This is a genomic window from Streptomyces sp. NPDC029836 (assembly GCF_055574495.1).
The window spans coordinates 1-115343 of sequence record NZ_JBVHZI010000008.1; the positions used below are offsets into that span (position 1 = coordinate 1).

The 115343-nt window shown below is 72.3% G+C and carries 82 protein-coding genes, 1 tRNA gene, 1 rRNA gene and 3 pseudogenes (1 of these 87 running past the window's edge); 60 read left to right on the forward strand and 27 right to left on the reverse strand.

What is annotated here, in order from left to right; translation table 11 throughout:
• Both rrf and ACZ4XJ_RS22770 read left to right on the forward strand, forming a co-directional pair.
• Window positions 1-93 (forward strand): 5S ribosomal RNA (rrf, locus tag ACZ4XJ_RS22765); the annotation flags it as partial.
• Between the two features lie 5 nt (window positions 94-98).
• Window positions 99-171, forward strand: a tRNA-Thr gene (locus ACZ4XJ_RS22770).
• A gap of 142 nt (window positions 172-313) precedes the next feature.
• On the opposite strand, the gene ACZ4XJ_RS22775 is transcribed toward ACZ4XJ_RS22770, so the two are convergent.
• A complete protein-coding gene (locus tag ACZ4XJ_RS22775) occupies window positions 314-2836 on the reverse strand; it encodes a SpoIIE family protein phosphatase (protein ID WP_468497158.1) in 2523 nt (840 codons plus the stop codon).
• A 228-nt stretch (window positions 2837-3064) separates the two neighbouring features.
• Between ACZ4XJ_RS22775 and ACZ4XJ_RS22780 the strand changes: the two genes are divergently transcribed.
• The 8 genes from ACZ4XJ_RS22780 (at window position 3065) to ACZ4XJ_RS22815 (ending at window position 16943) form a co-directional block, all read left to right on the forward strand.
• Complete coding sequence (locus ACZ4XJ_RS22780; protein ID WP_468497159.1) at window positions 3065-8557, forward strand: HAMP domain-containing protein; 5493 nt, start codon at window positions 3065-3067, stop codon at window positions 8555-8557.
• A 243-nt stretch (window positions 8558-8800) separates the two neighbouring features.
• A complete protein-coding gene (locus ACZ4XJ_RS22785; protein WP_362879353.1) occupies window positions 8801-9484 on the forward strand; it encodes a response regulator in 684 nt (227 codons plus the stop codon).
• Between the two features lie 206 nt (window positions 9485-9690).
• On the forward strand, window positions 9691-12534 hold the full coding sequence (locus tag ACZ4XJ_RS22790) for a DNA translocase FtsK (RefSeq protein WP_468497160.1): 2844 nt from the start codon (window positions 9691-9693) through the stop codon (window positions 12532-12534).
• Window positions 12535-12739: 205 nt separating this feature from the next.
• A complete protein-coding gene (locus tag ACZ4XJ_RS22795; RefSeq protein ID WP_468497317.1) occupies window positions 12740-13627 on the forward strand; it encodes a helix-turn-helix domain-containing protein in 888 nt (295 codons plus the stop codon).
• A gap of 125 nt (window positions 13628-13752) precedes the next feature.
• Window positions 13753-15246, forward strand: a complete 1494-nt coding sequence (gene rimO, locus ACZ4XJ_RS22800) for a 30S ribosomal protein S12 methylthiotransferase RimO (RefSeq protein ID WP_384000590.1) — start codon at window positions 13753-13755, stop codon at window positions 15244-15246.
• Window positions 15243-15899, forward strand: coding sequence for a CDP-diacylglycerol--glycerol-3-phosphate 3-phosphatidyltransferase (pgsA, locus tag ACZ4XJ_RS22805; RefSeq protein WP_362879349.1), 657 nt, complete (start codon window positions 15243-15245; stop codon window positions 15897-15899). Before rimO ends, pgsA begins: the two co-directional genes overlap by 4 nt.
• Before the next feature lie 29 nt (window positions 15900-15928).
• Entirely contained in the window at window positions 15929-16456 is a 528-nt protein-coding gene (locus ACZ4XJ_RS22810) for a CinA family protein (RefSeq protein WP_468497161.1), read from the forward strand.
• Between the two features lie 109 nt (window positions 16457-16565).
• Window positions 16566-16943, forward strand: coding sequence for a helix-turn-helix domain-containing protein (locus ACZ4XJ_RS22815; protein WP_281208997.1), 378 nt, complete (start codon window positions 16566-16568; stop codon window positions 16941-16943).
• Window positions 16944-17331: 388 nt separating this feature from the next.
• Here ACZ4XJ_RS22815 and ACZ4XJ_RS22820 read toward each other — a convergent pair whose 3' ends face one another.
• The 4 genes from ACZ4XJ_RS22820 to ACZ4XJ_RS22835 all read right to left on the reverse strand — a co-directional run bounded on the left by ACZ4XJ_RS22820 (window position 17332) and on the right by ACZ4XJ_RS22835 (window position 24575).
• Window positions 17332-18102, reverse strand: coding sequence for an SDR family NAD(P)-dependent oxidoreductase (locus ACZ4XJ_RS22820; protein ID WP_468497162.1), 771 nt, complete (start codon window positions 18100-18102; stop codon window positions 17332-17334).
• A gap of 32 nt (window positions 18103-18134) precedes the next feature.
• A complete protein-coding gene (locus ACZ4XJ_RS22825) occupies window positions 18135-18959 on the reverse strand; it encodes a DNA-formamidopyrimidine glycosylase family protein (RefSeq protein WP_468497163.1) in 825 nt (274 codons plus the stop codon).
• A gap of 118 nt (window positions 18960-19077) precedes the next feature.
• Entirely contained in the window at window positions 19078-19779 is a 702-nt protein-coding gene (locus ACZ4XJ_RS22830; protein ID WP_362879342.1) for a hypothetical protein, read from the reverse strand.
• A 188-nt stretch (window positions 19780-19967) separates the two neighbouring features.
• A complete protein-coding gene (locus ACZ4XJ_RS22835; RefSeq protein ID WP_468497164.1) occupies window positions 19968-24575 on the reverse strand; it encodes an ATP-dependent helicase in 4608 nt (1535 codons plus the stop codon).
• Between the two features lie 80 nt (window positions 24576-24655).
• On the opposite strand from ACZ4XJ_RS22835, the gene ACZ4XJ_RS22840 reads away from it, so the two are divergent.
• The 3 genes from ACZ4XJ_RS22840 (at window position 24656) to ACZ4XJ_RS22850 (ending at window position 26614) form a co-directional block, all read left to right on the forward strand.
• Window positions 24656-25492 carry an AraC family transcriptional regulator gene (locus ACZ4XJ_RS22840; protein WP_362879338.1) on the forward strand — a complete coding sequence of 279 codons (837 nt, stop codon included), beginning with the start codon at window positions 24656-24658 and terminating at the stop codon, window positions 25490-25492.
• Window positions 25493-25607: 115 nt separating this feature from the next.
• A complete protein-coding gene (locus tag ACZ4XJ_RS22845; protein WP_362879367.1) occupies window positions 25608-26309 on the forward strand; it encodes an AzlC family ABC transporter permease in 702 nt (233 codons plus the stop codon).
• Window positions 26306-26614: an AzlD domain-containing protein gene (locus tag ACZ4XJ_RS22850; RefSeq protein ID WP_362879337.1), complete on the forward strand. Its 309-nt coding sequence runs from the start codon at window positions 26306-26308 to the stop codon at window positions 26612-26614. The genes ACZ4XJ_RS22845 and ACZ4XJ_RS22850 overlap by 4 nt, the downstream gene beginning before the upstream one ends.
• Here the strand turns inward: ACZ4XJ_RS22850 and ACZ4XJ_RS22855 are convergent.
• Window positions 26583-27617 carry a hypothetical protein gene (locus tag ACZ4XJ_RS22855; RefSeq protein ID WP_468497165.1) on the reverse strand — a complete coding sequence of 345 codons (1035 nt, stop codon included), beginning with the start codon at window positions 27615-27617 and terminating at the stop codon, window positions 26583-26585. The two genes, ACZ4XJ_RS22850 and ACZ4XJ_RS22855, sit on opposite strands and share 32 nt — an antisense overlap.
• Before the next feature lie 81 nt (window positions 27618-27698).
• On the opposite strand from ACZ4XJ_RS22855, the gene ACZ4XJ_RS22860 reads away from it, so the two are divergent.
• Window positions 27699-27893 carry a DUF3046 domain-containing protein gene (locus ACZ4XJ_RS22860; protein ID WP_362879333.1) on the forward strand — a complete coding sequence of 65 codons (195 nt, stop codon included), beginning with the start codon at window positions 27699-27701 and terminating at the stop codon, window positions 27891-27893.
• A gap of 220 nt (window positions 27894-28113) precedes the next feature.
• Complete coding sequence (locus tag ACZ4XJ_RS22865; protein WP_468497318.1) at window positions 28114-29208, forward strand: AI-2E family transporter; 1095 nt, start codon at window positions 28114-28116, stop codon at window positions 29206-29208.
• Here ACZ4XJ_RS22865 and ACZ4XJ_RS22870 read toward each other — a convergent pair.
• Both ACZ4XJ_RS22870 and ACZ4XJ_RS22875 read right to left on the reverse strand, forming a co-directional pair.
• Complete coding sequence (locus ACZ4XJ_RS22870; RefSeq protein WP_468497166.1) at window positions 29156-29917, reverse strand: Clp protease N-terminal domain-containing protein; 762 nt, start codon at window positions 29915-29917, stop codon at window positions 29156-29158. The genes ACZ4XJ_RS22865 and ACZ4XJ_RS22870 overlap by 53 nt on opposite strands.
• A gap of 81 nt (window positions 29918-29998) precedes the next feature.
• A pseudogene (locus ACZ4XJ_RS22875) lies at window positions 29999-30817 on the reverse strand (GlxA family transcriptional regulator); the annotation flags it as partial.
• 5 nt (window positions 30818-30822) lie between these two features.
• On the opposite strand from ACZ4XJ_RS22875, the pseudogene ACZ4XJ_RS22880 reads away from it, so the two are divergent.
• From ACZ4XJ_RS22880 to ACZ4XJ_RS22895, 4 genes and pseudogenes are all read left to right on the forward strand, one after another.
• Window positions 30823-31148: pseudogene (locus ACZ4XJ_RS22880) on the forward strand (MBL fold metallo-hydrolase); the annotation flags it as partial.
• 304 nt (window positions 31149-31452) lie between these two features.
• Entirely contained in the window at window positions 31453-32565 is a 1113-nt protein-coding gene (gene recA, locus ACZ4XJ_RS22885) for a recombinase RecA (protein WP_362879330.1), read from the forward strand.
• Window positions 32566-32568: 3 nt separating this feature from the next.
• Window positions 32569-33150 carry a recombination regulator RecX gene (gene recX, locus ACZ4XJ_RS22890; protein WP_468497167.1) on the forward strand — a complete coding sequence of 194 codons (582 nt, stop codon included), beginning with the start codon at window positions 32569-32571 and terminating at the stop codon, window positions 33148-33150.
• Between the two features lie 131 nt (window positions 33151-33281).
• A complete protein-coding gene (locus ACZ4XJ_RS22895; RefSeq protein WP_468497168.1) occupies window positions 33282-35855 on the forward strand; it encodes an ABC transporter permease in 2574 nt (857 codons plus the stop codon).
• A 126-nt stretch (window positions 35856-35981) separates the two neighbouring features.
• On the opposite strand, the gene ACZ4XJ_RS22900 is transcribed toward ACZ4XJ_RS22895, so the two are convergent.
• From ACZ4XJ_RS22900 to ACZ4XJ_RS22935, 8 genes are all read right to left on the reverse strand, one after another.
• Window positions 35982-36371, reverse strand: coding sequence for a rhodanese-like domain-containing protein (locus ACZ4XJ_RS22900; protein ID WP_468497169.1), 390 nt, complete (start codon window positions 36369-36371; stop codon window positions 35982-35984).
• Window positions 36368-36934 carry a cupin domain-containing protein gene (locus ACZ4XJ_RS22905; RefSeq protein WP_468497170.1) on the reverse strand — a complete coding sequence of 189 codons (567 nt, stop codon included), beginning with the start codon at window positions 36932-36934 and terminating at the stop codon, window positions 36368-36370. Before ACZ4XJ_RS22905 ends, ACZ4XJ_RS22900 begins: the two co-directional genes overlap by 4 nt.
• A 78-nt stretch (window positions 36935-37012) precedes the next feature.
• Window positions 37013-37099 (reverse strand): putative leader peptide, encoded by an 87-nt coding sequence (locus ACZ4XJ_RS22910; RefSeq protein ID WP_311318651.1) that lies wholly within the window; start codon window positions 37097-37099, stop codon window positions 37013-37015.
• A gap of 33 nt (window positions 37100-37132) precedes the next feature.
• Window positions 37133-38713 carry an FAD-dependent oxidoreductase gene (locus ACZ4XJ_RS22915; RefSeq protein WP_468497171.1) on the reverse strand — a complete coding sequence of 527 codons (1581 nt, stop codon included), beginning with the start codon at window positions 38711-38713 and terminating at the stop codon, window positions 37133-37135.
• Window positions 38714-38916: 203 nt separating this feature from the next.
• A complete protein-coding gene (locus tag ACZ4XJ_RS22920) occupies window positions 38917-39795 on the reverse strand; it encodes an amino acid ABC transporter permease (protein ID WP_468497172.1) in 879 nt (292 codons plus the stop codon).
• Window positions 39792-40466 carry an amino acid ABC transporter permease gene (locus tag ACZ4XJ_RS22925; protein ID WP_362879319.1) on the reverse strand — a complete coding sequence of 225 codons (675 nt, stop codon included), beginning with the start codon at window positions 40464-40466 and terminating at the stop codon, window positions 39792-39794. The genes ACZ4XJ_RS22920 and ACZ4XJ_RS22925 overlap by 4 nt, the downstream gene beginning before the upstream one ends.
• Window positions 40467-40549: 83 nt before the next feature.
• A complete protein-coding gene (locus tag ACZ4XJ_RS22930) occupies window positions 40550-41404 on the reverse strand; it encodes a glutamate ABC transporter substrate-binding protein (RefSeq protein ID WP_362879317.1) in 855 nt (284 codons plus the stop codon).
• An 84-nt stretch (window positions 41405-41488) separates the two neighbouring features.
• Window positions 41489-42274 carry an amino acid ABC transporter ATP-binding protein gene (locus ACZ4XJ_RS22935; RefSeq protein ID WP_362879315.1) on the reverse strand — a complete coding sequence of 262 codons (786 nt, stop codon included), beginning with the start codon at window positions 42272-42274 and terminating at the stop codon, window positions 41489-41491.
• Between the two features lie 282 nt (window positions 42275-42556).
• Between ACZ4XJ_RS22935 and ACZ4XJ_RS22940 the strand changes: the two genes are divergently transcribed.
• Window positions 42557-43273 carry a response regulator transcription factor gene (locus ACZ4XJ_RS22940; protein ID WP_362879314.1) on the forward strand — a complete coding sequence of 239 codons (717 nt, stop codon included), beginning with the start codon at window positions 42557-42559 and terminating at the stop codon, window positions 43271-43273.
• 12 nt (window positions 43274-43285) lie between these two features.
• Window positions 43286-44698 (forward strand): sensor histidine kinase, encoded by a 1413-nt coding sequence (locus tag ACZ4XJ_RS22945; protein WP_468497173.1) that lies wholly within the window; start codon window positions 43286-43288, stop codon window positions 44696-44698.
• Window positions 44699-44711: 13 nt separating this feature from the next.
• On the opposite strand, the gene ACZ4XJ_RS22950 is transcribed toward ACZ4XJ_RS22945, so the two are convergent.
• Complete coding sequence (locus tag ACZ4XJ_RS22950; RefSeq protein ID WP_468497174.1) at window positions 44712-46823, reverse strand: endo-beta-N-acetylglucosaminidase; 2112 nt, start codon at window positions 46821-46823, stop codon at window positions 44712-44714.
• 54 nt (window positions 46824-46877) lie between these two features.
• Window positions 46878-48128, reverse strand: coding sequence for a glycoside hydrolase 5 family protein (locus tag ACZ4XJ_RS22955; protein ID WP_468497175.1), 1251 nt, complete (start codon window positions 48126-48128; stop codon window positions 46878-46880).
• Between the two features lie 433 nt (window positions 48129-48561).
• Between ACZ4XJ_RS22955 and ACZ4XJ_RS22960 the strand changes: the two genes are divergently transcribed.
• Window positions 48562-49632: a LacI family DNA-binding transcriptional regulator gene (locus ACZ4XJ_RS22960; RefSeq protein WP_468497176.1), complete on the forward strand. Its 1071-nt coding sequence runs from the start codon at window positions 48562-48564 to the stop codon at window positions 49630-49632.
• A gap of 54 nt (window positions 49633-49686) precedes the next feature.
• Window positions 49687-50646 carry an ROK family protein gene (locus ACZ4XJ_RS22965; RefSeq protein ID WP_468497319.1) on the forward strand — a complete coding sequence of 320 codons (960 nt, stop codon included), beginning with the start codon at window positions 49687-49689 and terminating at the stop codon, window positions 50644-50646.
• An 84-nt stretch (window positions 50647-50730) separates the two neighbouring features.
• Here ACZ4XJ_RS22965 and ACZ4XJ_RS22970 read toward each other — a convergent pair whose 3' ends face one another.
• Window positions 50731-51726 (reverse strand): TAXI family TRAP transporter solute-binding subunit, encoded by a 996-nt coding sequence (locus ACZ4XJ_RS22970; protein WP_468497177.1) that lies wholly within the window; start codon window positions 51724-51726, stop codon window positions 50731-50733.
• 155 nt (window positions 51727-51881) lie between these two features.
• Here ACZ4XJ_RS22970 and miaB point away from each other — a divergent pair, with 155 nt between their 5' ends.
• Window positions 51882-53360 carry a tRNA (N6-isopentenyl adenosine(37)-C2)-methylthiotransferase MiaB gene (gene miaB, locus ACZ4XJ_RS22975; RefSeq protein ID WP_468497178.1) on the forward strand — a complete coding sequence of 493 codons (1479 nt, stop codon included), beginning with the start codon at window positions 51882-51884 and terminating at the stop codon, window positions 53358-53360.
• A 34-nt stretch (window positions 53361-53394) separates the two neighbouring features.
• Window positions 53395-54102, forward strand: a complete 708-nt coding sequence (locus tag ACZ4XJ_RS22980) for a class III extradiol ring-cleavage dioxygenase family protein (RefSeq protein ID WP_468497179.1) — start codon at window positions 53395-53397, stop codon at window positions 54100-54102.
• Between the two features lie 92 nt (window positions 54103-54194).
• Here the strand turns inward: ACZ4XJ_RS22980 and ACZ4XJ_RS22985 are convergent, their stop codons facing one another.
• Window positions 54195-54479 carry an antitoxin gene (locus tag ACZ4XJ_RS22985; RefSeq protein ID WP_468497180.1) on the reverse strand — a complete coding sequence of 95 codons (285 nt, stop codon included), beginning with the start codon at window positions 54477-54479 and terminating at the stop codon, window positions 54195-54197.
• Window positions 54480-54503: 24 nt separating this feature from the next.
• Window positions 54504-54734 carry a gliding motility protein gene (locus tag ACZ4XJ_RS22990; RefSeq protein WP_362879298.1) on the reverse strand — a complete coding sequence of 77 codons (231 nt, stop codon included), beginning with the start codon at window positions 54732-54734 and terminating at the stop codon, window positions 54504-54506.
• A gap of 185 nt (window positions 54735-54919) precedes the next feature.
• On the opposite strand from ACZ4XJ_RS22990, the gene miaA reads away from it, so the two are divergent.
• The 6 genes from miaA to hflX all read left to right on the forward strand — a co-directional run bounded on the left by miaA (window position 54920) and on the right by hflX (window position 63091).
• Window positions 54920-55858, forward strand: coding sequence for a tRNA (adenosine(37)-N6)-dimethylallyltransferase MiaA (miaA, locus tag ACZ4XJ_RS22995; RefSeq protein ID WP_383993499.1), 939 nt, complete (start codon window positions 54920-54922; stop codon window positions 55856-55858).
• A 111-nt stretch (window positions 55859-55969) separates the two neighbouring features.
• The gene (locus ACZ4XJ_RS23000) at window positions 55970-56524 is read left to right on the forward strand and encodes a hypothetical protein (protein ID WP_468497320.1); all 555 of its coding nucleotides are present in this window, start codon (window positions 55970-55972) and stop codon (window positions 56522-56524) included.
• 94 nt (window positions 56525-56618) lie between these two features.
• On the forward strand, window positions 56619-57494 hold the full coding sequence (gene dapF / locus ACZ4XJ_RS23005; RefSeq protein ID WP_468497181.1) for a diaminopimelate epimerase: 876 nt from the start codon (window positions 56619-56621) through the stop codon (window positions 57492-57494).
• Between the two features lie 140 nt (window positions 57495-57634).
• Window positions 57635-59716, forward strand: coding sequence for a RelA/SpoT family protein (locus tag ACZ4XJ_RS23010; RefSeq protein ID WP_362879292.1), 2082 nt, complete (start codon window positions 57635-57637; stop codon window positions 59714-59716).
• A 120-nt stretch (window positions 59717-59836) separates the two neighbouring features.
• A complete protein-coding gene (locus tag ACZ4XJ_RS23015; RefSeq protein WP_468497182.1) occupies window positions 59837-61363 on the forward strand; it encodes a M1 family metallopeptidase in 1527 nt (508 codons plus the stop codon).
• Between the two features lie 219 nt (window positions 61364-61582).
• Window positions 61583-63091, forward strand: a complete 1509-nt coding sequence (hflX, locus tag ACZ4XJ_RS23020; RefSeq protein WP_362879288.1) for a GTPase HflX — start codon at window positions 61583-61585, stop codon at window positions 63089-63091.
• Window positions 63092-63278: 187 nt separating this feature from the next.
• Here the strand turns inward: hflX and ACZ4XJ_RS23025 are convergent, their stop codons facing one another.
• Window positions 63279-64454 (reverse strand): trypsin-like serine peptidase, encoded by a 1176-nt coding sequence (locus tag ACZ4XJ_RS23025; protein ID WP_468497183.1) that lies wholly within the window; start codon window positions 64452-64454, stop codon window positions 63279-63281.
• Between the two features lie 364 nt (window positions 64455-64818).
• On the opposite strand from ACZ4XJ_RS23025, the gene ACZ4XJ_RS23030 reads away from it, so the two are divergent.
• From ACZ4XJ_RS23030 to ACZ4XJ_RS23050, 5 genes and pseudogenes are all read left to right on the forward strand, one after another.
• Window positions 64819-66174 carry a diaminobutyrate--2-oxoglutarate transaminase family protein gene (locus tag ACZ4XJ_RS23030; protein ID WP_362879284.1) on the forward strand — a complete coding sequence of 452 codons (1356 nt, stop codon included), beginning with the start codon at window positions 64819-64821 and terminating at the stop codon, window positions 66172-66174.
• 1994 nt (window positions 66175-68168) lie between these two features.
• Window positions 68169-69956 (forward strand): IucA/IucC family protein, encoded by a 1788-nt coding sequence (locus ACZ4XJ_RS23035; protein ID WP_468497184.1) that lies wholly within the window; start codon window positions 68169-68171, stop codon window positions 69954-69956.
• 30 nt (window positions 69957-69986) lie between these two features.
• Window positions 69987-70661, forward strand: a complete 675-nt coding sequence (locus ACZ4XJ_RS23040; protein WP_468497185.1) for a GNAT family N-acetyltransferase — start codon at window positions 69987-69989, stop codon at window positions 70659-70661.
• Window positions 70662-71118: 457 nt separating this feature from the next.
• Window positions 71119-71687 (forward strand): annotated as a pseudogene (locus ACZ4XJ_RS23045) (IucA/IucC family C-terminal-domain containing protein); the annotation flags it as partial.
• Complete coding sequence (locus tag ACZ4XJ_RS23050) at window positions 71684-73654, forward strand: ATP-dependent DNA helicase (protein ID WP_468497186.1); 1971 nt, start codon at window positions 71684-71686, stop codon at window positions 73652-73654. The pseudogene ACZ4XJ_RS23045 and the gene ACZ4XJ_RS23050, both read left to right, overlap by 4 nt.
• Before the next feature lie 160 nt (window positions 73655-73814).
• Here the strand turns inward: ACZ4XJ_RS23050 and lexA are convergent, their stop codons facing one another.
• Window positions 73815-74606 carry a transcriptional repressor LexA gene (lexA, locus tag ACZ4XJ_RS23055; RefSeq protein ID WP_468497187.1) on the reverse strand — a complete coding sequence of 264 codons (792 nt, stop codon included), beginning with the start codon at window positions 74604-74606 and terminating at the stop codon, window positions 73815-73817.
• A gap of 583 nt (window positions 74607-75189) precedes the next feature.
• Here lexA and nrdR point away from each other — a divergent pair.
• The 9 genes from nrdR to ACZ4XJ_RS23100 all read left to right on the forward strand — a co-directional run bounded on the left by nrdR (window position 75190) and on the right by ACZ4XJ_RS23100 (window position 85352).
• A complete protein-coding gene (gene nrdR / locus ACZ4XJ_RS23060) occupies window positions 75190-75702 on the forward strand; it encodes a transcriptional regulator NrdR (RefSeq protein WP_362879274.1) in 513 nt (170 codons plus the stop codon).
• Between the two features lie 138 nt (window positions 75703-75840).
• Window positions 75841-78732 (forward strand): vitamin B12-dependent ribonucleotide reductase, encoded by a 2892-nt coding sequence (locus ACZ4XJ_RS23065; RefSeq protein ID WP_468497188.1) that lies wholly within the window; start codon window positions 75841-75843, stop codon window positions 78730-78732.
• 214 nt (window positions 78733-78946) lie between these two features.
• Window positions 78947-80068, forward strand: a complete 1122-nt coding sequence (locus ACZ4XJ_RS23070; RefSeq protein WP_468497189.1) for a hypothetical protein — start codon at window positions 78947-78949, stop codon at window positions 80066-80068.
• A gap of 146 nt (window positions 80069-80214) precedes the next feature.
• On the forward strand, window positions 80215-81105 hold the full coding sequence (locus ACZ4XJ_RS23075) for an arylamine N-acetyltransferase family protein (RefSeq protein WP_468497190.1): 891 nt from the start codon (window positions 80215-80217) through the stop codon (window positions 81103-81105).
• Between the two features lie 32 nt (window positions 81106-81137).
• Window positions 81138-81743 (forward strand): YdbC family protein, encoded by a 606-nt coding sequence (locus ACZ4XJ_RS23080; RefSeq protein ID WP_362879266.1) that lies wholly within the window; start codon window positions 81138-81140, stop codon window positions 81741-81743.
• Between the two features lie 75 nt (window positions 81744-81818).
• Window positions 81819-82478, forward strand: a complete 660-nt coding sequence (locus tag ACZ4XJ_RS23085) for a histidine phosphatase family protein (protein ID WP_362879264.1) — start codon at window positions 81819-81821, stop codon at window positions 82476-82478.
• Between the two features lie 11 nt (window positions 82479-82489).
• Window positions 82490-83413 (forward strand): ADP-ribosylglycohydrolase family protein, encoded by a 924-nt coding sequence (locus ACZ4XJ_RS23090; RefSeq protein WP_362879263.1) that lies wholly within the window; start codon window positions 82490-82492, stop codon window positions 83411-83413.
• Window positions 83414-83949: 536 nt separating this feature from the next.
• A complete protein-coding gene (locus tag ACZ4XJ_RS23095; protein ID WP_383993541.1) occupies window positions 83950-84660 on the forward strand; it encodes a ribonuclease HII in 711 nt (236 codons plus the stop codon).
• A 59-nt stretch (window positions 84661-84719) separates the two neighbouring features.
• Complete coding sequence (locus tag ACZ4XJ_RS23100) at window positions 84720-85352, forward strand: hypothetical protein (RefSeq protein ID WP_362879360.1); 633 nt, start codon at window positions 84720-84722, stop codon at window positions 85350-85352.
• A gap of 60 nt (window positions 85353-85412) precedes the next feature.
• On the opposite strand, the gene ACZ4XJ_RS23105 is transcribed toward ACZ4XJ_RS23100, so the two are convergent.
• Complete coding sequence (locus ACZ4XJ_RS23105; protein ID WP_362879259.1) at window positions 85413-86045, reverse strand: hypothetical protein; 633 nt, start codon at window positions 86043-86045, stop codon at window positions 85413-85415.
• Between the two features lie 352 nt (window positions 86046-86397).
• Between ACZ4XJ_RS23105 and ACZ4XJ_RS23110 the strand changes: the two genes are divergently transcribed.
• The 8 genes from ACZ4XJ_RS23110 (at window position 86398) to ACZ4XJ_RS23145 (ending at window position 100288) form a co-directional block, all read left to right on the forward strand.
• Window positions 86398-88557, forward strand: coding sequence for a RecQ family ATP-dependent DNA helicase (locus tag ACZ4XJ_RS23110; RefSeq protein ID WP_468497191.1), 2160 nt, complete (start codon window positions 86398-86400; stop codon window positions 88555-88557).
• A gap of 486 nt (window positions 88558-89043) precedes the next feature.
• The gene (locus ACZ4XJ_RS23115) at window positions 89044-90333 is read left to right on the forward strand and encodes a DUF4192 domain-containing protein (RefSeq protein WP_362879255.1); all 1290 of its coding nucleotides are present in this window, start codon (window positions 89044-89046) and stop codon (window positions 90331-90333) included.
• A gap of 578 nt (window positions 90334-90911) precedes the next feature.
• Window positions 90912-92819, forward strand: coding sequence for an amylo-alpha-1,6-glucosidase (locus ACZ4XJ_RS23120; protein ID WP_468497321.1), 1908 nt, complete (start codon window positions 90912-90914; stop codon window positions 92817-92819).
• Between the two features lie 279 nt (window positions 92820-93098).
• The gene (locus ACZ4XJ_RS23125; RefSeq protein WP_468497192.1) at window positions 93099-93845 is read left to right on the forward strand and encodes an NUDIX hydrolase; all 747 of its coding nucleotides are present in this window, start codon (window positions 93099-93101) and stop codon (window positions 93843-93845) included.
• 122 nt (window positions 93846-93967) lie between these two features.
• Window positions 93968-96271, forward strand: a complete 2304-nt coding sequence (locus tag ACZ4XJ_RS23130; RefSeq protein ID WP_468497193.1) for an ATP-binding cassette domain-containing protein — start codon at window positions 93968-93970, stop codon at window positions 96269-96271.
• Between the two features lie 147 nt (window positions 96272-96418).
• Entirely contained in the window at window positions 96419-97360 is a 942-nt protein-coding gene (locus ACZ4XJ_RS23135) for a FadR/GntR family transcriptional regulator (RefSeq protein WP_362879250.1), read from the forward strand.
• A gap of 360 nt (window positions 97361-97720) precedes the next feature.
• Window positions 97721-99295 (forward strand): RNA polymerase sigma factor, encoded by a 1575-nt coding sequence (locus ACZ4XJ_RS23140; protein ID WP_468497194.1) that lies wholly within the window; start codon window positions 97721-97723, stop codon window positions 99293-99295.
• A 138-nt stretch (window positions 99296-99433) separates the two neighbouring features.
• On the forward strand, window positions 99434-100288 hold the full coding sequence (locus tag ACZ4XJ_RS23145; protein WP_362877968.1) for a S1 family peptidase: 855 nt from the start codon (window positions 99434-99436) through the stop codon (window positions 100286-100288).
• Window positions 100289-100488: 200 nt separating this feature from the next.
• Here ACZ4XJ_RS23145 and ACZ4XJ_RS23150 read toward each other — a convergent pair whose 3' ends face one another.
• Window positions 100489-100725 carry a DUF7455 domain-containing protein gene (locus tag ACZ4XJ_RS23150; RefSeq protein ID WP_362877969.1) on the reverse strand — a complete coding sequence of 79 codons (237 nt, stop codon included), beginning with the start codon at window positions 100723-100725 and terminating at the stop codon, window positions 100489-100491.
• Window positions 100726-101172: 447 nt separating this feature from the next.
• Between ACZ4XJ_RS23150 and ACZ4XJ_RS23155 the strand changes: the two genes are divergently transcribed.
• From ACZ4XJ_RS23155 to ACZ4XJ_RS23165, 3 genes are all read left to right on the forward strand, one after another.
• Window positions 101173-103293: a DNA gyrase/topoisomerase IV subunit B gene (locus ACZ4XJ_RS23155; RefSeq protein WP_362877970.1), complete on the forward strand. Its 2121-nt coding sequence runs from the start codon at window positions 101173-101175 to the stop codon at window positions 103291-103293.
• A 153-nt stretch (window positions 103294-103446) separates the two neighbouring features.
• Window positions 103447-103932 (forward strand): DUF485 domain-containing protein, encoded by a 486-nt coding sequence (locus ACZ4XJ_RS23160; protein WP_362877971.1) that lies wholly within the window; start codon window positions 103447-103449, stop codon window positions 103930-103932.
• The gene (locus ACZ4XJ_RS23165; RefSeq protein ID WP_468497195.1) at window positions 103929-105521 is read left to right on the forward strand and encodes a solute symporter family protein; all 1593 of its coding nucleotides are present in this window, start codon (window positions 103929-103931) and stop codon (window positions 105519-105521) included. The genes ACZ4XJ_RS23160 and ACZ4XJ_RS23165 overlap by 4 nt, the downstream gene beginning before the upstream one ends.
• 30 nt (window positions 105522-105551) lie before the next feature.
• On the opposite strand, the gene ACZ4XJ_RS23170 is transcribed toward ACZ4XJ_RS23165, so the two are convergent.
• Both ACZ4XJ_RS23170 and ACZ4XJ_RS23175 read right to left on the reverse strand, forming a co-directional pair.
• Window positions 105552-106235: a DUF7342 family protein gene (locus ACZ4XJ_RS23170; protein ID WP_468497322.1), complete on the reverse strand. Its 684-nt coding sequence runs from the start codon at window positions 106233-106235 to the stop codon at window positions 105552-105554.
• Between the two features lie 11 nt (window positions 106236-106246).
• Complete coding sequence (locus tag ACZ4XJ_RS23175; RefSeq protein WP_468497196.1) at window positions 106247-107863, reverse strand: sensor histidine kinase; 1617 nt, start codon at window positions 107861-107863, stop codon at window positions 106247-106249.
• Between the two features lie 213 nt (window positions 107864-108076).
• On the opposite strand from ACZ4XJ_RS23175, the gene ACZ4XJ_RS23180 reads away from it, so the two are divergent.
• The 4 genes from ACZ4XJ_RS23180 to ACZ4XJ_RS23195 all read left to right on the forward strand — a co-directional run.
• Window positions 108077-112363 (forward strand): galactose-binding domain-containing protein, encoded by a 4287-nt coding sequence (locus ACZ4XJ_RS23180; RefSeq protein ID WP_468497197.1) that lies wholly within the window; start codon window positions 108077-108079, stop codon window positions 112361-112363.
• 173 nt (window positions 112364-112536) lie between these two features.
• On the forward strand, window positions 112537-113547 hold the full coding sequence (locus ACZ4XJ_RS23185) for a LacI family DNA-binding transcriptional regulator (RefSeq protein ID WP_468497198.1): 1011 nt from the start codon (window positions 112537-112539) through the stop codon (window positions 113545-113547).
• Window positions 113548-113765: 218 nt separating this feature from the next.
• Window positions 113766-115166, forward strand: coding sequence for an ABC transporter substrate-binding protein (locus ACZ4XJ_RS23190; protein ID WP_468497199.1), 1401 nt, complete (start codon window positions 113766-113768; stop codon window positions 115164-115166).
• Between the two features lie 95 nt (window positions 115167-115261).
• Window positions 115262-115343, forward strand: partial view of a carbohydrate ABC transporter permease gene (locus ACZ4XJ_RS23195; protein WP_383993590.1) — the 5' end (the start) only. 827 nt of this gene lie beyond the right edge of the window; 82 of the gene's 909 nt are visible here — the first part of the coding sequence; its start codon is at window positions 115262-115264; the stop codon falls past the right edge of the window.

Genomic DNA, 115343 nt, shown 5'->3' on the forward strand with positions numbered 1-115343 from the left:
CGCCCGGTTTACATTCCGAACCCGGAAGCTAAGCCTTTCAGCGCCGATGGTACTGCAGGGGGGACCCTGTGGGAGAGTAGGACGCCGCCGAACAACCCGCCCTTTTAGCTCAGTCGGTAGAGCGTCTCCATGGTAAGGAGAAGGTCAACGGTTCGATTCCGTTAAAGGGCTCAGGTAAGACAAAAAAGGCTCCCGCCTCAGGCGGGGGCCTTTTTTGCGTTCCAGCGGCTTTTGAGGTCGAGGGTCCTGCCGATGCCCTGCTCGGAGCGGCCGCAACCAGCAAATTCCGAGCAGGGCATCAAGGGTGGCGGAGTCAGGCACCTTCGCGCTGGTGGGGGACGCGGAAGGCGAGGATGGCCATGTCGTCCGAGGCGGGCTCCGCCGCGAAACGTTCCACCGCGCGCAGGACGCGGGAGGCGACCGCGCCCGCGGTGAGGCCGGTACAGGTGGTCAGGACCTCGGCGAGGCCGTCGTCGCCCAGCATGCGGGTGCCCTCGCGGCGTTCCGTCACACCGTCCGTGACGCAGAGGAGGACGTCGCCCGGCTCCAGGGTGAGCGTCTGCTCGTACAGGTCCAGGTCGTCGATGACGCCCAGCAGGGGCTGCGGTTCCGCGGCCGGGGTGACCTCGCCGTCCGGGCGCAGGCGCAGCGGGAGCGGGTGGCCGGCGCAGACGACCTTCATCAGGGCGCTGCCGTCCGGCTGGGGGTGGAGCTCGCCGTACAGGAGGGTGAGGAACCGGCTGCGGGCGCCCTCGTCGAGGATGGCGGCGTTGAGGCGCTCCAGGACCGCCGGGCCGCCGAGGCCCTCGCGGGCCAGCAGCCGCAGGGCGTGCCGGGCCAGGCCGGTGACGGCCGCCGCTTCCGGGCCCGTACCGCAGACGTCGCCGATGGCGAAGCCGTACACGCCGTCGCGGATCGGGAAGACGTCGTAGAAGTCGCCGCCCACCTCGTTGCCCTCGCCCGCGGCGCGGTAGATGACCTCCACCTCCATCCCCGGGATGGCCGGGGAGCCGGGCGGCAGGAGGCTGCGTTGGAGGGAGCGGCTGATGGCGGTGCGCTCGGAGTACAGCCGTGCGTTGTCGAGGGCCAGGGCCGCTCGGCGGGAGAGGTCGTCGGCCAGTTCGAGGATCTCCTGGCGGAAGTGCTCCTCGCGGGGCTTGCCCAGGGTGAGCATGCCGATGACGCGGTTGCGCGCCAACAGGGGCAGCACGACGGAGTCACCTCCGACCGCGGTGGCCGCCGCCGCCCACGGGCGGGCGCCGGCCTCGCGGACCGGTTCGGGCGGGCTGACCCGGGACAGCAGGGCCTTCAGCCCGTCGATGTTGTCCTCGTCCTCGTGGAGGACGTAGGCGAGGTACGGGTCCGATGCCTGGTCGGCGATCGTGTAGACGGCGCACCAGGTGGCGAGGGTCGGAACGGTCATCTGGGCCATGAGGGCGAGCGTCTGGTCCCGGTCGAGGGTGCCGGCCAACAGGTCGGAGGCTTCGACGAGGAAGGACAGGGAGCCGCGGCGCAGCCGTTCCAGCTCGCCGAGGCGGGCGGACTCGACGGCCAGGGCGATGCGGTCGGCGGCGAACTGGAGGCGCAGGGCCTCCTCGTTGGTGTAGCGGCCGGGGCCCTCGGCGGCGATGCCGAGGGAGCCGGTGAGGCGGCCCTCGACCTTGAGGGGGACCGTGACGGCCGAGCGCATGCCCGTCGACTCCAGGAGCGGTACGGCTCCGGGGACGGCCGCGAGGTCGTCGTGGACGGCGGGCATGCGGGCCGAGCCGTACCGGTTGGTGCCCGCCTCGACGGGAACCCGGGCGAAGCGCTGGCGGGTCGAGGGCAGGCCGGTGGTCGCGCGGACCTCCAGCTCCGTCTCGTCGTCCGTGGCCAGCAGTAGGAAGGCGGCGTCGGCGTCGAGCATGTCGCGGGCGCGCTCCACGGTGCGCTGGAGCAGGCTCTCCAGGTCGTCCGGGGCGGGGGAGCCGATGAACACCTCGAACGGGTCGACCGGGCGGCTCTCGCCCGGGTGGCCCCCGTCGGCGGGGATGCGCACGGGGGTCTGGAGCAGGGCGCGCTCGTCGTCGTGGACGAGAAGGCAAACGATGGAGGGCTCACCGTGGGCGTCGCGGACCCGCAGGTGGGAGGCGTACACGGGGATGACCCGGCCGTCGGCGCCGCGGATGCCGTAGCTGCCCTCCCAGCGGGACAGGCGCAGGGCCTCGGCGATGCCGGTGCCGGTGCCCGGCGTCTGCGGCCAGGCGGCGAGTTCCGCGAGCGGGCGGCCCACGACCTTCTCGGCGGGGTGCCCGAAGATCTGCTCGGCGTCCTCGTTCCAGGCGGCGACGGAGTCCGAGGCGTCGACCTGGATCACGGCGACGCGGACCCGGCTCTCGGCGAGCGGCAGGAACTGGTCCGGTACGACGGGGCCCGCGGAGCGGGTACCGACCGGACGGTCCGGGGGGTCCAGGCGGAACCAGACGTGCTTGTGGGTGGCCGTGTACTCGACGCCCCAGCGGGTGGCGAGGGCGGCGCACAGCATCAGGCCGCGGCCGCTCTCGCGGTCGGGGTCGGCGTAGGGGCGCTCACCGGGGTGGGCGAGCGGGAGCTCGCGCTCCGGGTACCGGTCGGCGACCTCGACGCGTACGCCGTCCTCGGCGCGCAGGCACAGGACCTCGGCCCGGGTCCCCGCGTGCACGACGGCGTTCGTGACGAGCTCGCTCGTGAGGACCACGGCGTCGTCGACGATGTCCGCGAAACCCCAGCCCTGCAGGGTGTCGCGGACGAACGCGCGGGCAGCGGCGACCGAGCGCCCTTGGGGGTCGAAACTGGCAGCCGCCCGTGCCGTGATCACAAGTCTCCTTCGACGCGGTGGGACATCGGATGCCAGGTTACTTACCTTCGCGGTGGCAAGGAGGCCGTCGTGGGGGATTCCACCCGCAGGGTACGGCCGGTGTGCGATGGTGCCGGAGTGTTATGGCCGGGTTCGGCCGGGGTGAAACACTGGGCAGGCTTGGAGAGCCGGATTTTGGATAGTCGGATGTCCGGTGGAACAGTGGTCGACCCTTTCGGGAGGGACACGGTGGAGTCTGGAGCAGCGGTGCGGCGTGCGGGAACGCGCCCCAAGGGGGGCCGGTCCCGGCGCGGAGGTACGACGGAGGTCGATACCGCCGCTCTGAACCGGCTGCTCACGGCCCTGGTGTCGATGCGGGACGGGAACTTCCGCAAGCGGCTGACGGTTTCCGGCGACGGTGTGATGGCGGAGGTCGCCGCCGTCTACAACGAGGTTGCCGACCGCAACCTCCACCTGACCGGTGAACTGTCCCGGGTCCGGCGGATGGTGGGCCGTGAGGGCAAGCTGAGCGAACGGCTGGAAACGGGTGCCTGCGAGGGTTCCTGGGCGGCCGCGATCGACGCCTCGAACCAGTTGGTGGACGATCTCGCCCGGCCGGTGTCCGAAGTCGGTCGGGTGCTGTCGGCGGTGGCCGAGGGTGATCTGGACCAGCGGATGGACTTGCGCACGCAGGCCTCGGATGGGGCCGGGCACCCGCTGCGCGGGGAGTTCCTCAAGGTCGGTCGTACGGTCAACAACCTGGTCGACCAGCTGTCCGCGTTCACCGACGAGGTGACGCGGGTGGCGCTGGAGGTCGGGACCGAGGGCAAGCTCGGCGGGCAGGCGCAGGTGCGCGGAATGTCCGGTTCTTGGAAGGACCTGACCGACTCCGTCAACACGATGGCGTACCGGCTCACCGCTCAGGTGCGTGACATTGCTCTCGTGACGACGGCGGTGGCCAAGGGCGATCTGTCGCGCAAGGTCACGGTGCACGTGGCCGGCGAGATGCTCCAGCTGAAGAACACCGTGAACACGATGGTGGACCAGCTGTCGTCGTTCTCGTCCGAGGTGACCCGGGTGGCCCGCGAGGTGGGTACCGAGGGCGAACTCGGCGGTCAGGCGAAGGTGCCCGGCGTCGCGGGTGTGTGGAAGGACCTGACCGACTCGGTCAACACCATGGCCGGCAACCTGACGGCCCAGGTGCGCGGGATCGCGCAGGTCACGACGGCCGTCGCGAACGGTGACCTGTCGCAGAAGGTGCGGGTCAGCGCGCGCGGCGAGGTGGCGCAACTGGCCGAAACGATCAACCAGATGACCGAGACGCTGCGTACGTTCGCGGACGAGGTCACGCGGGTGGCGAGCGAGGTCGGCGCCAAGGGGTTGCTCGGTGGTCAGGCGCAGGTGCCGGGTGCGGCGGGGACGTGGAAGGACCTCACCGACTCGGTGAACACGGTCTTCCGCAACCTGACCACGCAGGTGCGTGACATCGCCCAGGTGACGACCGCGGTGGCGAACGGCGATCTGTCGCAGAAGGTCACGGTCAACGTGGCCGGCGAGATGCTGGAGCTGAAGAACACCGTCAACACGATGGTCGACCAGCTCCAGTCCTTCGGTGCCGAAGTGACGCGGGTGGCCCGTGAGGTCGGCGTCGAGGGCGAGCTGGGTGGTCAGGCGCAGGTGCCGGGTGCGGCGGGGACGTGGAAGGACCTCACCGACTCGGTGAACACCGCCTTCCGGAACCTGACCGGGCAGGTCCGCAACATCGCGCAGGTGACGACGGCGGTGGCGAACGGCGATCTGTCGCAGAAGGTCACCGTGGACGTCTCGGGCGAGATGCTCCAGCTGAAGAACACCGTGAACACGATGGTCGACCAGCTGTCGTCGTTCGCCGACCAGGTGACGCGGATGGCGCGGGACGTGGGTACGGAGGGTCGGCTCGGCGGTCAGGCGCGGGTCGAGGGGGTTTCCGGAACCTGGAAGGAACTCACCGACTCGGTCAACTTCATGGCCGGGAACCTGACCTCGCAGGTCCGCCAGATCGCGCAGGTGACGACGGCGGTGGCGCGGGGCGACCTGTCGCAGAAGATCGACGTGGACGCCCGGGGCGAGATCCTGGAGCTGAAGAACACCATCAACACGATGGTCGACCAGCTCTCGGCGTTCGCCGAGCAGGTGACGCGGGTGGCCCGTGAGGTGGGTACGGACGGCCGGCTCGGCGGTCAGGCGCAGGTGCCCGGGGTGGCCGGGGTCTGGCGGGACCTGACCGATTCGGTGAACGGCATGGCCGGGAACCTGACCTCGCAGGTGCGCAACATCGCCCAGGTCGCGACGGCGGTGGCCCGTGGTGACCTGTCGCAGAAGATCGACGTGGACGCCCGGGGCGAGATCCTGGAGCTGAAGAACACCCTCAACACGATGGTCGACCAGCTCTCGAACTTCGCCGAGCAGGTGACCCGCGTCGCCCGTGAGGTGGGCACCGAGGGCATCCTCGGCGGCCAGGCCGAGGTCAAGGGGGTCTCCGGGACCTGGAAGGACCTCACGCAGTCCGTCAACTTCATGGCCAACAACCTGACGTCGCAGGTGCGCAACATCGCCGAGGTGACCACGGCGGTGGCCATGGGCGACCTCTCGAAGAAGATCACGGTCGACGCCAAGGGCGAGATCCTCGAACTCGTCACGACCGTGAACACGATGGTGGACCAGTTGTCCTCCTTCGCGGAGCAGGTGACCCGGGTGGCCCGTGAGGTGGGTACCGAGGGCATCCTGGGCGGCCAGGCCCGGGTCCGCGGGGTGACCGGCATCTGGAAGGACCTCAGCGACAACGTCAACACCATGGCCGGGAACCTGACGGCGCAGGTGCGCGGGATCGCCCAGGTCTCGGCGGCGGTCGCCAACGGAGATCTGACGAAGAAGGTCACCGTCGAGGCGCGCGGCGAGGTCGCGCAGCTCGCCGACACCGTGAACACGATGGTGAACACCCTGTCCTCGTTCGCGGACGAGGTCACGCGGGTGGCCCGCGAGGTGGGTACGGAGGGCCGGCTCGGCGGGCAGGCGCACGTGCCCGGTGTCTCGGGGACGTGGAAGGACCTCACCGACTCGGTGAACTTCATGGCCTCCAACCTCACCGGGCAGGTGCGGCAGATCGCCATGGTCACGACCGCCATCGCCAAGGGCGACATGACCAAGAAGATCGACATCGACGCGCGCGGCGAGATCCTGGAGCTCAAGACCACCATCAACACGATGGTCGACCAACTGTCCTCCTTCGCCGATCAGGTGACCCGGGTGGCCCGCGAGGTGGGCACCGAGGGCATCCTGGGCGGCCAGGCCCGGGTGCGGGACGTGGACGGCACCTGGCGCGACCTGACCGAGTCGGTGAACGAGATGGCCGGGAACCTGACCCGGCAGGTGCGCGCCATCGCGGCCGTCGCCACCGCGGTGACCCGAGGCGATCTGAGCCTGAAGGTCGACGTGGACGCGGCGGGAGAGATCCAGGTCCTCCAGGACAACATCAACACGATGATCGTGAATCTCCGCGACACCACCTTGGCCAATAAGGAACAGGACTGGCTCAAGGGCAATCTGGCCAGGATTTCGGCCCTTATGCAGGGTCGCCGGGAACTCGACGACGTCGCCTCGCTGATCATGAGCGAGCTGACCCCGGTGGTGTCCGCGCAGCACGGGGCCTTCTTCCTGGCGCTGCCGACCGGCGGCACCACCGAGATCGGGACGGACGGCGGCGCGGAGGGCTCGTACGAGCTGCGGATGCGCGGGAGTTACGCCTACGCGGGCGGTCAGATGCCCATTTCCTTCCGGCCGGGGGAGGGGCTGATCGGGGCGGTCGCCGAGGAGAAGCGGACGATCCTCGTCGAGAACACTCCGCCCGGCTACCTCAAGATCTCCTCGGGGCTCGGCGAGGCGCCGCCGGCGCACGTGATCGTGCTGCCGGTGCTCTTCGAGGGGAAGGTGCTCGGCGTCATCGAGTTGGCGGCCTTCCAGCCGTTCACGCAGATCCAGAAGGACTTCCTCAGCCAGATCGCTGAGATGATCGGTACGAGCGTCAACACCATCTCCGTCAACTCCAAGACGGAGGTGCTGCTCAAGCAGTCGCAGGAGATGACCGAGCAACTGCGCGAGCGCTCCGACGAGCTGGAGAACCGGCAGAAGGCCCTTCAGGCCGCCAACGCGGAACTGGAGGAGAAGGCCGAGCTGTTGGCGCAGCAGAACCGGGACATCGAGGTGAAGAACACCGAGATCGAGGAGGCCCGGCAGGTCCTGGAGGAGCGCGCCGAGCAGCTCGCGGTCTCGATGCGGTACAAGAGCGAGTTCCTGGCGAACATGTCCCACGAGCTGCGGACCCCGCTCAACTCGCTGCTGATCCTGGCCAAGCTGCTCGCCGACAACGCGGACGAGAACCTCTCGCCGAAGCAGGTGGAGTTCGCGGAGACCATCCACGGGGCGGGTTCGGACCTGCTCCAGCTGATCAACGACATCCTCGACCTGTCGAAGGTCGAGGCGGGCAAGATGGACGTCTCGCCGACGCGGATCGCGCTGGTCCAGCTCGTGGACTACGTGGAGGCCACCTTCCGGCCGCTGACCGCGGAGAAGGGCCTGGACTTCTCGGTGCGGGTGTCCCCGGAGCTGCCGGCGACGCTGCACACCGACGAGCAGAGGCTCCTTCAGGTGCTGCGCAACCTGCTGTCGAACGCGGTGAAGTTCACCGACACCGGGGCGGTGGAGCTGGTCATCCGACCCGCCGGCGGGGACGTGCCGACCGCGATCCGCGAACAGTTGCTGGAAGCCGGATCGCTGCGCGAGGCGGACGCCGACCTCATCGCGTTCTCGGTGACCGACACCGGCATCGGGATCGCGGCGAGCAAGATGCTGGTGATCTTCGAGGCGTTCAAGCAGGCGGACGGGACGACGAGCCGCAAGTACGGGGGCACGGGCCTCGGGCTGTCCATCAGCCGGGAGATCGCCCGACTGTTGGGCGGGGAGATCCACGCGGCCAGCGAGCCCGGCCGGGGATCGACCTTCACCCTGTACCTGCCGCTCCACCCGAGCGAGCTGCCCCCGCAGGGGTACGCCCCGCCCACGCCGGGCGGCGCCCGCGGGGAGTACCGCAGGGCGGCCGAGGAGGCGCGGCCCGAGCCGGTGCCGTACGCGCCGGCCCCGCTGTCCGCCGCTCCGGTACGGGCCGCGCTGCCCGCGGCGGAGCCGACCGGTCAGGGGTCGTCGGCGCTGTTCCGGCGGCGCCGCAAGGCGCAACCGGAGGCGCCGGCGCGCGGTGAGGTCCCCGGGCAGGCGGACGGGGGCGAGTGGGACGTGCAGGAGCCGCTGCCGACGCCGCCGCGGACGTACGACTTCCACGGCGAGCGGGTGCTCATCGTCGATGACGACGTGCGCAACGTCTTCGCGCTGACCAGCGTGCTGGAGCAGCACGGGCTGGCGGTGCTCTACGCCGAGAACGGGCGGGAGGGGATCGAGGTCCTGGAACAGCACGACGACGTGGCGCTCGTACTGATGGACATCATGATGCCGGAGATGGACGGGTACGCGACGACCTCGGCGATCCGCAGGATGCCGCAGTTCGCCGGGCTGCCGATCATCGCGTTGACGGCGAAGGCGATGAAGGGCGACCGGGAGAAGGCCATCGACTCCGGGGCGTCCGACTACGTCACCAAGCCGGTCGAGCCCGACTACCTGTTGTCGGTGATGGAGCAGCACATGCGCGACGAGTGAGCACCGACCTTCGGGCGGGCACGTGATGGGCGGGGCGAAGGGGAACCTTCTCCCCTCCGTTCACGTTTCCGCTTCGTGCACAGTGACATCTTGGTGACAGGGTGTGGCGATCTCGGGACTGGGGCTACGATGACCGGCACAAGGACGGACGGCTCAGGGTTGCCGTTCTCTGGGGCGGGGCCCGGCACACAGGCCGGCGCCCGGAGCCGGGGAGGCCCCGTGCCGGGGCGAGGAGGACAGGGCATGGTGCAGAAGGCCAAGATCCTCCTGGTCGACGACCGGCCGGAGAATCTGCTGGCGCTGGAGGCCATCCTCTCCGCGCTCGATCAGACACTGGTCCGGGCGTCGTCGGGGGAGGAAGCGCTCAAGGCGCTGCTGACGGACGATTTCGCGGTCATCCTGTTGGATGTCCAGATGCCGGGCATGGACGGATTCGAAACCGCCGCGCACATCAAGCGGCGGGAGCGGACCCGGGACATCCCGATCATCTTCCTGACCGCGATCAACCACGGTCCCCACCACACGTTCCGCGGTTACGCGGCGGGTGCGGTCGACTACATCTCCAAGCCGTTCGACCCGTGGGTGCTGCGCGCCAAGGTCTCGGTGTTCGTGGAGCTGTACACGAAGAACTGCAAGCTGCGGGAGCAGGCGGCGCTGTTGCGGCTCCAACTGGAGGGCGGCGGCTCCAACGGCGTGGACGGCAGCAAGGAGACGGCCGGCCTGCTGGCCGAACTCTCCGCGCGGCTCGCGGCGGTCGAGGAGCAGGCGGAGGCGCTGACCAAGCAGCTCGGCGAGGATTCGGCGGACGGCGCGGTCGTGGCGACCGCCGCCCATCTGGAACGCAAGCTGACCGGACTGCGGCGCGCGCTCGACGCGCTGGAGCCGGGCACCGACGGCCCGACCGCGGTCCTCCCGGCCCAGGGCTGAGCGGGCGGAGCCGCCCCGGCGCGGGGCGGCCGTCCGCGGGCTGCGGCCCGAGCGGGAGCGGTCGCGCGGAACGACGGCCCGCGGAACCCGCGCTGGGCGGGCGTCAGGTCTGTCGGGGCGTCAAAGTGCGTACCGACCCGGCGACACGAACGGGTGAAGGGGTGGGCACGCGTGTCCACCGGCGCGCGCACCGGTAACCTCGGCGCATGGCCTCAAGTACGTCCGGCAAGGGTTCCCCGAGCAGTGCGGGCACCGCGAAGGGCCGCACCGGCCGTACGACGGCGCCGGCGAAGAAGTCCGCGCCCGCGCGCAAGCCCCCCGCGAAGAAGGCCGCTGCGGCCCGGCGCGGCCCGGTGAAGAAGGTCGCCGCGAAGCCGGCGCCGTCCCCGACCGGGGGCGTGCTGCGGCTGGTGCGCGCCTGCTGGCTCGGTCTCGCGCACGCGGTCGGCGCGGTCTTCCGCGGGATGGGTCGCGGCGCCAAGAACCTCGACCCGGCCCACCGCAAGGACGGACTCGCGCTGCTGCTGCTGGGCCTGGCGCTGATCGTGGCCGCGGGGACCTGGTCGAACCTGCGCGGACCCGTCGGGGACCTGGTCACCATGCTGGTCACCGGGGCCTTCGGACGTCTGGACCTGCTCGTGCCGATCCTGCTCGGCGTCATGGCGGTACGTTTCATCCGCCATCCGGAACAGACCGATGCCAACGGGCGCATCGGCGTCGGCCTGTCGGCGCTCGTCGTCGGCGTGCTGGGGCTGGTGCACATCGCCTGCGGGGCGCCCGGCCGCGACGAGGGCACGACCGCGATGCAGAACGCGGGCGGGCTCGTCGGCTGGGCCGCGTCCAAGCCGCTCATCTTCACCATGGGCGCGCCGCTGGCCGTCCCCATGCTGGTGCTGCTCACCATCTTCGGCCTGCTGGTGGTCACCGCGACCCCGGTCAACGCGATCCCGCAGCGGCTGCGCCGGCTCGGCATCCGGCTCGGCATCATCGCGCCGAACGAGTACGACGAGGGGTACGGGGACGTGGAGGGCGCGGTCCCGCGCGGCGGCCGCGACCGGCACGACGCCGAGCAGTGGCGGGCCCGCGCCGGGGACCCCGCGGGGCACGGCGACCCGGCGGACGCCGCCGAGGAGGCCGCGCTCGCCCGCCGGCGCCGGCCGCGACGCAGCGCCGGCCGGCCGGGCGAGCGGGGGATGGACGCCGTCGACGTGGCCGCGGCGGCCGCCGCCGCCCTGGACGGGGTCGTCTACGGGGGGCTGCCCCCGTCCCCGCTGGTCGCCGACCTCACCCACGGCATCTCCACCGGGCCGGAGGGCGCCGAGATCACCGCCCCGGTCCCGCCCGCCCGCGACGAGCGGACCGTCGTCGCACCGCCGGTGCCCCCCGAGGCGCCCGCCCCGGTCGCACCGACGGCGCCGACCGCGCCGGTGCCGCCGGGGGGGCCCGTCGCCGCCGATCCGCCGAGCGAGCGCACCGCCGCCGCTTCCGGGACGCTGTCCGTGCCGGACCTGACGAAGTCCGCGCCCGAGGCGCAGCCGCTGCCGTCGCGCGCCGAGCAGCTCCAGCTGCGCGGGGACATCACGTACGCGCTGCCCTCGCTGGACCTGCTGGAACGTGGCGGGCCGGGCAAGACGCGCAGCGCCGCGAACGACGCGGTCGTGGCCTCGCTGTCCAACGTGTTCACCGAGTTCAAGGTCGACGCGAAGGTCACCGGCTTCACCCGGGGCCCGACGGTCACCCGCTACGAGGTCACCCTCGGCGCCGCGGTGAAGGTGGAGCGGATCACTGCCCTGGCGAAGAACATCGCCTACGCCGTGGCCTCGCCGGACGTACGGATCATCAGCCCGATCCCCGGCAAGTCGGCGGTCGGCATCGAGATCCCGAACACCGACCGCGAGATGGTGAACCTGGGGGACGTGCTGCGCCTCGCGGACGCCGCCGAGGACGACCACCCGATGTTGGTCGCGCTCGGCAAGGACGTCGAGGGCGGTTACGTCATGGCCAACCTCGCGAAGATGCCGCACGTGCTGGTCGCCGGCGCCACGGGTTCCGGCAAGTCCTCCTGCATCAACTGCCTGATCACCTCGGTGATGGTGCGGGCCACCCCGGAGGACGTCCGGATGGTGCTCGTCGACCCCAAGCGCGTCGAGCTGACCGCGTACGAGGGCATCCCGCACCTGATCACGCCGATCATCACCAACCCGAAGCGGGCCGCCGAGGCCCTGCAGTGGGTGGTGCGCGAGATGGACCTGCGCTACGACGACCTCGCGGCCTTCGGCTACCGACACATCGACGACTTCAACCAGGCGATCCGCGACGGCAAGATCAAACTGCCGCCGGGCAGCGAGCGCGAGCTCAGCCCGTACCCGTACCTGCTGGTGATCGTCGACGAGCTCGCCGACCTGATGATGGTCGCCCCGCGCGACGTGGAGGACTCGATCGTCCGCATCACCCAGCTGGCCCGCGCGGCGGGCATCCACCTGGTGCTCGCCACGCAGCGGCCCTCCGTGGACGTGGTGACGGGTCTGATCAAGGCCAACGTGCCCTCCCGGCTCGCCTTCGCCACCTCCTCGCTCGCCGACAGCCGCGTCATCCTGGACCAGCCGGGCGCCGAGAAGCTGATCGGCAAGGGTGACGGGCTGTTCCTGCCGATGGGCGCGAACAAGCCGGTCCGCCTCCAGGGCGCGTTCGTCACCGAGGACGAGATCGCCGGGATCGTCCAGCACTGCAAGGACCAGATGGCGCCCGTCTTCCGGGACGACGTGACCGTCGGGCAGAAGCAGAAGAAGGAGATCGACGAGGAGATCGGCGACGACCTCGACCTGCTGTGCCAGGCCGCGGAACTCGTCGTCTCCACCCAGTTCGGCTCCACCTCGATGCTCCAGCGCAAGCTGCGCGTCGGCTTCGCCAAGGCGGGGCGGCTCATGGACCTGATGGAGTCGCGGGGGATCGTCGGCCCGAGTGAGGGGTCCAAGGCGCGCGACGTCCTGCTCAAACCGGACGAGCTGGACGGCGTGCTCGCCGTGATCCGGGGGCAGGACACGCCGTAGCACGGGGGTCCGTCCGGCTCACTCGACCGCATGGGATCGGCGGGCAACCGTTTCCCTTGGGCGTGCGTCAAGTTGAGGAGACGACGGGGGTCCTCCCGAAGCCATTCGGATGGCGTAGGAAGAGGACCCTCCGGTTGCCCCACCCTTTCGTCACCCCCCTAGACTGGTAAGCCAGCAGGTGGCTACACGCTCGAAAGGCGCCCTCGTGTCCATCGGCAACTCCAACTCCCCCGAAGAAGAGCGTCCTTCGACCGACGACCGGTCCGAGGACCGCATCGTCGAACGTTCCGTCGAGGAGCCGTCGATCGGGACGGCCCTCAAGAAGGCCCGGATCGCCGCCGGGCTCACCGTCGACGAGGTCAGTTCCACCACCCGCGTGCGCATCCCGATCGTGCACGCGATCGAGGAGGACGACTTCACGCGCTGCGGCGGCGACGTCTACGCCCGCGGCCACATCCGTACGCTCGCCCGCGCCGTCCACCTCGATCCGGCACCCCTGATCGACAGCTACGACGCGGCCCACGGCGGCCGGCCGGCACCCACCCCGGCCGCGCCCATGTTCGAGGCCGAGCGGATCCGTCCCGAACGGCAGCGGCCCAATTGGACCGCCGCCATGGTCGCCGCCATCGTCGCCGTGATCGGCTTCGTAGGCTTCACCGCCTTCAGCGGTGGCGACGCCCAGAGCAAGCGGCCGCAGGCGGACGGTTCCGCCTCCCCGCAGCCCGCACCCAAGCAGACGGCGGGCAAGCCCGCCGCCCAGACCCCGCCGGCGCCCAAGCCGTCGCCGTCGGACAGTGCGATCGCCGCCGCCCCCAAGGACCTCGTCACCGTGGTCCTGACGGCCAGCGAGGGCGAGAGCTGGATCTCCGCAAAGGACCACAGCGGGCGACTGCTGTTCGACGGAACCCTCGCGCAGGGCGAGTCGAAGACCTTCACGGACAAGGAGTCGATCGACCTCGTCCTCGGTGACGCCGGGGCCGTGAACCTGTTCGTGAACGGCAAGGAGATCAAGGACAGCTTCCAGCCCGGTCAGGTGGAACGTCTCACCTACACCAAGGAAGATCCGCGTCAGGGCCAGGCCCAGGCGGGCTGACCAGCACGGAACAAGAAATTCCGGATCCCCGGGACGTCGCGCGGCAGCCGCCGCCGGCCCCGGGGATCTCGTCGTGGCGGGACGTGGGGCGGGGGCCGGGGTCGGGACGAAGTAGTCTTGAGTCCATGCCCGAACGCCGTACCGTCGCCCTTGTCACTCTTGGCTGCGCCCGTAACGAGGTGGACTCGGAGGAGCTCGCAGGCCGCTTGGCGGCGGATGGCTGGGAGCTCGTCCAGGACGCCGCCGACGCGGACGTAGCCGTCGTCAACACCTGCGGCTTCGTCGAAGCCGCCAAGAAGGACTCCGTAGACGCCCTGCTCGAAGCGAACGATCTGAAGGACCACGGCAGGACCCAGGCCGTGGTCGCCGTCGGCTGTATGGCCGAGCGCTACGGCAAGGAACTCGCCGAAGCGCTCCCCGAGGCCGACGGAGTCCTCGGCTTCGACGACTACGCCGACATCTCCGACCGCCTCCAGACCATCCTCAACGGCGGCGTCCACGCCTCCCACACCCCGCGCGACCGGCGCAAGCTGCTGCCGATCAGCCCGGCGGAGCGCCAGGACGCCGCAGTGGCCCTGCCCGGACACGCGCAGGAGCCCGAGGCCGCCCCGGCCGACCTGCCCGACGGCCTCGCCCCCGCCTCCGGCCCGCGCGCGCCGCTGCGCCGCCGGCTCGACAAGAGCCCCGTGGCCTCGGTGAAGCTGGCCTCCGGCTGCGACCGCCGCTGCTCCTTCTGCGCCATCCCGTCCTTCCGCGGGTCCTTCATCTCCCGCCGCCCCAGCGACGTGCTGGGCGAGACGCGCTGGCTGGCCGAGCAGGGCGTCAAGGAGGTCATGCTGGTCTCCGAGAACAACACCTCGTACGGCAAGGACCTCGGCGACATCCGGCTGCTGGAGACCCTGCTGCCGGAGCTCGCCGCCGTCGACGGCATCGAGCGCGTCCGCGTCAGCTACCTCCAGCCCGCCGAGATGCGGCCCGGCCTGATCGACGTACTCACCTCGACCCCCAAGGTCGTCCCGTACTTCGACCTGTCCTTCCAGCACTCGGCCCCCGACGTGCTGCGCGCCATGCGCCGCTTCGGAGACACCGACCGCTTCCTGGAGCTGCTGGACACCATCCGCTCCAAGGCCCCGCAGGCCGGTGTGCGGTCCAACTTCATCGTCGGCTTCCCCGGCGAGAAGGAGTCGGACTTCGCCGAGCTGGAGCGTTTCCTCACCCACGCCCGCCTCGACGCCATCGGCGTCTTCGGCTACTCGGACGAGGACGGCACCGAGGCCGTCACCTACGACGGCAAGCTGGACGCGGAGACCATCGCCGAGCGCCTCGCCCACATGCAGCGCCTCGCCGAGGAGCTCACCTCGCAGCGCGCGGAGGAGCGGATCGGGGAGACCCTGGAGGTGCTCGTCGAGACGGTCGTGCCGCTCGACGAGGCCGAGGAGGGCGAGGGCGCCTACGGGCGCGCCGCCCACCAGGCACCCGAGACCGACGGCCAGGTCGTCTTCACCGACGGCACCGGACTGGTTCCCGGGCGTATCGTCACGGCAAAGGTGGTCGGCAGCCTCGGCGTCGACCTGGTGGCCGAGCCCCTGGGCATGGAATTTGAGGAGGCGGCCGGATGACCGGAGTCCCGGCATCGGCGGCGGGCGGGACCGGCCGCCGGCCCGCGCCCGGCACCAAGCTCGGGACTGCGGCCGTCAACCAGGCCAGCCTGTGGAACATCGCCAACATCCTGACGATGATCCGGCTCGTCCTCGTGCCGGGATTCGTCATGCTGCTGCTCGCCGACGGGGGCTACGACCCCGTCTGGCGGGCGTGGGCGTGGGCGGCCTTCGCCGTCGCCATGATCACGGACATCTTCGACGGGCACCTCGCGCGGACCTACAACCTGGTCACCGACTTCGGGAAGATCGCCGACCCCATCGCCGACAAGGCGATCATGGGTTCGGCGCTCATCTGTCTCTCCTGGCTGGGTGACCTGCCCTGGTGGGTGACCGGAGTGATCCTCGGGCGGGAGCTCGGGATCACGCTGATGCGCTTCTGGGTCATCCGCTACGGAGTGATCCCGGCCAGCCGGGGCGGCAAGCTGAAGACCCTCGCCCAGGGCACGGCCGTGGGGATGTACGTCCTCGCGCTCACCGGACCGCTCGCGACCCTGCGGTTCTGGATGATGGCGGTCGCCGTCGTGCTGACCGTCGTCACCGGTTTGGATTACATCCGACAGGCCGTGGTCATGCGTCGGGTCGGACTGGCCGCGGAGCGGGCCTCGAAGTGACGTACGGATCGGGGGACGCGGCGGAGGCCGTGCGGGGCGCCGAGCGCGCCGCGGGGCCCGCCGAGGACGTGCTGAGGCTGCTCGCGGAGAGTGACCAGACGGTCGCCGTGGCGGAATCCCTGACCGGAGGAATGGTCGCGGCCGAGTTGACGGCGGTGCCGGGGGCCTCCCGCTCCTTCCGCGGCTCGGTCACCGCCTACGCCACGGAGCTCAAGCACCGCGTGCTCGGGGTGGACGCGGGGCTACTGGCGGCGGAAGGCGCGGTGAACGCGCAGGTCGCGCAGGAGATGGCCGACGGGGTGCGGCGCGTGATGGGCGCTTCGTGGGGGATCTCGACCACCGGAGTGGCCGGTCCGGACCCGCAGGACGGGCAGCCGGTGGGCACCGTTTTCATCGCCGTGGCAGGTCCGACGGGCAGGAAAGCGACCCGGCTGTGGTTGAACGGCTCCCGTACGGAAATTCGTAAGGAGAGTGCACGGACTGTGCTCGAACTGTTGTCGAGCGAACTCCGCGAGAATCTGCGGGGGCAGGATACGGAACGGAACGGGGGGATTTGATGTTTGCAGCCCTGAGTGAACACGACATCGCTCCCCGCACGGCCGCGGCGCGAGGCGGTACGGTGGGGCGTGAAGGTTACGGCTACACGGTCAGAGGAGGGAGCCACCGATGATTCTGCTCCGTCGCCTGCTGGGTGACGTGCTGCGTCGGCAGCGCCAGCGCCAGGGCCGTACTCTGCGCGAAGTCTCCTCGTCCGCCCGAGTTTCGCTCGGCTATCTCTCCGAGGTGGAGCGGGGGCAGAAGGAGGCATCCTCCGAGTTGCTCTCCGCGATCTGCGACGCGCTGGACGTACGGATGTCCGAGCTGATGCGCGAAGTCAGCGACGAGCTGTCGCTGGCCGAGCTTGCGCAGTCGGCAGCTGCAAGCGAACCGGTGCCGGCACCGGTGCGCCCGATGCTCAATTCCGTCTCCGTGGCCTCGGTCACGGGACCGGAGCGGGTGACCATCAAGGCACCCGTGGAAGCGGTGAACGTCGTAGCCGCTTGAGTGCACGTGAACATGTGAGTGTGGCGGGAGCCCCGGGTGGTGCGTCGAGCACCGGCCCGGGGCTCCTTGCCGTGCGGGGGCCGTGGGGGCGTCGCAGTGGGCGTTCTGGGTGCGGGGGACGGGGTGGTGCGGGAGGATGGGCCCGTCCGGGATCCGGCCCGCTGGGAGGTGGCCGTGCGGCGGTTGCTCATACCCCTCGCCCTCGCGATGGGCGTGCTGTGGTGGTGGGCCGTGCTGCGGCTGACGCTGGCACCGGCCGAGGCCGGGCCCGTGGAGGGCGCGGTGGCGGTCGGAGGCTGGGGGCTGGGGCTGCTGCCGGTGCACTGCGCGCGGCGGGCGGACGCGGGGCGGCGGGGGCGGGCGGGCGATGTGGAGCCCGTCGTCGGGGTCACCAGGGCATCGACACTCCACCGTTCGGGCGAAGGATCTGGCCCGTCATGAAGGACGAGGCGTCGCAGGCGAGGTAGAGCACGGCCTGGGCGATGTCCTCGGGCTCGCCGACCCGGCCCAGCGGGGACATCCGCACCATCGTCGCCTCGGTGCGCTCCAGGACTTCGGCGCTGTGCCGGCCGGTCATCGGGGTGCGGATCCAGCCGGGGGCGACGGCGTTGACGCGGATGCCGTGCGGGCCGCTCTCGGTGGCGAGGGTCTTCGTCAGCTGGACCACGGCGGCCTTGGCGGCGCTGTAGCAGAGCAGTCCGGGCTGGGCGGCGTCCACGGCGCCGGAGGCCATGGTGATCACCGAACCGGGGCGGCCCGCGGCGATCATGGCCCGCACACCCTCCTGGCAGGTGCGCAGCACCCCTTTGAAGTTCACATCCAGGATCCGGTCGAGGTCCTCGTCGGTGGTCTCCAGGACGCTGCTGGTGTGCATGACCCCGGCGATCGCGGCGACGACGTCGAGCGGACCGGCCGCGGCGACGGCGGTCCGCAGGGCGGCCCGGTCGGTGACGTCGAGGGGGTGGGCCGTGGCGGCCCCGCCGGCGCCGGTGATCAGGGACGTCGTCCCGGCGAGGCCGATCTCGTCGCGGTCCGCGCAGTGCACCCTCGCGCCCGCGCGGGCCAGGAGCGCGGCGGTGGCGCGGCCGATGCCGCTGGCGGCCCCGGTGACGAAGGCGGTGCGGCCGGTGAGGTCGTACGCGATGGCGGGTGTGGGCATGCAGGGACGGTACGAGTGGATCTGACGACCCGTCAACCGGTGCGGTGGCGTCCGGTGGGTGCGGGGGCGGGCCCGGACTGGCAGCGCGGGCACCAGTACGTGGGGCGGTCGTCCTGCGCGGCGTGCAGGACGGAGGCGCCGCAGCGCAGGCAGGGGCGGTGGTCGCGGCCGTAGACGAACAGCTCCCTACCGGGCAGGCGGCTGCCGGTGGTGGAGCGGCGCCCGTGCGCGCCGATGTTCGCGGCCAGCAGGCGCTGGGCCGCTGCCGCGAGGCGGGGGAGGGTGACCTCCGGATCGGGGAGCGCGCCGACCGGGGTCCAAGGGGTGGCCTGCGCGAGGAAGCAGGTCTCGGACTTGTAGATGTTGCCGATGCCAGCCAGGTTGCGCTGGTCGAGCAGGGCTTCGCCGAGGGGGCGGTCCGGGTCGGAGAGCAGGTTGTCGGCGGCCCGTGCGGGGTCCCAGTCGGGGCCGAGCAGGTCGGGGCCGAGGTGGCCGACGACCCGTTCCTCCTCGGCGGTGCGGATCAGCTCCAGGACGGGCAGCCGGTAGCCGACGGCGGTGGTGTCGGCGGTGCCGAGCACGGCGCGGATCTCGTAATCGGGGCCGCCGCGCCACTTCTCGCCCGGGGCGAAGACGTGCCAGGCGCCGTCCATGCGCAGGTGGCTGTGGAGGGTGAGGCCGCCTTCGATGCGGGCGAGGAGGTGCTTGCCGCGCGGGGTGACGTCCAAGGTGGTGCGGCCGGTGAGGTCGGCGAGGGCGAAGCGCGGGACGCGCAGGTCGCTGAGGGTCAACGGCTTGCCGGCGAGGGCGGTGTGCAGCCGGCTCGCGGCGCGGTGGACGCTGTCTCCTTCGGGCATGGGGCCATTGTCGCGCCGGGCGGTCGCCGACGGGGTCCGCCGGGCCCGCGGCGGACGACGCGACCCCCGCCGACGGCGCCGGCGGGGGTTCGTGGTCGGGGGGCCCGGGGGCCGCCGGCTACTTCCAGACGAGTTCCTTGTTCTTGCTCAGGATGTTGTACGGGTCGCCCCAGTACTGGGCGCCGGTCACCTTCGTCTGGGCCGACGGGGCCAGGGCGAGGGCGCAGCCGGTCTGCGTCTTTCCGTTGGTGAAGCCCTTCGGCAGGGACTCGTTCGGGCACTTCTCGAACGTGCCGATGATCGACACGCCCTGGGCCTCGCTGCCGTCCGGGAGGAGGCCCTTGATGTGGCCCACGGAGGTGTGCGACAGGTCGACGGTGCCGGTGTTCTGAACGGAGTACCGGACGTAGTAGGGGATCATCCCCTTGACCTTGTCGCCGAGCTTGAGGGCGTCCAGGTCGGCCGGGTTGCCCTGCTCGATGGCGGTGACGGTGAGGGCGATCTGGCCGCCCTTGGTGCTGCCGTAGTCGAACGGTATCCGCGCGGCCTCGCCGATCCTGAAGACCTGGCCGGACTTCGCGGTGCCGTTGGAGCCGGGGGCGGGCGCCGTTCCGGCGTCGGCGCTCGCGCTCGACGAGGAGCTGGGGGCGGCCGGGGTGCTGGGCTGGGCCGAGGGTGAGGCCGGTCGGCTCTCCTGGGTGCTGGGCCGGTCCGCGGGGAGCTCCTCGTTGCCGTTCTTGCAGCCGGTGAGGGCCAGGCCGGCACAGACGGCCAGGCCGACCGCGCCGAAGGTGGTTCCGCGCATGTTGATGGTGCTCACTCTTGGTTCCCCCATGGTGGTGCACCGCCCGTGCGGTGCTGTGATCATCTTGATAGGGCATGGACGAGGGCCCGGGCGAGCTCAGGGGCGGCCGGGAACCGTTTCGTGACATGGCCAGAACAGGCGCGGCACAGTCGAGACCGGATCGAGTCCTCGGCCGCCCCCGCCCCCGGACGCGGGCACTCCGCTCAGCTGCGCAGCCGCAGGCCCCTCGGGGTCGCATGGAAACCGGCCGCCTCCAGGTCGGCGCCCAAGGGCGAGGTCAGGGCCGCGGCGGCGTTGACCCGCTCCACGGTGAGCGCCGGGAGGGTGCCCGTACGGGACGCCGTGACCAGGGCCGTCGTGGCCGCCAGGAGCCGCGGGTCCCCGGCCTCCGGCCAGGCCAGCAGGGTCTTGCCGCCGCGCTCCAGGTACAGGGTGAGCTCCCCGTCCACCAGGACCACCAGGGAGCCCGCCTTGCGGCCCGGCTTGTGCGTCGCGTCGCCCGGGGGATCGGGCCAGGGCAGGGCCGCCCCGTACGCGTTCGCCGGGTCGGCGGCGGCCAGGACGACCGCTGCCAGCGGGGGCGGGGTGCGCTCGGCCGCCCGGAGCCGGTCCACGGCGCCGTCCATCGCGAACTGGGCCGCGCCCAGCCCCTCCACCACGTACCCCCGGCGGGCCTGGCCGCTGTCCTCGAACGCGGACAGCACCCGGTAGACGGCGCTGAAGCCGCCCGCGACGCCCTCGGCCGCCACCGCTCCCCGGGTGACCACCCCGTGCCGGTCCAGCAGGGTGCGGGCCAGGGCGTGGGCCCGGTGCGTCGGGTCGGGGGCGGCGGCCGGCAGCAGCGACCAGCGGCCCGAGACCGTCGGCGGACCCGTACGGGAGACGGTCCCGCCGAGGGTGCCGTAGCGCCCGCGCGGGACGGTGCGCCGGGCCCGGTGCGCGGTGGCGCCCGCCGTCCGGCCGGAGCCCAGCAGGGAACGCAGCGGGGCCAGGGTGTCGTTCGTCAGCCGGCCGGACCAGGCCAGGTCCCACACCACCGAGGACAGCTCCAGGTCGGATACCTCCGGGTGCCTGGCGCGGACCGACTGGGTGAGCTGGCGGAAGAACAGGCCGAAGCCCCCCGACAGGGCGTCGAGGACGGCCTTGTGGAGTTCGCCGAGTTCCAGCGGGTGCGGCTCGGGGAGCAGCAGCGGCGCGGCGTCCGCCAGGTAGAGCGAGACCCAGCCGTCCTTGCCGGGCAGGGCTCCGGCGCCCGCCCACACCACCTCGCCCGTCGTGGTCAGCTCGTCCAGCATGGCGGGGGAGTACCCGGCCACCCGCGACGGCAGGACCAGCCGCTCCAGGGCCGAGGCGGGGACCGCCGCCCCCTGGAGCTGTTCGACGGCGCGGGCCAGGCCGTCGATGCCGCGCAGGCCGCCGCCCAGGTGCTGCCACTGGGGCAGGAAGGTGGCCAGCGAGGTCGGCGGGACCGGCTCCAGTTCCTGGCGCAGCGCCGCCAACGAGCGGCGGCGCAGCCGGCGCAGCACGGCCGCGTCGCACCACTCCTGACCGCTGCCCGCCGGATGGAACTCGCCCTGGACCAGCCGACCCGCCGCCGCGAGGCGGTGCAGGGCGCCCTCGGTGACCGCCGTGCCCAGACCCAGCCGGGCCGCGACGACGGGCGTCGTGAACGGGCCGTGGGTGCGGGCGTACCGGGCGAGGAGGTCGCCGAGGGGGTCCTTCACCGGTTCCGTGAACGCCTCGGGCACCCCGACCGGCAGGGCCGTGCCCAGGGCGTCCCGCAACCGGCCCGCGTCCTCGATCGCCGCCCAGTGCTCCACGCCCCCGATCCGGACGTCGACGACGCGGCGGGCGGCGCCGAGTTCGCGGACCCACGCCGGGTCCGCGCCGCGCTCGGTCAGCTCCGCGTCGGTGAGCGGGCCCAGCAGCCGCAGCAGGTCGGCCACCGATTCGGCGTCCTTGGCCCGCCGCTCCGGGGTCAGCCACTGGAGCTCCCGCTCCAGGTCCTCCAAGACCTGCGCGTCCAGCAGTTCGCGCAGTTCCGCCTGGCCGAGTAGCTCCGCGAGCAGCCGGGAGTCCAGCGACAGCGCCGCCGCCCTGCGCTCGGCGAGCGGCGAGTCGCCCTCGTACAGGAACTGGGCGACGTAACCGAACAGCAGGGAACGGGCGAACGGCGAGGGCTCGGGGGTGGTGACCTCGACCAGCCGGACCCGGCGCGCTTCGATGTCCCCCATCAGCTCGGTCAGGCCCGGGACGTCGAAGACGTCCTGGAGGCATTCGCGCACGGCCTCCAGCACGATCGGGAAGGAGCCGAACTCCGAGGCGACCTGGAGCAGTTGCGAGGCCCGCTGGCGCTGCTGCCACAACGGGGTGCGCTTGCCCGGGCTGCGCCGCGGCAGCAGCAGCGCGCGGGCGGCGCACTCGCGGAAGCGGGAGGCGAACAGGGCGGAGCCGCCGACCTGGTCGGTGACGATCCCGTTCACGTCGCCCCGGTCGAAGGTGACGTCGGCCGCGCCCAGCGGGGGCTGGTCGTCGTCGAACCCGTGGGTGGGGACGTGCGCGGGATCGTGGTCGAGGAGGTCCATGGACAGCAGGTCGGCGTCCGGCAGGCGCAGCACGATGCCGTCGTCGGCGTGCATGACCTGCGCGTCCATGCCGTACTTCTCGGCCAGCCGGGCGCCGAGGGCCAGCGCCCAGGGGGCGTGCACCTGGGCGCCGAACGGCGAGTGGACCACGACCCGCCAGTCGCCCAGTTCGTCACGGAACCGCTCGACGACGATGGTCCGGTCGTCCGGTACGTGGCCGCAGGCCTCGCGCTGCTCGGTGAGGTAGGCGAGGACGTTGTCGGCGGCCCAGGCGTCCAGGCCCGCCGCGAGCAGTCGCAGCCGGGCGTCCTCCTCGCTCAGGGCGCCCAGTTCGCGCAGGAACGCGCCGACCGCGCGGCCCAGTTCCAGGGGGCGGCCCAGCTGGTCGCCCTTCCAGAACGGCAGCCGGCCGGGTACCCCGGGCGCGGGGGTGACCAGGACCTGGTCGCGGGTGATGTCCTCGATGCGCCAGGAGGTGGTGCCCAAGGTGAACACGTCACCCACGCGGGACTCGTAGACCATCTCCTCGTCGAGCTCACCGACCCGGCCGCCGCCCCTGCCGCCCTTCTTCGTGTCGGACGCGGCGCTGCCCGCGAGGAAGACGCCGAACAGGCCGCGGTCGGGGATGGTGCCGCCGGAGGTGACGGCCAGCCGCTGGGCGCCCGGTCGGCCCGTGATCGTCCCCGCGACGCGGTCCCACACCACGCGGGGCCGCAGTTCGGCGAACGCGTCCGAGGGGTAGCGGCCCGCCAGCATGTCCAGCACCGCCGTGAACGCCGACTCCGGCAGGGCGGCGAAGGGCGCCGCGCGGCGCACCAGGGCCAGCAGCTCGTCCAGCTGCCAGGTGTCCATCGCGGTCATCGCGACCACCTGCTGGGCGAGGACGTCCAACGGGTTGGAGGGGATCCGCAGCGATTCGATCGAGCCGGTGCGCATCCGCTCGGTCACCACGGCGGCCTGGACCAGGTCGCCCCGGTACTTGGGGAACACCACGCCCGTGGAGACCGCGCCCACCTGGTGGCCGGCGCGGCCCACCCGCTGGAGCCCGGAGGCCACCGACGGCGGCGACTCGACCTGGATCACCAGGTCCACCGCGCCCATGTCGATGCCCAGTTCGAGGCTGGAGGTGGCGACCACGGCGGGCAGCCGGCCCGCCTTCAGGTCCTCCTCGACCAGGGCCCGCTGCTCCTTGGACACCGAGCCGTGGTGCGCGCGGGCCAGCAGCGGCGGGGCGCCGAGGGCCGCGCCCGACTGCGCCATGACCTCGGCCGGCGAAGCGCCCTCCGGCAGGGCGGCGCCGGTGGCCCGCTCGTGGGCGATCTCGTTGAGCCGGTTGCAGAGCCGTTCCGCTAGCCGGCGGGAGTTGGCGAACACGATCGTCGAGCGGTGGGCCTGCACCAGGTCCGCGATGCGCTCCTCCACGTGCGGCCAGATGGACGGCCTGTCGCCGCCCTCCTTGCCCTCGGTGGCGGGGGAGCCGCCCAGCTCGCCCATGTCCTGCACGGGAACGACCACCGACAGGTCGAACTCCTTGCCCGAGGGCGGCTGCACGATCTCGACGCGGCCGCGCGGCGCGAGGTAGCGGGCCACCTCGTCCACCGGACGGACCGTCGCCGACAGCCCGATCCTGCGCGCGGGGCGCGGCAGCAGCTCGTCCAGCCGCTCCAGCGACAGCGCCAGGTGGGCGCCTCGCTTGGTCCCGGCCACGGCGTGCACCTCGTCCAGGATCACCGTCTCGATGCCGGACAGCGCGTCGCGCGCGGCCGAGGTCAGCATCAGGAACAGTGACTCGGGCGTGGTGATCAGGATGTCCGGGGGCCGCGTGGCCAGGGCCCGCCGCTCGGCCGGCGGGGTGTCCCCCGACCGGATGCCCACCCGGATGTCCGGCTCGGGCAGGCCGAGGCGGGCCGATTCCTGCCGGATGCCGGTCAGCGGGCTGCGCAGGTTGCGCTCCACGTCGACGGCGAGGGCCTTCAGCGGGGACACGTACAGGACGCGGCAGCGCTTCTTGGCCTCGGCGGGCGGCGGGGTCGAGGCCAGTTGGTCGAGGGCGGCGAGGAAGGCCGCGAGGGTCTTGCCGGAGCCCGTCGGCGCCACCACCAGCACGTCCGAGCCCTCCCCGATGGCCCGCCAGGCACCCTCCTGCGCGGGGGTGGGCGTACGGAAGGCACCCGTGAACCAGGAGCGGGTCGCGGGCGAGAACGAGGAGAGCGCGGAGCCGGACATGCCCCCATCGTGCACCCCGGCACCGACATACGGCCCGACCTGCGAGAACGCCCCCACCCGGTCGGGCGCAGAATGGGGGGATGGGGACGGACGCGGAACGCGGGGAGTGGGCCCGGCACTGGCAGTACGCGGAACTGCCCGGTCTGGACCTGCTGCGCGCCCGCTACGTGCGCCACACCTTCCCGCGCCACGCCCACGACGGGTACGTGATCGCCGCCGTCACCGGGGGCGTCGAGGAGATCGGACTGCCCGGCGGCACCGTACGGGCCGGCCCCGGCAGCGTCGTGCTGATCAACCCCGAGGTCGCGCACACCGCGCGCGCCGGCGTTCCCGAGGGCTGGACGTACGCCACCCTCTACCCCTCCCGCGAGCTGATCACCGATGTCGCCGCCGAGATCGGCACCCCGCGCGGGACGCCCGGCTTCACCGCCGAGCCGGTCATCGACCTGCCGGGCTCCCGGGCGATCACCGAGGTCCACCGGGCCGCCGAGGAGGGCAACGCGCTGGCCGCCGACACCCTCCTGCGGAGCGTCGTGGCCCGGATGCTCACCCGGCACGCGGGCCCGCTGCCCGCCCTTACGCCGCACCGCGCGGGCGCCGCCGACGCCGAGCGGGCCCGGGCCGTGCTGGCGGAGCGGATGGCCCGGCCGCCCTCGCTGGAGCAGCTCGCGGCCGAACTGGGCACCGGCCCCTTCGCCCTGCTGCGGGCCTTCCGCGCCCGCTACGGCATGCCGCCGCACACCTGGTTGACCGACGCCCGGGTCCGGCGGGCCCGCCTGCTGCTGGACGGCGGGACCGCGCCGGCGGAGGCGGCCGTCGCCGTCGGCTTCACCGACCAGCCGCACCTGAACCGGCACTTCACCCGCATCGTCGGAGTTCCGCCGGGCGCCTACCGGCGGGAGCGGGCGGCCGGCTGACCGCGCGGGCCTGGGCGGCGAGTCCGCCGGGGTGAAGGACCGGGCCGGACGTGCAAGAACGTACAAGACGGGGCCGGCCCGGCCTGCGTACCTTCGGGGCGTGGGAGAACATCGGATGGTGATGCGGGAGACCCCCGAGAGGGTCGACGACGGGCGGCCCCGCGCCGCGGTCGTGCGGGACGCGCTCGGGGTGGGGGTGGCCGTCGGGCTGTCCGGGTTCGCGTTCGGCGTGACCGCCGCGGGCGCCGGGATCAGCGTGCTCCAGGCCTGCGTGCTGAGCCTGCTCGTCTTCACCGGAGCCTCGCAGTTCGCGCTGGTCGGAGCCCTGGCCTCGGGCGGCAACCCGTTCACCGCGGCCGCCGGCGCCTTCTTCCTCGGGACCCGCAACGCCTTCTACGGGCTGCGGCTGTCGCAGCTCCTCGCGCTGCCCCGGTTCCTGCGGCCGCTCGCCGCGCACTGGGTGATCGACGAGACCACCGCCGTGGCGCTCGCCCAACCCGACCGCAAGGCGGCCCGGCTCGGGTTCACCGTCACCGGCCTCAGCCTGTACCTCCTGTGGAACCTCACCACCCTCCTCGGGGCGTTGGGCGCCGAGGCCATCGGGGACACCGCCGCGTGGGGGCTGGACGCCGCCGGGCCCGCCGTGTTCCTGGCCCTGCTCGCGCCGATGCTCAGGACCGCCACCGAGCGGGCCGTCGCCGCGCTCGCCGTCGTCCTCGGACTGGGCTTCCTGCCCTTCCTGCCCGCGGGGGTGCCCGTACTGATCGCCGCGCTGGCCGCCCCGGCCGTCCTGTGGCTGAAGGGACGCCGCTCGTGAACGTCTGGATCGCCATCGGGATCACCGTCGTCGGGTGCTACGCCCTCAAGCTCGTCGGGCTGCTGGTGCCCGCCGGAGCACTGGAGCGGCCCCTGGTCCAACGGCTCGCCGCCCTGCTGCCCGTCGCGCTGCTCGCCGCGCTCACCGCGCAACAGACCTTCAGCACCGGCCACGAGCTCGTCCTCGACGCCCGGGCCGCCGGGCTCGCCGCCGCCGGGGCCGCGCTGCTGCTGCGGGCCCCCTTCCTCGTCGTGGTCGGCGCCGCGGTCGTGGTCACCGCGGCCGTGCGGGCCCTGGCAGGCTGACCCCGGTCAGGGGCCGCCCGTACGCCCGGAGCGTCAGCAGGGCCTCCAGGGTGGCGATCGGCCGCCGCTCCAGCGAACTGCCCGGCGCCCAGTCCGGGCGCCGCACCGGCCAGCCGCCGTCCGGCCGCTGCTCCGTGGCCAGGAAGTCCAGCGAGCGCCGCATCTCCTCGTCGGTGAACCAGCCCCGGGCCAGCGACTCGGGGCGCTGGGCGTAGTCGTACGGGAACAGCACCTCGCCCGGCGCGTACCCGGCCGACAGCGGGTACCGGTCGCGCCGGCCCGGGTCGAGCACCACCAGCCGCTGCTCGCGCACCAGCCGGCCGAGCCGGTCCGCGGCCGCCGCCGCGCGGGCCCGGTCGGGGACCCCGTCGAGGAAGGCCACCGCGCCGCGGGCCTCGTACGGGTGCGAGCGGCGCAGGTTCTCCACCCGCTCCCAGCAGAAGTCCGTCGCCCGGAACAGCCACGCGTGCCAGATCCGGTTGCGGTGCAGCAGCCCGACGACCGGCCCCGTGGTCACCAGCTCGCCCGGCGGGTCGTCGCACACGCGGTGGTAGGGGGCGGTCGGGTGGTGGCGCGGCGGCGGAAAGACCAGCGGGAGCGCCCCGTCCGGGGTGGAGACCGCGGTCAGGTGGCGGCAGAGCCGTTCGATGCGTTGCCCGGCGCAGCGGCCGAGGCCGTCCAGGACGCGCAGGGCGTGCGCGGTGTGCAGCGGCTGGCTCAGCGGGCCGCGCAGATCGGGGTCCAGGGCGTGCCCGTAGCCGCCGTCCGCGCCGAGGTAGGCGCCGAGGGCGGCGTCCACCGGGTCGGCCTCGCCGCCGAGGAAGTGGAACGCGAACCGGCGCTGCTCCAGGACGCGGGCCGTGAGCCAGATGAACTGCTCGGCGCGGACCAGCGGAGCCGATCGATCCGATCGATCCGCCGCCAGCGCCGCCTGTGGGGCTTGCGCGGCCTGTGGGGCGGGTGGGCCCGAGGGGGCCGGCGTGGAAGCTTCGTCTCCAGGCATGCGTGACACCGTAGGGCGCGGGGCCCGCCCCGCAGGGCCCGAACGCGACGGGTGCACTCTCCGGGGCGGGATACTGGAAGCATGCGGTTGACGACATTTTGGGAACGGATGGGCGAGCACTTCGGCGCCGGCTACGCCGACTCCTTCGCACGGGACCACGTCATGACGGAGCTGGGCGGGCGCACGGTCCACCAGGCGCTGGACGCGGGCTGGGAGGCCAAGGACGTGTGGCGCGCGGTGTGTTCGGCGATGGACGTACCGGCCACGCTGCGCTGAGGGCCGCGGGGGCCGGGCACTGCTTCGCGGTACGGCCGGTCGGTGGGCGAGACTGGGCCGCGTGGCAGTGACAGATGAGACGACCGACCCGCCCGCGGACGCCCCCGGCACGGCGCCCCCGACGGCCGCCGGTCCGCCCGGCGGCGGGCCGTGGCCGGCCGACCCGGGGCGGCCGGGCGGGCCGCCCACCGACGCCGCCCCGGCCGGGGCGGACGCGCGGATGCCGCGGTGGCTGCCGCGCGCGGTGATCCTCGTACTGGCGTTGGTCGCCTGCTTCCAACTCGGCAGCTGGGCCTTCCACCAGCTGATCGGCCTGCTGATCAACGTCCTGATCGCGTTCTTCCTCGCGCTCGCGATCGAGCCGGCCGTGGCCAGGATGGCGGCGCGCGGCGTGCGCCGCGGGCTCGCCACCTTCCTGGTCTTCCTCGGGGTGCTCGTCTTCGCGGTGGGCTTCCTCGCCCTGCTCGGCTCGATGCTCGCCGGGCAGATCGTCGACATGGTGGAGGGCTTCCCCCGCTACCTCGACTCGGTGATCAAGTCGATCAACGACACCTTCCACACCGAGCTGTCCCGGCTGGAGATCCAGGACAGCCTGCTGCACTCCGACTGGCTCCAGAAGTACGTGCAGAACAGCGCGACCGGCGTGCTGGACGTGTCCACGACCGTGCTCGGCGGACTCTTCCGACTGCTGACGGTCGGCCTGTTCTCCTTCTACTTCGCTGCCGACGGGCCGCGGCTGCGGCGCGCGCTGTGCTCCGTACTGCCGCCGGCCAAGCAGGCGGAGGTGTTGCGGGCCTGGGAGATCGCCGTCGCCAAGACGGGCGGCTACCTGTACTCGCGCGGGCTGATGGCGCTGATCTCCGGCGTCGCGCACTACGTGCTGTTCGCGTTCCTGGACGTGCCGTACGCGCCCGCGCTCGCGGTCTGGGTGGGGCTGGTCTCCCAGTTCATCCCCACCATCGGCACCTACCTGGCGGGCGCGCTGCCGATGCTGATCGCCTTCACCGTCAACCCCTGGTACGCGCTGTACGTGCTCGGGTTCGTGGTGGTCTACCAGCAGTTCGAGAACTACGTGCTGCAACCGAAGCTGACCTCGAAGACCGTCGACATCCACCCGGCGGTGGCGTTCGGTTCGGTCATCGCGGGCACCGCCCTGCTGGGCGCGGTCGGGGCGCTCATCGCGATCCCGGCCGTCGCCACGTCGCAGGCGTTCCTCGGCGCGTACGTGAAGCGGTACGCGCTGACGGAACACGCGGACGTCTCTACCGCCCGTTCTCGTCCGGGGCGGCGAGTACGGCTGCCATGGCGTCGTTGACCCAACCCTCGACGGCGTCCTTGGTGACGCCGAGGCCGCTCAGCGGACCCGTGCCGTGCTCCAGTTCCAGCAGCGCCAGCAGGACGTGCTCGGTGCCCACGTAGTTGTGGCCCAGGCGCAGGGCCTCGCGGAAGGTGAGCTCCAGGACCTTCTTCGCGGAGGCGTCGAAGGGGACGAGGTCGGGCACCGACTCCGCGGCGGCGGGCAGGCCGGCGACGGCCGCCGTGCGGACGGCGTCGGCCGTGACGCCCCGGGCGGTGAGGGCGTGCGCCGCGAGGCCGTCGGGCTCGGACAGCAGGCCGAGGAGCAGGTGCTCGGTGCGGATCTCGGTGTTGCCGGCGGCGCGGGCCTCGTTCTGCGCGGTCACGACGACGTTGCGGGCGCGGGGGGTGAAGCGGCCGAAGCCCTCGTTGGGGTCGATACCGGGCTCGCCCTCCTTGTCGGCCTTGGGGACGAAGCGCTTCTGGGCGGCCTGGCGCGTGACGCCCATGCTGCGGCCGATGTCGGTCCAGGAGGCGCCGGAGCGGCGGGCCTGGTCGACGAAGTGACCGATGAGGTGGTCGGCCACGTCACCGAGGGACTCGGCGGCGACGACGGCGCCGCTGAGCTGCTCCAGGGTGTCGGTGTGGACCTTCTTGATGGCCTCGATGAGATCGTCCAGGCGCACCGGATTGATCATGCGGACGGGTTCCACGGGAGGGGTCGTCATGAGTGCAACCCTAGGTTGACACCCCAGGGGTGTCAACCTTCGGTTGTCAGTCGGCCGGGCCTGCGGCGTGCGGGAGCGGACTCACGGCGTACGGGAGAACGAGCGCCGGTACGAGCGCGGCGGCACGCCCCGGCGGCGCACGAACTGCTCGCGCAGGACGGCCGCGCTCCCGTACCCGACCCGCCGGGCGATCTCCTCCACCGGCAGGTCCGTGGTCTCCAGCAGCTCCTCGGCACCGCTCAGCCGCAGGCTCCGTACCCAGGCGTACGGGGTGGTGCCCGTCGCGGCGGTGAACCGGCGGGCGAAGGAACGTTTGCTCATCATGGCGCGACGGGCCGGCTCCGCCACCGGCAGCGCCTCGTGCAGGTTCTCCCGCACCCAGGCCAGCACCTCGGCCGGCCGCTCGTCGCGCCCGTCCCGCGGGGCGGGCGCCGCCAGGTACTGGGCCTGCCCACCGTCGCGGTGCGAGGGCAGCACCACGTCCCGCGCCACGGCGTTCGGCGTCGCGGCGCCGTGCTCCCGCCGCAGCAGGTGCAGGCACAGGTCGAAGCCGGCCGCGGCGCCCGCGCCCGTGACGATCCGGCCCTCGTCGACGTACAGGGCGTCGGGTTCGACGGACGCCTCGGGGTGACGGTCGGCCGGCAGCGCGGCGAACCTCCAGGGCGTGGTGGCCCGCAGACCGTCGAGCAGACCGGCGGCGGCGAGTGCGAACGTACCGACGCAGTGGGCCGCGACCAGCGCGCCCCGCCCGTGCGCCGCCGACAGCGCGTCCGGCACGGCGGGGCCCGGCGGCGTACGGAAATCCGCCCCCGGCAGCGCGATCACCAGGTCGGCGACGGCCAACCGGTCCAGTCCGTGCGACACCGTCAGCGGCACGCCCGGATCGGCGGGGACCGGCCCCCGAAGCCCACGTCCACGACCACAAGGCCGTCTACGGCACGACCAGTGGACCGACCGGGACGCCGAGGGGCACGAACTCACCCCCTCCCTGCGCCTGATCCGTACCCCGGGCCACAGCCGCGAGGACATCACGCTGCCGGCGGGCACGGGCGAGGGCGTCATCGCCTTCGTGGGCGACCTGTGGTGGCGCCCCAACGGCCCCGTCGAGGACCCGGTCGCTCCGGACCACGAACTTCTGCGGGCCTCCCGGCTCCGCGTCCTGGGCGCCGCGGACGTGATCGTCCCGGGGCACGGCGGGGCCTTCCCGGCGGACGGTGCGGCTCCGCTGTAGGCCCGGCCGCGGTCCCGGATCGGTGTGTGCGGCTGCCGGACACGGGGGTGTCGGCAGCCGTGGCGCCGACGGCGGTGAGGGCGGCGGACGTAGTCGGCTGCTGGGGTCGCGGTCATGGGGAAGCGGGGCGGCGCGGCTTGGCGCCCGTGGCGGGTGGGGCGGGCGTGGCGCGCTTGACAGGAAAATCGAACATCCATTCTGATGAGTTATCCACAGCTGACCCTGGCGTGGGAGCGCATTGTCAGTGGCAGGCGTTAGCGTCAATGGCGTGAAGCGATCGACTCAAGCAAATCGGGTGGAACCCATGGCAGGCACCGACCGCGAGAAGGCTCTCGACGCCGCACTCGCACAGATTGAACGGCAATTCGGCAAGGGTGCGGTCATGCGCCTCGGCGACAAGCCGAACGACCCCATCGAGGTCATCCCCACCGGGTCGACCGCGCTGGACATCGCCCTCGGCGTGGGCGGGCTGCCCCGCGGCCGCGTGATCGAGGTGTACGGACCGGAATCCTCCGGTAAGACCACGCTGACCCTGCACGCCGTGGCCAACGCGCAGAAGGCCGGCGGCACCGTCGCCTTCGTGGACGCCGAGCACGCGCTCGACCCCGAGTACGCGAAGGCCCTGGGCGTCGACACCGACAACCTCATCCTCTCCCAGCCCGACACCGGCGAGCAGGCGCTGGAGATCGTGGACATGCTGGTCCGCTCCGGCGCCCTCGACCTCATCGTCATCGACTCCGTGGCGGCGCTCGTGCCCCGTGCGGAGATCGAGGGCGAGATGGGTGACTCGCACGTGGGTCTCCAGGCCCGTCTGATGAGCCAGGCCCTGCGAAAGATCACGGGTGCGCTCAACCAGTCCAAGACCACCGCCATCTTCATCAACCAGCTCCGCGAGAAGATCGGTGTGATGTTCGGCTCGCCGGAGACCACCACCGGTGGCCGCGCGCTGAAGTTCTACGCCTCCGTGCGTCTGGACATCCGCCGCATCGAGACCCTCAAGGACGGCACGGACGCGGTGGGCAACCGCACCCGCGTCAAGGTCGTCAAGAACAAGGTCGCGCCGCCCTTCAAGCAGGCCGAGTTCGACATCCTCTACGGCCACGGCATCAGCCGCGAGGGCGGCCTGATCGACATGGGTGTGGAGCACGGCTTCGTCCGCAAGGCCGGTGCCTGGTACACGTACGAGGGCGACCAGCTCGGCCAGGGCAAGGAGAACGCCCGCAACTTCCTGAAGGACAACCCCGACCTCGCCAACGAGATCGAGCGGAAGATCAAGGAGAAGCTGGGCGTGGGCGTCCGCAAGGTCGACCCCGCCGCCGAGGAGGCGGGCGCCGCACCGGCCGATGCCGCCGCGGCCGTACCCGCCCCGGCGTCGAAGGCCAAGACGACGGCCAAGGCCGCCGTCGCCAAGAGCTGACCCGTGCGGGAGCAGGAAAGGGGCGGCGGAGGCGGCCGTGAAGGCCGCGGTCAGGAGCTGCCGCCCCAGAGTCCCGAGGAGCAGGCGCGGGCGATCTGCCTGCGGCTGCTCACCGGGATGCCCCGCACCAGGCGGCAGCTCGCGGACGCCCTGGAGAAGCGGGGCATCCCCGAGGAGGTGTCGCAGGAGGTCCTCTCCCGGTACGAGGAGGTCGGCCTGATCGACGACGCGGCCTTCGCCGGGGCCTGGGTCGAGTCCCGCCACCGCGGCCGGGGCCTGGCCCGCCGCGCCCTCGCGCAGGAACTGCGGACCAAGGGGGTCCACACCACCCTCGTACAGGAGGCGCTGGAACAGCTGGACTCCGAGCAGGAGGAACGGACGGCCCGGGAACTCGTGGAGCGCAAGCTCCGCGCCACCCGCGGCCTGGACCGGGACAAGCGGATCCGGCGCCTCGCGGGCATGCTCGCCCGTAAGGGATATCCGGAGGGCATGGCCCTGCGGGTGGTCCGCCGCGCGCTGGAGGCGGAGGCCTACGAGGACGCCCACACCGACGACGTCGACGACCCGGGGTTCTCGACGGGCTGAGACGCGACGGAGCGACGGGCTGAGGCGCGACGGCTGAGGCGCGACGGCGGGCCGGGGTGGGGGTAGCCCCCGGGCGGGGACGCCGGAACGCTCCAATGTGAGGGAGCGGGCCCGGCGGCAGAGTTGCCCGCATGATGCTGCGTTACGCCCTCCAGACCGTCCGGGACCGCACAGCCGGCTTCCTCGGCGCCTTCGTCGCCCTCGTGTGCGCCGCGGCCCTGATCACCGCTTGCGGCACGCTGCTGGAAACCGGACTCCGCGGCCGGATCGCCACCGAGCGGTACGCGGCCGCGCCGGTGGTCGTCTCCGCCGACCAAAACGTCCACCGGACCACGGTCACGCAGAAGAAGGGCAAGACCAAGACGAAGCACAAGGCCAAGCCCGTCGCCGAGCGGGCCTGGCTGCCGGCCGGCGCCGTCGACACCGTCCGTGCCGTCCCCGGAGCCCTGCGCGTCGTACCCGAGCTGACCTTCCAGGCCGTGCCCGTCGGCTTGGCGGCGTCGGGCGGTCGGGCCGCGTCCGGCGGCGCGCCCTCGTACGGACACGCCTGGACCTCCGCAGTCCTCACCCCCTTCGCGCTCACCGACGGCCGCGCCCCGCAGAGCGGCGACGAGGTCGTCATCGACGGGGCACTGGCCGCCCGGGCCGGACTGGAGGCCGGAGCGCGACTCACCGTGCAGGCCACCGGGGAACCGAAGGCGTACACGGTCAGCGGGGTGGCGCGGCCGGCCGGCGGCGACCTCACCCGGCAGGAAGCCCTGTTCTTCAGCGACGCCGAGGCCGAGCGGCTCGCCGACCGGGCCGGCCGGGTCGCCGCCATCGCGGTGGTGCCGGCGCCCGGAGTGACCCCCGCGGAGCTCGCCGGCAGGGTCGCGCAGGCCCTGAAGGCCACCCCGCGGACCGCCACCGCACAGGTCGCCGTCGGGGACGCCCGGGGGCCGGTCGAGTTCCCGGACGCGGCCGGCGCCCGGATCAAACTGGTCTCCATGGGCGGGGCCATGGGCGGCACCTCCCTGCTCGTCGCCGTCCTGGTGGTCGTCGGCACCTTCGCCCTCTCCGTCCAGCAGCGCCACCGCGAACTCGCCCTGCTGCGTGCCATCGCCGCTACCCCGCGCCAACTGCGGAGCATGATCGGCCGCGAGGCGCTGATCGTCGGACTCGCCGCCGGGGTCGTCGGTGCGGTGGCCGGGCTGCCCCTCGCCGCCTGGCTGTACGGCCGCTTCGTCACCACCGGGGTCGTTCCGGCGACCCTGGAGCGCACCGCGGGGATCTTCCCGATGTGCGTCGCGGTCGGGGCGAGCCTGCTCGGCGCCTGGGCCGCCGCCCGGATCACCGGCCGGCGCATCGCCCGGATCCGTCCCGCCGAGGCGCTGGCCGAAGCCGCCGTCGAGCGCGGACGCCCCGCCTGGATCCGCACCCTCGCCGGGCTGCTGCTGCTCGCCGGCGGGGCCGCCCTGGTCGTCGTACTCGGATCGCTGCGCACGGAGCCGGCGTCGACGCCGGTGACCTTCCTGACCGTGGTGGTGCTGGCCGGAGCGGTCTCGCTGCTCGGACCCTGGCTGGTGCGGGCGACCGCGGCGCTGCTCGCCGGACCGCTGTCGCTGACCGGCGCCGGCGGTCACCTGGCCACCGCGAACCTGCGCGGCAACGCCACCCGCATGGCCGCCGCCGTCACCCCCCTCGCGCTGCTCGTCGGGATGACCTGCACCGTGCTCTTCGTCACCCCCACCCTCGGTGACGCGGCCCGCGCCCAGGCGCGGGAAGGAACGCGGGCCCCGTGGGTGCTCGCCGCGCGGGGCCCCGGCGTGACCCCGGCCGCCGCCGAACGGATCCGCCGCACGCCCGGGGTCACGGCGGCCACCGAGGTCGTACGTACGTCGGTGCGGGTCGGCCTGACCAAGTACGGGGCGCAGGGTGTGACCCCGGCCGGGCTGACCCGGACCTGGGACCCGGCCGTCACGAGCGGGAGCCTGGACGGCTTCGGCGAGGACGGCGCGGCAGTGAGCGAACTGGCCGCCGACGAGTTGGGGCTCAAGCCGGGCAGCCCGCTGGAACTGACCCTCGGGGACGGCACGCCCGCGACCCTCACGGTCCGCGCCGTCTACGCGCGGGGGCTCGGATTCGGGGACCTGACGCTCCCGCACACTCTGCTGGCCGCGCACGTGGACAACCCGCTGGCCTCCGCCGTACTGGTGGCGACGGAGCCGGGCACCGGGCGGGACCGGCTGACCGCCGCGCTGAAGGACCACCCCGAGGTGGCGGTGCTGTCCGCCGCGGCCGCCGACGCGGCGCGGGCCGACCAGCAGCGGGCCGGGGCCGAGATCAACCTCCTCGCCATGGGCCTCGTACTGGCCTTCACCGCCGTCTCGGTGGTCAACACCCTGGCGATGTCGACCGCCGAACGGTTCCGGGAGTTCGCGATGCTGCGGCTGGCCGGCGCCAAGCGCCGCCAGGTGCTGCGGATGATCCGTACGGAGACCCTGGCCGTGGTGCTGACCGGGGTGGTGCTCGGCTCCGGCATCGCGCTGTCCGTGCTCACCGCCTTCAGCCTGGGCATGACCGGTTCGGTCGCCCCGGCCGTCCTGGCGCCGGTGTACGCGCTGGTCGTCGGGGTGGCCGGGCTGCTGGCGCTGGTGGCCACCGCGGTGCCCGGGCGGTTCGCCCTGCGGGTGGCCCCGGTGGACGTGGCGACGTCCAAGGCATGACGAGTGTGACGCGTAGGACGCGCATGACGGATGAGGCTGTTGCGGCCGATATGACGGCCGGGTCGGTGCCCTGTCGCCCGGTCGGTGCCCCGAACGAACGGGGCACGGGCCGGCGCCACGCGCGCGTCAGGGGCCGGTGACGGGCAGACCGGCCGACTTCCAGGCCTGGAACCCGCCCGTCAGGTCCGTCGCCCGGTGCAGGCCCAGCGTGTGGAGGGAGGCCGCGGCGAGGGAGGAGGCGTAGCCCTCGTTGCAGATCACGATCACTTCGAGGTCGTGGTCCGTGGCCTGCGCGATGCGGTGCGAGCCCCGGGGATCGAGGCGCCACTCCAGCTCGTTGCGTTCGATGACCACCGCCCCCGGGATCAGCCCGTCCCGCTCGCGCAGCGCCTGGTAGCGGATGTCCACCAAGAGGGCCCCGGCCAGGGACGCCTCGTGGGCGGCCCGCGCCTCGACGCGGGTGTAGCCCTCGCGGACCCGCTCCAGGAACTCGTCGATGCCGACGGGGGCGCTCACTGCCAGTCCGCCGGACGCTCGACCTGCTCCAGGGTGAGGACCGGGCCGTTGCGGCTGTAGCGGCGGATCAGCGGCAGCGGCGGGTAGTACGCGTGGACGGAGACGGCGTGCTCGGTGCCCGATTCGTTGAGCACCTCGTGGACGTGGTGCTCGCCGAAGTCGCGTCCGGTCTCGGCGGTCAGCGCGCGGGTACGGTCCACCCCGTCGGCCAGTTCCAGGCTCTGCCAGCCCTCGGAGGGGAGGCGTACGGACAGGGAGTGCTCGGTGAGCCGGCCCCGGGCGGTGGCGAACGCTCCGCGCGACTCGGCGTGGTCGTGCCAACCGGTGCCGGTGCCCGGCGGCCAACCGATCAGCCAGGCCTCACTGCCGCCCGGACCGTCCAGACGGATCCAGGTGCGGCCCTCCGGGTCCAGGGGCAGCGAATCGACGACCGCGGGATCGGCGGCGGTGCGCAGGGCGAAGGCGAGCAGCTCGGCCGCCGTCGGACCGGAGCCGGGGGAGACGGGGAAGGCGGAGGGCGCGGGAACGTGCAGGGGGGCGGGCGCGTGCGTCGGCGCAGACATGGGGTGATGACCGTCCTGGGAGTTCGCGAAGGTGCGCGGGGGCCCGGAAGGGCACGGGGCGCGCGGAGGGAAGGCGAATCAGCAGGAAGGGCGACACACGCAGCCCGCGTAGCGGAGCAGGTCCATGTGAACCCTCCGCCACAGGCGTACGTCGTTGCCGGTCATGTCCGCGAGTGAACCACGAGGTGCCGAGAACGGTCAATCGATCACGGCTGTAGGCGTGGTGGAGGCGGTCGGCGCGGCCTCCGGCGCACCACCGCGCACGGCGTCCGCGGCCTCGTACAGTTCCGCCGGCCGGACCCCCTCGAACGTGGCCGCCAGGTGCCCGTCGGGCCGCACGAGGAGCACGGTGTGCGCCGGGGCCCCGGGGTACGAGTCCGCCACCAGCAGCTCGGCCCGTACCGGCAGCGCGGTCACCGCCGCCGCCAGTCGGGGCATCAGTCCGGCGCCCACCCAGTGCCGCCGGTCCCAGACGCCGGTGCCCGGGGCGACGAGCAGCACCAGCAGCCGACCGCGGCCGAGCAGGTCGCGCAGCGGGACGGTCGCCCCGTCGGGGGCGGTGACCGGGACGTTCGCCACCGGACCGCCGGGTTCCGTCGCCGTCGGCACCTCGTGCACGGCGACCGGCGGGGCGTACACGGGCTCCGCGCCCAGCGGGCCCCGGCCGAGGTGGCCGTCGGTCAGCAGGGAGTGCGCGGAACGCGTCGATCCGGGGAGCAGGGTGCGCAGGCCGCCCCCGCCGCGCAGGGCGGGCATGGCCTGGTCGGCGGCGCGCAGTCGGGCGGCGACGGCGGTGCGCCGTTCCTCCTCGTAGCTGTCGAGCAAGGTCTCCGAGGCCCCCTGGTGCCAGGCCTGGGCCAGCTTCCAGGCCAGGTTCTCGGCGTCGCGCAGCCCCTCCTCGACCCCCTGGGTGCCGAGCGCGCCCAGCAGGTGGGCGGCGTCCCCGGCGAGGAAGGCCCGCCCGTCGCGCCAGCGCAGGGCGAGGCGGTGGTGCAGGGTGTGCACCCCGGTGTCGATCAGCTCGTACGGCGGAGTCGTGCCCCCGCACCAGCCCGCCAGGGTGTCCCGGATCAGGGTGACGAGCGCGTCCGGGGTGACCAGGTCGCCTCGGGACGGGAGTAGCCAGTCGAGGCGCCAGACCCCGTCGGGCAGCGGCCGCGCGGTGACCTCCTCGGGGCCGGCGGGCGGGTTGCGGTGCAGCAACGCCTCCCCGGGCCAGGGCAGTTCGGCACGCAGCGCGGCCACGGCGTGCCGCTCGACAGCAGTCCGGCCGGGGAAGCGGATGCCGAGGAGCTTGCGCACGGTGGAGCGGGCGCCGTCGCAGCCGACGAGGTGGCTGCCGCGCCACCAGGTGGTCTCGGAGCCCCGGGTGTGCGCGGTGATGCCGCGCTCGTCCTGCTCCAGGGAGTCCAGCTTGCAGTCGGTGACCAGCTGGATCAGCGGGTGGGTGGTGGCCGAGTCGCGCAGGCCGCGGGCCAGGGCGTGCTGCGGCAGGTGCAGGGGGGCGGGACGGTCCTCGAAGGTGATCCGCGAGGATTCCTGACGGCGCCTCATGGTGCGCCAGGCCGCGAAGCGCGCGCCCTCGTCGCGCAACGTCGTACAGCCCAGCCGGTGCGCCATGGCCGCCGTGTCGGCGTGCAGGACGACGGAACGGGCGGGCCGGGGCTCGTCCTTGCCGGGTCCCTCGTCGAGCAGGACGGACGGCACGCCGTGGCCGGCCAGGGCGAGGGCGAGGGACAGCCCGACGGGTCCCGCGCCGACGACGATCACCGGGTCCATGGCGCGGCTCCCGATGTCCGGTATGTGATCACAGAACGTATGCAACCCACTGAAGGTGCCCGCGTCAAGTGACACCCGTCGCGACAACGCCGCGTGGTGCGGCGGAAGAGTTCCGCCGCACCACGCGGGCTACGCACTATGACTGACCCTATGTCAGGCCCTGGGGGCCGGAAGACCGGAGGCCGGCCTTCGGTGAAGTCGGGTCAGGTGGACCTGCCGATGGCGAAGTCGTTGGCCTCATTGGCGCCGACCACCGCTCCGGTGCTCTTCGTGGACTTGCGCTGCCGGCCTTCGAGCCAGGACGCGAAGCTCGTGAGGGCGAAGTTGACCGCGATGTAGATCAGCGCGATCACGACGAAGGTCGCGATGGTGTTGCTGTAGTTCGCGGAGATCTGCCGAGCCGTCGACAGGAGCTCGGTGAGGCCGAGCAGGGTGCCGCCGAGCGCGGTGTCCTTGAGGATCACCACGAGCTGGCTGACCAGGGCCGGCAGCATCGCGGTGACGGCCTGCGGGATCAGCACGTGGACCATGGTCTGGCCCTTGCGCATGCCGATCGCCTTGGCCGCGTCCGACTGGCCGCTGGGCAGGGACTGCACGCCCGCCCGGACGATCTCGGCGATGACCGAAGCGTTGTAGAGCACCAGGCCGGCGACCACCGCGTACAGGGGACGGATGTCGGAGGAGATCGGTGTGAACTCCACGAAGAAGGCCGAGCCGAAGATCATCAACATCAGCACCGGGATGGCGCGGAAGAACTCGACGAACGTGCCGACGGGGACCCGCACCCAGGCGTGGTCGGACAGCCGACCGATGCCGAGCAGCGCACCCAGGGGCAGCGCGATCACCATCGCGAGCGCGCCCGCCTTGAGGGTCTCCAGCAGGCCGGGGATCAGGAACGTCGTCCAGACCTGGCTGTCGGTGACGAAGGGGGACCACTTCTCGCCGTCGAGCTGGCCCTTCTCCGACATGAGGCCCAGCGCCCACCACAGGGCCAGGCCGAGCAGGATGACGAAGACGACGGTGTAGATCCAGTTCCGGGACTTCGCCTTCGGGCCCGGGGCGTCGTACAGCACGGAGTTCATCGCTTCACCGCCACTCGCTTGGCCACCCAGCCCAGCAGCAGGCCGGTGGGCAGGGTCAGCAGGACGAAACCGAGGGCGAAGACGCCGAAGACGGCGAAGAGTGCCTGGGCCTCGTTCTCGACCATTTCCTTCATCAGCAGGGCCGCTTCGGCCACGCCGATGGCCGCAGCCACCGTGGTGTTCTTGGTGAGTGCGATCAGTACGTTGGTGAGCGGCGCGATGACCGCACGGAAGGCCTGGGGGAGCACGATCAGCGTGAGCACCTGGAAGAAGCTCAGGCCCAGCGCGCGGGCGGCCTCCGCCTGCCCCACGGGCACGGTGTTGATGCCCGAGCGCAGTGCCTCGCAGACGAAGGTGCCGGTGTAGGCCGAGAGTCCGAGGACCGCGAGCCGGAAGCCGGTCTCCTTGAACGTCTCGCCGCCCAGTGAAATGCCCAGCGTCTCGCTGAGGCCCAGCGAGCAGGCGATGATCAGCAGGGTCAGCGGGGTGTTGCGGACCACGTTGACGTACGTGGTGCCGAAGCCGCGCATCAGCGGGACCGGGCTGACCCGCATCCCGGCCAGGACGGTTCCCCATATGAGGGACCCGGCCGCCGAATAGAGGGTGAGCTGAACCGTCACCCAGAAGGCTCCGAGCACGTCGTACTGCCCGGAATCAAGAAAGTCGAACACGTTGCCCTGCGCTCTCCCCAGAGTGGCCGGTGAGGGGCGCCGCCGCCCGCGGCAGGCGGGCGGCGGCGCCCCTCACCGGGGAATCAGCTGCCTTCGGTGATCTGCGGGGCAGGCTCGTTCTTGTAGTCGGCCGGACCGAAGTTCTTCTTCACGGCCGCTTCCCAGGAACCGTCCGAAACCATCTTCTTCAGCGCGGCGTTGATCTTGGTCTGGAGGTCCTTGTCGCCCTTCTTCAGACCGATGCCGTAGTTCTCGTTGCTCATGTTGAGCCCGACGAGCTTGAACTTGCCCTTGTTCTTCTCCTGCGCGGCGTAGCCGGCCAGGATCGAGTTGTCCGTCGTCAGCGCGTCGATCGACTTGCTCTCCAGGCCGGTGAGGCACTCGGAGTAGCCGGCGGATTCCTTCAGGTCGGCCTCGGGGGCCAGCTTGGTCTTGACGTTCTGCGCGGAGGTGGAGCCGGTGACCGAGCAGAGCTTCTTCTTGTTCAGGTCCTCGGGCTTGGTGATGCTGGTGTCGTCGGCGCGAACCAGCAGGTCCTGGTGGGCGAGGAGGTACGGGCCCGCGAAGTCCACCTTCTCCTTGCGCTTGTCGTTGATCGAGTAGCTGGCGACGATGAACTTGACGTCACCGTTCGAGATGAGGTTCTCGCGCTCGGCACTGATGGCCTGCTTGAACTCGATCTGGTTCGGCTCGTAACCGAGTTCCTTGGCCACGTAGGTGGCGACATCGACGTCGAAGCCCGTGTACTTGCCGTCGGGGGTCTTGAGGCCCACGCCGGGCTGGTCGAACTTGATGCCGATGACGACCTTGTCCTTGCCGCCGCCGCCGGACGCGCCGGCGTCACTTGCGGACTTGTCGCTGTTGCCGCCACAGGCGGTCGCCGTCAGGGCAAGGGCGACGGCGACGGCCGCGGCCGCACCGACCTTGGAGATCTTCATGATGAACTTCCCTCGGGTGAGACGTGGTTGAGCGACGAGCGAGATGTGTGCTCCGTCGAACGGATCACTACCGGACGAGAAACGTCAGTGGTGCAGGATCTTCGACAGGAAGTCCTTGGCGCGGTCGCTGCGCGGGTTGCTGAAGAACTGCTCGGGCGTGGCCTGTTCGACGATCTTTCCGTCGGCCATGAAGACGACCCGGTTGGCGGCCGAGCGGGCGAAGCCCATCTCGTGCGTGACGACGACCATGGTCATCCCCTCCCGGGCGAGCTGCTGCATGACCTCCAGCACCTCGTTGATCATTTCCGGGTCGAGGGCCGAGGTCGGCTCGTCGAAGAGCATGACCTTGGGTTCCATCGCCAGCGCCCGGGCGATCGCCACGCGCTGCTGCTGGCCGCCGGACAACTGCGCCGGGTACTTGTCGGCCTGCGAGCCGACGCCCACCCGGTCCAGCAGCGACTGCGCCTTGTCGCGGGCGGCCGCCTGGTCGGTCTTGCGGACCTTGATCTGACCCAGCATGACGTTCTGCAGCACCGTCTTGTGCGCGAACAGGTTGAACGACTGGAACACCATGCCCACGTCGGCACGCAGCCGGGCGAGTTCCTTGCCCTCGGCCGGCAGTGGCTTCCCGTCGAGCGTGATGGTGCCCGAGTCGATCGTCTCCAGCCGGTTGATGGTTCGGCACAGCGTCGACTTGCCCGATCCCGAGGGACCGATCACCACGACGACCTCACCGCGGGCAATGCTCAGATCGACGTCCTGAAGCACGTGCAGCGCGCCGAAGTGCTTGTTGACGTTGCTCAGTACGACCAGGCCGTCCGCGGCACCGGCCGCGTCCTGCACGTCCTTGGTCACTGATACTCCGCTCATCGGCTTCTTGCTCCGTCCTCCGTCGGTTGGGAGGACAGTAGTGACGAGGCGCGCACACCGTCACCACATCTGAGGGAGAATTGAGCATAACGATCCGGCCTCGCCCGGATACGCTCCGTGCGTGGCTCCGCCCGGGGTGCTCCGGACGCGTACCGGGTGCATAACGGAAGACTCGCCGGACCGGAACCCCCTTGACGTGGGAGTCTTCATGGGCGTGGATGCATGGTGGCCCGTGTTGGGCCATTCTTCGTCCGGATGCCGTGAACAGGAAAGGGGGATGTCATGAGGCTGCTGCTCGTAGAGGACGACGACCACGTCGCCGCCGCCCTGTCCGCGATCCTCGCCCGGCACGGTTTCCGGGTGACCCACGCCCGCAGCGGCGAGGAGGCCCTCCAGGCGCTGCTGCCCGCCGGGTCCCCGCCCGGCGCCTCTCCCTACGGGGTGATCCTGCTCGACCTCGGTCTGCCCGACCAGGACGGCTACGAGGTCTGCGGCAAGATCCGCAAGCGCACCAGCACGCCCGTGATCATGGTGACCGCGCGGGCCGACGTCCGCTCCCGCATCCACGGCCTGAACATGGGCGCCGACGACTACGTCACCAAGCCGTACGACACCGGCGAGCTCCTCGCCCGCATCCACGCCGTCGCCCGGCGCACCGGCGCCTCCGAGGAGACCGCCACCGGCGGCACGGGATCCTCCGCCGCGGTCCGGCTCGGCCCCGTCTCCATCGAGCTGCCCACCCGCCGGGTCAGCGTCAACGGCGCCGACGTACCGCTCACCCGCAAGGAGTTCGACCTGCTGGCCCTGCTCGCGCAGCGGCCCGGCGTCGTCTTCCGGCGCGAGCAGATCATCAGCGAAGTCTGGCGCACCAGCTGGGAGGGCACCGGGCGCACCCTCGAAGTGCACGTGGCCTCGCTGCGCTCCAAGCTGGGCCTGCCCGCCCTCATCGAGACCGTCCGCGGGGTGGGCTACCGGCTCGTCACCCCGGCCGCGCCCTGACGGGCCCCTGCCGTGCGCGCCCGACTGCTGCCGCTCCTCGTCGTTCTCATGGCGGGCGTCCTGATCGCCCTCGGGTTCCCGCTCGCCGTGAGCCTGGCGGCCCGACAACAACAGGACGTCGTCGTCGACCGGATCGACGACAGCGCCCGCTTCGCCGCGCTCGCCCAGTTCGTCATCGACGCCGAGGGCTCCGGCTCCACCGGGGCCGACGAGCGCCAGGAGACCCTCCAGCAGGAACTCGCCCGCTACCAGGAGCTGTACGGCATCCGCGTCGGCATCTTCTACCGCGACGGGAACGCCCTGGTCAGGGCGCCCGGCTGGTGGCAGCTCCCGGACGACGGCGAAGGCCGGTGGGCCTTCGGCGAGGCGCTCGCCGGGCGGCGCAGCCACGACCCGGGCCAGGTGTGGCCCTGGCAGACCCACGGCAAACTGCTCGTCGCCTCCCCGGTCGTCCTCGACGGGGACGTGGTCGCCGTCGTCGTCACCGAATCGCCCACCGACCAGATGCGCGCCCGGATCCTGCGGGGCTGGCTGTACACCACGGCCGGACTCGCCGCCGCCATGCTGCTGGCCTTCGGCGCCGCCCTGCGCCTCACCAGCTGGGTCCTCAAGCCCGTGCAGACGCTGGACGCCGCCGCCCACGGCATCGCGACCGGTCGCATGAACTCCCGCGTCGCGGCCTCCGGCGGCCCCCCCGAACTCCAACGCCTCGCCCGCTCGTTCAACGAGATGGCCGACAACGTGGAAGAGGTCCTGGAACAGCAGCGGGCGTTCGTCGCCGACGCCTCCCACCAACTGCGCAACCCCCTCGCCGCGCTGCTCCTGCGCATCGAGCTGCTCGCCCTCGAACTGCCCGAGGGCAACGAGGAGATCGCCTCCGTGCGGACCGAGGGCAAACGCCTCACCCAGGTCCTGGACGACCTCCTCGACCTCGCCCTGGCCGAACACGCCTCCGCCGAGATCAGCCTCACCGACATCGGGGCGCTGACCTCCGAGCGGGTCGCCTCCTGGCGGCCGTACGCGGAGGAGAAGGGCGTACGACTCACCGAGACGGGCCGCTCCGCCGTCACCGGCTGGGCCGACCCGATCGCCCTGTCCAGCGCGCTCGACGCCGTGATCGACAACGCCCTGAAGTTCACCCCCGAGGGAGAGCAGGTCGAGGTGTCCGTCTCCGCGGCCGGGCGCAGCGCGCTCATCGTCATCGCCGACCGGGGGCCCGGCCTCACCGAGGAGGAACTGCTGCGCGTCGGCGACCGGTTCTGGCGCAGCGGCCGGCACCAGAACGTCAAGGGCTCCGGCCTCGGCCTGTCGATCTCCCGGGCCCTGCTCGCCGGTGGCGGCGGCTCCCTCTCCTACGAGACGAACCCGCCGCACGGGCTGCGCGTGACGGTCGCCGTCCCGCGCACCGACCCCCACAACCCCTGACGCCCCGGGCCGGCTACCAGGACAGTTCGGTACGGGCCGGCGCGGAGGTCGCGTACGTCTCCCCGACCGACCGCAGCTCGAAGCGCGCCGCCCGCTCCCGGCCCGCCCGGGGGACGGAGGGGACGTACAGGGCGGCGGCGCAGGTGCCGCCGAGGAAGCGGCGGGTGCCGTCGGGGAGCAGGCGGTGGAGCTCGTAGTGCCGGACGGGCCCGGCTGCCCGGTGCCAGGTGAGGCGGAGCTCGACGGTGTCGCCCCGCCGGGCGGTGGCGGCCGGCTCCAGGTGGGTGGGCGGGGCCGGGTGCCGGGGAAGGGCGGTGTCGCGTACCGACAGGGCCCCGAGCCGCCAGGACACCGGCTCGTTCCCGCGTCCGGTGATCCGTACCGCGAGGGCGTACGCGGTCACCCCGGCCGGCGCCCCGAGGGGGACGCGGGTGGTGCGCCAACCCCGGCCGCCGCTCGGGGCCGCCGCGCGCAGCCAGGTGTAGGGGATCGGGTCGCCGGGTGCGGCCGGCTCGCGGGTGGCCACCCCGAACTCGACGACGACCGGGCCGGCCTCCGTACGGTGCACCAGCTCGGCGACCGTGGTGCGGGTCAGCGGGAGCCGGGTCGCGTGCAGGCCGACGGCGACGGGGGCGCCGGGCCGGCCCGCCACGAGGAGGCTCGAACCGCCGCGCCAGGCGTCCGCGAAGTCAAGGGTGACGGACGGCCGTTCACCGGCGGTGTCCACCACCCAGCGGCGGCCCGGCAGCCGGTCCTGGAGGGCGAGGTGGCTCCAGGGCGCGTCGCCGCGGACCTCGCCGTCCTCGTACCAGCGCAGTCCGTGACCGGTGTTGAACGAACAGGCGAAGGGCGGCCCGGTCACCGTGGAACGGTCGGCGACCACCGTGGCGGGCGCCCGCCAGTCCGATGCGGGTGCGGGCTTCGACGGGTCGAGGGACTCGCCGGTCCAGAACAGGTCGTCGGAGCGGTGGAACGCGCCGGGGGAGCGGTCGGTGAGGTGGTTGCGGGTCCACTCGGGACGGTAGAAGCCGTAGCTGACGACGTGGTCGCGATCGCGCGGCACGATCGCGTCCCAATGCACGCGTGAGTGGAACCCGTTGGACTCGACGTCCACGGCCGCCCACAGTTCGTGGCGGGAGCGGCCCAGCCGGTCGGCTAGCGCGCCGGAGGCGGCCAGCGTCGACGCGGTCCAGCGGAAGTCCACGAAGAGGGTGTCGGCGACCTTGCCGGCCCGGTCCTCGAAGAACTCCTGGTTGAGGGCGTTCAGCGCCCCCTGCCAGCCGACCCGGCCGGTGGTGTTCATGGCGTCGTACCAGGTGATGCGCAGGCCGTGCGGTTCGCCCGCGGCCCGCAGGGCGCGCAGGAACCCACGCATCCGGGACGCCAACGCGCCGTCCCCGCCGTCGGTCTCGGCGTTGACGAACCAGCCGTCGAAGCCGTGGGCCAGGGCGACCCGGACGAGTTGCTCCGCCGCGGGGAAGCGGCCGAGGGCGTCGCGCCGCACCAACTCGTGCGTCCACCGCAGGTCACCCCCGTAGGGGACGGGCGGCAGGAACACGTTGCCCAGGACCCGGACGCCGTTGCGGTGGGCGGCGTCCGTCACGGGGGCGTTCGGCGCGAGCACGACGCCCTCGCCGGCGGAACCGCCCCAGAAGACCAACTCGTCGATGTACGCCCAGTGCGTGAGCGCGTACGAGTCGGCCGTCGCCGAGCCCTGGGACGGGTTGCCGGCGGTCGGACCGAACGAGACGAGCGAGGCGATCCGGGCCTGCCCCGCGCGGGCGCCCGGGTGCGGGGGCACGGGGGTGAAGCGCGGGGCGAGCGGGACGGTCGCCGCGTTGTGAGCCAGGTCGGGGTCCGCCTCCGGGCTCCACGCCGACAACGAGCGCCACACGATCCCGGGCCCCGGCTCGCCCGGCGGGAGCGAGTGGGGGAACCAGTAGGAGGCGTACGGGGCGAGGACGGGCGCGGGGTCGGGAGTCGCCGCCCGCGCCGGGGCGACGGCCCCGACCGGCAGCGCGCCGGCGCCGGCGACCCCGGCGACCAGCACCGTACGCCGGGTCGGCCCCGGGGCGGCGCCGGCCGGGGACGTACGGGGGACTGCGCCCGGATCGGTCGCGGACATGCGGGTCTCCTCACGCGGGGCGGGGCGGTCGTGGCCGGTGCGGGGCCGTGCGGGTCAGGTCACGTCGTGCACCCGCAGCACCTCGGTGATGCCGCGCGCGGACAGGTGCGCCGGATTCCCGGCGTGCTCCGCCAGGACCACCGCCGGGCGCACCCCTTCGGCCGCCAACGAGGCCCAGGCTTCGAAGAACGCGCCGCCCGGGGCGCACGCCCGGGCCCGTGGCACCGGGCCCGCGGCCAGGGCGAGGGCGGTGGACCGGGGCGCGGGGTGGTGCGTACGGCCGCGCCACTGCCCGGCGATCCGGGCGACGGCGGCGCCGACGGGCTTGGTCCGGCGGTCGTTGGTGAGCAGGCCGAGGCCGTACTCCACCTCCGGGAAGTCCGCGAGATCCCGGGACACGTCGTGCGAGCACCACCAGGTCACCCCCCACAGGTCCGGGCAGTCCAGCGCGTTCGCCACGGTGGCCTCGGCGAACCGGGCGGCGTCGGCCGGCCCGATCAGCGGGGCGGGCGCCCCCACCTCCTGGAGCCACACCGGGCGGTGCGGGTCCGCCGCCCACGCCTTGGACAGCTCGATCAGGTAGGCGGCGTGGTGCTCGGTCGCCGTCCCGGTGGGCCCGTGGCGTTGCGCGGTGCCGTTGAACACCCAGGAGTGCACGGCGGTGGCCGCGCCCAACCGGGCCGCCTGCGCGGGGGTGAAGGGGTGCCGGTCCCGGTACCAGACGGCGTCGTACTCGGCGTGCAGGTGGAGGCGGCCCGGGGCGCCCTCCTCGCAGGCGGCCAGCATGCGCTCCAGCCAGCGCCGTGCCCGGTCGGGGGTGACGCGGTCGGGGTCGGGATGCGGATCGTCGGCGAACTGGTTGATCTCGTTGCCCACGGTCATGCCGAGGAAGTGGGGGCGGTCGGCGAGGGCGGCGGCCAAGGTGCGCAGGTATTCCGCCTGGCCGGCGATGACGTCCGGGTCGTCGAAGATGCCGCGCCGGTGCCAGGTCGCCGTCCAGGAGGGCAGGAAGTCGAAGCTCGACAGGTGCCCCTGCAACCCGTCCACGGCGACGTCGAGCCCGCGGGCGGCCGCCGCGTCGGCGAGCGCGACCAACTGCTCGACGGCGCGCGGCCGGATCAGGGTGCGGTTCGGCTGGAACAACGGCCACAGCGGGAAGACCCGGACGTGGTCCAGTCCGAGCGCGGCCACCGAGTCCAGATCGGCGTGGACCTCGTCGAGATCGAAGTCCAGCCAATGGTGGAACCACCCCCGGGTCGGGGCGTAATTCGCGCCGAAGCGCAGGGTGCGCGGGTCATGCGGCATGAAACGTCCCGGAGTTCGGGGAATTCACCGGACGCCTCAACCTGCCGCGCGTGGTCGGACAAAGTCAACAGGGCCTCGGGGCAGGGATTTCCAGGAGCCGGCGCATGGCCACTTATGCGCGTCGGTTCCTTGCCGGCCGGGCCGTGTGGGGTGGGGGAGGGTGGGACTAATGCGGTTTAGTCGGCGGTGCGAATACGGAAGGTTCGGAGGAAAAGGAGAGGGGACAACAAGCCGATTGGCGAGCCGATTCCGGTCCGCGCGGACGCGGAGGGCGGGGCCCGCGCAGGGCTGGATCGCGTACGGTCCGCCGCACACCGCCCCGGCGCGGTCCGGCGCGGTCCCGCGCGCTCCCACGCAGTCCCACGTAGTCCCACACAGTCCCATGTAGTCCTACGCAGCCCCACGCACCACGTCACCGAGGGATGAGGCAGGCATGGCCCGCAGACCCACCATCAAGGACATCGCCCGCCGCGCCGGGGTGTCCGAGAGCGCCGTCTCCTTCGCGCTCAACGACCGGCCCGGGGTGTCCGAGCGCACCCGCGCCCGGATCCGGCAGGTCGCGGAGGAACTCGGGTGGCAGCCCAACAGCGCGGCCCGCGCCCTCTCCGGCGAACGCTCCGGAGCCGTCGGGCTGGTCCTGGCCCGGCCCGCGCACACCCTCGGCGTCGAATCCTTCTTCCTCCAACTCGTCTCCGGCATCCAGGAAGTGCTCTCCGCGAGCCGCACCGCCCTGCTCTTCCAGGTCGTCGAGGACGTCGACGCCGAATGCGCCGTCCACCGCCGCTGGTGGGCCGAGCGCCGCGTGGACGGCGTCCTCGTCGTCGACCCGCGTACGCGCGACCCCCGCCCGGAACTGCTCGCCGCCCTCGGCCTGCCCGCCGTCCTGATCGGCGGGACCGCTACCGGGACGGCCGATCAGGACGGCGGCCCCGGCGAACCGGGAGCGAGCTGCCTCTCCTCCGTCCGGGCCGACGACGCCCGGGCCATGGCCGACGTACTGGGGCACCTGCACGCCCTCGGGCACCGCCGGATCGCCCACGTCGCGGGCCTGCCCGAACTCGCGCACACCGCCCGCCGCATCGCCTCGCTGCGCGCCGGGGCGCTGCGGCTCGGCCTCGCCGCGGACCGGGTGGAGTCGGTGACCACCGACTACTCCGACACCGAGGGCGCCGCCGCCACCCGCCGGCTCCTCGCGCGGCCACAACCGCCGACGGCGCTCGTGTACGACAACGACGTCATGGCGGTCGCGGGCAGCGCGGTCGCCGCCGCACTCGGCATCGCCGTACCCGGCGAACTCTCCATCGTGGCCTGGGACGACTCCGCCCTGTGCCGGGTCACCCACCCCCGACTGGCCGCGCTGGTCCGCGACACCGCGGCATTCGGCCGGCTCGCCGCCGAGGAGCTCCTCGCCGTCCTCGCGGGCGCGGCGCCCCGCACCCGCGAGAGCGAGCTGCCCCGGCTGGAACCCCGGGAGAGTACGGCCCCACCGGCAGCCGCATACTGAAATCCGACCCCTTCCAGGAGCGCCACCGTGACCACTCCCACCCCAGCCCTCCCCGTGCCCCGCGCGGCCGCCGCAGCCGTAGGTCCGACCGTGGCGATCGACATCGGCGGAACGAAGATCGCCGGTGCGCTGGTCCACCCCGACGGCACGATGACGGCGGCCACCCGCCGCCCCACCCCGCACGGGGCGGACGCCGACGCGGTGATGGCGGCGGTCGGCGAAGTCGTCGCCGACCTCTCCGAAGCGCCCCTGTGGCCACACGTGGTCCGCTGCGGCATCGGCAGCGCGGGCCCGGTGGACACCACGCGCGGCACCGTGAGCCCGGTCAACATCGGGGCCTGGCGGGACTTCCCCGTCCAGGCCCGGGTCGGCGCGGAACTCGCCGCCCGCGGCGCCCGGATCCCGACCGTCCTGGCGGGCGACGGCGTGGCCATGACCGCGGCGGAACACTGGCTGGGCGCCGCCCGGGGACACGCGAACGCCCTGTGCATGGTCGTCTCGACCGGCGTCGGCGGCGGCCTGATCCTCAACAACCAGCTCCACCCCGGCCCCACCGGCAACGCGGGCCACATCGGCCACATCAGCGTCGCCTTCGACGGGGAGCGGTGCGTCTGCGGCGGCCACGGCTGCGTCGAATCCCTGGCCTCGGGGACCGCCATCGCGCGCTGGGCCCTGGCCCAGGGCTGGACCGGACCCGACCCCACGGCGGCCGGAGTCGCCGCCTCCGCCGTGGCGGGCGACCCCGTCGCCCGGGCCGCCTTCGACCGGGCCGGCCGCGCGCTCGCCGCCGCCATCGCGGCCACCGCCACGCTCGTCGAGACCGACATCGCCGTCATCGGGGGCGGGGTCGCCGCCGCGGGCGACACCCTCTTCGAACCGGTCCGCCGACACCTGGCCTCGTACGCGACCCTCGGCTTCGTTCAGGACCTCGAAGTCGTTCCCGCCGGGCTGGGGACCGACGCGGGTCTGATCGGCGCGGCGGCCGCGGCGATGATGCTGCTCCCGGCCGCCTGACGCCCAGCGGGCGGGACGGGACGGGCCTGTCAGGGGCAGGAGGGCTACAGCTTCGTCGGCGGGAGCGGCCGCGCCGCCGCGGGGCTACGGCTTGACCGACCGGTAGTACCGGCGGGCCCCTTCGTGCAGGTCCAGCGGGTCCGTGTAGATCGCCGTGCGCAGGTCGACCAACTGGGCCGCGTGCACCTGGCCCCCGATCCGGTCCCGGCTGAGGATCACCGTCCGTGTGAACTGCTCCGTCAGCTCCGGACTGGTGTCCTCCCGGGTCACCAGCAGGTTCGGGACGGCCACCGTCGCCACCGCGGAGGTGTTGCGGGCGTACGCGTACGCGTCCTGCGGCATCACCGCCGCCCGGTAGTAGCGCGCCGGGCTGCCGCCCGCCTGGAGCTGCTCCACCAGGTCGCCGAGCTGCACCAGCCGGATCTCGAAGCGTTCCGACAGCTCCCGCACCGCGCTGGTCGGGAGTCCGCCCGACCAGAAGAAGGCGTCGATCCGTCCCGCCTCCAGCTCCGCCGGCATGGTGTCGATCCCTATGGCCACCGGAGTGATGTCCTGCTTCGGGTTCAGCTTGGCCGCGGTCAGCAGCCGCTCCGAGATCAGCCGCACACCGGAGCCGTCCTGGCCGATCGCGACCCGCTTGCCCCGCAGGTCACGCGCCGACTGCACCGACGAGGTGGCGGGCACCACCAGCTGCACGTAGTCGTCGTAGAGCCGCGCGCAGCCGCGCAGCGCGTCCGCGCCCGGCTTGCCGTCGAGGCGGTACTTGGACACCGCGTCGGCCGTCGCCACCGTGAAGTCGGCCTGGCCGTCGGCCACCCGCTGGAGGTTCTGCTGCGAACCCTCGCTCGTCTCCAGTTGGACCCGCACCCCGGGCATGTCCCGCGCGAGGGCCTGCTCCAGCAACTGCCCGTAGCGGTGGTAGACGCCGGTACGGACGCCCGAGCTGAAGGTGAGGTCCCCCTTCAGCTCCGGTTCGCCGAAGGGACGCAGCCACCACAGCAGCGCCCCGAGCACGGCCAGCACCGCCACCAGGCCCCGAAGGGCGCGGCGCCGGCCGGCGGTGGTCGGGAGGAGGGGCATGCCGGCGATCCTGCCACTCGTCCGCCGTCCTGTCACGGCGGGCCGCCTGCCACCGGGCCCCGCGCGGTGCGCGGGCCCGTCGACCGCTGCCGCGTCGGCGGCCCGGGACCAACCCGTACCCTTGTGGGGTGAGTGTCGAGGGCGAGGCTGCAGTTTTGAAAACGTACGAGGTGCGCACCTACGGGTGCCAGATGAACGTGCACGACTCCGAGCGGCTGTCCGGTCTGCTGGAGGGCGCGGGCTACACGCGCGCCCCCGAGGGCTGCGACGGCGACGCCGACGTGGTCGTGTTCAACACCTGCGCCGTCCGTGAGAACGCCGACAACAAGCTGTACGGCAACCTCGGCCGGCTCGCCCCGATGAAGACCAAGCGCCCCGGCATGCAGATCGCCGTCGGCGGCTGCCTCGCGCAGAAGGACCGCGACACGATCGTCAAGCGGGCCCCCTGGGTCGACGTCGTCTTCGGCACGCACAACATCGGCAAGCTGCCCGTCCTCCTGGAGCGCGCCCGCGTCCAGGAGGAGGCGCAGATCGAGATCGCCGAGTCGTTGGAGGCCTTCCCCTCCACGCTGCCGACCCGCCGCGAGTCCGCGTACGCCGCCTGGGTCTCGATCTCCGTCGGCTGCAACAACACCTGCACCTTCTGCATCGTCCCGGCGCTGCGCGGCAAGGAGGAGGACCGCCGTCCCGGCGACATCCTCGCCGAGGTCGAGGCCCTGGTCGCCGAGGGCGTCTCCGAGATCACCCTGCTCGGCCAGAACGTCAACGCCTACGGCTCCGACCTCGGCGACCGCGAGGCGTTCAGCAAGCTGCTGCGCGCCTGCGGGCAGATCGAGGGCCTGGAGCGGGTCCGTTTCACCTCCCCGCACCCGCGCGACTTCACCGACGACGTGATCGCGGCCATGGCCGAGACCCCGAACGTGATGCCGCAGCTGCACATGCCCCTGCAGTCCGGCTCCGACCCGATCCTCAAGGCGATGCGCCGTTCGTACCGGCAGGAGCGCTTCCTCGGCATCATCGAGAAGGTCCGCGCCGCCATCCCGCACGCCGCGATCTCCACCGACATCATCGTGGGCTTCCCCGGTGAGACGGAGGAGGACTTCCAGCAGACGATGCACACCGTCCGCGAGGCCCGGTTCGCGAACGCCTTCACCTTCCAGTACTCCAAGCGGCCCGGCACCCCCGCGGCCGACATGGACGGGCAGATCCCCAAGGAGGTCGTCCAGGACCGCTACATGCGCCTGGTCGCCCTCCAGGAGGAGATCTCCTGGGAGGAGAACAAGAAGCAGGTCGGGCGCACTTTGGAGGTCATGGTCGCCGAGGGCGAGGGCCGCAAGGACGGCGCCACGCAGCGGCTGTCCGGGCGCGCCCCCGACAACCGCCTCGTCCACTTCACCAAGCCGGCCGACGACGTCCGCCCGGGTGACGTGGTGACCGTCGACATCACCTACGCGGCCCCGCACCACCTGCTGGCCGAGGGCCCGACCGGCACCGTGCGCCGCACCCGCGCCGGCGACGCCTGGGAGAAGCGGAACGCGGCCCCGGCCCAGCCGGCGGGCGTGATGCTCGGGATCCCCACCCTGGGCGTCCCCGCCCCGCTGCCCGTCGCCACGTCGGGCTGCGCGATCGACTGACCACCGGACGCCGGGGGCGGCTAGGCTGCGGATCATGCTCGTAGCCGCCGCCGTCTGCCCCGCCCCGCCGCTCCTCGTGCCGGAGGTCGCCGCGGGGGCCGCCGCCGAACTGGACGCCGCCCGTACGGCCTGCTCGGACGCGTTGGCCGTGCTCGCCGCCTCCCGACCCGACCTGCTGGTCGTCGTCGGCGCCGCCGACCAGGACCACCTCGGGCCCTACCCGCAGGGATCCCGAGGCTCCTTCCGCGGCTTCGGCGTCCCGGCCGACGTGCAACTCGGCGAGGGCGACGAGGGGCCGCGGCTGCTGCCCCCCTCGCTGGCCGTGGGCGCCTGGCTGCTGGAACGGGCCCGCTGGGGCGCCGCTCCCGTCGAGGGCCTGGGGGTGGCCGGACGGCTGGAACCGGAACTGTGCCTGGCCGCCGGGCGGGCCCTCGCCGAACGGGACGAACGCGTGGCGCTGCTCGTCATGGGTGACGGGAGTGCCTGCCGGACGTTGAAGGCCCCCGGCTACCTCGACGACCGCGCCGCCGCCTTCGACGCGGCCGCCGCGCTGGCCCTCGGCGCGGCCGACACCCCCGCCCTGGCCGCCCTCGACGCGGAACTCGCCCACGAGCTCCAGGCCGCCGGGCGCGCTCCCTGGCAGGTCCTCGCGGGCGCCGCCGAAGCCGCCGACCTGGACGGCCGACTGCTGTACGAGGGCGCCCCGTACGGGGTCGGCTACTTCGTCGCCACCTGGTCCTGAGGCCGCCGCCGGCCACCCCGGCGCGCGCGACGCGGCGTACACGCCGAAGGGGCGCGGAACCGGTTCGGTTCCGCGCCCCTTCGCGCACCGCGTCAGGAGGCCGCCGGAGGCGTCGGAGGCGCCGGCGGGGTGGGCGGGGTGGGCGGCGTCGGCCCGCCGGGGGTGTCGTCCTGGTGCGCGATCCTGCCCAGTGCGTCCTTCGCCTTGCCCGTACCGCTCGTGATCTGGCCGCTGTACTTGCCCTTGGTCTTGGAGTCGACGGCCTTGGCCACCTTGTCCAGACCTTGGCCGATCTTGCCCTCGTGCTGCTGCGCGAGGTCGCCGACCTTGTCCTTCGCCGGAGCGAGCTTGGCCTTGAGGTTGTCGAGCAGGCCCATGGGTCACCTTCCAGTGGTGAACGGTTACGTGCGGGCGCCCTCGCCGGCCTCGCTGTCCGCGGCGGCCTCCGCCGACTGCTGCTTCGGGATCTCCACGGCTTCCGCCGCGGGGGTCCCGACCGCCGTCTCGGCCTCCTCGGCCGGTGCGGCCGGTCCGGTCTCAGCCACCGGCGTTCCCGCCGGGTCGGCCTCGGCCGCGACCGTCTCGGTCGCTACCTCGTCCTTGCGGCCAAAAAACCGGCTGAAAACGCCCATGTCTGCTCCTCTAACGTTACTCGTGGGAGTGAAGTTCCGCCCCGGCCGCAGCGGCCTCCACCCGGTGCACGCACGGCGTGCACCGGGCCGGAACCTCTTGGGGGCAACGACTCCGCCGCGAGCCCGTCACGTCGCTCGATCGGGTACACGATCGCGTCTTGACCGGGGGCTGCGAGACTGTGTCGGTGAGGAAAGCAGCCCCCGCCCCGCGGGTCATCGCCGTCGTCGGTCCCACCGCGGCCGGAAAGTCCGACCTGGGCGTAGCCCTGGCCCGTCATTTCGACGGCGAAGTCGTCAACGCCGACTCCATGCAGCTCTACCGGGGGATGGACATCGGCACCGCCAAACTGACGACCGGGGAACGCGGCGGCGTCCCGCACCACCTCCTCGACATCTGGGACGTCACCGAGACCGCCAGCGTCGCCGAGTACCAGCGCCTCGCCCGCGCCGAGATCGACAAGCTGCTCGCCGAGGGCCGCACCCCGGTCCTCGTCGGCGGCTCCGGGCTGTACGTGCGCGGTGCCCTCGACGCCATGGAGTTCCCGGGCACCGACCCCGAGGTCCGGGCCCGGCTGGAGGAGGAGGCCACCCTGCGCGGCCCCGGAGCCCTGCACGCCCGCCTCGCCGCGCTCGATCCCGCCGCCGCCCACGCCATCCTGCCCAGCAACGGCCGCCGGATCGTCCGGGCCCTGGAGGTCATCGAGATCACCGGCAAGCCGTTCACCGCGAACCTGCCCGGCCACGACTCGATCTACGACACCGTGCAGATCGGCGTGGACGTCGCCCGCCCGGAACTCGACGAGCGGATCGCCCTGCGCGTCGACCGCATGTGGGAGGCGGGCCTGGTGGACGAGGTCCGCGCCCTGGAGGCCCGCGGCCTGCGCGACGGAATCACCGCCTCCCGCGCGCTCGGCTACCAACAGGTGCTCGCCGCCCTCGCGGGGGAGTGCACCGAGGACGAGGCCCGCGCCGAGACCGTACGGGCCACCAAGCGCTTCGCCCGCCGGCAGGACTCCTGGTTCCGCCGGGACCCCCGCGTGCACTGGCTCAGCGGGGCCGTCGCGGATCGTGGAGAACTCCCCGGACTCGCGCAGTCGTTGGTCGAACGAGCGGTCACAGCCTGATCACGTGATGGCATCGGGACGCCCCGCACGCCCGTCCGGGCCCCGGGACCGTGCCATCATCAAACTTCTGAACAGCGACGTACGAAGTCCGAGTGGGGAGGGCGCGTGGCTATGGAGGCCGGCCCTCGTGACACCGGGCGGGACGACACCGGGCGGGAAGCCGACCCGATGCTGCTCGGCGGCCCCGCAGGGACCGTCGGCGGCGCCGGCCCCGACGCGCCGGGCGTGCCGGACGCCCCCGACGGGCTCGGTCTGCCCGCCGACCCCGCGCGGCTGACCCCCGACGGCCCCGACACCCCCGAGGCCGGTGCGGAGGACGTCTCCGGCCCCGAGTTCGAGGTCGAGCTCCGCCCGCAGCGCCGCCTGCGGCTCTGGCAGATCGCCCCCATCGTGATCCTGGCCGCCACCGGGTCCCTGATGTTCGCGTTCCCCCTCGCCTTCGAGTTCGGCGACGGCGGAGCCGTGGTCGCCATGCTCGGCTTCCTCATCTGCTGCTGCGCCGGCGGCTGGGGCATGATGGCGGCCCGCCGCGTCGGCTACTCCTGGCCCGGGCTCCCACCCCGCGGCAGCGGCCGCCGCCCCGATTGGCGGATGGCCGCGCTGTACGCGCTGCTCGCGCTGGCCGTCGTGGCGCTCGCCGTGTACCGGGTGGCCCGGCTCCGCTGAGCCCTCTCCTTCGGCGACCCGGCCGGGGGCCGGGTCCCTGACGACGCGCTGATCCCGCCCGTCGCCGCGGACCCCGCCTCGGTACGATGGCCGGGTGACGCACACCGCCCTCTCCTTCCTCAAGGGTCACGGCACCGAGAACGATTTCGTGATCGTCCCGGACCCGGACAACGCCATCGACCTGCCGCCGTCCGCCGTCGTCGCCCTGTGCGACCGCCGCGCCGGCATCGGCGCGGACGGCGTGCTGCACGTGGTGCGCTCCGCGGTTCACCCCGAGGCCGCCCACCTGGCCGAAGAGGCCGAGTGGTTCATGGACTACCGCAACAGCGACGGCTCCGTCGCCGAGATGTGCGGCAACGGCGTGCGGGTCTTCGCCCGCTACCTCCACCACGCCGGCCACATCGAACCCGGCGACTTCGCCGTGGCCACCCGCGGCGGCGTCAAGCGGGTCCACCTCGCCAAGACCGGCGACGTCACCGTCTCCATGGGCCGCGCCGCGCTCCCCGAGGGCGACGTCACCGTCTCCGTGGGCGAGCGCTCCTGGCCCGCCCGGAACGTGAACATGGGCAACCCGCACGCCGTGGCCTTCGTCGACAGCCTCGACGACGCCGGGAACCTCCTCGACGCCCCGCCGTTCAGCCCGGCGAGCGCCTACCCCACCGGGGTCAACGTCGAGTTCGTCGTCGACCGCGGCCCCCGTCACGTCGCGATGCGCGTCCACGAGCGCGGCTCCGGCGAGACCCGCTCCTGCGGCACCGGCGCCTGCGCCGTCGCCGTCGCCGTGATCCGGCGCGACGGCGTCGACCCCGCCGTCACCGGCGACCCGGCGAGCTACACCGTCGACCTGCCCGGCGGCACGCTGGTCATCACCGAGCACCCCGACGGGCGCATCGACATGACCGGACCGGCCGTCATCGTCGCCTCCGGGGAGTTCGAACCCACCTGGCTCACCGAAACGGCCTTCGCCTGAAGATTCCCTCTCATGGGTGATCCGTTTCACGCTGAGCGAGAGGTGGACTGCGCCACGTGGTGGGGTCGGTAACATCAGGCACCGGCCCTGAGGGCTCACCCCATGCCCGCCACCGCCGGTCGAAGCCGCCGGAGGTGCCCATGAGTGCAGAGGCCACGAACCCCGAAGCGCATGCCGAAGTGCGTCCTGAGCTGCGCAGACGGGGCCGGACGCGGCTCGATCTGCGGCGGCTCGGTCGGGCGGCCCTGCTCGGGCCCACGTCCCGCGACCGGCTCCCGGACGCGATCGGACACGTAGCAGAAGCCCACCGTGCCCACCATCCGGACGCCGATCTCTCCCTGCTGCGGCGCGCCTACCTGCTCGCGGAGACCTCCCACCGCGGCCAGATGCGCAAGAGCGGTGAGCCGTACATCACACATCCGCTCGCCGTGACCCTCATCCTCGCCGAGCTGGGCGCCGAGACGACGACCCTGACCGCCTCCCTCCTCCACGACACGGTCGAGGACACCGACGTGACCCTCGATCAGGTCCGCGAGGAGTTCGGCGCCGAGGTCTGCTTCATCGTCGACGGCGTCACCAAGGTCGAGAAGATCGACTACGGCGCCGCCGCCGAACCCGAGACCTTCCGCAAGATGCTCGTCGCCACCGGCAACGACGTCCGCGTCATGTCCATCAAACTCGCCGACCGACTGCACAACATGCGCACCCTCGGCGTGATGCGCCCCGAGAAGCAGGAACGCATCGCCAAGGTCACCCGCGACGTCCTGATCCCGCTCGCCGAACGGCTCGGCGTCCAGGCCCTGAAGACCGAACTGGAAGACCTGGTCTTCGCGATCCTGCACCCCGAGGAGTACGAGCACACGCGCGCGCTCATCGCCGCCCACGCGGGGGAGGCCGACCCGCTCCCCGCCATCGCCGACTCCGTACGCGCCGTTCTACGGGAAGCCGGCGTCACCGCCGAAGTGGTCGTCCGCCCCCGGCACTTCGTCTCCGTCCACCGGATCTCCCGCACCCGCGGCGATCTGCGCGGCTCCGACTTCGGCCGCATCCTCGTCCTCGTCGCCGAGAACGCCGACTGCTACGCCGTGTTGGGAGAGCTCCACACCTGTTTCACCCCGGTCGTCTCGGAGTTCAAGGACTTCATCGCGGTCCCGAAGTTCAACCTCTACCAGTCGCTGCACACCGCCGTCGCCGTCCCCGAGGGCTACGTCGCCGAGGTCATCGTGCGCACCCGGCAGATGCACCGCGTCGCCGAGGCCGGGGTAGTCGCCCTCGGCAATCCGTACGCCACCGGCGAGCCCGCCGACTGCGACGAGGAACGCGTCGACCCCACCCGGCCCGGCTGGCTGTCCCGCCTCCTCGACTGGCAGCAGTCCGCGCCCGACCCCGACACCTTCTGGACGGTCCTGCGCGCCGAACTCGCCCAGGACCGCGAGATCACCGTCTACCGCGAGGACGGTAGCGCCTCCGGGACGATGAGCCTGCCCGCCGGGGCCTCCTGCATCGACGCCGCCTACGCGCAGCACGGGGAAGCGGCCCACGGCTGTATCGGCGCCCGGGTCAACGGGCGCCTCACCTCGCTGTCCTCCCCGCTCTCAGACGGGGACACCGTCCAACTGCTGCTCGCCCAGGACGCCTCCTCCGGGCCGGCCGCCGACTGGCTGGACCACGCCAGGACCCCCGCCGCCCGGATCGCCATCAGCAGCTGGCTCCAGTCCCACCCGGACGGGGCCGGACCCGCCGCCGCGGCCCCCCGCGCACCGCTGTCCGTCGTCGGGGCGCGCGGTGGCGGGGGCAACGCCGTCGCCGATCTGCCGGACGCCACCGTGCGCCTCGCGGGCTGCTGCACGCCCGTACCGCCGGACGCCGTCGCCGGGTTCCTCGTACGGGGCGGGACCGTCACCGTGCACCGCGTCCACTGTCCGGCCGTCGCCCAGATGCGGTCCGTGGGCCGGACGGCCGTCGCCGTGCACTGGCGGGCCACCGCGGACTGCCGGGTCACGCTCCTCGCCGAATCGTTCGGCCGCCCGCACCTGCTGGCCGACCTGACCGAGGCCATCGCCCGCGAAGGGGTCGAGGTGGTCTCCGCGACCGTGGAACCGCCCGTCGAACAACGGGTCCGCCACTCGTACACGCTCCAACTGCCCGACGCGACGGGGCTGCCCGCCCTGATGCGCGCCATGCGCGACGTCCCGGGCGTCTACGACGTCCGCCGCACGTAGCGGCCGACAGGGCGCGCAGGGGGGCTTGCGTAGGCCGGTCCCTGGGGGGAACGCCTCGTTCGGGTGGTCGCGTCGCGCGTCGCACGCGGGGGCGGCGCCGCCGCTGGTAAGCGGTGGTGGATGCAGCTCACCTCCCCGCGCCTGCGCGCCGCCCTGCTGGCCGCGGCCTCCCTCACCCTCGTCGCCGCCGTGCTGCCCCCGCCGACGCCGTTGGGCATCGGCGACCGGCTGTTCCCGGAGCTCGGCAACCCCGGGTACGACGTCCTCTCGTACGACCTGTCCTTCACGTACAAGGACAATCGCAGCCCCCTGGACGCGGTCACCGTCATCGAAGCCCGCAGCCTGGAGCCGCTGGAGCGGATCAACCTCGACTTCACCCACGGCACGGTGGCGTCGGCCGAGGTCAACGGGGAGCCGGCGCGGTTCGAGAGCGTCGGGGAGGACCTCGTACTGACCCCCGCGCGGGCGGTGCCGGCGAGCGTTCCGCTGCGGATCACCGTCCGGCACACCAGCGACCCGCGCGGACGCGGCGACGGCGGCTGGGTCCCCACCGAGGACGGGCTGGCCATGGCCAACCAGGCCGATGCCGCGCACCGCGTCTTCCCCTGCAACGACCACCCCGCCGACAAGGCCTGGTTCACCTTCCGGATCACCGCCCCCACCGGGCTCACCGCCGTTGCCAACGGCGTGCCGGTCGCCCTGCCCGCGGCCCGGGCAGGCGGCGCCACGCAGTGGACGTACCGGACCCTGCACCCGATGGCCACCGAACTGGCCCAGGTCTCCGTCGGCCGCTCAGCCGTCGTCCACCGCACCGGCCCGCACGGACTGCCGCTGCGCGACGTGGTGCCCGCCGCGGACCGGGAGAAGCTGGAGCCCTGGCTGAAGAAGACCCCCGGGCACGTGGCCTGGATGGAGGAGCGGGTCGGCCGGTACCCCTTCGAGAACTACGGGGTGCTGATCGCCAAGGCCACCACCGGGTTCGAGCTGGAGACGCAGACCCTCTCCCTGTTCGAGCACGGGCTCTTCACGGGCGCCGGTTACCCCGAGTGGTACGTGGAGGCGGTCATGGTCCACGAGCTGGCCCACCAGTGGTTCGGCGACAGCGTCAGCCCGCGCACCTGGTCGGACCTGTGGCTGAACGAGGGCCACGCGACCTGGTACGAGGCCCTCTACGCGGACGGCCTCGGCAAGTACTCCCTGGAGCGGCGCATGCGCGAGGCGTACCAGCGCTCCGACCAGTGGCGGGCGGCGGGCGGCCCGCCGGCGGCCCCGAAGGCCTCGGGCCCCGGCGAGAAGATCGGGCTGTTCCGCCCCGTGGTCTACGACGGCTCCGCGCTGATCCTCTACGCCCTGCGCCAGGAGATCGGGACGGCCGCCTTCGACCGCGTCCAGCGCCGCTGGGTCGCCGAGCACCGGGACGGGGTGGCCGGCACGGCCGACTTCGTACGGCTGGCCTCACAGGAGGCCGGCCGGGACCTCGCCCCCTTCCTGCACCCGTGGCTGTACGGGGCGAAGACCCCGCCGATGCCGGGACACCCGGAGTGGAGCGGCTCGGCGGCGGCCGGCGGCAAGGGCGCGGCCACGGGAGCGGCGACGGGAGCGGCGACCGGGGGCGGCGCGGCATCGGACGGCGGGAAAACGGTATGACGGGCGGGGAACGGGCATGTCACCATCGACGAGGCCGTCAGGGGAACCGGGGGAGCGCCTCCCCGGGGAATCACCGGACGGGGTGACGCGTTGCACGTGACAGTGTGATGTCACGCGCGGCGGTACCTTTGGCCATAACTGGCCGGGCCTCGCCGGACAGGCACGGCAGCGGCTCGCACCGAAGCCGGCGCGACGCATTCGAATCGACGTAAGGATCCAATGACCTCCTCTTCTTCCCCTTCCCAGGACCCGCGGGACGACGCGCAGGACGCGCGCGACCCGCAGAGCTTCACCGAGAGCCTTCGGGCCGATGCCCTGATGGAAGAGGACGTCGCCTGGAGCCACGAGATCGACGGAGAGCGGGACGGCGACCAGCTCGACCGCTCCGAGCGCGCGGCCCTGCGCCGCGTCGCCGGTCTCTCCACCGAGCTCGAGGACGTCACCGAGGTCGAGTACCGCCAGCTCCGCCTGGAGCGCGTGGTCCTCGTCGGTGTCTGGACCTCCGGAACGGTGCAGGACGCGGAGAACTCCCTCGCGGAGCTCGCCGCCCTCGCCGAGACCGCGGGCGCCCTCGTTCTCGACGGCGTGATGCAGCGCCGCGACAAGCCCGACCCGGCCACCTTCATCGGTTCCGGCAAGGCCCGCGAGCTGCGCGACATCGTCATGGAGAGCGGGGCGGACACCGTCGTCTGCGACGGCGAGCTCAGCCCCGGCCAGCTCATCGCCCTCGAAGACGTCGTCAAGGTCAAGGTCGTCGACCGGACCGCCCTGATCCTCGACATCTTCGCCCAGCACGCCAAGTCCCGCGAGGGCAAGGCACAGGTCGCCCTCGCGCAGATGCAGTACATGCTGCCGCGACTGCGCGGCTGGGGTCAGTCGCTGTCCCGGCAGATGGGTGGCGGCGGCGGTGGCGGCATGGCCACCCGAGGACCCGGTGAAACCAAGATCGAGACCGACCGGCGCCGCATCCGCGAGAAGATGGCGAAGATGCGCCGGGAGCTCGCCGAGATGAAGACCGGCCGCGACATCCAGCGGCAGGAACGACGCCGCAACAAGGTGCCCTCGGTGGCCATCGCCGGATACACCAACGCAGGCAAGTCCTCGCTGCTCAACCGCCTCACCGGCGCGGGCGTCCTGGTGGAGAACTCCCTGTTCGCCACCCTGGACCCGACCGTGCGCCGCGCCGAAACGCCGTCCGGCCGGGTCTACACCCTGGCCGACACGGTCGGCTTCGTCCGGCACCTGCCGCACCACCTCGTCGAGGCGTTCCGCTCCACGATGGAGGAGGTCGGCGACTCCGACCTCATCCTGCACATCGTGGACGGCTCGCACCCGGCGCCGGAGGAGCAGCTGGCGGCGGTCCGCGAGGTGATCCGCGAGGTCGGCGCCGTCAACGTGCCCGAGATCGTCGTGATCAACAAGGCGGACGCGGCCGACCCGCTCGTCCTGCAGCGCCTGCTGCGCATCGAGCGGCACTCCATCGCCGTCTCGGCGCGCACCGGGATGGGCATCGAGGAACTCCTCGCGCTCATCGACGCCGAACTGCCCCGGCCCGAGGTCGAGGTGGAGGCCCTGGTGCCGTACACCCGCGGCTCGCTGATCGCCAAGGCACACGCCGAGGGCGAGGTCATCTCCGAGGAGCACACCCCGGAGGGAACCCTGCTCAAGGCCCGCGTCCACCCGGAACTCGCGGCCGAGCTGGCGCCGTTCATTCCCGCGAAGCAGTAACGGCGACGCGGTAACGGGCCACGCGGTAACGGCGACGCGATACGCGCCGTACGCATGACGCAGGGCCCCCACTTCGGTGGGGGCCCTGCGTCATGTCGGGCGTCGGCCGGCGGAGCGGCCTACGGAGAGCCGAGGGGCCGTCCTACGGAGAGGCGGCGGACCGTGCCACAGGGCGCCGAGGGCCGTCCTACTTGAACTTGCCGCTCACCGCGTCGAAGATCCCCTTGGCCTCCGGACCCAACCGCGGTCCGGCCAGCCAGCCGGCCTTCGCCGGACCGATCGAGGTGTTCGACACCAGCGCCGGCTTGCCGTCGGCGCCCGCGGCGACCCAGCCGCCCCCCGAGGAGCCGCCCGTCATCGTGCAGCCGATCCGGTACATCACCGGTTCCGCCGCCTTCAGCGTCAGCCGTCCCGGCTTGTCCGCGCACTGGTACGCCTTCTGCCCGTCGAACGGAGCCGCCGCCGGGTAACCCGTCGCCGTGATGCCCGCGACCTTCCCGACGGCCGGAGCCGCGAAGTCCACCGGAAGCGCCGTACCGACGGTCTCCTCCAGCGACTTGCCGCTGCCCTTCTCCGGCGTCACGTGCAACACCGCGAAGTCGTACGGGGCACCCGCGCCGCCCGTCGGACCGCCCGTGGCGATCCACTGGTCGGACGTCTGCGCCCAGTCGCTCCACCACACGCCGTACGGAGCCACCTGCTCGCGCGGCGCGCCCTTCAGCGCGGCCGCCGGCTTGCCCGTGTTGTTGTACGAGGGCACGAAGGCGATGTTGCGGTACCAGCCGCCGGCCTTGCCCGCGTGCACGCAGTGGCCCGCCGTCCAGACCATGTTGGACTTGCCCGGGTGGGCGGGGTCCTTCACCACGGTCGCCGAGCAGACCATCGAACCCTCGGGGCCGTCGAAGAAGACCTTGCCCGACGCGGGGACGCTGGAGTGGTACGGAGCGGCGGCGGGCTTCGCCGTCACCGCGGCCGGGGTCGGGTCGGTGACGCCCTGGTCCTTGCCGGCGTCCGGATCCACGGCCGGCCGCTGCGGCTGTTCCGCGTCACGCATCCGGTCCGGGTCCCACAGCCCCTCGATGATGGGGTTGATGTAGTCGCCCGCCTCGCGGAGCCAGTCGTCCTTCTGCCAGTTCTTCCACTCGCCCCCCTTCCACTTCTCCAGGTCGAAGCCGTGCTGCTTGAGCTTGTCCTTGAGCTCGTCCGGGATCTTGATCCCGGACGGGGCGCCGGAAGGCAGGTTCACAGCCACGGTCGGCTTGGCGTCGCCGCCGGCCTCCCCGTCGCCGGGTCCGCAGGCCGTGGCGGTCAGCGCGAGCGCGGCCACGCACAGGATCGCGGTGACCGGTCGGTTCGGTCGCATGTCGTCAGTCCCCCTGGTGTTTCGAGGTGTTCGAGCGGAATGGATCGGGGTGGCGTGCAGCCCCCCACTATGCCGCCGCCCCTGAGGACGGCGGCGCCCGGGTCCGCGGTTCCTGCGGTCCGGCCCGTCGTGGGCGTCCTCGTCGTCCCGTCGGCCGTGCTCGGCCGTGCGGATCCGGGGCCGGCGGGTCGGCCGTTCGTCCCGAGCACCCGGCACGCGGTCTTGTCCGATCGCGGCCAAGGATCTTCGGGCCACCCGTGATCCGTCGCCTCCCCCGTCGTTGGTACGTACGGGGGATGGTGCACCAGCGTTCATGTTCGAGACGCAATCCGGAAGGGAATTCCGTGCGGGAGGACCGACAGACGTGGCCTTGACCGAGCCGGCCGCAGCAGCGGCCTCCGTGCCGCCCCAGGGAGCGCGGGGCCCCGTCGTGGCGGAGGGCATCCTCCGCAGACAGGCGCTGCGGGAGTCCGCCGCCCGGACGTACGCCCGTTCCCTGCCCATCGTTCCCGTCCGCGCCCGCGGGCTGACCATCGAGGGAGCCGACGGGCGGCGCTACCTCGACTGCCTCTCCGGCGCGGGCACCCTCGCCCTCGGGCACAACCACCCCGTCGTCCTGGAAGCCATCAGGGGAGTCCTCGACTCGGGGGCCCCGCTGCACGTCCTCGACCTGGCCACTCCCGTCAAGGACGCCTTCACCACCGAGCTCTTCGCGAACCTGCCACCCGAACTGGCCGCCGACGCCCGCATCCAATTCTGCGGCCCCGCCGGTACGGACGCCGTCGAAGCGGCGCTGAAACTGGTGCGCGCCGCGACCGGTCGCTCCGGACTGCTCACCTTCACCGGCGCCTACCACGGCATGACCGCCGGAGCCCTGGACGCCTCCGGGCACGCAACCGACGTACGGGTGACCCGACTGCCCTACCCGCAGGACCACCGCTGCCCCTTCGGCATCGGCGGAGCCGAGGGCGCACGGGTCGCCGCGCACTGGACGGAGAACCTGCTGGACGACCCCAAGGGCGGGGTACCCGCCCCCGCCGGCATGATCGTCGAGCCGGTGCAGGGGGAGGGCGGCGTCCACCCGGCCCCCGACGACTGGCTGCGCCGCATGCGGGAGATCACCGCCGCCCGGGGCATTCCACTGATCGCGGACGAGGTGCAGACCGGCGTCGGCCGCACCGGTGCCTTCTGGGGCGTCGACCACGCCGGGGTCGTGCCCGACGTGATGGTCCTGTCCAAGGCCATCGGCGGGAGCCTGCCGCTCGCCGTCATCGTCTACCGGGCCGAACTCGACGTCTGGGCACCGGGCGCGCACGCCGGCACCTTCCGGGGCAACCAGCTCGCCATGGCAGCGGGCACCGCGACCCTGGCCCACGTACGCCGCAACGGCCTCGCCGAACGCGCTGCCGTCCTGGGCGCACGCATGCTGACCGCGCTGCGCGGGCTCGCCGCCGACGAGCCGTGCGTCGGGGACGTCCGGGGGCGCGGCCTGATGATCGGCATCGAGCTCGTCGACCCCGGGACGGGCGCCGCCGCACCCGACCTCGCCGCCGCCGTCCGCCAGGCGTGCCTGGACCGGGGCCTGATCGTCGAACTCGGCGGCCGCCACTCCAGCGTCGTCCGGCTGCTGCCCCCGCTGACCCTGACCGACGAGCAGGCGACGGCCGTCCTGGACCGCCTCGCCGACGCCGTCCCCGCCGCGGCCCGCCGCCCCCACTGACCCGCACGCGAAGGACCCCGATGCCCGACCCGACCCCCACCCCACCCCCCGCCGGCCCCACCCCGAGCCTCGCGCCCCGCTCGGCCACCCGCCCCCTCCCGCCGGACCCCGCCGGCTCGGCGGCGGACCGCCCGCCCGCCACACCGGCGGCGCCCGCGGAACCTGCCGGCCCGGTGGTCGGGGAGGCCCCGGCCGCGCCGGGGGAGCCTGCGGGTTCCGGTGCCGGGGGTGTGGGCGCCGCGCGGGCGGTCCCTACGGTGGTCCCGCCGGGTCGTGTCGGTCCGGCTGTGGGGCGGGTGGTCGCTGGGCCGGCGGCGGCTTCGGCCCGGTCGCCTGAGCGCGCGGGCCCGGTGGTCGGGGAGGTCCCGGCCGTGCCGGGGGAGGCTGCGGGTTCCGGTGCCGGGGGTGTGGGCGCCGTGCCGGCGGGGCCTGAGGTGGTCCCGCCGGGTTGTGTCGGTCCGGCTGTGGGGCGGGTGGGCGAGGCGCCGGCGGCGGCTTTCCTGTTCCTCTCGGAGCCTGCCGGGTCCTGCCCGGAGACGGCAGTTGTCGCACCGGCAGCGGCTTCCGGCACGCCCTCAGCATTCGTCGGATCTGTCGCCGGGCGAGTGGCAGCCACGCCGGTGGCGGCGTCTGTTCCGCTGGCGGAGCCTGCTGGATCCCGCGCCGGAGCATCCGCCGTGGTGCCGTCCCCCGGGGCGCTGTCCTCGTGGGCCGGTGAGCCGCCCGTATATCCGGAGTCATCGACACGGGTTCAGGCGACCGCAGCCCCGGAGAGTGAGGTTCGGCCCTCCGTCGTCGCGCCGCCGTCCGGAGCCTTGTCGTTCTGGGCGGGGGAGTCTTCCGATTTCTCTGTGTTGCCTGCTGTCGCTCACGAGCAGCCCGTGCCGCCAGGGCTCCGAGTCGGGTCGTCCCTCGACGCATCGACTCCCGGAACGCTGTCGTCCCCGGCACCGGAAGCTGTCCCCTCACTGGAGTTGTTCGCCACTGCCCAGGCACCCATGACCGCCGGGGCTCACGTCCCGCTGACCACGGTCGCATCAACGTCCGTCGACTTCTCGGGCCTCTTCGAGGAGGAACACGCAACACTGCGCGCCGTGGAGCCCTCCGGCCCGTCCCCACAGGCCGGGTGTGCGCCCGTCACGCCGTCGAGCCTGTCCACCCCACTCGTCCTCGCCGAGGAGCCCGCTCCCTTGCCAGCGACCACCTTCGACGCGGAGCCCGCTCCCTCAGTAGCGGAGCTCGCCATGCCGCACCCGCAGACCGCGACGCACCCAGCCCCGTCCTCAGACGCAGCCTCCGGCTCCGGGCGCGTCAGCGCGGCGGCCCCCGCCCCCGCGACGCCCCCAGCCCCTTCCCCGGAGCCGGCACCGGCCATCGGGCCCGCCGTCGCGGCAGTCCCCACTCCGGCGACGCCCCCGGCCCCTTCCCCGGAGTCGGCACCGGCCATGGGGCCCGCCGGCGCGGCAGGTTCCACCCCCGCGACGCACCGAGCTCCTTCCCCGGAGGCAACCCTCGCCGCCGAGCCCGCCGGCGAGGCTGTCCCCGCCCCCGCGACGGCCCCCGCTGCCGCGACGCGCCCATCCCCCTACCCGGAGCCAGCGCCGACCGCCGAGCCCGCCGGCGCGGCTGTCCCTGCCCCCGCGACGCGCCCAGCCCCTTGCCTGGAGGTAGCCTCGGCCGAGCCCGCCGGCGCGGCTGCCCCCGCCTCCGGGACGCACCCTGCCCACTTCCGGGAGCCGGCCTCCGGCGAAGCGCCCGTCGGCGCGACGAGCCTCACCCCCGCGACGGCTCCCACGCCCGAGGCGCCACCCGCTCCAGCCCCCCCGGCGCACCCAGCGCCCGCCGACGCGACGAGCCCCAGCCCGGCGACGGCCCCCACGCCCGGAACGCCGCCCGCCTCCGCCTCCGGCGCGGCCCCCACCCCCGCCTCCGGCGCGGGCTTCGGCGTGGCGGAGGTTCGGGCGGGGGTGGGGGTGCCGCGGCAGAAGGACGGGGTGCCTCGGGAGCGGGCGGGCGGGGTCGGGCCGGACGGGCCCGAAGCGGCGGCGCTGCCCGACCTGCTGGACCACGCCGACCCGGCCGTCGCCGCCGACGCCGCCACGGTGGAGAACCTGCTGCGGTGCTGGGTCCGGGAGAGCGGCATCCACCGTCCCGACGGGCCCGCCGGCCCCCTGCTCCGCATCCCCCTCCCCGCATCCGGCGTCACCCTGCTCGTCCCCGTCCGGTACTGGTCCCCGGCGGGCTGGCACCGGTTCGCGCCCGTCCGGATCGAGGGCGCCCCCGTCACGGCCTCCGCCCTGGACGCCGTCACCGTCGCCGCCCTGCTGGCCCGCGAGGGCACCGGCCGCGCCGGCGTCGACCTCGTGGGCCGGGTCGCCGACTCGGTACGCCGCACCGCCGAGTTCATCGCCGACCGGCGCCACCGCCCCACCGCCCCCGCCCCCATCGACACGGACCGCTTCCTCACCGCCGAACAGTCGCTCCTCCTCGGCCACCCCCTCCAGCCGGACCCCAAGAGCCGCGAGGGGCTCTCCGAAGCCGACGTACGCCGCTACTCACCCGAACTGCACGGCTCGTTCCCCCTTCACTGGTTCGCCGTCGCACCCGCCGCCCTCGCCACCGATTCCGCCTGGACCGAACGCGGCCGTCCGGTCTCCGCCCCCCAACTGCTCGCCCGCCTCGCCCCGGGGCTCCCGCTGCCCGTCGGCACCACCGCCCTTCCCCTGCACCCCTGGCAGGCCCACGACCTCCTCCAGCGCCCCGCCGTCGCCGCCCTCCGCGACGCCGGACTCCTCACCGACCTCGGCCCGCACGGCGCCCCCTGGTACCCCACCTCCTCCGTCCGCACCGTCCACCGCCCCGGCAGCCCCGCGATGCTCAAACTCTCCCTGGGCCTGCGCATCACCAACTCCCGCCGCGAGAACCTCCGCAAGGAACTCCACCGCGGTGTCGAAGTCCACCGGCTGCTGCGCACCGGCCTCGCCGAGCAGTGGCAGGCCACCCACCCCGGCTTCGACATCGTCCGCGACCCGGCCTGGGTCGCCGTCAATGCCCTGGACGGCACTCCCGTCCCAGGACTCGACGCCCTCCTGCGCCACAACCCCTTCCGTCCCCACGACGACGCCGTCTGCGTCGCCGCACTCACCTCCCTGCGCCCCTGGCCGGGCCGGGCCGGCATGCGGTCCCGGCTCGTCGACTCCGTCCTCCGCCTCGCTTCCGCCACCGGACGCTCCACCTCGGCCGTGTCCACGGAGTGGTTCCTGCGCTACCTCGACCACGTCGTCCTGCCGATCCTCGCCTTCGACGCGCTCGCCGGCATCGCCCTCGAAGCCCACCAGCAGAACACCCTGGTGATCCTCGACCCGGCCGGCTGGCCCGTGGGCGGCCGCTTCCGCGACAACCAGGGGTACTACTTCCGCGACTCCCGTCGAACGGAACTGGAACGTCGACTTCCCGGAATCGGCAGTACCAGCGACACCTTCGTTCCCGACGCCGTCACCGACGAACGCTTCGCCTACTACCTCGGCATCAACAACGTGCTCGGCCTCATCGGCGCCTTCGGCGCACAGAGGCTGGCCGACGAACGGGTGCTCCTCGCCGCGTTCCGGCGCTTCCTCGGCAAGGCCGCGCACCTGGGCCCGCTGCCCACGCAACTGCTCGACTCACCGACCCTCCGATGCAAGGCGAACCTGCTCACCCGCCTCGGCGGCCTCGACGAGCTCGTGGGCCCCGTGGAGACCCAGTCCGTCTACGTCACGATCACCAACCCCCTCCACACCTGACGCGCGCCTCACCGACCCGGAGAAGAGCCGATGCCCTCCACCGAAACCCCCACCGGTTCCCTCGCCGCACCGGTCTCCAACCCGGACTCCGGGCGACGGCTCGCCGCCGGCCTGCTCCCCCTGCTCGCCGAGGCCGATCTCCTCGATTCCCCGGCCGGTTGGGGCGCGGTGGCCACTCCGATCGGTGCCTTCCGCCTCGAAACCGTCCGCCCGGACCGTGACCTGGAACTCCTCGCCGGCTGGATGAACGACCCCGAGGTCGCCGCCTACTGGGACCTCGCCGGACCCGCCACCGTGACCGCCGCGCACCTGCGCGCCCAACTCGACGGAGATGGCCACAGCACCCCGTGCATCGGCCTGCTCGACGGCACGCCCATGAGCTACTGGGAGATCTACCGGGCCGACCTCGACCCCTTGGCCCAGTACTACGCGGCGCAGCCCCACGACGCCGGTCTCCACCTGCTCATCGGAGAAGGCACGAACCGCGGCCGCGGTCTCGGCGCCACCCTGCTGCGCGCCGTCGCCGACCTCGTCCTCGACAACCGACCCCGGTGCACGCGCGTCATCGCCGAACCCGACATCACCAACACCCCCTCCGTATCGGCCTTCCTCACCGCCGGCTTCCGCTACGCCGCGGAAACCGACCTCCCCGAAAAGCGCGCCGCCCTGATGTTCCGGGAGCGAGCGCTGCGCAACCTTCTCTGATCGCCGCACCACACTCCGCGAACGGGTCATCCGCTCCGATCGAGAGAGCCGATCCGACCGATGCGACCGGTCCGACCATCTTCGCGGCATCCGTCCAGTAACACCTCTCCCTTCGAAAACTCTGCGCGACGCAGCAAAGTTCCCGATCCTCGAGGAGTCCCGTGCCGAATTTCCCCGCCACCCCCGACTCCCCGGAGCCCGCCCTGCTTCCGTCGCCCGAGCGCCCCGGCACGCCCCCCGAACTCAACCGCCCCACCTGGGACTTCGCCGCCCGACGACTGCTGGCGAAGATGCTCGGAGAGTTCGCGTACGAGGAGATCATCAGCCCCGTTCCGGCCCCGGCCGCCGCCGGAGACGCCTGGACCCTGACCCTGGACGACGGCAGCAGCCCCGGGTTCCGCGCCCACCGCCGCGCCTACGGCAATGGCAGGTCGCCCCCGACACCCTCAGCCTCACGCTGCTCCACTTCCTCCACCGCTACGGGACCGTCTTCTCCCCGCACGGCGAGAAGACGATCGCGATCTTCGACGAACAGGACGTACCGGTCCGCATCGCGGTCAAGGACCTCGTGGACGACATCGACATCAGCCGCACCCCCTCCCCGAGCACGCCTCCATGCCGGACGACGTCCGGGCGGCACTGCTCACCGAGCCGCCGGCCTTCCTCACCCAGTGCATCCACTCCAGGCTGTTCATCGGCGTCTTCCGCTACCCCTCGGCGATCTGCGAGGACCGGCTCGCGGTCCCCGAGTGCGACTTCTGGTCCCTCGTACGGGCGGAAATCCCCCGCCTCCAGGCACACCTTCCCGAGCTGAAGAACCGCCGCGAGCAGTTCGACCTGCTCACCGAGCGGATCGAGCGGCTCTGCCTGAACCGGAACCGGCTGCACGAGGACGGCTACCGCGACCGCCCACAGCGCCCGCACGCGGTCAGGCACCGCACGGTGCCCAACCCCCTGCACCCGATCGTGACCGCTGATCGATGCCACCACTGTCGGTGGCGCCCCGTAGGGTTGGCAGTGCTATGACGAAGCCCTCCCTCCCCGACCTGCTGCACGCCGCCGTCTCCGCCGTCGGCGGCACGGAGCGCCCCGGCCAGGTGGCCATGGCGGAAGCCGTCGCCGAAGCGATCGACGACAACTCCCACCGGCTGATCCAGGCCGGTACCGGCACCGGCAAGTCCCTCGGCTACCTGGTGCCGGCCCTCGCGCACGGCGAACGCGTGGTCGTGGCGACGGCGACGCTGGCCCTCCAGCGCCAGCTCGTCGAGCGCGACCTCCCGCGCACGGTGGAGGCGCTGCACCCGCAGCTGCGCCGCCGCCCGCAGTTCGCCATGCTCAAGGGCCGGTCCAACTACCTCTGCCTGCACCGCCTCCACGAGGGCGCCCCGCAGGACGAGGAGGAGGGACTCTTCGACCAGTTCGAGGCGGCCGCCCCCACCAGCAAGCTCGGCCAGGACCTGATCCGGCTGCGCGACTGGGCGGACGAGACCGAGACCGGCGACCGCGACGACCTCACCCCCGGCGTCTCCGACAAGGCCTGGAGCCAGATCTCGGTCTCCTCGCGGGAATGCCTGGGCGCGACGAAGTGCGCGTACGGGGCCGAATGCTTCGCGGAGTCCGCCCGTGAGCGGGCCAAGCTCGCGGACGTGGTCGTCACCAACCACGCGCTGCTCGCCATCGACGCCATCGAAGGGGCGCCGGTGCTTCCGCAGCACGAGGTACTGATCGTCGACGAGGCTCACGAGCTCGTCTCCCGCGTGACGGGCGTCGCCACCGGCGAGCTCACGCCGGGCCAGGTGAACCGGGCCGTGAAGCGGGCGGCCAAACTCGTCGACGAGAAGACGGCCGATTCCCTCCAGACCGCGTCCGAGTCCTTCGAACGGGTCATGGAGCTGGCGCTCCCGGGCCGCCTGGAGGAGGTCCCCGAGGACCTCGGCTACGCCCTGATGTCCCTGAGGGACGCGGCGCGCAACGTGATCTCCGCGATCGGCGCCACCCGCGACAAGTCCGTCCAGGACGAGGACGCCGTCCGCAAGCAGGCTCTGGCAGCGGTGGAGTCCGTCCACTCCGTGGCGGAGCGCATCGTGGCCGGATCCGAGTACGACGTCGTCTGGTACGAGCGCCACGACCGGTTCGGCGCCACCCTGCGCGTCGCCCCGCTCTCCGTGTCCGGGCTGCTGCGCGAGAAGCTCTTCGAGGACCGCTCGGTGGTCCTCACCTCCGCCACCCTCAAGCTGGGCGGCGACTTCAACGGGATCGCCGCCTCGCTCGGCCTGTCTCCGGAAGGGGTCGAAGGGGAGGACGTCCCGGTCTGGCGGGGCCTGGACGTCGGGTCCCCGTTCGACTATCCGAAGCAGGGCATCCTCTACGTCGCCAAGCACCTGGCCACGCCGGGTCGGGAGGGCACCCGCGGCGACATGATGGACGAGCTCGCCGAACTGATCGAGGCGGCGGGCGGCCGCACGCTCGGCCTCTTCTCCTCGATGAGGGGGGCCAAGGCCGCTGCCGAGGAGCTGCGCGGCCGCCTCGACAACCCGATCCTGCTCCAGGGCGAGGAGACGCTCGGCGAGCTGATCAAGACGTTCGCGGCGGATCCGAAGACCTGCCTGTTCGGGACGCTGTCCCTCTGGCAGGGCGTGGACGTGCCGGGTGCGAGCTGCCAGCTCGTGGTCATGGACCGGATCCCGTTCCCGCGCCCCGACGACCCGTTGATGAGCGCGCGGCAGAAGTCGGTCGAGGAGCACGGGGGCAACGGGTTCATGGCCGTCGCCGCCACGCACGCGGCCCTGCTCATGGCGCAGGGCGCGGGCCGACTCGTCCGTGCCTCGGGCGACCGCGGTGTCGTCGCCGTGCTGGATCCGCGGCTGGCCACGGCCCGCTACGGGAGCTTCCTGCGCGCCACGCTGCCGGACTTCTGGTACACCACGGACCGCAACCAGGCCCGCCGTTCCCTGGCCGCGATCGACGCCACGGCGCAGGCGGACGGCAAGTAGGACCGACCGACAGGGACGCGAACGCGCTTCCCGGCACGAGCTGGCTCCGGAGCACCGGCTCCGGAGCGCCCCCGATTCCGCCGGATCGCGTCGAATCCGGGCATGCGACAGCTCCGGGACCGGCGCAGTGGGTCCCGGAGCCGACTGAGGGGCGGCGGAGTCAGACCCGGCGCAGTACGGCGACGACCTTGCCGAGGATGGTGGCCTCGTCACCAGGAATGGGCTGGTAGGTGGCGTTGTGGGGGAGTAGCCACACGTGACCGTCCTCCCGCTTGAAGCGCTTGACGGTGGCCTCGCCGTCCAGCATCGCGGCCACGATGTCACCGTTTTCCGCGACGGGCTGGCGGCGGACGGTCACCCAGTCGCCGTCACAGATCGCGGCCTCGATCATGGAGTCGCCCACGACCTTGAGGACGAAGAGCTCCCCGTCACCCACCAGCTGGCGGGGCAGCGGGAACACGTCCTCCACGGACTCCTCGGCGAGGATGGGGCCGCCGGCCGCGATCCGGCCGACCAGGGGAACGTAGGACGCGGCGGGCTTGCCGGTGGTGTCCGTCGGCTGCGAGCTGGGCTGGTCGGAGCCGCGCACCTCGTAGGCGCGGGGACGGTGCGGGTCGCGGCGTAGGAAGCCCTTGCGCTCCAAGGCCATCAGCTGGTGCGCCACCGATGAGGTGCTGGAGAGGCCGACCGCCTGGCCGATCTCGCGCATCGACGGCGGGTAGCCGCGGCGCTGTACGGAGTCGCGGATGACCTCGATGACCCTCCGCTGCCGATCCGTGAGCCCGGAACTGTCGGCGCGGATGCCTGGAGGTCGCCCTGGCAGCGACCGTGCGGGGCGTACGGGCTCCGCCTCGGGGTTCGGACTTGCGTCGTTCATGGCATGCACCGGCTCAAGTCGGCTCTGGGAGCGGTTCTGGGCAGTGATGGTGGCACTGTCTGCGGTGGTGGTCACGTCGGCCCCTCTCGAAATGTTCTCCCTAGCTGGACAACGGTAGTTGCTTTCGAAAGGTTGCGCCAAACACACGTTCGAGTGAAAAATCGAGGATCGTTCGCCTGGCGTAGAGGGCTGGGTGTATGGCTGGGCTGAACGGGCGATAGACCGACCGGGTCGCCGATATCGACCCGCTGAATCCGTTCGATCGTCACGTTCCGTGACCATCGGCGAGCGTCGCGCGACCGCCCCGAGGCGCCGGGTGGCCGTCGTGTCGAACGCGGGTTCGGCTCCGCGCTCCGTCCTTACGGTACCTTTTCCATTGCGGCCACCGCCGTGGGGGTCGATGTCCAGTTTGGCACCGGCGGGCCCCGTCACCGCCCGTCGGGCGCCGCGACACGCGGAGTGGTGGAAATCCATTCCAACCCAAGATCTAGTGGTTGGATGAGCGCCGCCGCCCACAAGTTGTGGTCCCCGGGTCGGTCACGGTCTCCGGGATCGCATATGCTGGGAGCTGCTTCATGAGCCCCCGGCAGGGACTCGTCCTTGCCGTTCAGGGGCCCATGGGGTGATTCGGTCGTGCCACAAGAAGGGTGAAGGAACCATGCACTGCCCCTTCTGCAGGCACCCCGACAGCCGGGTCGTCGACAGCCGCACCACCGATGACGGAACGTCGATCCGTAGGCGCCGTCAGTGTCCCGACTGCTCCCGTCGCTTCACGACGGTGGAGACGGCCTCACTGATGGTGATCAAGCGCAGTGGGGTCACCGAACCTTTCAGTCGTAGCAAGGTCATCTCTGGTGTCCGCAAGGCGTGCCAGGGACGGCCGGTCACCGAGGACGCCCTCGCCAAGCTCGGCCAGCGGGTCGAGGAGGCGGTGCGCGCCACCGGCAGCGCCGAGCTGACCACCCATGACGTGGGTCTGGCCATACTCGGCCCCTTGCAGGAGCTCGACCTCGTCGCGTACCTGCGGTTCGCATCCGTTTATCGAGCGTTCGACACCCTTGAAGACTTCGAGGCCGCCATCGCGGAGCTCCGCGAGCCCCGGCCTCCCCACGAGTGCGAGCCCGGAGGGACCCCTCGGGTCGTCCCCGTGCCCGCCTCCGCCGCCGACTGACCCGACGGGCCGCACCTCGGCGCGGCCCGGCCCGTCGCTCGGCAGGGCGAGATTCGTAGATACAAGACACACAGCACCGTGCCGCGGAATAGCGATGGCACTTTAGGGCGTTTTTGCCCGCATATGGGAGGAAGCGGCATGACAGAGACGGCGAGCGGCTCGGCGCGAGGTTCCCGCACCAAGGGGACCAAGGCTGCCAAGAGCGGCCTGCGTATCGAGCGCATCCACACCACCCCGGGCGTGCACCCGTACGACGAGGTGAGCTGGGAGCGCCGTGACGTCGTCATGACCAACTGGCGCGACGGCTCGGTGAACTTCGAGCAGCGCGGCGTCGAGTTCCCCGACTTCTGGTCGGTGAACGCGGTCAACATCGTCACCAGCAAGTACTTCCGTGGTGCGGTAGGCACCGCGCAGCGCGAGACCGGTCTGAAGCAGCTGATCGACCGGATCGTGAAGACCTACACGAAGGCCGGCGAGGACTTCGACTACTTCGCCTCCCCGGCGGACGTCGAGATCTTCGAGCACGAGCTGACCTACGCGCTCCTGCACCAGATCTTCAGCTTCAACTCCCCGGTGTGGTTCAACGTCGGCACCCCTCAGCCGCAGCAGGTCTCCGCCTGCTTCATCCTCGCCGTCGACGACTCCATGGAGTCGATCCTCGACTGGTACAAGGAAGAGGGAATGATCTTCAAGGGCGGCTCCGGCGCCGGCCTGAATCTCTCCCGCATCCGCTCCTCCAAGGAGCTCCTCTCCTCCGGCGGCAACGCCTCCGGTCCCGTCTCCTTCATGCGCGGCGCCGACGCGTCCGCAGGAACGATCAAGTCGGGCGGCGCCACCCGCCGCGCGGCCAAGATGGTCGTCCTGGACGTGGACCACCCTGACGTCGAGGACTTCATCGCCACCAAGGTGAAGGAGGAGGAGAAGATCCGCGCCCTGCGCGACGCGGGCTTCGACATGGACCTGGGCGGCGACGACATCACGTCCGTCCAGTACCAGAACGCCAACAACTCGGTCCGCGTGAACGACGAGTTCATGACGGCCGTCGAGAACGGCACCGAGTTCGGCCTGCGGGCCCGCATGACCGGCGAGGTCATCGAGAAGGTCGACGCCAAGGCGCTCTTCCGCAAGCTCGCCGAGGCCGCGTGGGCCTGCGCCGACCCGGGCATCCAGTACGACGGCGTGATCAACAACTGGCACACCTGCCCCGAGTCCGGCCGAATCACCGCGTCGAACCCGTGCAGCGAGTACATGCACCTGGACAACACGTCCTGCAACCTCGCCTCGTTGAACCTGATGAAGTTCCTCGACGACGACGGCAAGGGCAACCAGTCCTTCGACGCCGAGCGCTTCGCCAAGGTCGTCGAGCTGGTCATCACCGCGATGGACATCTCCATCTGCTTCGCGGACTTCCCGACCCAGAAGATCGGCGAGAACACCCGCGCCTTCCGCCAGCTCGGCATCGGCTACGCCAACCTCGGCGCCCTGCTGATGGCGACCGGCCACGCGTACGACTCGGACGGTGGCCGTACCCTCGCCGCGTCGATCACCTCGCTGATGACCGGCACCGCGTACAAGCGTTCCGCCGAGCTGGCCGCCATCGTCGGCCCGTACGACGGCTACGCCCGCAACGCCGACTCGCACAAGCGCGTCATGAAGCAGCACGCCGACGCCAACGCCGTCGCGCCGCGCACCGACGACCTGGACAACATCATCTGGGCCGCGGCCACCGAGGCCTGGCAGGACGTCCTGCGCCTCGGCGAGAAGAACGGCTTCCGCAACTCCCAGGCCTCCGTCCTCGCGCCGACCGGCACCATCGGTCTCGCGATGTCCTGCGACACCACCGGCGTCGAGCCGGACCTGGCCCTGGTCAAGTTCAAGAAGCTCGTCGGCGGCGGCTCGATGCAGATCGTCAACGGCACCGTCCCGCAGGCCCTGCGCCGCCTGGGTTACCAGGAGGAGCAGATCGAGGCGATCGTCACGCACATCGCCGAGCACGGCGTGGTCGTCGACGCCCCGAGCCTGAAGCCCGAGCACTACTCGGTGTTCGACTGCGCCATGGGCGAGCGTTCCATCTCCGCGATGGGCCACGTGCGCATGATGGCCGCGATCCAGCCCTGGATCTCCGGCGCGATCTCGAAGACGGTCAACATGCCGGAGACGGCGACCGTCGAGGAGATCGAGGAGATCTACTTCGAGGCGTGGAAGCTGGGCGTCAAGGCGCTCGCGATCTACCGCGACAACTGCAAGGTCGGTCAGCCCCTCTCCGCGAAGAAGAAGGAAGCGGAGAAGACCGAGGTCACCGAGAAGGCCGAGGAGACCATCCGCGCGGCGGTCGAGAAGGTCATCGAGTACCGCCCGGTCCGCAAGCGCCTGCCGAAGGGCCGCCCGGGGATCACCACCTCCTTCACGGTCGGTGGCGCCGAGGGCTACATGACGGCGAACTCCTACCCGGACGACGGTCTGGGCGAGGTCTTCCTGAAGATGTCCAAGCAGGGCTCGACCCTCGCGGGCATGATGGACGCCTTCTCCATCGCCGTGTCCGTGGGCCTGCAGTACGGCGTCCCGCTGGAGACGTACGTCGCGAAGTTCACGAACATGCGCTTCGAGCCGGCCGGTATGACGGACGACCCGGACGTGCGGATGGCGCAGTCGATCGTCGACTACATCTTCCGTCGCGTGGCGCTCGACTTCCTGCCCTTCGAGACGCGCTCGGCCCTCGGCATCCACTCCGCCGAGGAGCGTCAGCGTCACCTGGACACCGGCTCCTACGAGCCGATGGACGGCGAGCAGCTGGACACCGAGACCCTCGCCCAGTCGGCTCCGGTCGCCGCCGTTCCGGCCGCCCCGAAGCCGGTCGCGATCGTTCCGGTCCCGGCTCCGAAGACGGCGCACAGCAACGCCGAACTGGTCGAGATGCAGCTCGGCGTCTCCGCCGACGCCCCGCTGTGCTTCTCGTGCGGTACGAAGATGCAGCGCGCCGGCTCCTGCTACATCTGCGAGGGCTGCGGCTCGACCAGCGGTTGCAGCTGATCCGCGCCAGACCGTACGGGACGCGACATGTGACGTAGCCCGCGCGGACAGCTGATCGACAGCTCACGAAGGGGACCGACCTACGGGCGGTCCCCTTCGTCGTATCCGCGACCGGAGCGGTGCAACGGCTGCCCGCGGGTGGGGCCTTGTCGGCGGCGCCGGGCCGTGGCATGCTCCCCGACATGATCAACAGAATCGAGTCGTCAATCCGCCGATGAGCGGGACGACCGGGACGACAACTCCCGGATCACCCACCACCCTGTTCCAGCACGCGCTGTGGCTGCACCGGCGGTTCCCGGACGAGCCGCTGCCGCGAAACGGCGAACCGTATCCCGACGAGGCGACGTACCGGCGCCGGCCCCTGACCGAACCCGCCGACCGCGACAGGGCCGAGCGGGACGCGGCGGCCCACGTCGACGCGCACTTCGCGCGCCGCGCCGCCCCTCCCGTCGAGCTGGCCGAGGTCGTTCACGGCCTCGGAATCTCACACCTCCCCGAAGATCACATCGTCGCGGCGGCCGCACGGGCGGCGGACCGCGAGCAGGCCCGTGTGACCGGCCGGTGGCTGGTGCGGCACGGCACCGACCGGGCCGTGGTCATGATCGGGCTCGCCCTGCTGACCGCCTCCGGTACGGACGACGACATCCCGCTGATCCGGACCATCGGGCTGCTCTCGCGGGGCTTCGGGCCGTGGGCGGCGCGCGCTCTGGAAGGCCTGCCGGGTGGGGTCGGGGCCCTGTTCTGGCTCGCCGAGCGGGTCACCGGCTGGGGGCGCGTCCACGTCGTGCACGCCCTGTGCGGGCTCGACGACCCGGCCATCCACCCGTGGCTGCTGCGCAGGGCCTTCGACGGTGACTTCCTCAACGCGTACTTCGTGGACAGGTTCATCGAGGTCGCCCGACCCCACGAGGTGCTCGACGAGCTCGACGACGACATCGGGATGGTCGACCACACCGGTCGGCTGCTGTACCGGATGACAGTGTGCTCCGGAATGGGGATGACCCTCGGCCACTACCCGCACGCGGCAGCGGTACTGGACGCGCATTCCCGGCGGGTGGGCTCGCTGGGACCGGACCTCGAGCGCTACTACATGTGCGCGCTGCTCGCCCAGCACCTGACGGTCGTGTCGCCCGAGGACGTCGGGTGCTCCACGCAGCAGCGGGAGGAGTTTCGGTCGAGGTACCTCGCGGTCCTCGACCGGGACGACTGGGCCGGGGTCGCACGTGCGGGTATCGCCGCGGAGGACTACGGAATGCGCTGGCTGGCGAACCACCGCGATCCGCGGCTGAGGCTGCGCGCGTTCCCCGACCGCGTCCCACCGGAGCCCGAGGCGTAGCGCCCGGCGGGGGCCGGCCGGCTCCGCGACGCGGTCAGGTCCTCCGGAGGGCGGGCTGGTCGTGCGGGCCGGCCGCGGCGATCATGGTGCGGGGTGTGCGCCACGGGGTGCGCCCCCGGAACGTCACGCGGGGGAGTGGGGGAGCCATGTGGAGCGGTGACGAGCTGGACCTGGACGCGTACCTGGTGCGGATCGGCCTGGGCAACGGGGACGGAACCGGGCCGGTGGACGGAAGCGGCGGCGGGCGGGGCCGCGGAACCGGTACCGGGGCGCGGGAACTCCGTCCGGACCTGGAGACGTTGTACGCAGTGCACCGGGCCCACACCGCCTCCATCGCCTTCGAGAGCCTGGACGTCCTGTTCGGCCGCCCCGTCGAACTGGACGTCAAGGCCCTGGAGGACAAAATCGTGCACGGCCGTCGCGGCGGCTACTGCTACGAGCAGAACTCGTTGCTGGCCGCTGCCCTGGAGCGGATCGGCTTCGAGGTGTCCGGGCGCGGAGCCCGCAACCGTACTCGGGGCGATGAGCTGCTCGCGGTGACGCACGCCGTCCTCGTCGTCGCCATCGACGGTCAACCGTGGCTCTGCGACGCGGGCTTCGGCTACCAGGGCCCGTGCGAGCCCGTACCGCTCGCACGGCCCGGCCGCGAGGTCCGCCAAGGGCAGTGGACGTTCCGGGTCCGCGCGGAGGAGGACGGGATCCTCGTCCTGTGCGCCCTGCGCGCCGGGGCCTGGCGCGACCTGTACGCCTTCTCCCCGCAGCGCTACCACCCCGTCGACTACGTCGTGCTGAACCACTACAGCTCCTCCCACCCCCGCTCCTCCTTCGTCGGCCGGACCCTCGTTCAGCTCCCCGGTGACGCCGTCCGCCAGACCCTGGTGGGCAGCGAACTCACCCGCCTCCACCCCGACGGGCGCACCGAGCGGGAGGCCGTCGCGGCCGAGGACCTGATCGGGCTCCTCGACCGGGAGTTCGGGCTCCGGCTGTCCGATCGGGACGCGGCGGAACTGGTCCGGATCCACCGCTCAAGGGACTGACCCGGGCCGGGCCCGGCCCGTACGATGGCGCGGTGCTGGTCAAGTGGATTCGCTGCACGGTGACGGACCGACGCGGGTTCGAGCGCGGGCAACGCAAATGGGCGGGGCTGCCCGGGGAGCCGGGATTCCGCGGGCAGGGCGGCGGCTGGAGCCGGGGCCGGCAGGGCGTCGCGCACGTCTTCACGTTCTGGGAGAGCCGCGCCTTCTACGACTCCTTCATGGCCCGCTCCCACGACCGGCTCGCGGCCTCCCAGAACGGCACCTACACCCACGCGCGCGTCACGCTGTTCGACCACCGCTTCGACGTGAAGACCGGCTTCCTGCCCCGGTTCAGCGACGCCGACGTGGTCCGCGTCGCGCACACCCGGGTGCGGGAGGGCCGCGAGGAGCACTTCACCCTGATGCAGGAGAAGGTGTGGAACCCCGCCATGGCGGGCTCGCCCGGCATGGTCCGCGGGCTCTTCGGTGAGGCGCCCGGCCGCGAGTTCCTCGTGCTGTCCATGTGGCGGGCGGCGGCGGAGCACGGCAAATACCGGCAGGAACGGGTCGAACGGCTCTCCCTGCGCGCCCAGACCGAGGCAGACGTCGAAGCGCTCACCGGCGACGTCGTGGACCTTGAACCCGGCTGGACCGTGTGACCGTACGAAGGCCCCGCCGCCCGGCCCGGCGCGCCCCGGTCCGCGCGGCCGCCGGTCGGCGAATAGGGTCGTGGGATGGTACGACCACGGCGCATCGTCCTTGTCCGGCACGGGGAATCGGAGGGGAACGCCGACGACACGGTGTACGAGCGTGAGCCCGACCACGCCCTGCGCCTGACCCCCAAGGGCCGCGAACAGGCCGCCGAGGCCGGCGTCCCGCTGCGCGCCCTCTTCGGCGACGAGTACATCAGCGCCTACGTCTCGCCCTACCGCCGGACCCTGCAGACCTTCCGGGAACTGCGCCTCGATCCGACGCGGGTCCGGATGCGCGAGGAGCCGCGACTGCGCGAGCAGGACTGGGGCAACTGGCAGGACCGGGACGACGTACGCCTTCAGAAGGCCTACCGGGACGCATACGGGCACTTCTTCTACCGTTTCGCCCAAGGGGAGTCGGGCGCCGACGTGTACGACCGCGTCGGTTCCTTCCTGGAGAGCCTCTACCGCAGCTTCGAGGCCCCCGACCACCCCGAGAACGTGCTCCTGGTGACGCACGGACTGACGATGCGGCTGTTCTGCATGCGCTGGTTCCACTGGTCGGTGGCCGAGTTCGAGGCCCTGTCCAATCCGGGGAACGGCGAATACCGGGTGCTGCTCCTCGGCCCGGACGGCCGGTACCGGATGGACCGCCCGTTTGAGCGCTGGACCACACCCGAGCCTTATGACCTGGACGGCTAGAGTGACGCGCGATGACCGCTGAAACCACTCCCGAATGGCGCTATGCACGCGCCCTGTCCAGCCTCCGAGGGCTGGCCCTGGGGGACGCCCTGGGCTCCCAGTACTTCGTCCCCGTGAACTACCCGCTGCTCAAACGGCGTGAGCTGCCCGTCGGCAGCGGCGCCTGGCAGTGGACCGACGACACCGAGATGGCCTGCTCGGTGGTCGCCGTGCTCGCCACGCACGGTCGGGTCGACCAGGACGCGCTGGCGAGTTCCTTCGCCACCCACCACGACTTCGACCGCGGTTACGGCCCCGCCGTGAACCGCATGCTCCGGCTGGTCAGGGAGGGCGCGGACTGGCGCACGCTGGCCGCCGAGCTCTTCAACGGGCAGGGCTCCTGGGGCAACGGCGCGGCGATGCGGATCGCCCCGCTCGGCGCCTGGTACGCGGACGACCCCGAGCAGGCCACGCACCAGGCGGAGATCTCCGCCTACACCACCCACCAGCACCGCGAGGCGGTGTGCGGGGCGATGGCCGTGGCCGCCGCGGCCGCGCTGGCGGCCTCCCCGCAGGGCCCGCCGACGGCCGCCGACCTGCTGGACGGGGTCATCGCGCTGGTTCCGCGCAGTGCCGTGGGTGCGGGGGTGCGCCGGGCGCGGGACATGCTGGACTACGGCGACGCGACGACGGTCGCGGCGGTCCTGGGCTGCGGCCGGCGCACCAGCGCCCACGACACGGTGCCGTTCGCCCTGTGGTCGGCGGCCCGGGCTCTGGACGACTACGAGAGGGCGTTCTGGACCACCGCGCAGGTCGGCGGGGACGTGGACACCACCTGCGCCATCGTCGGCGGGGTGCTGGGCGCTCGCGGCGACGAGGTGCTGCCGCCTGCCTGGCTGGCCCGTACCGAAGCCCTGCCGGCCTGGCTTCCGGAGCAACCGGTCCGGGCGGGTTAGTCGGGTCGGTCGGTCCGAGCCGGGGGTCGGTTCGGCGGGTCGGTTCGGTGGAGCCCGCGAAACTTGCCGACGCCGTACGAGGGCCCGGGGCGCCGCCCCGCGCCCGGGCCCCCGTACGTCTGGCTGCGTCAAGGGCTTCGCGATTGCGAGCGCATGGCGTGGGTCGGGTCGTCGGGGTTTCCGGGACGGCGTGGGCGGATCCGCCCAGCGGTTGACCCATGCCCTGCTCCTGCGAGGGACTGCGGGAGCGTACTTGCCCGGAATCGGATGGTCCGGTTGCGGCCGGGGTAACTCCGGTGACGACGACGTGTCGCAGCATGGTGTGCGGTCGCGAATCAACGGGTGAGGTCGAGGGGCCTGGATCGGCCGGTAACCTCGTCGCAGCTCCTGCCACGCGCCTCCTGAGCGGCCGCTCACCCGGGCGGCCGGAGGAGCCGCCCAGGAGGGCCCGTAGGCATGCCCGGGGCGGACCGGGAGCGGCTGGACGTGGGCCGGGGTGTGCAGGCGGCCCGGGGCGGCGTAACCTTGCTGGCGCCATGCCGTACGAAGCACCCACCCACACCGTCGAGCGCTCCCTCCGCGCAACCACCGGGGCCAAGGTCATCGCCGGGGTCGACGAGGTCGGACGAGGGGCCTGGGCCGGTCCCGTCACCGTCTGCGCGGCGATCACCGGCCTGCGCCGCCCGCCCGAGGGACTCACCGACTCCAAACTCCTCACTCCGCGAAGACGCGACGCCCTGCTCGACGTCCTGGAGGACTGGGTCACCGCCCACGCCCTCGGGCACGCCTCCCCCGAGGAGATCGACGAGCTCGGGATGACCGCCGCGCTGCGACTCGCTGCGGTGCGCGCCCTGGAGGCCCTCCCGGTGCGGCCCGACGCGGTGATCCTCGACGGCAAGCACGACTACCTCGGCGCACCCTGGCGGGTCCGCACGGTGATCAAGGGCGACCAGTCCTGCGTCGCCGTCGCCGCGGCTTCGGTGATCGCCAAGGTCCGGCGCGACCGGATGATGGCCGAACTCGGTGAACAGGGCGACGGAATAGCGGACTTCGCTTTCGCCGCGAACGCCGGCTATCCCTCGCCCGTGCACCGGGCCGTGCTCGAAGAGCGCGGCCCGACCGCCCACCACCGTCTCTCGTGGTCGTACCTCGACGCACTGCCGCAATGGCGCCACCTCAAGAAGGTGCGCCGCAGCGAAGAGGCGGCGGCACTGGAAGACGGAGGCCAACTCGGCTTCGATTTCTGATCGCACCGACGTGCCACCCCCCGGTACGTTTCGTACCGGTGTTTGATAAACATCAACTCCTGCCTCTCACCCCCGCCATCGAGGAGCCTCAGATTCACGAGAGTGCCCAGGGTCCCCGCGTCACGCCGGCCGCCGGCCGCACCGCGCAGACCCCCCGCCCCGTACCTGGTCCGCGTTCCGCCGCCGTACCCCGGCCCGGACGCCCCGGTCCCGCCCGGCCCGCCCCGCCCGCGCAGCGCGCGGCGCAGGCCGCCCCCGGACCTGTCTCCGCAGCCCCCACCACCCCGTCCGTCTCCGCGGCGGTGCCGCAGGTCCAGCTGATCCCGGCGTCCGCCGAGGGTGCGCTGGACGCGGCCGACGAGGCCGTCGACCTGCTGCTCGACACCGGGCGCGCGCCCGGCGACATCCTGGTGCTCACCACCGGCGACCCGCACCCGTGGGCCGCCCATGAGCTGTCCTTCGGCGAGGCGTCGTACTGGGCCCAGCACGAGGCCGGGGACGACGTCTTCTACGCGGACGCGGCGCAGGCACAGCGCGCCGCCGGCCGTCCCGTCGTGGTCTTCGCGGCCAACGGCGGAGCGGTCGAAGCCATCACCGCCGCGCTGCCGGTCGCGCTCACGCGTGCCGGGACGCTGCTGATCGTGTGCGGCGACGCGCAGCAGATCAACTCCGTGCTGGGTGCGGGCGTCTGACGCCTCGTACCGCGCACGGTCCGGGGGCGGGGCGGCCCGGGCGTCGGCCCCGCCCGGGCTTCAGCGGGCCGCGGTCCGTCGCAGGGCCTCGGCCGCGCCGCCGCCGGTCCGCAGCGTCAACGGCGTCAGCGATGTGACCTCGCCCGTCACGCCGCCGAGGCGCTCCGGCCGGGAATCCGAGCCGGGGTGCCGCCCGCCGCGCCCCTCCCCGAGCACCTGCCAGCCGCCGCGGGTCAGCGTGATGTACGCCCCGCAGCGCAGTCCGTGCAGGGTGCAGGCGTCCCGCAGCCCCCACATCCAGGCGCCGTCCTCCTCGGTCCAGCGCTCGTCGCCGTCACGGCAGTAGAGCAACACCGCCGTCCGGATCGGGGTCCGTCGCCGCAGGTCGTGCGGGAGGATCCGGCGCAATCGGGACAGCAGCGCGTTGCGGTACTCCCAGCCGTCGGCCGAGACCGACCCCTGGACGAAGGAGGCGCTCGCGACGAGACGCTCCTCCGGGTCAAGGACGGCGATCACCGCGGTGGAGGGCGCGGGGACGTGCCGGGAGTGCAGGCCGCTCACGACCTCGCGCGGATTGCGCAGCAGGGGGATGCCCGCCGCCGTCCATTCCTCTGGTTCGAGCAGTCTGCCGTGCCGACTGGCTCCGCCGGTGACCGTTGCCAGGGACGTGGGCGAGGAGAATCCGAAGGTCACGGTCCTCCCTTCGGGTACACGCCCGTGAAAGGGCACGGCTGGGGTGCGGGCGCGCCGCGGCTCGGCCCTGGAGAGTGCCGAGGAGCCGAACGGGAGCACTCCGATTCTCGCGCGGCCCGCGAGGGTGGGGCAATGAGCATTTGAGGCGGCGGACCGGAATTCGCCGGTATGCCGTTCATATCCTTGCCCCATCCCATCGGGAATGACGCATTTGCTGCGCCCTGAGCTCGTGCACCAGCCCGAACACCCTGCGCGGGCCCGGTCCGGCGGCCCGGCCGACGGACCGGCGTGGGCGGCGCGTCACGCTTAGTGACTTGGCCGATTGTCCCCGCCATCGGGTTGCATGGGGGGCATGACCACCCTGGAGCTCCGCACTGAAGCCGATACCATCCTCGCCGAGCTCGTGGGCGCCCCGGGCGGGTCGGCGCGACTGCGGGAGGACCAGTGGCAGGCGGTCGCGGCCCTGGTGGAGGAGCGACGGCGGGCCCTGGTGGTGCAGCGCACCGGCTGGGGAAAGTCGGCGGTGTACTTCGTCGCCACCGCCCTGCTGCGGCGGCGCGGCGCCGGTCCCACGGTGATCATCTCGCCGCTGCTGGCCCTGATGCGCAACCAGGTCGAAGCGGCCGCGCGGGCAGGCATCCAGGCCCGCACGATCAACTCCGCCAACCCGGAGGAGTGGAACACCATCTACGACGAGGTCGAGCGCGGCGAGACCGACGTCCTCCTCGTCAGCCCGGAACGACTCAACTCCGTCGACTTCCGCGAGCAGGTGCTGCCCAAGCTCGCCGCCACGACCGGTCTCCTCGTCGTCGACGAGGCGCACTGCATCTCCGACTGGGGCCACGACTTCCGCCCCGACTACCGCCGGCTGCGCGCGATGCTCGCCGAGCTCGCCCCCGGCGTACCCGTGCTGGCCACCACCGCGACCGCCAACGCCCGGGTCACCGCGGACGTGGCCGAGCAATTGGGCACCGGGGCCGGCGAGGCGCTGGTGCTGCGCGGCCCGCTGGAGCGGGAGAGCCTGCGGCTGGGCGTCGTCCAACTGCCGGACGCCGCGCACCGGCTGGGTTGGCTCGCCGAGCACCTCGACGAACTGCAGGGTTCCGGGATCATCTACACCCTTACCGTCGCCGCCGCCGAGGAGGCCACCGCCTACCTGCGACAGCGCGGCTTCGACGTCGCCTCGTACACGGGGCGCACGGAGAACGCCGACCGGCTCCAAGCGGAAACCGATCTCCAGGAGAACCGCGTCAAGGCGCTCGTCGCGACCTCGGCGCTGGGCATGGGCTTCGACAAGCCCGACCTGGGCTTCGTGATCCACCTCGGCTCGCCGTCCTCGCCGATCGCCTATTACCAGCAGGTCGGCCGCGCGGGCCGCGGCGTCGAGCACGCGGACGTGCTGCTCCTGCCGGGCAAGGAGGACGAGGCCATCTGGCGCTATTTCGCCGACACCGCCTTCCCGCCCGAGGCGCAGGTCAGGCAGACTTTGACGGCTCTCGCCGACGCGGGACGGCCGCTGTCCGTACCGGCCTTGGAGGCCGCCGTCGATCTCCGCCGCACCCGGCTGGAGACCATGCTCAAGGTCCTGGACGTGGACGGGGCCGTCAAGCGGGTCAAGGGCGGCTGGGCCTCGACCGGTCAGCCGTGGACGTACGACTCCGAGAGGTACGACTGGGTCGCCCGCCAGCGGGCCACCGAGCAGCAGGCCATGCGGGACTACGTGAGCGCGACCGGGTGTCGGATGGAGTTCCTGCGCCGGCAGCTGGACGACGAGGGCGCCGTCCCGTGCGGCCGCTGCGACAACTGCGCGGGCACCTGGGCCGATTCCTCGGTGTCGGCGGAGACCCTGACGGGCGCGGCGAGGGAACTGGACCGTCCGGGTGTGGAGGTCGAGCCGCGCCGGATGTGGCCGACGGGCATGCCGGCGCTTGGCGTCAACCTCAAGGGCCGGATCCCGGCCAAGGAGCAGTGCTCCACCGGGCGGGCCCTGGGGCGGCTGTCCGACATCGGCTGGGGCAACCGGCTGCGTCCGCTGCTCGCCGACACTGCTCCCGACGTTCCGGTCCCCGATGACGTCCTGCACGCCGCGGTGGCCGTACTCGCCGACTGGGCTCGCTCCGCGGGCGGCTGGGCGCCGAACGTCCAGGACGCCACGGCACGGCCCGTGGGGGTCGTCGCCGTACCGTCGATGACGCGTCCGCAGTTGGTCGGCTCCCTCGCCCAGGGTGTGGCGACCGTCGGCCGTCTGCCGTTCTTGGGAAGCCTGACGTACACAGGGCCGGACGGCGCGCGCGCCGCGCGCCGCAGCAACTCCGCCCAGCGCCTGCGGGCCCTGTCCGGAGCCTTCGCCGTTCCCGACGAGTTGGCGGCCTCCCTCGCGGCGACTCCCGGGCCCGTCCTGCTCATCGACGACTCCACCGAATCCGGTTGGACCCTCGCCGTCGCCGCCCGGCTGCTGCGGCAGGCGGGCGCCGAGCAGGTCCTGCCGCTGGTCCTCGCGACATCGGGCTGAGGCGCGGGACGGGCGGTTGCCCGCATCGCGTTCAACAGAGCTGCCGCTCCGGGCGCATTGCTGGGAGGGTCGGTGGCGGACGGTGCCGGGGTGAACGCCGTGGTGTGGTGGGGTGGCGGCCTCGCGGTGGGCGTCCTCGTGGCGACGATGTTCGGCAAGTGGCCGGCACCCGCACGGCTCTGAGGCTGGGGCCGGTGCCCGGCCTCGGGGTCGGGCCGGCGGTGGTGCCGGCCCCTCGCCCGCGGAGGTGTACACGCGGTGGTGGCCGATCGGGTTGCGGCGACCCTCAACGCGGGCGCGGTTGCGGCGTGGGCGGATGTCGACGAGTGCGGAGACGGCCGAGGGCGTGCGATGTGTGTTCATGGGTCCATGGAACCCGATGCCGCCGACATCGTGCCCGGGCCGCCCTCAGCCTGTGGAAGTTGAAACTTGGATGAGTTATCCACAGGGGTTTCGTGATCGCGCCGGACACGGGACCTTCGACGCATGACGAAGAACCACGAATCACCCAGCCAGTCCGGCCGTCCCTCTCCGAGCGCGTCCGGATCCCCGACTCCGTCCCCGATCACCTTGCGCAGTCCGGCCGAACTGGCCGACGCATTGCCCTACATGCTCGGCTTCCACCCGACGGACTCCCTCGTCATGGTCGCCGTGCACGGCGCGGGAGGACGCTTCGGCGGCCGGCTCCGCGTCGGCATCCCCCTGTCGCCCGGCGAATGGGAGGAGACCGCCCGTCAGGTTGCCGAATGCCTGGTCCGCGGCAGCGAACGGCGTGACTCCAAGCCGGACGGCATCGTGGTGTTCCTGTACCAGGACCCGCGTGAGGGGGAGAGCGGCCGCGAGGTCATGACCCGGCTCCGGCCGCTCGCGCAGCGACTGCGCATCGCCTGCGGGGAACTGGACGTGCCCGTACTGGAAGCCCTGTGCCTCTCCGGTGGCCGCTACTGGTCGTACACCTGTCACGAAGCCGCCTGCTGCCCTGCCGAGGGCAAGCCCCTGGACCCGCCCGGCACTTCGGTGATGGCTGCGGCGGCGACCTACGCCGGGCTTCAGGTGCGGGGCTCCCTGCAGGAGATCGAGGACCGATTCGCGCCCCTGCGGGGTGCGCCCGTCGCGGACCAGGAGGCCGCACTGGATCGCGCAGCCGTCGCTCTGGTGCCGAAGATCCTCGACGGCGCGACCCGCGAGGAGGTCGGCGCCGAAACGCTGTCCGTGGCCAAAACCCTGATGCGGCGCCTGGCGCTCGCCCCGCCCGCCGAAGCGGGAACCCGCGCCGATGACCGCGATGACGCCCTGCTGGGCCACGACGAGGCCGCGGCCGTGATCCTCGGCCTCCAGGACCGGGAGATCCGCGATATCGCAGCCGAGTGGATGGAGGACGACGAGGCCGCACCCGCCCTCAGGCTGTGGCGGGCCCTGGCACGACGCTGCGTCGGAGCGTACGGAGAACACGCGGCGGCCCCGCTCACCCTGGCGGGCTGGGTTTCCTGGTCCAGCGGTGACGAGCCGACCGCACGGATCGCGCTCGGGCTGGCGCTACGGGCCGACTCCGAATACCGCTTCGCGCAACTGCTCCACCACGCCTGCAACGAGGGCATCGACCCGGAGGGGTTGAGGCAGTGCCTGAGGGAGGAACGCAGCCGTCGCGAACCGCGTCGGAAGCGGTCCGCCGCCACCACTCGACCGCCCGGTCGGCGAACCGGACGCCGCGCGGAGTCCCGGCGTCCCGGATCCCGCCGTACCGAGTCCCGTCGGACTGAAGGGAGCGGGCAGTGAGCGCCCGGCGCGGCCCGTGCGACAACAGCGGCATCCGGCGGTTCCGGCGAGCGGTGGGTTCGGCCCTCCGCCCAGGTCGCCCCGCGCTACGGGGCCAGTCGCCACCGGGGGCCGTGACCCGAGCGGGGGCCGGGACGTTCCCCTGGAGGGCGGTGGGGGCCCGGCCGCGCTGCCGCCCAGCCGAACCGGCCGGAGCGCAGACAAGGCAACACATGGCTCCCCCCGCACCCCGGACCGACCCCACCGGGCCCCCCACCTTCCCGCAGGCCCACCCCCCGACCCGGCGGCCCCCCGAAACCGCACCCCGGTCCGGGCCGGACACCGTCGTGGGACCGCCGCCCGGCGACCCCGCGCCACCCATCCGCCCCCGGGAACGTGCGGCGACTCCACCAGAGTCCCGCCGGCAGCCCGGGGGAGGGGGCGAACCGGGCGCCGGGACCGGGGACGGGCCCGGCGGCACCGACGGACACCTCGGGGCGGCGGCGGAACCGGGGGCAGGGCCCGGCCGGCCGGGCACGCCGGGGACCGGAACCTCGGCCGCACGCCGGGCCGACCTACCCCCCGTACACGAAGCCGTCATCTGCGTCTCCGCACCCTGCCTGGCCATCTCCCCGGAGCACGGCCAGCTCACCGGGCGGGGCATCGAGGGCATCTACCGCGCCGGGCGACGGCTGCTGTCCCGCTGCGTGCTCCGCGTCGCCGGTCGGGACCCGGTCGCCGTCCAGGGGCGCAGCCTCGGCGCGGACCGCGCCGCCTTCACCGCCACCGTCCGCACCGGCTTCGAGCCCGGACCCGACCCCGACGTCGGGGTGGAGCGCGTCCGACATGCCGACGGCACCGAGCGGATCACCCTGCGCAGCTTCGCGGCCCGCCCGATGCGACTCACCGTGGAGCTCTTCCTGGGCAGCGACCTGGCCGATCTGGCCACGGTGGCGGCGGGTGGACCCGGGCCAGAACTGCCCGCGGCCGTCCATGCCGCCGGACTGCGCTGGAGCGCCGGTGAGGCGATGGCCGTCACCACCGCGGACCCGGCCCCCGACGATGCCCTCGCCTCCGCCGGACTCCTGCGCTGGCAACTGGAACTGACACCGGGACAGTCCCGTGTCATCGGATTGCGGACCACGCACGACCGCAGCGGAAGAGCGCCGGTGGGACAGGTCGCGAATCCGCTCTCCGCGGCCCGAGCCGAAGGCGATGACCCGAGGGCCGACGCCTGGTTCCGGACCAGCCTCGACGACCTGGGCGCGCTGCTCCTCAGGGACCCCGAGTCACCCGGCGACGCCTTCGCGGCGGCAGGAGTCCCGTGGCGGCTCGGCCTGGCCCCGGCGGAGTCGCTGTGGGCCGCGCGGATGGCGTTGCCGCTCGGCACCGGACTGGCCGCCGCCACCCTGCGGACGCTCGCCCGGAGCCAGACCGGCGGCAACGGCTCCGATACGGGCAAGATTCCGGGACCGCTGCGCGCCGCCGGACCGCAACTACCACCGGGCTGCACCGGTACGGAAGCCACGCTCGGCTTCCCGACCCTCCTGGCCGAGGCACGACGATGGGGACTCCCCGAGGAGGAAGTGGCCCGCCTGCTCCCCGCCGCCGAACGCTGCCTGAACTGGCTGCGCGGAGCCTTCGGGAAGGACGGCTTCCTGGCCGACCCCGACCCCGGACCCCGGCGCCTCGAAACCCAGGCCCACGCACATCGGGCCGCGCTGCTCGGCGCCGACCTGCTCGACGCGTGCGGTCGGCCCGGAGCCGCGGAATGGCGGGATCGGGCCGCCGAACTGAGAGCGAAGTTCCGGGCCGGCTTCTGGATCGACGGACCGGACGGGGGCCGCCCCGCCGCGGCCCTGCACCCCGACGGGCGGCCCCTGCCCCGGCTCACCGGCGCCGCAGCGCACCTGCTGGACACCGGGCTGTTGGGCGGCGGCCGGCTCGCCCCCGGCCTGCTGGACCCGGTACGCACCGAACATCTGGCACGCCTGCTCGGAGCTCCCGCCATGGATTCCGGTTGGGGACTGCGGAGCATGGCGACCCGGGAACCGGGCCACAATCCCTTCGGCCACCGGTCGGGCGCCGTCAGGGCCCAGGAGAGTGCCGTCGCCGTAGCGGGTCTCGTCCAGGCGGGTTACGAGAAGGAAGCCACCGGTCTGCTCCGCGGCCTGCTGGACGCCGCGGAAGCCTTCGGCTATCGCCTGCCGGAGATGTACGCCGCTGAGCAGCGCACCGCCGGGAGCGCTCCGCTTCCCCATCCGGCCGCCTGCAGGCCCGCCGCGGTGGCGGCCGCCGCAGGGATCCACGCGCTGACGTCCCTCGCCGGGATCCGCCCCGACGCCCCGGCGGCGACGGTCGCGGTGGCTCCACCGGCCGGCGCCCCACTGGGCGCCCTGCGCCTCTCGGGTCTGCGCGTCGCCGGGGAACCGTTCACCGTACGGATCAGCAGGCTCGGCGTGGGCATGGTGGAGGAGGCCGGGGATGCGCTCCAACTGGGTGGATAGGCCGCGACCTCGCAGCTCCGTCGGGCCGGTGGCATCCGGTGCGCGCGCTCATCAGGCCGATGGTCGCCGACGCTCCGGGCCTCGCCGTCCCCGCGCCCCGCGGTGGCCCGCACCGAGGTCCGCCGGGCCGGATCGCCGGTGGTCCGGGGGCGTGGTGAGGGTCGCGCGACGCTGCCACCGGGCCGGTGCGATCAGGAAGATGGCCGCTGGGTTCCAGATCACGGTCTCCGGGATCACCAAAGCCCTGTTTATCGTCAGGCAGACGACTATGATCGCGGCATGTCGCCCTACGACCCGTCGGCCTATCCGCCCTTCGCCGTCACCGTCGACCTGGTCGTGCTCACCGTGCGGCGCCACGCGCTCTGCGCGCTCGTGGTGCGACGGGGCGAGCAGCCGTTCCAGGGACGCTGGGCCCTGCCCGGCGGCTTCGTCCGGGGGGACGAGGACCTGGCGGGTGCCGCGGCTCGGGAACTCTCCGAGGAGACCGGACTGTGCGCCCACGATCCGGCGGCCCCCGGCGCGGGAAACGGCGCACACCTCGAACAGCTCGCCACCTATGGTGATCCGCAGCGGGACCCCCGCATGCGGGTGGTCAGCGTGGCCCACCTGGTGCTGGCCCCGGACCTGCCCGCCCCCCGCGCCGGCGGCGACGCCAACAGCGCCCGCTGGGCGCCGGTCGACGAACTCCTGCAAGCGCCCGACCAGGCGTCCGCCGGACTCGCCTTCGACCACGCCACGATTCTCGCCGACGGCGTGGAACGAGCCCGCTCGAAGATCGAGTACTCCTCCCTGGCCACAGCCTTCTGCCCGCCCGAGTTCACCGTCGGCGAGCTGCGCCGGGTCTACGAGGCGGTGTGGGGCGTGGCTCTCGACCCGCGCAACTTCCACCGCAAGGTCACCGGGACCCCTGGGTTCCTGGTGCCCGCCGGGGGAACCACGACCCGTCAGGGGGGTCGCCCCGCCCAGCTGTTCCGGGCCGGCGGGGCAACCCTGCTCAACCCTCCGATGCTGCGCCCCGAAGTCTGAGCCACCTGCCACGACACCGGCTCCGCCACGGACCGGCTACGTAGAAAATCGGACATATCGCGTTATCTTGCTTGCGGTACTCACACTGCCGCAGAGCGGTCTCACCCCCCGCGAGAGAAGCGATGCTCCAGGCCATTGGACTCACCAGCGCACCCCGTCGGAAACTCCCGCCCCTCGTGGACGGCCTCACCTTCGAGGTCCGCCCCGGGTCGGTGACAGCCCTGCTCGGCGATCCGGGCTCGGGCAGGACCACCGCCCTGCGGCTCATGCTCGAACTCGAACCGGGCCGCGGCATCACGTACTTCCGAGGACGCCCGCTCCATCGGATCCCGCACCCCGGCCGTGAGGTCGGCGTGCTCCTCGGCGACGTACCCGGCCACCCGGCGCGGACCGTCCGCAACCAGCTGCGCATGCTGTGCGCCGCTGCCGGAGTGCCGGCGTCCCGCGCCGACACGATGATGGAGGTCGTCGGCATCGGCGGCCTGCGCGACGAGCGGCTCGGCTCACTCTCCCTGGGCATGGAACGCCGGGTCGGGCTGGCCGCCGCCCTGCTCGCCGATCCCTGCACCCTCCTTCTCGACGAGCCCGGCGCCGGACTCTCCGCCAAGGAACGCGCCTGGCTGCACGGACTGCTGCGCGGCCACGCCTCCCTCGGCGGCGCGGTGCTGTTCACCACTGACGACGCCAAGGAAGCGGCGGCCAACGCCGACCGGGTCGTTTCCATCGCGTCAGGTCGCCTCGTCGCCGACCAGGACGCCCGTGACTTCGCCCGTACCCGGCTGCGGCCGCGCGTCGCGGTGCGCACCCCGTACGCGGCGAGGCTGGCCGACGTACTGACCCGTGAGGCGCGGGCGGCCCAGCGTGCGGTGGAGATCGTCGAGGAGAGCGGCAGTCGGCTCTCGGTGTACGGCAGCAACTGCGCGGAGATCGGCGAGGCGGCCTTCCGTCACGGCGTCCTGGTCCACCAACTCGCCGACGAGACGGGACAGACCGGCGATGTCGGCGACCTCGGCGGCGTCGAGCCCATCGGTGACGTCGCGGCGTCGGTGTCGCCCGTCCCGCAGGCCCGCACCCGGGCCGGGGCCCCACTCCGCTCCGACGGCCGCTCGGAAGCCCGGCCGGAAGACCGCTCGGACATCGGCTCCGAGTTCCGCATCGAAGTCGGCGCACGCATCCGCACCACGGCGGGCTTCGAGGCGGTGACGAGCGCGAGCCGGGCCGATGCGCGTCCCGCCGGCCAGGCCGCGCCCCGGTCGTCACCCCACCCGGCCCCGCGGCACGACGGCAGCCCCGGTTCCGGAGGGGGGAGCGGCGTCGGGGAAGCCCTCGGAGGCCCATCCGACCAGGGCGTGGTGTCGGAAGCCCCCGTCACCGGCTCAACGCGTCCCGCAGCCGACCGACCCGGGGCAGTGGGTTTCGGGGCGTCGGACCCTGCTGCCGACCTTGACGTCACACCGCGTTCCGGAGCGGCACACCCGGACTTCGAGCACCTCGACTTCGGGCACGCCGGCTTCGGGCACGCCGGCTTCGGGCACGCCGGCGTCGAGCACGCCGGCTTCGAGCACCCCGAAGCCAGGAACCCCGCAGGACCGCGTCCGCGCCCGCGTCCGCGTTGCGCGGACCCCGGCCGGGGCGGACCCGTAGTGCGCCGGGTGGGCGGGCCGCTGCGTCCGCTGCGCTACGAACTCCGCCGGATGTTCGGCACGACCACGCCCCTCCTGACGGCAGCCCTCGTCGTCGTCGCCTCCGTACTCATCTCCCTCGTGCTCGTCCGGGCGGGCCACACCCCGCAGGCCCGGCTCCTCGTCGCCTGGCCCGAGTTGCTCCCGCTGCCTCCGGCCGCGCTCGGCGCGGGACTGCTCGGCGCCCTCGCCTTCGGCGAGGAGTACCGCTACCCCGCGCTCGCCGCGGACCGCGGCACCGTGCCGCGTCGCATGGGACTGCTCACCGCCAAACTCGGGGTCTGCGGCGCCCTCGCGGTGCTGCTAGGCGCCCTCGCCGTCCTCGCCGACGTGGCGGCCCTGCGCCTCGTCTTCGGAACCGCGCCCCTGCACGCGCCCGCCGAGTGGATCTCCCCGGCCGCGAGTTGGGCGGGACTCCTCCTCGGCTGCGCGTGGGCCGGGGTGCTGGCCTCCGGCGCGTTCCGGTCCGCCACCGCGGGCCTGGCCGCTGTGCTCGCCGTACCGGTGATGGTCGTACCGCTGGTGCGCAAGACGCTGGAGGGGCCGTCCGCGTACCCGGTGAGCGGAATCGGATCCAGGCTCCGGAGCCTGGCCTGGGGCCCGTGGCCGCCGGAGGCCGACCGGTTCGTCCTCGGCGCACTGCGGATGATGACCCAACCCGTGGGGACCGCGCTGGTGTTGTCGCTGATGGTCCTGTTGTGCGCCTATGGGTTCACAGGACTGCGTGCGCGAGTCCGTTGGTGACCGTTCCCGTGCGGGACGGGACGTTCGGAAGACCACGGAAGACCGGATCCTTCGCCATCACGTGACGCGGAGCGCAACTCCCAGCAAAAGGCCCGGATCTTTACGATAAGTCGTCAATTGCGTAGGTGGCACCGATCACCCTTTCGTGTGCTTTTCACCAAAGACCTCAAGGGTGAAGGAGGCACGGCCGACAAAGGATTCGTGAGTACCCTTGCGCACACCATGATGACCGCCGCCCGCCATGCCGACACCGGCCTCGCCGGCCCGGGCGAACTCGACCGCTACCCCTATGCGGAGACCTCCGGCTCCGACCGGGTCGGACCGCCCCACTGGGACGGCGCCGACATGGAGTTGAGCCGTGTAGGCCGCCGAGCCGCCGGCAGCCGCGGCCGCGGACTGCACGGCCAACTCGTCCAGCAGCTGGGCCAGATGATCGTTTCCGGAGACCTCGGCGCCGACCGCCCGCTGGTTCCCGAGGAGATCGGCCAGCGCTTCGAGGTCTCCCGCACCGTCGTCCGGGAGTCCCTGCGCGTCCTGGAGGCCAAGGGCCTCGTCAGCGCCCGCCCGAACGTGGGCACCCGGGTCCGTCCCGTCGCCGACTGGAACCTCCTCGACCCGGACATCATCGAATGGCGCGCCTTCGGACCGCAGCGTGACGACCAGCGCCGCGAGCTGGGCGAGCTCCGCCTGACGATCGAGCCGCTCGCGGCCCGCCTCGCCGCCGGGCACGGTCGCCCCGACGTCCAGCAGCGACTCGCCGACATGGTCGAGATCATGGGGCACGCCCTCGGCCAGGGGGACGTGATCACCTTCGGTCGCGCCGACCACGAGTTCCACTCGCTGCTGGTCCAGGTCGCCGGCAACCGCATGCTGGAACACCTCTCCGGCATCGTCTCCGCCGCCCTCCAGGTGTCCGGCAGCCCCGTCACCGCCTGCGACCGCCCGAGCGAGACCTGCGTGGCGCACCACGCGCGGATGGTCGAGGCCATCGCCGCCGGTGACGCCATCGGAGCCGAGAACGCCATGCGTCAACTCCTGACGGTGCATCCGGAGGTCGAGCGCGTGGTCCCCGCCCCGCGCGAGCACTGAGGCGCCGACGCGCGGGGGCGCGGGGGTGCAGCACCGGTCGCCGGGCCCGTTTCGGGTCCGGCGACACCGGCGTCCGGGGGTTGTTCGTAGCCCCCGGACGCGTTTGTGTGAGCGTACGAACGGTGTCGGTCGGGGCTCCGTGTGACCCTGGCCACCAAGATAGGGGCGTAACGCTCCGCGACGTCACGCGATGACGTAAGAGGTGATGGCCGACGGAGGGAAGACAGCAGCCCTTGGGGATGCTGTGCAGCTCCCCGGCCCCTGCCCGCGCCCCCGGCCCATCCCCAGTCGGTGTCGTCGGCTCCGGTCCAGCACCAGGCCGGGGTCGGAAGCCGTTTCCATCGTTCCGAGAGGTTGTTCGTGTCGGCCAGCACATCCCGTACGCTCCCGTCGGAGATCGCCGATTCCGAGTCTGTGATGGCGCTCATCGAGCGAGGCAAGGCCGAGGGGCAGATCGCCGGCGATGACGTGCGTCGGGCCTTCGAGGCTGACCAGATTCCTGCGACCCAGTGGAAGAATGTCCTGCGCAGCCTCAACCAGATCCTTGAGGAAGAGGGTGTGACGCTGATGGTCAGTGCCGCGGAGTCGCCCAAGCGCACCACCCGCAAGAGCGTCGCGGCCAAGAGCCCCGCCAAGCGGACGGCGACCAAGACCGTCGCGTCGACGGCGACGGCAGCCCGCACCGTGACCGACGAGACCGGTCCGGCCGAGCCCGGGGCGACGGACGCCGCCGCCGACGCGATCACCGCGGAGCCCGAAAACGAACCCGTGGCGAAGAAGGCCGCGGCCAAGAAGACCACCGCCAAGAAGGCCGCACCCGCGAAGAAGACCGCTGCCAAGAAGACGGCGGCGAAGAAGACCGCGGCCAAGAAGGACTCCGACGAGGCCGACGGGGAGACCCCGGAGGACGGCCCCGACGCCGCGAAGGGCGAGGCGGACGAGGAGGAGGAGAGCGGGGAGAACAAGGGCTTCGTCATCTCCGACGACGAGGACGACGCCCCCGCCCAGCAGGTCGTCGTCGCCGGCGCCACCGCGGACCCCGTCAAGGACTACCTCAAGCAGATCGGCAAGGTCCCGCTCCTCAACGCCGAGCAGGAGGTCGAGCTCGCCAAGCGCATCGAGGCAGGCCTCTTCGCCGAGGACAAGTTGGCGAACTCCGACAAGCTCGCGCCCAAGCTCAAGCGCGAGCTGGAGATCATCGCCGAGGACGGCCGTCGGGCCAAGAACCACCTGCTGGAGGCCAACCTCCGCCTCGTGGTCTCCCTGGCCAAGCGCTACACCGGCCGCGGCATGCTCTTCCTGGACCTGATCCAGGAGGGCAACCTGGGTCTGATCCGCGCCGTCGAGAAGTTCGACTACACCAAGGGCTACAAGTTCTCCACGTACGCCACGTGGTGGATCAGGCAGGCGATCACCCGCGCCATGGCCGACCAGGCCCGCACCATCCGCATTCCGGTGCACATGGTCGAAGTGATCAACAAGCTCGCCCGCGTGCAGCGCCAGATGCTCCAGGACCTGGGCCGCGAGCCCACCCCGGAGGAGCTGGCCAAGGAACTCGACATGACCCCCGAGAAGGTCATCGAGGTCCAGAAGTACGGCCGCGAGCCGATCTCCCTGCACACCCCGCTCGGTGAGGACGGTGACAGCGAGTTCGGCGACCTGATCGAGGACTCCGAGGCGGTCGTGCCGGCCGACGCCGTGAGCTTCACGCTCCTGCAGGAGCAGTTGCACTCGGTCCTGGACACGCTGAGCGAGCGCGAGGCGGGCGTGGTCTCCATGCGCTTCGGCCTCACCGACGGCCAGCCCAAGACCCTCGACGAGATCGGCAAGGTCTACGGGGTCACCCGCGAGCGCATCCGACAGATCGAGTCCAAGACCATGTCGAAGCTGCGGCACCCTTCCCGCTCGCAGGTGCTGCGCGACTACCTGGACTGATCACTCGCGGCCGACCTGGGGGACCGGCCGCGACGGACCGGTCCCGACGGGGCGTACGCGGGAGGCCGCGCGGGTGCGCACGGCCACAGGGCACACCACTCTGGGTGGAGTCATACACACTCGGAGTCAGGAGGCCTCATGCGTCGTCCCTTTGCCCGTGCCCTGGCGGGCGCGCTGACGCTGGTGACGGGAGCGGCCGCCGCGCCGCTCACTCAGGCCCCCCGCGCGGCCGCGGACAGCGTGGTGATAGGCGGGAAGCCCGTGACCTCGGGCGACAACCCCTGGGTGGTGGCCCTCGCCAGTCGTGACCGGTTCGGGGGTACCCGTGACGGGCAGTTCTGCGGGGGTGTCGTCGTCGCCCCGACCACGGTGGTGACGGCCGCCCACTGCCTGGGCAGCCAGGTGCTGGGCGGGCCGGTGGCATCCGTCGCCGATTTCCGGGTGATCACCGGGCGGACGGAGCTGCGGGCCGCTGACGGCCGGGAGATCGCGGTGCGCGCGGCCCGGGTCAACCCGGCTTACGACCCGGCGAGCAACGCCGGCGACCTGGCCGTCCTGGAGCTGGCCGAGGCGGTGCCCGCCGACCACGTGCTCCCCATGGCCGGCGCGGGCGACCACGCCTACGACCCCGGCACCGAGGCGACCGTCTACGGCTGGGGCGACACGAGCGGATTCGGCGACTACGCCTACGGGCTGCGGGCGGCGCCGGTCACGGTGCTGGACGACGACACCTGCCGACGGGCCTACCCGGGGGACCGGGACGGGCAGTACCGACCCGACTCCATGGTGTGCGCGGGCCATCCCGACGGCGGCAAGGACGCCTGCCAGGGGGACAGCGGCGGGCCGCTGGTCGCCCGCGGGCGCCTCATCGGGTTGGTGTCCTGGGGGCGCGGCTGCGGGCGCGCCGACAGCCCCGGCGTCTACACCAGGGTCGCCCCGTTGATGGAGTTCGTGAACGGCCCGCAGGGGAGCGCGCGGCCCGACGCGGTGTGAGCACACCTCGTAGGCGCCGGGAGAGCCTCCAGGCGCCTCTCACGCCCCCGCTGGGGGCGTGTGGGTCGAGGCGGGTGGGCCGGGGCGGTGAAAAACCCCCCGGGCATGAGGACGGGCGGCATCCCTGGGTCTCAGAGATGCCGCCCGTCGACCGGCCTGGGCCGGTCCATGCTCGTCGGATGCGAGGCGCAGGCTAGGTGTCAGCGGTCCTCGGTGTCGGCGGCAGCGGCCACCGGAGCGGACGTAAGCCGCTCGGTCTCATCCTGTATTTCCGCGGCGATCTTCTTGAGTTCCGGCTCGAACTTACGCCCGTGGTGGGCGCAGAAGAGCAGTTCACCACCGCTCAGCAGGACGACGCGCAGATATGCCTGGGCGCCGCAGCGGTCGCATCGGTCAGCGGCCGTCAGCGGGGTCGCGGGTGTCAGAACAGTAGTCACGTCGCCTCTTCTCTAGCTCGACGAGCTGTCGTACCAGGGTCAACATCCAACCAGGCCGAAAACGTTCCCGCTCGCGGCTTTTCCTCGAAACTTCCTTCCGAAGCTGGCCGGCTGTTGCCGGTTGGCGGCGAAGGAGCCGTATTGCGTTGCTTTACGGTTTCGCGTTGTCAGTCGTTCGCTTGTAGCAGTTCGTGTCCTCCCCGGCGTGAGCGCCGGTTGTGCATGAGGACGTGCCCGAACACTAAATGGTTCATGCCTGGAAGGGAACGTGATGTTTGCTTCACCCTCGCGGGGGATCGAACACCCGTGCGGATCTGCACTAGGCTGAGGAACGCGAGAGGGTGGCGTTGCATCGGCTCTACCAGGCCTCGGTACCCTCGGACCGGCACTTGTGCCACCCTTGCGCCCGACCGGGCCAGAAAAGAAATTCAGCGAGGAGCGAACTGCGTGACCGCCGACACGTCCGTGCCTTCCAGCGCGCTGCTGTCCGGAGCAGACCGGGACGGTTCCAACTACACCGCGCGGCACCTGCTCGTCCTCGAAGGCCTTGAGGCCGTTCGCAAGCGCCCCGGCATGTATATCGGCTCCACCGACAGCCGAGGCCTGATGCACTGCCTCTGGGAGATCATCGACAATTCCGTCGACGAGGCCCTGGGCGGGTACTGCGACCACATCGAGGTGATCCTCCACGAGGACGGCTCGGTCGAGGTCCGGGACAACGGCCGCGGCATCCCCGTCGACGTGGAGCCCAAGACCGGCCTCTCCGGGGTCGAGGTCGTCATGACCAAGCTGCACGCCGGCGGCAAGTTCGGCGGCGGGTCGTACGCGGCCTCCGGCGGCCTGCACGGCGTCGGCGCCTCCGTCGTCAACGCCCTGTCGGCCCGCCTCGACGTCGAGGTCGACCGGAGCAGCTCGACGCACGCGATCAGCTTCCGTCGCGGCGTCCCGGGCCTGTTCACCGAGCAGGGCCCCGACGGCCCCTTCGACCCCGACCACGCCCTGCGCAAGGTCAAGCGGATCGCCAAGGGCAAGACCGGGACCCGGGTCCGCTACTGGGCCGACCGGCAGATCTTCCTCAAGGACGCCCGGCTCAACCTGGAGACGCTCTACCAGCGCGCCCGCCAGACCGCCTTCCTCGTACCCGGCCTGACCCTCGTCGTCCGCGACGAGCGCGCCCTCGAAGGCGCCGGCAAGACCGAGGAGATCTTCCGCTTCGACGGGGGGATCAGCGAGTTCTGCGAGTACCTGGCCCAGGACAAGGCCGTCTGCGACGTGCTGCGCCTCACCGGCACGGGCACCTTCAAGGAGACCGTCCCGGTCCTCGACGACCGCGGGCACATGACGCCGACCGAGGTCACCCGCGAGCTGGGCGTCGACATCGCCCTGCGTTGGGGCACGGGCTACGAGACCAACGTCAAGTCCTTCGTCAACATCATCGCGACCCCCAAGGGCGGCACCCACGTCTCGGGCTTCGAGCGCTCGGTCGCCAAGACCGTGAACGAGGTCCTGCGCTCGGCGAAGCTGCTGCGCGTGGCCGAGGACGACGTGGTCAAGGACGACGCGATGGAGGGCATGACGGCCGTCGTCACCGTCCGCCTCGCCGAGCCGCAGTTCGAGGGCCAGACCAAGGAGGTGCTCGGCACCTCGGCGGCCACCCGGATCGTCGCCGCCGTCGTCGCCAAGGAGCTCAAGGCCTTCCTGACCTCGACCAAGCGCGACGACAAGCAGCAGGCCCGCTCCGTGATGGAGAAGATCGTCGCGGCCGCCCGGACCCGGATCGCGGCCCGTCAGCACAAGGAGGCGCAGCGCCGCAAGACCGCGCTGGAGTCCTCCTCGCTGCCGGCCAAGCTGGCCGACTGCCGCAGTGACGACGTGGACCGCAGCGAGCTGTTCATCGTCGAGGGCGACTCGGCCCTCGGTACGGCCAAGCTCGCACGGAACTCGGAGTTCCAGGCGCTGCTGCCGATTCGCGGCAAGATCCTCAACGTCCAGAAGTCGTCGGTCTCGGACATGCTCAAGAACGCCGAGTGCGGCGCGATCATCCAGGTCATAGGAGCCGGCTCGGGTCGTACCTTCGACCTCGACGCCGCCCGCTACGGCAAGATCGTCCTGCTCGTCGACGCCGATGTGGACGGCGCGCACATCCGCTGCCTGCTGCTCACGCTCTTCCAGCGGTACATGCGGCCGATGGTCGAGGCGGGCCGGGTCTTCGCGGCCGTACCGCCGCTGCACCGGATCGAGCTCGTCCAGCCGAAGCGCGGCCAGGACAAGTACGTCTACACGTACTCGGACAACGAGCTGCGCCAGACCCTGCTGGAGTACCAGCGCAAGAACATCCGGTACAAGGACGCCATCCAGCGCTACAAGGGCCTCGGTGAGATGGACGCCGACCAGCTCGCGGAGACCACCATGGATCCCCGCTTCCGTACGCTGCGCCGGATCAACATCGGTGACCTGGACGGCGCCGAGCAGGTATTCGACCTGCTCATGGGCAACGAGGTGGCTCCGCGCAAGGAGTTCATCACCAGCTCGGCGGCGACCCTGGACCGTTCGCGCATCGACGCCTGACCGGGCGGACACCCTCCGGCGCCACGGCACACCGGTGCTCTTCACTCCATCACCTGAAGGAGTGAAGAGCACCGGGACACCAGTCCGGAAACGATTCATTCCGCACATCCTTGTGGGCACGCGGCCAATGCGGCGGCGGACAAGGAGAGTTCGGTGGACAAGCACGATGGTCGCGATGCCGGAACGATCCGGCTGGACGACCCCTGGTACGACGCGCTGGCCGTGGGCTGGGGCGAGGTTGAGGAAACGGTCCCGCCGCACCAGGCCCCCGGGGATCGCCCCGCGCCCGGCGCGTCCGACATCTACTTGGAAGTGCAGCGCAGCGCCGCCTTCCAGGAGGTCCGCAGCCGCTACCGGAGGTTCGTCATCCCGGCGACCATCGGCTTCTTCCTCTGGTACGTCGCCTACGTGATCGCGGCCACGGCGGCGCCCGGCCTGATGGCCCGGCCGGTCGTGGGCGCGGTCAACGTGGCCCTGCTGGCGGGGCTCGGCCAGTTCCTCACCACTTTCCTGCTGACCTGGGCCTACGCCCGGCACGCCCGACTGCGTCGGGACCGGGCCGCGCTCGATCTGCGGTGGACGGTCTTCGAGCAGGAGCGCGACCAGGAGCGGAACCGGGCCCGGGGGGAGGGCAGGTGACGACCGAACACCAGACCCTGGCGCTGATCCTCTTCAGCCTCTTCATCGCCGTCACCCTGGGCATCACCACCTGGGTCAGCCGCAACCGGCACGGCTCCGCCGAGGAGTTCTACGCGGGCGGGCGGTTGTTCTCCCCCCTGGAGAACGGTTTCGCCATCGCCGGCGACTACATGTCCGCCGCGTCCTTCCTGGGGATCTCCGGGCTGATCGCCCTCTTCGGCTACGACGGCCTGCTGTACTCGGTCGGCTTCCTGGTCGCCTGGCTCGTGGTCCTCTTCCTGGTCGCCGAACTGGTCCGCAACTGCGGACGCTTCACCCTCGCCGACGTCGTCGCGGCCCGGATGGCCGAGCGACCGGTACGGATCGCCGCCGGGACCTCCTCGGTGGTCGTCTCGGTGCTCTACCTGATCGCCCAGATGGTCGGCGCGGGCAGCCTGGTCGGGCTGCTGCTCGGGGATTCCGGGCCCGGGGCCAGGACCCTGACCGTGATCGGGGTCGGCGCGCTGATGGTGGTCTACGTGACCTTCGGAGGCATGCGGGCCACCACCTGGATCCAGATCGTGAAGGCCGTGCTGCTGATGGGCGGGGCCGTGACGCTGACCGTCCTCGTCCTTCTGCGCTTCCACGGCGACTTCGACCAGCTGCTCACGACCGCCGCCGACCGCAGCGGTCACGGGAGCCGCTTCCTCAGCCCCGGCCTCAAGTACGGCGCCGACTGGACCTCCCGCTTCGACTTCATGAGCCTGGGCCTCGCCCTGGTGCTCGGGACGGCGGGCCTGCCGCACATCCTGTCGCGCTTCTACACCGTCCCCACCGCGCGCGCCGCCCGCCGGTCGGTGGTGTGGGCGATCGGCCTGATCGGCGGCTTCTACCTGATGACCATCGTGCTCGGCTTCGGCGCGGCCGCGCTCGTGGGGCCCGACGCGGTGCGCGCGTCGAACGCCTCGGGGAACACGGCCGTGCCGCTGCTGGCCGCCTTCCTCGGCGGGGGCGCCGGGTCCACGGGAGGCGCGGTCCTGTTCGCCTTCGTCGCCGCCATCGCCTTCGCCACCATCCTCGCCGTGGTCGCCGGGATCACCCTGGCCTCGTCGGCCTCCGTCGCGCACGACCTGTACGCCTCCCTCAAGCGCCGGCACGCCCGGCAGCGCAGCGAGGTGACGGTGGCGCGGCTGGCGGCGGTCGGGATCGGCGCGGTGGCGATCGGCCTGGGCCTGCTCGCCCAAGACCTGAACGTGGCCTTCCTGGTGGGGCTCGCCTTCGCGGTGGCGGCCTCGGCGAACCTGCCGGTGCTGCTGTACTCGCTCTTCTGGCGCGGGTTCACCACGCGGGGGGCCGTCTGGTCGGTGTACGGGGGCCTGATTCCCTCGGTGCTGCTGGTGGCGCTGTCACCGGTGGTCTCGGGGAGTCCCGAGTCCCTCTTCCCCGGGGTGGACTTCCAGTACTTCCCGCTGCAGAACCCGGGGATCGTCTCGATCCCGCTGGGCTTCCTGGCGGGCTGGCTGGGCACGGTGACCTCCGGTGAGGAGCCGGACGAGCGCAAGCACGCGCAGACCGAGGTCCGCTCCCTGACGGGGGCCGGGGCGGTGTAGCCGGCCGGTCGGTGGGGTTCGCGACCATGTTCAGCCTCCGCCGGGCGGCTGCCAGGAGTAGCGGTGTTCCGGGCGGCCCGTCTCGCCGTAGCGCAGGGCGAGGGTGACCCGGCCGGCGCGGTCGAGGAGCTTCAGGTAGCGCTGGGCGGTCTGGCGGCTGATGCCGGCCCGGTCGGCGACCTGTTGGGTGGACAGGGGGCCTTCGGCGGTCCGCAGGACCCGGCGGACCAGCTCCGCCGTGGTGGGGGAGTGGCCCTTGGGCAGTTCGTTGGGGGTTCCGGCCGCGGCGAGCGCGCCGAAGATCCGGTCCACCTCGGCCTGTTCGGCTTCTCCGCCGCCGGCCAGGGAGCGGTGGAGGGTGGCGTAGGCCTCCAGCTTGCCGCGCAGGCCGGCGAAGGTGAACGGCTTGACCAGGTACTGGAGAGCGCCGAGGCGCATGGCCGCCCGGACGGTGGTGAGGTCGCGGGCCGCGGTGACCATGATGACGTCGGTGTGGTGGCCGAGCTGGCGCAGCCGACGGACCAGGTCGAGGCCGTTCTCGTCCGGTAGGTAGTGGTCGAGGAGGACCAGGTCCACCGGGTGGGCGGTGAGGAACTCCAGTGCCTCGGCGGCCGAATGGACCTGCGCGGCGACCCGGAACCCGGAAACCTTCGCCACGTAGGCCGCGTTGATCAGGGCAACACGTACGTCGTCATCGACGACCAGTACCTGCATCGGGGTCTCGTTCACCGCAGGGCCTCCGGGAGTACGACGGAGAACTCCGCCCCTCCGTCCGCGGTCTCACCGGCCCGCGCGCTGCCGCCCTGCCGCTCCGCGAGGCGGCGTACGAGGGCGAGGCCCAGTCCGCGCTCGCGGTGGGCCCGGGGTTGCTTCGTCGACCAGCCCTCGGTGAAGACCTCCTCGCGGTGCCCGGGGGGAACACCCGGGCCGCTGTCGCGCACCCGTAGGACGGCGCTGCGGCCGTCCGCGCGGATGTCGACCTCGACCAGGGGCGCGGCCGAGCCCGCCGCCGCGTCCAGGGCGTTGTCGACCAGGTTGCCGAGGATGGTGACGAGGCCGCCGGGATCCACGAGCCGGTCGGGAAGCAGGGCGGTCGGGGCGAGCCGCAGCGGGACGCCCCGCTCTGCGGCGACCGTCGCCTTGCCCACCAGCAGGGCTGCCAGCAGGGGGTCGTGGACCCGCTCGGTCACCTGCTCGGCCGTGGTGCGGTGCACGCCCACGACCTCGTTCACGAACTCGACGGCTTCCTCGTGCAGGCCCAGTTCCAGCAGCCCGAGCAGGGTGTGCAGCCGGTTGGCGTGTTCGTGGTCCTGGGCGCGCAGTGCGTCGATCAGACCCTTGGTGGAGTCGAGCTCGCGGCCCAGGTGCTCCAGTTCGGTGCGGTCGCGCAGGGTGGCGACGGCGCCACCGTCCGAGGTGGGCATGCGGTTGGCCACCAGGACGCGGGGGCCTTGGACGGCGAGCAGGTCGCGGCCGGTGACGCGGCCGGAGAGGACGTCGGTGGTGCGGCCCGCGCCGAGGACCTCGTCGAGGGGGAGGCCGGCGAGGGTGTGCGCGGTGTCCGGGGTGAGGCCCAGCAGCCGGGCGGCCTCGTCGTTGACCAGCCGGATCCGTCCCTTCCCGTCGAGGGCGATGACGCCCTCCCGGATGGAGTGCAGCATCGCCTCGCGCTCCGCGAGGAGGCCCGCGATGTCGGAGAAGGCGAGGTCCCTGGTCTGCCGGTGGATCCTGCGGGACAGCAGGTAGGCGGCGAGCGCGCCGGCGGCCAGGGCGCCGCCGGCGTAGGCGAGCAGCCCGGGGATGGTGGCGACCAGGCGGTCGCGGACGTTGTCGTAGGCGATGCCGACCGACACCGCTCCGACGATCTCCCCGTCGGCGGCGACGAGCGGGACCTTGCCGCGGGCGGAGCGCCCCAGCGTGCCCTCGTCGATCTCCATCACCTCACGGCCGGCGAGGGCGTCGCCCGGGTCGGTGGACACGGGGAGCCCGATCCGGTCGGGGCTCGGGTGGGAGCGTCGGATGCCGTGCAGGTCGAGGACGACCACGTACTCGGCTCCGGTCGCCCGGCGGATCCGTTCGGCGGCGGCTTGGACCGGGGTGTCGGCCGCCGGGCCCGCGCCGAGGAGGTCGGCGGCCAGTGACGGGTCCGCGGCCGCGCTCTGCGCGATGGCCAGGGCGCGGCGCATGGCCTGGTCGTCCAGCTGGGCGCTCAGCGGTGCCAGGAACAGACCGGTGGCCAGCGCGAGGACCCCGGCCGCGAGGGCCAGCTGGGTGAGCAGGATCTGGGAGGCGGCCCGTCTGGGCAGCCCGAGGCGCCGAGCGCTGGTGGGGAGGAACCGCATGCCTAGCACCGTAGGTCGGCTTCAGCCTCAGCGGAATTCTCTCGTCCACGCAAATGGCTTGCGTTATTTACACCCAGCTTGCGCAAGTGATGCGGGCGTGAAAGTGCGGTCAGAAGTGTGGACGATTGAGCAGGGCTCTGCAATTCTCGCACGGCAGTACGCAAAATCCTGTCTCACCCGCTTCCGAGAGTTCATGTCGAGGGACGAGGACCTATGAGAAGGCACACCTGGAGGTGGCGGGCGCTGGCCGCCGTCCTCAGTACGGCTCTGTTGATCATGGGCTGGCCCGCCCTGACCGCCGCGGCCGCGGGCGGTCCGGGCATCGCGGCGGGCAGGCCCGCCACGGCGAGCAGCAGCAACGGCGTCCACGGCGCCGCCAACGCCACCGACGGCGACCCCGCCACCTACTGGGAGAGCGCGGGCGGAACGTTTCCGCAGTGGGTGCAGACCGATCTCGGCGCCACCGCCCGCGTCGACCAGGTAGTACTGAAGCTGCCGACGTCCTGGGAGAGCCGTACCCAGACTCTGGCCGTCCAGGGCAGCGGCGACGGCGTCGCCTTCAACACCCTGGTCGCGTCGGCCGCGTACGTCTTCGGCCCCGGCAACGGGAACACCGTGACCGTCACCTTCCCCGCCACGCAAACCCGGTACGTACGGATCGCCGTCACCGCGAACACCGGCTGGCAGGCCGCCCAGCTCTCCGAGCTGGAGGTGCGCACCCCGGACGAGTCGTCGCTCGACCTGGCGCGCGGCAGGACCCTGACCGCGAGCAGCAGCACCCAGGCCTACCTGCCGGCCAACGCCAACGACGGGAACACCGCCAGCTACTGGGAGAGCGCGAACGGCGCGCTGCCCCAGTGGCTCCAAGTGGACCTCGGCTCCTCCGTACGCGTCGACCGGGTGGTGCTGCGGCTGCCCGGAACCTGGGGCGCCCGCACCCAGACCCTCAAGATCCAGGGCAGCGCCAACGGCGCCGACCACACGGACCTGACCGCCTCGAAGGGCTACCTGTTCAACGCCGCCGGCGGCAACTCCGTGACCATCGCCTTCGACGCGGCCACCACCCGGTACCTCCGCGTCTGGATCTCCGCCAACACCGAGCAACCCGGCGGCCAGCTCTCCGAACTGGCGGTCTACGGGCCACGGACCGGCGACACCGCCGCGCCGACGGCCCCCACGGAGCTCGCGTACACCGAGCCGGCCACCGGCCGGATCAAGCTCACCTGGAAGGCGGCGACCGACGACACCGGCGTCACCGGCTACGACGTCTACGCCAACAACCAGCTGCGCACGAGCGTCGCCGGTGACGTCACCACCTACACCGACACGCAACCCACCGGGACCACGATCACCTACCACGTCCGCGCGAGGGACGCGGCCGGCAACCAGTCGCCCCACAGCAACACCGTGACCCGGGCCGCCGACACCGGCGACACCCAGGCGCCGACCGCTCCGGGCGCCCTCACCCTGACCGAACAGGCGGCCGACCGGATCGGACTGTCCTGGCAGGCCTCCACCGACAACGTGGGGGTCACCGGCTACGAGGTCTACGCGAACAACGTGCTGCGCACGACGGTCGCGGGCAACACCACCTCCTGGAGCGACACCCAGCCGGCCACCGCGACCGTGACCTACGTCGTCCGCGCCAAGGACGCGGCAGGCAACCGGTCCGGCGACAGCAACTCCGTCACCCGCAACGGCACCGGGGGCGGCGGCTCCAACCTGGCCGTCGGCAAACCGGTCACCGGCTCCTCCGTGATCCACACCTTCGTCGCGGAGAACGCCACCGACAACAACACCGCCACGTACTGGGAGGGCGCCGCCGGGGCGTACCCGAGCACGCTGACGGTCAAGCTGGGCGCCAACGCGGATCTGCAGCGCCTCGTTCTCAAACTGAACCCGGACAGCGGTTGGGGCGCCCGCACCCAGAACATCCAGGTCCTCGGCCGGGAGCAGAGCGGCTCCTCCGTCACCGGGTTGGTCGCCGCGAAGGACTACGCCTTCGACCCGGCGTCCGGCAACACCGTCACCATCCCGCTGAGCGCCCGCGTCGCCGACGTCCAGCTGCGCTTCACCTCCAACACGGGTTCCTCCAACGGGCAGATCGCCGAGTTCCAGATCATCGGGGTGCCGGCGCCCAACCCGGACCTGGAGGTCACGGGGCTGAGCGCCGCGCCAGCCGTTCCCGTGGAGTCGGACCCGCTCACGCTCTCCGCCACCGTCAAGAACAGCGGTCCGGCTCCGGCCCCCGCCACCGCCGTGACCTTCACGCTCGGCGGCACGAAGGTGGGTACGGCCGCCGTACCGGCGCTTGCCGCCGGGGCGAGCGCCACCGTCAGCGCCGGGATCGGGGCGCGCGACGCGGGGACGTACTCCCTCGGCGCGGTCGTCGACGAGGCGAACACCGTGGTGGAGCAGAACGACAGCAACAACTCGTTCACCGGCCCCCCGCTGGTGGTCCGTGGGGTGGACAGCTCCGACCTGGTCGCCTCCGAAGTGAGTTGGGCGCCGTCCGCTCCGTCCGAGGGCAAGCCGGTCGCCTTCGCCGTCACGGTCCGCAACCAGGGCACGATCGCCACGGCCGGCGGCCCGCACGCGGTCACGCTCACCCTCCAGGACGCGGCGGGCGCCACCGTCCGCACCCTGACGGGATCCTTCGACGGGCCCCTCGCCGCCGGCGCGGCCACGGCCCCGATCGCGCTCGGCAGCTGGCCGGCCGCGAACGGCAAGTACACGGTCAAGGTCGTCCTCGCGGACGACGCGGCCGAACTGCCGGTCAAGCGCGCCAACAACACCTCCACCAGGTCGTTCTTCGTCGGTCGGGGCGCGAACATGCCCTTCGACATGTACGAGGCGGAGGACGCGGTCGCCGGGAGCGGGGCGACGGTGGTCGGCCCCAACCGGACCATCGGTGACATCGCGGGCGAGGCCTCGGGCCGCAAGGCGGTCAGCCTCGACGCGACGGGCGAGTACGTCGAGTTCACCACTCGGGCCACCACGAACACCCTGGTCATCCGCTTCTCCATCCCGGACGCTCCGGGTGGCGGAGGCATCGACTCCACCATCAACGTCTACGTCGACGGGGTCTTCAAGAAGGCGCTGCCGCTGACCTCCAAGTACGCCTGGTTGTACGGGGCCGAGGCCTCGCCGGGCAACGCGCCGAGTGCCGGGGCGCCGCGCCACATCTACGACGAGGCGAACATCCTGCTCGGCGAGACGGTTCCCAAGGGCAGTCGGATCCGGCTGCAGAAGGACGCCGCCAACACCTCCACCTACGCCATCGACTTCGTCAGCCTGGAGCAGGCCATCACCGCCCCGAACCCGAACCCGCAGACGTACGCGGTGCCCGCCGGCTTCGGCCACCAGGACGTGCAGAACGCCCTGGACAAGGTACGGATGGACCCCACGGGCAAGCTGGTCGGCGTCTACCTGCCGCCCGGCGACTACCAGACGGCGAGCAAGTTCCAGGTGTACGGCAAGGCCGTGCAGGTGGTCGGCGCCGGACCGTGGTTCACCCGCTTCCACGCCCCGTCCACGCAGGACAACACCGACATCGGTTGGCGGGCCGACGCCACCGCGAAGGGCTCCTCCTTCTCGGGCTTCGCCTACTTCGGCAACTACACCTCGCGCATCGACGGGCCGGGCAAGGTCTTCGACTTCGCGGGCGTCTCCGACATCACCATCGACAACATCTGGAACGAACACATGGTGTGCTTGTACTGGGGCGCCAACACCGACCGGATCACCATCAAGAACTCGCGGATCCGCGACATGTTCGCCGACGGCATCAACATGACCAACGGCAGCACCGACAACCTCGTGACCAACAACGAGGCGCGGGCCACGGGCGACGACAGCTTCGCGTTGTTCTCCGCGATCGACGCGGGCGGCGCGGACATGAAGAACAACGTCTACGAGAACCTGACCACGATCCTGACCTGGCGCGCCGCCGGGGTGGCCGTCTACGGAGGCTTCAACAACACCTTCCGCAACATCCACATCGCCGACACCCTCGTCTATTCGGGCATCACCATCAGCTCGCTGGACTTCGGATACCCGATGAACGGGTTCGGGACGGAACCGACGACCTTCGAGAACATCTCCGTCATCCGGTCCGGCGGCCACTTCTGGGGCGGCCAGACCTTCCCCGGGATCTGGCTGTTCTCCGCCTCCAAGGTGTTCCAGGGCATCCGGATCAACAACGTGGACATCATCGATCCGACGTACAGCGGCATCATGTTCCAGACGCAGTACGTCGGCGGTCAGCCGGTCAACCCCATCAAGGACACCGTCCTGAGGGACATCACCATCACCGGGGCCAGGAAGAGCGGTGACGCCTTCGACGCCAAGTCCGGCTTCGGCCTCTGGGCGAACGAGATGCCCGAGGCGGGCCAGGGGCCGGCGGTCGGCTCCGTGACCCTCCACAACCTGCGGACCGGCGACAACGCCGTGGACATTCGGAACACGACCTCGACGTTCCGGATCGACCGGCTGCCGTAGCCGCGCGCACGGGCACGAAGGGTCGGCGCCGCTCGGGGAACTCCCGGGCGGCGTCCGGCCCTTTCCAGGGCCCGTGGCCGAGAGTCGGCCCTGTCGGGTCCGCCCGAACCCCAGCCAAACTGGCTGTAACCGAACTGCAAGGAATTTGCATCGCTTGCGCTACTCTTGCGTTCATGACGCGACGACTTGCTCAAGTGGCGAAGAAGGTGGGAGTCAGCGAGGCAACGGTCAGCCGGGTGCTCAACGGCAAGCCGGGCGTCTCGGAGGCGACCCGCCAATCCGTGCTCACCGCCCTCGACGTGCTCGGGTACGAGCGCCCCACCCAGCTGCGCGGCGAACGCGCGCGCCTGGTCGGCCTCGTGCTGCCGGAGCTCCAGAACCCGATCTTCCCGGCCTTCGCCGAGGTCATCGGCGGCGCCCTCGCCCAACAGGGCCTCACCCCCGTGTTGTGCACGCAGACCACCGGCGGGGTTTCCGAGGCCGATTACGTGGAGCTCCTGCTCCAGCAGCAGGTCTCCGGGGTGGTGTTCGCCGGCGGGCTCTTCGCCCAGGCCGACGCCCCGCACGAGCACTATCGGCTGCTGTCGGAGCGCAAGGTTCCGGTGGTGCTGATCAACGCCTCCATAGAGGACCTCGGCTTCCCGTGCGTGGCCTGCGACGACGCCGTCGCGGTCGAGCAGGCCTGGCGTCACCTGGCCTCCCTGGGGCACGAGCGGATCGGCCTGGTGCTGGGCCCGCCCGACCACATCCCCTCCCTGCGCAAGCTGGTCGCGGCCCAGGCCGTCGCCGCGGCGGCCGGCTCCGAGCTGCCCGCGGCGCACGTGGAGCGGACCTTGTTCTCCCTGGAGGGTGGTCACGCGGCCACCTCCCGCCTGCTCGACCGCGGGGTCACCGGCATCATCTGCGCGAGCGACCCGCTGGCCCTGGGAGCCGTACGGGCGGCCCGGCGCCGCGGCCTGAACGTCCCCGGCGAGGTCTCCGTGGTGGGGTACGACGACTCCGCGTTCATGAACTGCACCGAGCCCCCGCTGACCACCGTCCGCCAGCCCATCGAGGCCATGGGGCGGGCCGCGGTGGAACTGCTCACCGCGCAGATCCAGGGCGCCGCCGTGCAGCCGGGGGAGTTGCTGTTCGAGCCGGAGCTGGTGGTTCGCGGCTCCACGGCCAAGGCGCCGCGCGCGTAGCGCGCATCTACCCGCCCTTCGGGCGCCCGGCTTCCTCGGGCTTCGGGGCTCCGGAACGTCAGTTGACGTTCCGGAGCCCTTTTCGTGTCCCCAGCACAACACTCCCCTGCCAATGTATTGCGGAGTCTGCGCGAGATATTGCGTCCATCTGTCGGTGGTGGTTGAGTGTGCCGCGCTCGCCCCCACGCCTCCTGTCCGAAGCTCGAAGGGGACCACCGATGAGAACCAACGTCCGCCGCAACGTCGCGGCCGCCCTCGTCTCCGCGCTCGCCGTGACCGCCCTCGCGGCCTGCGGTACGAGCAGCAGCGGCGACGACCCGAAGGAGCAGCCGAGCGGCGGTTCCACCGACGCCTCCGCCCCGCTCGACCCGAAGACCAAGGTCACCCTCTCCATCGACTGCATGCCGCCGGCGGCCAAGGCGGCGGAGTTGAAGGAGTGGAAGGAGGACGTGGCGGAGTTCAACAAGACCTACCCGAACGTCACGATCGACGGCCGTTCCACCCCCGGACAGTGCCTGGAGCCCCCGCGCTTCACGGCGATGCTCAAGGCCAAGTCCCAACCGGACGTCTTCTACACCTACTTCACCGACCTCCAGCAGGTGCTGGACAACGACGGGGCCGAGGACATCTCGGCGTACGTGACCCCCGCCTCGGTGCCCGCCCTGGGCGACATCGACAAGAACGTGCTCGACGTCCTCCGCAAGGACGGCAAGCTGTACGGGCTGCCCACCAGCAACTACACGATGGGTCTGCTGATCAACCGCAAGCTGTTCCGGGACGCGGGCCTCGACCCCGACTCCCCGCCCCGGAGCTGGGACGAGGTCCGGGCCGCGGCGAAGAAGATCGCCGCGCTCGGCAACGGCACCGCGGGCTTCGGCGAGTACAGCGTGGAGAACACCGGAGGCTGGCACTACACGGCCACCATGTACGGACTGGGCGGCGACATCGTCGGCGCCGACGGCAAGGCCGCCTTCAACAACGCCACCGGCCGGCAGATCGTCGACAACCTGCGCGCCATGCGCTGGGACGACGACAGCATGGGCCGCACCCAACTGCTCAAGTGGGGCGACCTGCAGAAGCAGATGGCCGCGGACAAGCTCGGCATGTTCCTCGCCGCGCCCGACGACATCACGTACATGGTCCAGCAGTTGGGTGCGAAGTACGAGAACTTCGGCATGGGCCCGATCCCCGGTGGCGCGTCCACCCTGGCCGGCGGCAACGGCTACGTGATCAAGAAGGGCAGCTCGCCCGACAAGGTCAAGGCGGCCGTGGCCTGGCTGAACTTCAAGACCCTCGCCGTCGGCAAGGGGCAGTTCCGCTACGACCGCAGCAAGGCGGACGGCCTGCCCGTCGGTCTCCCGCAGCCCGCCTTCTTCACCGGCGCGAGCAGGACCGAGGACGACCGGCTGAAGGCGGCGAGCGCCACCATGCCGGTCGCGAACTTCAAGAGCTTCCTGGACAACCCGGTCCCCGGAAAGGCCGAGCCGCCGAAGGCCCAGGAGGTCTACAAGGTGCTCGACAAGGTGATGTCCGGAGTGCTCACCAACAAGGACGCCGACCCCGCGCAACTCCTCGGCGACGCCGAGAAGGCCGTCAACCAGGTACTGGGGAACCAGTAAGGGCCGCGGGTGGGCCCGGGTGGCGGCGCGGCCGCCGGCCCCGGTCCCACCCGCCCCTCGGACCCGAAGCGACGACCAGCAAGGAGCGAGCGGCGATGCCGGTCCCCACCCTCCCCCGAGCCTCCCGCCCGGAGTTCGTCCGGGCCCTCAAGCGCAACCTCACGGCCCACGGCTTCC

Bases quoted from the DNA above. Each gene is read 5' to 3' on its own strand.
- ACZ4XJ_RS23070 (WP_468497189.1), top strand. From the start codon at position 78,947: ATGAGCGGGACGACCGGGACGACAACTCCCGGATCACCCACCACCCTG.
- ACZ4XJ_RS22930 (WP_362879317.1), bottom strand. From the start codon at position 41,404: ATGAAGATCTCCAAGGTCGGTGCGGCCGCGGCCGTCGCCGTCGCCCTT.
- ACZ4XJ_RS22915 (WP_468497171.1), bottom strand. From the start codon at position 38,713: ATGGACCCGGTGATCGTCGTCGGCGCGGGACCCGTCGGGCTGTCCCTC.
- ACZ4XJ_RS23085 (WP_362879264.1), top strand. From the start codon at position 81,819: ATGGTACGACCACGGCGCATCGTCCTTGTCCGGCACGGGGAATCGGAG.
- ACZ4XJ_RS23170 (WP_468497322.1), bottom strand. From the start codon at position 106,235: ATGCAGGTACTGGTCGTCGATGACGACGTACGTGTTGCCCTGATCAAC.
- ACZ4XJ_RS23185 (WP_468497198.1), top strand. From the start codon at position 112,537: ATGACGCGACGACTTGCTCAAGTGGCGAAGAAGGTGGGAGTCAGCGAG.
- ACZ4XJ_RS23000 (WP_468497320.1), top strand. From the start codon at position 55,970: ATGGAGGCCGGCCCTCGTGACACCGGGCGGGACGACACCGGGCGGGAA.
- ACZ4XJ_RS22895 (WP_468497168.1), top strand. From the start codon at position 33,282: ATGATGCTGCGTTACGCCCTCCAGACCGTCCGGGACCGCACAGCCGGC.
- ACZ4XJ_RS22840 (WP_362879338.1), top strand. From the start codon at position 24,656: ATGGGGACGGACGCGGAACGCGGGGAGTGGGCCCGGCACTGGCAGTAC.
- ACZ4XJ_RS23190 (WP_468497199.1), top strand. From the start codon at position 113,766: ATGAGAACCAACGTCCGCCGCAACGTCGCGGCCGCCCTCGTCTCCGCG.
- ACZ4XJ_RS22825 (WP_468497163.1), bottom strand. From the start codon at position 18,959: ATGCCCGAAGGAGACAGCGTCCACCGCGCCGCGAGCCGGCTGCACACC.
- ACZ4XJ_RS22815 (WP_281208997.1), top strand. From the start codon at position 16,566: ATGATTCTGCTCCGTCGCCTGCTGGGTGACGTGCTGCGTCGGCAGCGC.
- ACZ4XJ_RS22845 (WP_362879367.1), top strand. From the start codon at position 25,608: ATGGTGATGCGGGAGACCCCCGAGAGGGTCGACGACGGGCGGCCCCGC.
- ACZ4XJ_RS22955 (WP_468497175.1), bottom strand. From the start codon at position 48,128: ATGCCGCATGACCCGCGCACCCTGCGCTTCGGCGCGAATTACGCCCCG.
- pgsA (WP_362879349.1), top strand. From the start codon at position 15,243: ATGACCGGAGTCCCGGCATCGGCGGCGGGCGGGACCGGCCGCCGGCCC.
- ACZ4XJ_RS23065 (WP_468497188.1), top strand. From the start codon at position 75,841: ATGACAGAGACGGCGAGCGGCTCGGCGCGAGGTTCCCGCACCAAGGGG.
- ACZ4XJ_RS22785 (WP_362879353.1), top strand. From the start codon at position 8,801: ATGGTGCAGAAGGCCAAGATCCTCCTGGTCGACGACCGGCCGGAGAAT.
- ACZ4XJ_RS22920 (WP_468497172.1), bottom strand. From the start codon at position 39,795: ATGAACTCCGTGCTGTACGACGCCCCGGGCCCGAAGGCGAAGTCCCGG.
- ACZ4XJ_RS23110 (WP_468497191.1), top strand. From the start codon at position 86,398: ATGACCACCCTGGAGCTCCGCACTGAAGCCGATACCATCCTCGCCGAG.
- ACZ4XJ_RS22870 (WP_468497166.1), bottom strand. From the start codon at position 29,917: ATGACGACCCCTCCCGTGGAACCCGTCCGCATGATCAATCCGGTGCGC.
- ACZ4XJ_RS23175 (WP_468497196.1), bottom strand. From the start codon at position 107,863: ATGCGGTTCCTCCCCACCAGCGCTCGGCGCCTCGGGCTGCCCAGACGG.
- recA (WP_362879330.1), top strand. From the start codon at position 31,453: ATGGCAGGCACCGACCGCGAGAAGGCTCTCGACGCCGCACTCGCACAG.
- ACZ4XJ_RS23015 (WP_468497182.1), top strand. From the start codon at position 59,837: ATGCAGCTCACCTCCCCGCGCCTGCGCGCCGCCCTGCTGGCCGCGGCC.
- ACZ4XJ_RS22910 (WP_311318651.1), bottom strand. From the start codon at position 37,099: ATGACCGGCAACGACGTACGCCTGTGGCGGAGGGTTCACATGGACCTG.
- ACZ4XJ_RS23145 (WP_362877968.1), top strand. From the start codon at position 99,434: ATGCGTCGTCCCTTTGCCCGTGCCCTGGCGGGCGCGCTGACGCTGGTG.
- nrdR (WP_362879274.1), top strand. From the start codon at position 75,190: ATGCACTGCCCCTTCTGCAGGCACCCCGACAGCCGGGTCGTCGACAGC.
- ACZ4XJ_RS22790 (WP_468497160.1), top strand. From the start codon at position 9,691: ATGGCCTCAAGTACGTCCGGCAAGGGTTCCCCGAGCAGTGCGGGCACC.
- hflX (WP_362879288.1), top strand. From the start codon at position 61,583: ATGACCTCCTCTTCTTCCCCTTCCCAGGACCCGCGGGACGACGCGCAG.
- ACZ4XJ_RS22940 (WP_362879314.1), top strand. From the start codon at position 42,557: ATGAGGCTGCTGCTCGTAGAGGACGACGACCACGTCGCCGCCGCCCTG.
- ACZ4XJ_RS22935 (WP_362879315.1), bottom strand. From the start codon at position 42,274: ATGAGCGGAGTATCAGTGACCAAGGACGTGCAGGACGCGGCCGGTGCC.
- ACZ4XJ_RS23180 (WP_468497197.1), top strand. From the start codon at position 108,077: ATGAGAAGGCACACCTGGAGGTGGCGGGCGCTGGCCGCCGTCCTCAGT.
- ACZ4XJ_RS23040 (WP_468497185.1), top strand. From the start codon at position 69,987: ATGCCCTCCACCGAAACCCCCACCGGTTCCCTCGCCGCACCGGTCTCC.
- ACZ4XJ_RS22820 (WP_468497162.1), bottom strand. From the start codon at position 18,102: ATGCCCACACCCGCCATCGCGTACGACCTCACCGGCCGCACCGCCTTC.
- ACZ4XJ_RS23125 (WP_468497192.1), top strand. From the start codon at position 93,099: ATGTCGCCCTACGACCCGTCGGCCTATCCGCCCTTCGCCGTCACCGTC.
- ACZ4XJ_RS23010 (WP_362879292.1), top strand. From the start codon at position 57,635: ATGAGTGCAGAGGCCACGAACCCCGAAGCGCATGCCGAAGTGCGTCCT.
- ACZ4XJ_RS22970 (WP_468497177.1), bottom strand. From the start codon at position 51,726: ATGCCCCTCCTCCCGACCACCGCCGGCCGGCGCCGCGCCCTTCGGGGC.
- ACZ4XJ_RS22990 (WP_362879298.1), bottom strand. From the start codon at position 54,734: ATGGGCGTTTTCAGCCGGTTTTTTGGCCGCAAGGACGAGGTAGCGACC.
- ACZ4XJ_RS23095 (WP_383993541.1), top strand. From the start codon at position 83,950: ATGCCGTACGAAGCACCCACCCACACCGTCGAGCGCTCCCTCCGCGCA.
- ACZ4XJ_RS23050 (WP_468497186.1), top strand. From the start codon at position 71,684: ATGACGAAGCCCTCCCTCCCCGACCTGCTGCACGCCGCCGTCTCCGCC.
- ACZ4XJ_RS23130 (WP_468497193.1), top strand. From the start codon at position 93,968: ATGCTCCAGGCCATTGGACTCACCAGCGCACCCCGTCGGAAACTCCCG.
- ACZ4XJ_RS22950 (WP_468497174.1), bottom strand. From the start codon at position 46,823: ATGTCCGCGACCGATCCGGGCGCAGTCCCCCGTACGTCCCCGGCCGGC.
- ACZ4XJ_RS22865 (WP_468497318.1), top strand. From the start codon at position 28,114: ATGCCGCGGTGGCTGCCGCGCGCGGTGATCCTCGTACTGGCGTTGGTC.
- ACZ4XJ_RS22855 (WP_468497165.1), bottom strand. From the start codon at position 27,617: ATGCCTGGAGACGAAGCTTCCACGCCGGCCCCCTCGGGCCCACCCGCC.
- ACZ4XJ_RS22960 (WP_468497176.1), top strand. From the start codon at position 48,562: ATGGCCCGCAGACCCACCATCAAGGACATCGCCCGCCGCGCCGGGGTG.
- ACZ4XJ_RS22835 (WP_468497164.1), bottom strand. From the start codon at position 24,575: ATGTCCGGCTCCGCGCTCTCCTCGTTCTCGCCCGCGACCCGCTCCTGG.
- ACZ4XJ_RS22905 (WP_468497170.1), bottom strand. From the start codon at position 36,934: ATGTCTGCGCCGACGCACGCGCCCGCCCCCCTGCACGTTCCCGCGCCC.
- ACZ4XJ_RS22985 (WP_468497180.1), bottom strand. From the start codon at position 54,479: ATGGGCCTGCTCGACAACCTCAAGGCCAAGCTCGCTCCGGCGAAGGAC.
- ACZ4XJ_RS23025 (WP_468497183.1), bottom strand. From the start codon at position 64,454: ATGCGACCGAACCGACCGGTCACCGCGATCCTGTGCGTGGCCGCGCTC.
- ACZ4XJ_RS23090 (WP_362879263.1), top strand. From the start codon at position 82,490: ATGACCGCTGAAACCACTCCCGAATGGCGCTATGCACGCGCCCTGTCC.
- ACZ4XJ_RS23115 (WP_362879255.1), top strand. From the start codon at position 89,044: ATGACGAAGAACCACGAATCACCCAGCCAGTCCGGCCGTCCCTCTCCG.
- ACZ4XJ_RS22980 (WP_468497179.1), top strand. From the start codon at position 53,395: ATGCTCGTAGCCGCCGCCGTCTGCCCCGCCCCGCCGCTCCTCGTGCCG.
- ACZ4XJ_RS22860 (WP_362879333.1), top strand. From the start codon at position 27,699: ATGCGGTTGACGACATTTTGGGAACGGATGGGCGAGCACTTCGGCGCC.
- rimO (WP_384000590.1), top strand. From the start codon at position 13,753: ATGCCCGAACGCCGTACCGTCGCCCTTGTCACTCTTGGCTGCGCCCGT.
- ACZ4XJ_RS23075 (WP_468497190.1), top strand. From the start codon at position 80,215: ATGTGGAGCGGTGACGAGCTGGACCTGGACGCGTACCTGGTGCGGATC.